The organism is Alkalibacillus aidingensis (assembly GCF_014595945.1).
Classification (GTDB): Bacteria; Bacillota; Bacilli; order Bacillales; family Alkalibacillaceae; genus Alkalibacillus; species Alkalibacillus aidingensis.
Genome location: NZ_JABXWU010000008.1, coordinates 1 through 105,650, shown reverse-complemented (window position 1 = coordinate 105,650; position 105,650 = coordinate 1). Strand labels below are relative to the sequence as shown.

The window sequence follows — 105,650 nt, the reverse complement described above, 5'->3', positions numbered from 1 at the left end:
TGGTCATTTCTAACACCCGGTTAGAAATGACCATTTTTAATTACCATTTACTGGTTTTGTCCCAGCCACTTTCTTCATTTAAATATCTCTTACTTTTGAAGTTGATCTTGTTGGTTTGTGTGCACCAGTCTCAATTTCCTTAATATAGTGACATGCAGCCTGGTGGCCACCATTCATGTAATCCTCTGTACGAAGCTCTGGTGTATCTTCCTTACACTTATCTGTCGCGAATGGACATCTTGTGTGGAAGCGACAACCAGCAGGAGGATCAATTGGTGAAGGAACATCACCTTGTAAGAAGATTCTCTCTGTTTTATTCTCTGGATCCGGTACTGGAATCGCTGATAGTAAAGCTTTTGTATATGGGTGTTGTGGATTTTCAAAGATTGATTTAGTATCACCAATTTCCACAATCTTACCTAAATACATAACGATAATACGATCAGAAATGTGACGAACAACTCCTAAGTCATGGGCAATGAAAAGATAAGTTAAGTTCATTTCTTTCTGGAACTTTTTGAGTAAATTCAACACCTGTGCTTGGATTGATACGTCAAGAGCTGATACCGCTTCGTCACAGACAATTAATTTTGGATTAACTGAAAGTGCACGGGCAATTCCGATACGTTGACGCTGACCACCTGAGAATTCGTGTGGAAAACGGTCAGCTTGGTGTGGTTGTAAGCCAACTGTTTCCATCAATTCAGCAATACGGTCATTACGATCTTTCTTCGGAACGACGCCTTGGATTTCCATCGCTTCGTTTAACGTTTGACGAACGGTCATACGTGGATTTAATGAAGCGTACGGGTCCTGGAAAATAATTTGTAAGTCTTTGCGCATTTTACGCATTTCATTTTTATTTAATGACAATAAGTCTTTTCCATCAAATTCGATGCTACCATCAGTTGGATCATCTAGGCGTAAGATCGCTCGTCCAGTTGTTGATTTACCACAACCAGATTCACCTACGACACTGACTGTCTCACCTTCATAAATCGTGAAAGTGACATCGTCTACGGCCTTAACATGATTTACCGTACGACCGAAGATCCCACCTTTGATAGGGAAATATTGTTTTAAATTATTTATCTTCAGAAGTTCTTTCTGGGTCATACACTTTCACCTCCGGATCGCCGTCCCATTCATCAGTGTAAATCCAACAGCGTATTTGTTCACCTTCTCCAACATCATCAAGGTTTGGAAGTTCACGGTGACATAACTCTGTTGCGAATGGGCAACGTGGCGCAAATCGACAACCATCTGGCATTTCATGTGGTGCAGGAACTGTTCCTTTAATAGGAATCAACTCTTCTTGGTCCACATCACTACGAGGTAGTGAGTTCAATAGCCCTACAGTATATGGGTGTCTTGGGTTTTTAAATAAAGTCTTAACATCTGCATACTCAACAACTTTACCACAGTACATAACAGCTACGTAGTCACACGTCTCTGCTACCACTCCTAGGTCGTGAGTGATCATCACTACAGACATACCAAATTCATCTTGTAATTCCTTAATTAATTCAAGGATTTGTGCTTGAATCGTCACGTCTAAAGCCGTAGTTGGCTCATCGGCAATTAGCAATTCTGGATTACAAGCTAAAGCCATCGCAATCATCACACGCTGACGCATACCACCTGAAAGCTCAAACGGATACTGTGTCACACGTTTTCTTGGAGACGGAATTCCAACAAGCTCAAGTAGCTCAACAGCTTTTTCCGTTCCATCTTTTTTATCTAATCCTCTGTGAATCTTTAATGCTTCACGGATTTGTTGACCAATTGTATATACAGGGTTTAGTGATGTCATTGGCTCCTGGAAAATCATTGAGATTTGGTTACCACGGATTTTACGCATATCAGCTGTACTATAATCCAGTAGGTTTTCCCCTTTAAAGTGGACCTCACCACCTACAATCTTACCAGGCGAATCAATAAGTTGTAAGATTGATAAGGCACTAATACTTTTACCAGAGCCTGACTCACCAACAATCCCTAATGTTTTACCTTTAGGTACGTCAAAGGTAACGCCGTCAACCGCTTTTACTTCATCACCTTCTACAAAGAATGACGTACGTAAATCTTTTACTTCTAAAATTGATTCTTGACTCATCTCACTACACCTCACTTTCATCTATTATTCATTAAGGTCGATACGTTTATTTAAGAATCTGTAAGAAATATCTACTAATAAGTTAACGACAACGAACACGACTGAAATAATCAAAATACATGCCTGAACAACTGGGAAGTCACGGTTCATAATTGAGTCAACCAATAGACGACCCATACCATTAATCGCGAACACTTCCTCCGTTAGTACAGCACCTGCTAATAACGAACCGAACTGTAAACCAACAACCGTAACTACCGGGATTAATGCGTTCTTAAGGGCGTGTTTATAAACAACAATTCGCTCTTTAACACCTTTAGCTCGTGCAGTTCTGATATAGTCCTGAGAGATTACCTCAAGCATACTTGAACGAGTCATACGTGCTATAATCGCTGCCCCCGCTGTACCGAGGGTGATGACCGGTAGTAATACTTGACTTGGTGAGCCCCAACCTGTTGGTGGGAACCAACCTAGGTTAATCGCAAACCATTGCATTAACATCAGACCTAACCAGAAGTTCGGCATGGATAAACCGAATAAGGCAATGATCATAATCGTCACGTCAGAAACTGAATATTGTCTTACGGCAGAAATAATACCTGCTATTAAACCTAAGAAGATACTTAATAATGTAGCATAAATCGCTAACTCCATGGTTACCCAAAATCTATCACCAACTTCATCAATTACCGGTGTATTATAACGCATAGATGTACCTAAGTCACCTTGTACAACACCCGTTATATAATCAAAATACTGAACCGGTAATGGATCATTTAATCCTAGTCGATCTTCTATTCTTTCAACTGTCTCCGGTGGTGCGTTCTCACCAGCCATCAATTGAGCAGGGTTACCTGGTGTTAGGTGCATTAGCAAGAATACTAATATCGTAACACCGAGCAAGACCGGGATCAGTTGAATCAAACGGCGTATAATATATACTGTCATCTATTTTGCACCTCTTTTCTATTTTTTCATCTTTGGATCCAGAGCATCTCTTAATCCATCGCCAAAAATGTTAAATGCTAGTACAACAATAACGATGAACATGCCTGGGAAAAACGCAATATGACCAGCATCATACATATAACCTCTACCATCGTTCAACATCGCGCCCCACTCAGGTGTTGGCGGCTGTGCACCCATTCCCAAGAAGGAAAGACCTGCTGCTGTTAAAACAGCACTTGCAATATATAATGTTGCATTAACTATTACTGGAGAGAGAACGTTAGGCATAATATGCTTGAAAATAATTCTTCCATCTTTAGCGCCCAATGCTCTAATCGCATCAACATACTCTAGCTTTTTAGCTGCTAAAGTTGAACCACGAATAATACGTGCGAAACCAGGGATCGCATAGATCGCAACAGCAATGGTAACGTTTACTAAACTTCCGCCTAAAATACTTACAATTGCTAGTGCTAGTAAAATACCAGGGAAAGCTAGTAAAATATCTATTAATCTCATAATGATATTATCGATACGACCACCGTAATACCCAGAAATAATACCGATTGGAATACCTACTAATGCCCCCATAATAACTGAAGCAAAGCCAATTCCTAAGGTTAAGGACATACCATGGATAATTCTTGTGAATATATCTCGTCCCATATGATCGGTACCGAACCAATATTCCGCTGATGGTCCTTGGAACCTTTCAGTTACGTTCGTACTATTTGGATCATGTGATGTTAAGAATGGACCAATAATAGATACTGCGATTAAAATCAAGATCGTATAAAAGCCGATTAACGCTGCTTTATTCTTTTTAAGGCGTCGGTAGAAATCTTTTATACTTTTAACTTTAGGGTTTTCTACCTTCTGCTTTTTATCGCCTTGTTCTACTTGTTGTTGATTTGTCACAGTTATACCCCCTTTAAAGCATCCTAAATTTTTAGAAAAATTAAGTAACAACTCACGTGGTCTTATTCTACCATACTATCAATTCAGTATATCTGTTTGTTTTTGGTAAAATAATTCTAGCTGAGTCCACTGTCTCAACTATCATAAACGGATATTCGATGATTTACAACAATTTACCCCATATTAAGTCAATTCAGAATTGATAGATAATATAGAAAATAGATAAAACCCTACCATATATTATATATGCTTTTTATTATGTGATAAATACCAACTATATAAATTTTGACAAAATATAACCTTGCTAATAGTTTGAAAATGATTTATATTTATCGTTGAGGGCCTACTAATATATAGGTCTTAAAATTTAAATTAACCAAGGGGGTTACACAAGCATGAAGTCAAACAAAACACTTTGGCTATTAGCAATGATGCTAGTTTTCTCATTAGTACTTGCTGCTTGTGCTGGTGATGGAAGTGGCGATGATGACACTTCTGGTGATGATCCGGACACAGGTTCAGAAGAATCTACTGATGAAAATGATGGCGCTGATACAGAAAGCGATGTAGATGTTGATGGGGATCACGTTGTTCTAGCAGTTTCATCTGATTTAGTTTCATTAGATCCACACGGGGACAACGACGTTCCATCAAGTAACGTTCGTGAAAACATTTACGAAAACCTAGTTAAACAAGACGAGAACATGGAAATTGTTCCAGGTCTTGCACATGACTGGGAGCAAATCGATGAAACAACGTACGCATTCTACTTAGAAGAAGGCGTAGAGTTCCACGATGGTAGTGAGTTTACTGCATCAGCAGTAAAAACAAACCTAGAGCGTGTAATGGACCCAGCAATGGCTTCTCCACGTGAATTCTTATATGAAATGATCGAAGAAGTTTCAGTTGAAGGTGACTATGAAGTACACATTACAACTGAATACCCATTTGCTCCATTACTATCACACTTAGCACACGATGCTGGTGGTATCATTAGTGAAGAAGCAATCACAGCTGACTATGAGCAAGCTTTAGAAGAAGCTGGCGTTGATATGTCAGTAGAAGAGTATTATGAACTTCGCGCTGAAGGCGGAGAAGAATTTGAAGAAGTTTATGAAGAAATCTCAGAGTACGTTGGTACTTACGTAGCAAGCAACCCACATGGTACTGGTTTCTTCAAACTTGAAGAACGTATTTCTGGTGAAGAAACAACTCTAGTACGTAACGAAGACTACTGGGGTGAGAATGCTTTACCAGGAGCGGTAACATTCAAGGTTATTCCTGAGCCAGGTGCTCGTATCGCTGAACTTGAAACAGGTCACTCTCATATTGCTGACCCAGTTCAACCAACTGACGTTTCTCGTGTAGATAATGCTGAGGAGACTTTTGTTAATGTTCAAGAATCTGTAAGCTTATCTTACATTGGATTTAACGTTGAAAAAGAACCATTTGACGACCCACGCGTACGCCAAGCTATCAACTACGCAATCAACCAGGAAGAAATCATCGAAGGTATCTATGAAGGTAATGGTATCCCAGCTGTTGGTCCATTAGCTCCGGATGTATTCGGTTATGACCCAGATGTTCCTGGACTAGATTACGATCCTGACCGTGCTCAAGAACTACTTGAGGAAGCTGGTTATGGTGATGGTTTCGAAACAACTCTATGGACTAACGATAACGAACAACGTGTAGAAACAGCTCTTTACGTACAAGATGCTTTATCTGACTATGGTATTGACGTTGAAGTTGAAGAGCTTGAGTGGGGTGCTTACTTAGATCAAACATCTAATGGTGAGCATGACATGTTCGTATTAGGTTGGTCTACAGTTACAGCTGACGCAGACTACGGCCTATACGCTTTATTCCACTCTAGTGCACACGGTGCAACTGGTAACCGTAGTTTCTTAGCTAACGATGAGTTAGACGAACTACTTGATGCTGGTCGTCGCGAGGCAGATCCAGATGCACGTCAAGAAATCTACTCTGAAGCTCAAGAGTTATTAACTGAATTAGCTCCTATGCTTTACGTTCACCACCAGAACTACCTAACTGGTGTTCGTGAAGAAGTTGAAGGTTTCTGGGTAGACGCATTAGGTATCTACCAGCTTAAAGATGTAACATTAAACTAATATAGTTAGTTTAGAGAGGTTGGCTTTTGCCAACCTCTTTTTTTGTTGCTCTAAAACATTGTTAGGGTAGCGACACTTTAAACCAACATAAAAAAGCTACCTCCGAAGCTTATTTTGGTTTCGGAGGTAGCTTTTTTGTTTTAAGCACAATTACTGAAGTTTTGCTTTCTTCTGAGCACGTTCACGCTCACTCTTATTTAGTATCTTCTTACGTAAGCGAATCGACTCTGGTGTGACTTCACAATATTCATCATCATTTAGATATTCAATTGCTTCTTCTAATGTTAATTTACGTGTTCCTTTTAACGTTGTAGTATTATCCTTCGTTGCTGAACGCACATTAGTTAAAGCCTTTTCTTTGGTGATATTAACTGTTAAATCGTTGTCACGGTTATGTTCACCGACGATCATACCTTCATATACCTCTGTACCAGGCTCTACAAAAATAACGCCACGATCTTCTAAAGCTAATATACTGTATGTCGTTGCTTTACCTTTTTCTTGTGAAACAAGGACACCTTGGCGACGCCCACCTACAGATCCAGGTGCTACAGGCTCATAGGCATCAAACGTGTGGTTAAGGATTCCATACCCACGTGTTTGTGACATGAATTCAGTTGCGTAACCGATTAAACCACGTGATGGAACTTTGAACTCTAAACGAACTTGACCGTTACCTTGATTCGTCATGTCGAGCATTTCACCTTTACGAGTTCCAAGGGATTCCATGACAGCACCTGTATAATCTTCAGGGACATCGATTTGAACACGCTCGTACGGCTCACATTTAACACCATCAATTTCCTTAATAATAACTTGAGGTTTGGAAATTTGTAACTCATAGCCTTCACGACGCATGTTTTCAATCAAAATAGATAGATGCAACTCACCACGCCCTGAAACGACCCATGCATCTGGTGATTCAGTTTCTTCAACACGTAAACTAACATCCGTTTCTAACTGAGTTAACAATCGTTCTTCAATTTTTCGCGCTGTTAGATACTTACCTTCTTTACCAGCAAACGGGCTGTTGTTAACTACAAACTTCATCTGTAGAGTTGGTTCATCAATTCTTAGTAATGGTAAAGGATCGGGGTTGTCGACAGCAGAAACTGTCTCACCAACGTTTAAATCCTCCATACCTGCAACCGCTACTATGTCACCCGCTTCTGCTTCATTCACTTCAACCCTTTTCAGTCCAATAAAGCCGAACAATTTGGTGATACGATGGTTTTTAATCGAGCCGTCCTTCTTAATTAAAGCGACTTGATCACCAACCTTCATTCGTCCACGGTACACACGACCAACACCGATTCGACCAACATAATCATTATAATCTAATAAGGTTACTTGGTACTGAAGAGGACCCTCAACATCCTTAGTTGGTGCTGGAATATGCTCAAGAATGGTTTCAAAAATGGGATCCATCGTTTCATTCTGCTCCTCAGGTTCATGGCCTGACGTTCCTTGCAGGGCAGATGCGTAAGCTACTGGGAACTCAAGCTGATCATCGTCAGCGCCTAGCTCGATGAATAAATCTAAAACTTCATCAACAACCTCTTCTGGTCGTGCATTAGGACGGTCAATTTTATTTAAAACAACCATGGGCTTTAAATTTTGTTCTAACGCTTTCTTTAATACGAATCTTGTCTGTGGCATGCAACCCTCATAAGCATCAACAACTAGAAGGACACCGTCGACCATTTTCATGATACGCTCAACTTCACCACCGAAATCAGCGTGACCAGGGGTATCTAAAATATTGATCCGTGTATCTCCATAATTAATAGCCGTATTTTTGGCTAAAATCGTAATCCCACGTTCTTTCTCTAAATCATCCGTATCCATCGCACGCTCATCAACGTGTTCATTATCACGAAACGTACCTGAGTAATGTAATAGTTGGTCAACCAATGTTGTTTTACCATGGTCAACGTGGGCAATGATGGCAATGTTACGAATATCTTTGTGCTCTTGCATAAAAAAACTCCATTCCTATCTCTATTTTTCTTGCCTTTAATGACCTTAATTAAAGGCGTCTACGTACTCGACTTTAAGGTCGTCAGTCAACAAGCTTTCTTTATTATATATTAGTTAGTCTATACTGTATAGTTTTTACGAATATGTCTTATTTAACTCCACAAAAAATACACCTCCTGAAAAAGAAGTGTATCATTTTGCCATTTCACCTAAAATTGGATATACCTTTTCAACCCCATCTTCTGCAATCATACAAGCAATGCCTATAGGTGTTTCCCAAAAGCTTTCTGGAATGATCGGGTTTTGCATACCCGCGGCTTTAAATAAGGAATGATATATTCGATCAAGATGCTTTCTTGTTACCTGTCTGTCTGTTTCCTTCTCACCACGTGCCAATAAAAATAAGTAGCGCATCGATTGAAAGATGTTATCCCCAGGCATAAAGGTGAATTCCTTAAAAAGTCTAAGCTGCTTTTCTGCTTGTTCAGTCAAAGCTTGATTAATAGCTAAATCATCTAGCCGTTCATACAATTGCCGGTTTAACTGTCGAAAAACTCGTCGTTTTTCCTGTTGCATCACTTCATCTGTATAAACTTCTTTTAAGAAATCAAACGCTTTCTCACTCGTCCACTCCATAGGAAATTCCCTCTCCCTCTATTCTACAGGCCTATCCGAATATTCAACTTCGCCATTTTTAACTCCAATGTATAAGTCCTTGTCTTTAAAGAACCAAACATCTTTATCATCAATCTCAAATGAAATTTCATTAAGATCGGTTTTCACCCCAGGGTCACTAGCTTTACCAATCGTTACCCCGATTGAGAAACCATCTTGAAAGGAGCAAGTGCCTCCGTATTTCGGGAAAAAGCGAACAGAATCTCCACTTTTAAGGTCCATTTCTTCTTTAAACCAGTTAGCTGCCTCTTCTGTTACATGAATATTCATAAGGTATACCCTCCTATGTTGTCCTATTTCTAGTTTATCGAAAGACCAAACTCACCACAACTATGACAACTTCTGTCAAACAAAGTTGCAAATTTATTTAGAGTGTCGTAAAATTTCTAAAACGTATGACATATCAAAATTATTTATCTAATCAACGTACAGCAAGGGGGAGCACGATTGAACGAAGAAAGAATAGGTATACTATATGCTGCTTTTGCGTATATTTTATGGGGATTTTTACCGTTATATTGGAAGATAGTTGAGCATGTCCCACCTTGGGAAATTCTGGCCCATCGGATGCTATGGTCGTTAGTGTTTATGATCTTTTTCATCTTAGTTATTAGAAGGTGGCACTTATTCCTTAAAGAGTGTCGGTTAATTTTTACTGATTGGAAAACGGCCGTTGGAATTTCTTTAGCTGCGATTGTCATCAGTATTAATTGGGTTACATATATATGGGCAGTCAACAGTGATCGAGTTCTCGATGCAAGCTTAGGTTACTATATAAATCCTCTCATTAGTATTTTGTTTGGGTTGATCTTTTTAAAAGAACGATTTTCAAAATTACAATGGGTGGCTATTACGTTTGCACTAACTGGGGTACTTTATATGACCTATCATTTTGGTGAAGTGCCGTGGGCTGCGATTATTCTCGCAATGTCGTTCGCAATTTACGGGCTACTTAAAAAGGTGGTCCAATTAAATGCCATATTTGGCTTAGCTATCGAAACCTTAATCATCACACCTTTAGCTCTTATTTATATTATTCATTTAGAGTGGATTCAAGTCGGTGCGCTGAGTTTATCCTGGACAGGTCTATTATTGGTCGGCACTGGAGTTGTTACTGCTGTTCCTCTGCTACTGTTCGCACAAGGAGCAAAGCGTATACCATTATCCCTTGTCGGTTTTTTACAATATTTTGCGCCAACAATTATGTTACTACTAGGCGTTTTCTTGTTTGAAGAACCATTTACCACAGTCCATGCAATTACTTTCACACTAATTTGGATTGGTCTAATCCTTTATAGTTACGAAAGGGTTAAAGTAAGCCAAAAGGTATAATGTCTACTACTAAGAGACTATTTAATGAAGCAAAATAAACATGATGTAGAATCATTTTTTCTGCTTATCAAAAAATGAGACGATCGACCAAAGTACTAAAAGGAGCTGGGGGAGTGGAATGTCTTTAAAGGTCCACTTCCCCATTAGATAAATAGTACTTGATTTAGGGTGTGGGGTGGTTGGCATTGTCATTATGCTTGTAAAAATGTTCAGTTTAGAAATGCCCTAGCTAAATATTTCTCCTCATTTTCCTATAAAGTTTACTCAAAAAAGAAAGCGCTTACATAAATTGTGGTATAATAGTTTAAAAAGGGAATGAGGAGGCTTAACTATGGCTAAAAGATTTGAAACCGATGTCATTCACCATGGATATGATTCTAAAGAACACTTTGACAGTCTTGCATCACCAATCTATCAAACGTCAACATTCACCTTTGCTAATGCTGAACAAGGTGAAAGGCGATTTGCCGGTGAGGAGTCTGGTTATATTTATTCAAGACTCGGCAATCCAACTGTAAGTCAATTAGAAGAACGTATAGCTACTTTAGAAAATGGTGAGGCGGCATTGGCTTTTTCATCTGGAATGGCTGCTGTATCTGCTACATTAATTGCCCTTACGAGAGCAAATGATCATATTTTATGCTCTCAAGGGCTTTATGGATGTACATTTGGACTTTTAGAGATGTTAAAGGAAAAGTATTATATCGAATCTGATTTTAGCTTGATGGATTCAGAACAGTCTTTGCGTGCAGCCATTCAAGAAAACACGGCTTGTATTTACGTAGAAACACCGATTAATCCTACCATGAAAGTGATCGACTTAGAAATGGTTGCCCGTGTTGCTAAAGAATATGGGATCCCTGTTGTGGTTGACAATACATTCTCATCTCCATATCTTCAGCGTCCGATTGACTTGGGGTGTGATATTGTTATTCATAGCGCGACTAAATATATTGGAGGGCATGGAGATGTAATTGCTGGTTTACTAGTTGGCCGTCAAGAGTTTATCTCTGAAGTAGCGATGACAACCCAAAAAGATATCGGTGGAACGATCTCACCTTTTGATGCTTGGTTATTATTAAGAGGTTTAAAAACTCTGCCGGTTAGAATGGACCGTCATTCATTTAATGCTGAACAAGTTGTTAACCAGCTTAAAGATCACCCGAAAATTAAGCGTGTTTATTATCCGTTTGACCCCTCTAACCCAGATTACGAAATTGCTAAAAAGCAAATGAAGTTAGGAGCCGGTGTGATTGCTTTTGAAATTGATGGGGGTAAACAGGAGGCACAAGCCTTCTTAAACTGTTTATCATTTATTAAAATCGCCGTTAGCCTTGGCGATGCTGAAACACTTATCCAACACCCTGCTACGATGACTCATGCTGTTGTTCCTGAAGAAAGTAGATTGAAAATGGGCATTACCGATTCACTGATTCGAATGTCTTGTGGTTTAGAAGCTTGGGAAGATATATGGAAAGACTTACAGCATAGCTTAGATCAAGTGAAATCTAAAACGCTTAGTTAACAAAGGGGTGAATTAAGCAGAAGGCTGAATTGCAAAGCGCAATTCAGCTTTTTTATTGGAATCGCTCTGTTAAAGACCGTTGTTGTTATGGTGCTTCGCTTTTCACCATACAACAACTAAGAACTATTCCTTAAATTATCAACACTAAACTTTAACAGAGCCATTGGAATAAGTGGGAAATCAGTGGTGTTAACAGTGATGAGCGTAATCCTATTTGACAATTTTCCCTCTTAGGGGCCTGGTTTCGTTAATTAGAGCGACTCTATTTAACGGTTTACCTTCGTTTTGAAGTGGTTTTGTTAATTAAAGTATGTCTATTTAACGGTTGACACTCGTGACGAAGTGGTTTCGTTAATTAAAGTATGTCTATTTAACGTTCTACCCTCGCGATGAGCTGATTTCGTTCATTAGAGCGTATTCACCCTAAAATTCTATTGATATACTGACGCGTTTCTTCAAAAGGTGGAACACCATTATAACGAGCAACATTACCTGGACCTGCGTTGTAGGCAGCTAAAGCTAGTTCGGTATTGCCATTATATTGATTAAGCATGTCTCTTAAGTAACGTGTTCCACCTTCTATATTTTCACGTGGGTCAAACGCATCTTGAACACCTAATGCTTGAGCTGTTCCGGGCATGAGTTGCATTAATCCCTGTGCTCCTGCATGGCTGATCGCATTCGGATTAAAACTAGATTCCACTTCGATAACGGAACGAATTAAATCAGCGTCTATCCCATATTTATTTGCTGCTCCCTCAATTAATTCATCAAAATCACTGTTCGTTTGGTTTGATTTTATTTGATTTTGAATTGACTCATACTCTGGTGTATATGAAACTGGTTGATTTAGAAATAACGATTTCAAATCACTGGAGCTCGAATTAATGGCTTGTTCATTCAACGGCATTTGCTGGCCAAGCTGCAATTGCAACATTTGATTAAATATATTTTCGGATGATTGTCCAATCTTGCGCATTGACATTTGATCTGATCCAGATTTATTTTGTTGAATAGCCTTTTGATAATTCATAAATGTTTCAAATAAACGTGCATCAAGCATGGTAGACACCTCGGGTCGACTCATTAGCTTTGTTAAACATCAGGGATTAATAACTCATAAGTATATTCAACAAAACCTGGTACGTCACTAATTTAACTTTATTATACCATACCATTGATAGATTTCAGAGTTTTAATAGCATTGTCAATATCTACTTCATCTACATCGTAATGAGTTACAAACCTAACTAAATCCAGGCCAAACTGGACGGATTTAACTCCTTTTTCCTCTAAACGTTTGACCATCTCAGCACCATTAAACGAAGAATTGGAAACATCCATAAGCACGATATTAGTATCGACCGGATACGCTAATTCAAAGCCTGCTTCTTTAACTCCTTCAGCTAACTGAGTCGCATGCTGATGGTCTTCATCCAATCGCTTTGACATTTCAGTTAACGCAATCATAGCCGGTGCTGCGATCACCCCTACCTGTCTTAAACCTCCTCCTAATCGTTTGCGCCATTTTCTCGCTTGATTTATAAATTCCTGAGGTCCTGCTATAATCGATCCAATTGGTGCTCCTAAACCTTTGGATAAGCAAATTTGTACCGTGTCTGTGTACCTAGCGTACTCTTTAGCAGAAATGCCTGTTGCCGCGACGGCATTAAACAAACGAGCACCGTCTAAATGAACAGGAATGTGATTTCGATTGGCAATTTGATAAGTTTCACGCATAGTTTCAAGTGGAATTACGGAACCCCCTGCACGGTTATGAGTATTTTCTAAACAAATAAGTCCTGTTTCCGGCAGATGAACATCTTCTGGACGAATGGCTCCTTCTATATCATTAGGATCCATCGCTCCACGATTGCCTTTAATTGTACGTGGTTGTACACCAGCAAATGCAGAGATGGCCGCCCCTTCATAATAGAATAGGTGAGATTCCTCCTCTAAAATAATCTCATTCCCTGGTTGCGTGTGGGTTAAGACCGCTATTTGATTACCTTGCACCCCACTTGTGACAAATAATGCTGCTTCTTTACCTAACATTTCAGCTGCTTTGTTTTCTAATAATTGTACGGTCGGATCCTCTTGATAAACATCATCCCCAACCTCAGCGTGGAAGCTTGCCTCACGCATTTCCTTAGTAGGCTTGGTCACTGTATCACTTCTTAAATCTATCATTTTACCCGTCCCCCTTCTAAATCTATTTGTATTTATTATGAGGAAAAATCATCAAATCGCCAAGTCATTTTTCAAAGAAACATCGATCCAACCACGAACACTATTGATGAAGACTAATTTATCGACATGACTTAACTCACTTTTTGCGAGACTTCTTACTTGAATTTCCCCCGTTTCAATCAACTTCTGACGATATGTCCCAGGTAATAATCCATCATTTATAGGGGGTGTAAACCACTCACCATGCAACTGATATACTAAGTTACCTGTTGTAAATTCAGTCAAGTTATCTTGTTGATTCCAAAGCAAGGTGTCATATACTTCTACGTCAGTACGTTTTAAATGATAATAAAGATCGCGATTAGTTGTTTTATGGTAAAGAAATACATCATTTTTGTTAATGGGCTTATTGGCTAAAGCTACTTTTTGCTTACTTTCCGTTGGGGGGCCTAGCTCAAAAAGTTCAAAAGAAAATTCACCTGAATTAGTTAACTGTAGGCGTACTCTATATCGTCCTACTTGGTTTTGTTTAATAGCTGTCATCGTTTGATGAAAGTATTCTAGGGAAAATGGATAGTCAAAATACTTTGCCGAACGGCTTATACGTTTCTGATGTTCTTCTTCAAGTTTAATGATCCCGTTTTCCAAAAGCATCGTTTCAATCAATTGGAAAGATTTGGGGTTCTGTTGTAACACCTTAGCCTTGTTGATCGTCTCCTCATACTCACCTTCAGCAGAGGAGTCCCAAGTAATACCACCACCTACTCCATAAATCGCTTGATTAGTTTGGCGATTAACCATTACCGTACGGATAGGGACATTAAATACAGCTTTTCCTTCTGGCGTCAACAGACCAATCGCTCCACAATAAACTTCACGAGGACTGTTCTCAAGCTGATAAATTTGCTGCATGGTACTTTGTTTAGGAGCACCGGTGATCGACCCACAAGGAAACAAACTGTCAAAAAGATCCACAAGTCTAATAGCATTCCCCGTCTCCGCTTTAACCGAAGATGTCATTTGATGGACAGTTTGATAAGTTTCAATGGTAAACAAGTTAGGAACATGAACTGAACCGGCTTTTGCTATTCGAGCCACATCGTTACGCAGCAAATCAACAATCATCACATTTTCTGCTCGATCTTTTTCAGATTTAGCTAGTTGGTGTTTCAACCGTTCGTCCTCTTCGAAGGTCAGCCCTCGTTTCATCGTACCTTTCATCGGTCGCGTTTCAATCACACACCCATCCCAAGCAAAAAATAATTCAGGTGAAACCGATAAAATGTCATGTGAGCCGATTTTTAATAAGGCAGCGTAATTAGCTTGTTGAGCCCGACATAGCTGTTCAAACCACGCGTCTATATGGACTGAATCAAGTTCAGCAATTAACCGAAGCGTGTAATTGACTTGATAAGTAATCCCACGCTCGATTAACCCCCGGATGTTAGTGATCGTTTGATTATACTGGAAGCGAGTTGTATCAGCCTGCCAATTCGCTTGAATAAAAACTTCCTCTACCGGCTCACTGGAAGCCTCCACTGGTTGATTGAATACTCCAAACCAAATGAGTGGCAGTTCTTTAGGCTCATGGTAAGATAGGTTAGGTAAAAAAGCTTGCGCAGCTTCATAACTGACATAACCAGCAACATAATAGCCCTTTTTTGCGTACAATTCTGCTTGGTTAATCACTTTTTTGACCTCAGTAATGTCTGTTGCTGTTAAGATTTCAACTGGATCTTTAAAATCCATTCGGTCTTGTTCTAAATATGGGTGGTTAAAGCGAAAGGATAATGAAACCTCACTCATAAGCTGATTCCTCCCTTTCCAAATGGACATAATGATCCACAAAGTTTTGAATCATCTTCTTTCCTTCAGAGGTCAAAATCGCTTCAGGGTGAAACTGTACCCCTTCAATTGGTTTTTGATGATGTCTAATACTCATCACTTCGCCGCGGTCCGTTTCACTTGTAATCTGGAATTCTCTAGGGACCTTAACCTTATCGGCAATTAAAGAGTGATATCGAGTCACGAGTGTTGGTTGATTTAAGCCACGGTAGATCGTACACTGATCATGCTTGATCATTTCTACTTTACCATGCATGGGCTCTTTTGCTTTAATAATAGAGCCTCCAAAGGTTTGTACGATAATCTGAAATCCTAAGCAAACACCCAATACTGGTACCTCCCCTTCTACCTTTTTAAGGAGTTCAATACTATTTGGGGCATCATCTGGATTCCCTGGACCTGGAGACAATATGATCGCTCGTGGGCCCAAGTCCTCAATTCTATCTACCGTTACTTCACAGTGGTTAACCGTTTTAACCTCGACTCCAGTCTGTCTAAAATAATCTACTAAGTTGTAAGTAAATGAATCATTATGGTCAATCATTACAATCATCTATTATCCCTGCCAACTCTATTTATCTTGATCGATACGAATTTGCTGACGATCTGCTGTTGTCGTATAAGTTGAGCGCCCTAAGTAAAGTGGAATGTTCAACTGATCATCATTAGGTAAGCCGTCATTTCCAAACAGCTGATCATCGCGGTAAAATTGTGTGATTTCACCGACAAACCAGTCGTGATCTCCATAAGTATTAACATCAATGGTCTGACATTCATATGCAATATAAGAATCACGTAATATTGGTGCATCAATGGTTATCCCACGGTCGAACTCCATATTTCCTAAATGGAATTTATTAGTAGATTTACCTGTATAAACGCCTGCTTGTTGAATAAACTCAGCCTTCTCAAGTGGTAGAAAGTTAATTGCAAATTGTTGAGACTGCTTTATTAATGAATATGTAAAGCGTTCTTGTCCAACCGCAACGCCATAGATCGGTGGGTCAAATGAAATATAAGAATGCCATCCTGCTGCCATGACATTGTCAACCCCATCGTAGGTGGCTGTCACGATTGCAACCATCCCTGGATAACTATGCATAACGGTTCTTTCTGTCGGTTTTCTCAAAATTATACCTCCATCTATTGATCTTTATTATAGTTTAACAGATCTCACCCAAGACGGCCGTAATTATGATATATTGACTATAGGAGGGATGAAATATGTTTAAACCAACAGTAGACTTTGCAAAGGAACTTGATCAAAAGGATCCTCTAAAAGATTTTAAACAAGAATTTTACATAAAAGATAACCAAATTTATATGGATGGTAATTCACTAGGCTTAATGTCCAAACGAGCGGAAGCCTCTATGTATAAAGTAATCGATTCGTGGAAGCATGATGCGATTGATGGTTGGACCAATGGTGAACATCCTTGGTATTATCTGTCTGAAACTCTAGGTGCTAAAGTCGCTCCTCTAGTTGGTGGGCAATCTGAAGAGGTGGTTGTCACTGGTTCTACGACAACCAATTTACATCAACTTGTTAGTACATTTTATCAACCTGAAGGGAAACGTACGAAAATAGTTGCAGACGAACTTAATTTCCCTTCAGATATCTATGCTCTTAAAAGTCAGATTAAGCTTCATGGTTATGACCCTGAAGAACATTTAATTCGAGTCAAGAGTCGCGATGGAAGGACGATTGATGAGGATGATGTCATCGCAGCTATGACAGATGAGGTAGCGTTAGTTATCCTGCCTACTGTCCTATATCGAAGTGGACAGCTTCTCGACATTGAGAAGCTAACTAGAGCAGCTCATGATCGAGGGATCTTAATCGGTTTTGACGGCTGTCATTCTGTCGGTGTCATTCCTCACAAATTTCATGATGTAGGTGTCGACTTCGCTTATTGGTGTCACTATAAATACGTTAACAGTGGTCCAGGTGGTGTAGCTGGCTTATTTGTCCATCAAAAACACTTTGGGAAAACACCTGGTTTAACAGGTTGGTTCGGCTCGAATAAGGAAAAGCAATTTGATATGGAACACACTTTCACACCTGCCTATGAAGCTGGTGCTTATCAGATTGGAACGCCACACGTCTTAAGCGTTGCGCCATTAATTGGTTCTTTAGAGTTGTTTGAAGAAGCTGATATTAATCAGATTAGAAAAAAATCTCTTCATGCAACCAATTATTTAATGTATTTAGTTGATGAGTACTTATTAGATTATGGCTTTTCGATTGGAAATCCGACCGAGGACAATCGCCGTGGTGGTCACGTTTGTTTAGAACACTTAGAGGCAGCGAGTATTTGTAAAGCGTTAAAAGCACACAACATTACCCCAGATTTTCGAGCACCGAATGTGATCAGACTGGCTCCTGTTGCTTTTTATGTATCTTATCATGATATTTATCAGACTGTGCAAGTTTTAAGGGATATTATGAAAAATGACATCCATAAGAAATATAAGAATGAGCGTGATGTTATTGCCTAAGGAGGATTTAGATGATCATTGATATTTCACGAATGTTAAATCGCGAAACACCGACTTGGCCAGGTGATACGCCGTTTTCCTATGAATTGACTTGGTCAAAGGAAGAGACAGGATCAGTTAATGTTGGACAGTTAACATCCAGCTGCCATACAGCAACACATGTCGATGCACCTTATCACTTTAATAATGGTGGGTTGACGATCGAACAACTACCTCTTGACTTGTATATTGGTGATGCGCTGGTCGTCGATGTCTCAACTAAAGCTCATATCAAACCAGAAGATTTTACTGACATTGATTTAACGAATGTACGTCGCTTATTGCTAAAAACCAATGCTTGGGCTGATCCTACTGTCTTTCCTAAAGATTTACCTTTATTAGAAGCAACGCTTGGGAAGTTCTTTATGGAACATGGCATTGAATTAATCGGTGTCGACCTCCCTTCAGTTGATCCTCTTGAAAGTAAAACACTCGACACCCACCATGCGTTTGAAGCAAGTGGTGTGCATATTCTAGAAGGGCTTGATTTAAGTGAGGTTGAGCCTGGCGATTATCGTCTTATGGCTCTGCCACTGAAAATTGAAGGGGCTGACGGCAGTCCTGTTCGCGCTGTGTTAGAGACGAAGGAATAAGGAAAAATGGGAACGCCTGACAAGAACTATTCCAGCAATTATTTTCTATTGATAAGTTCCGGTGAAATCTCAAATAATCCGACAAACGCCGAATTGATTCGGCGTTTGCCTGGATCATCCAAACATTATAGTTTCGTCCGTATTCCCCACAATTCAGGGAAAAAATAATGATCTAATACCTTTTTCAAATAACCTACACCAGATGAACCACCTGTCCCCTGTTTATGACCGATAATTCTTTCAACTGTTTTCATATGACGGAAGCGCCACTGCTGCATCCAATCCTCTATATCTACTAACTTCTCAGCTAACTGATATAAATCCCAGTACCGATCCGTGTGACGATAAACTTGGATCCAGGCTTCCTCAACACTTTTATTAGCTTCATAAGTTTTCGTCAAATCACGATTTAGCACGTCTTCGTCAATAGCAAACCCTTCGTTCGCTAACGCTTGTATAGCAACATCATAAAGTCCTGGAGCTTCATAGGCTTCCTTCAACTCGGCTTTGAGTTCTGGGTCTTTTTCATAGATTTTTAACACATGATCAGTTTTATACCCCAGTGCAAACTCTACCATCCGGTATTGGTAGGACTGAAAACCAGATGCTTGTCCAAGCTGATCGCGGAAGCCTAAATACTCACTCGGGGTCATTGTCGCTAGTACATCCCATGCCTGAATGATTTGATTTTGAATGTTAGACACTCTTGCTAACATTTTAAATGCTGGCTGATAAGATTCTTCTTGGATGGCTTCAATCGCTGCCCTCAGTTCATGTAGGGTCAACTTCATCCAAAGCTCGCTTACCTGATGAATAATAATAAATAACATCTCATCATGATGGTCAGATAAACGATTTTGACTATTTAAAATCGAGTCTAAGTCTAAATAATCCCCATAAGTCATCTTTTCTTTAAAATTCGTATAGATCCCCTGCTCATCTTTGAATGTCATCCTCACCAAGACTCCTTTTTCTTTTTATCTTATCACATATCACTCTTCACGCCTGTTATGGTAAAATAAGTACACGTATACTTTTGGGGGAATCACAGCGTGAAGAATCAAATTGTTAAATGGAAAGAAAAATTAAATCAAAATGGAATCAACCTAATCAAATTTGGTAAAGAAAAAAAAGAAAATGAACGAATCAAAGCTTTACAGGACCTAAACCTTAACTATACGAGTTCAGAACAAAACTTCGATGATATTACTGAATTAGCACAAAACCTATTTCAAGTAGAAATGGCCCTGATCTCATTTATTGATGAGGACTATCAGTGGTTTAAATCAGGTGTCGGTTTGCCTGATGAACTTAAAGATCAGCAATACACCTCTAGAGACATTTCGTTTTGTGAGCATCTAATCTTTGATAAAAAACCAATCATTGTTAAAGATGCTTATGAGGATGAGCGATTTTCTAACCATCCTTTAGTTACGCAAGGATTAATTAGGTTCTATGCTGGTGTTCCTTTACGATTAAGCAATGGTCACATTATTGGTTCGTTGTGCATTTTAGATTCAAAACCACAAACGATTTCTTCTGAGAAGTTAATCCAACTGGAAAGACTAGCGAATTGGGCTGTCAGTGAAATTGAAATCAAGCAAAAATTAGATAATTTATCTAAACAGCAACAACATATCAATGAGCTTGTCAAAAAGAATACTTATTTAACAGCTGCGATTGATCACTCTTCTTCATCAATTATCATTACAGACGCCAACCAAGACGATAACCCAATCATCTATGTTAATGATGCTTTTCAAAAGCTAACTGGCTATACCAAGGATGAAGTAATCGGGCGTAACTGTGGATTTTTGCAAGGGGCAGATACAAACCCCGACACAATCAGAAAAATCCGAGAAGCCATTCGTGAGAAAAAATCGATTCACACGGAGATCCTCAATTATAAAAAAGATGGACAATCTTTTTGGAATGAATTAACGATTAACCCTGTTGATGATGAACATGGTGAAATTAACTATTTTATTGGTGTTCAACATGATATTTCTAGAAGAAAAGCAGTCGAACAGCACCTAATTCAGGAAGTTTTCGAACAAGACCACTTGTTTAACTCACTTCCAGAGCTAGTCGTCATGCTTGATGTGAACGGGAACATCAAAAAATCAAATAATCGCCTTCATCAATTTACTGAATATCATGAGTTAGAAGCTCTCACCCGTACTTTTGCAGACTTTTTAAATGTTAAAGATTTTAACAAGCTTGTTAAGGAAACCTTTGAACAAGGTCAAACTTCATTTGAGGCTGCGTTAATTACTAAAAACAAAGAATATTTACCATTTCAGTGGAGTCTACTCGCCTTAAAGAGTTCTGATGGAAGCCATTCCGGGATTGTTGCGATCGGCGAGGATATACGAACAAAACTTCAATTGGAAAAGGAAGTTGAATATGCTGGAAAAATGCAAAAAGAGCTTCTTCAGCCAAATGTTAAAACTGAGCAATATGAGATGAAATTTCTTCACCATGCAAGCCAATATGTAAGTGGTGATAGTTATGGGTATGATTATAATGAGGAGAATAATTCATTATTTATCTACCTAGTAGACGTCATGGGACACGGTGTTGCGACGGCCTTACAAACAAGCACCATTAGCCTGTTGTTTAAACAAATCGCACGTGAAAATTTATCAGTCAAAGAAAAAGTCGAGTGGGTCAATCAAGCCTGTATGCCGATTTTCCCTTCTTCTTACTTCGCCACAGCCTTCTGTGCAGATATCAATTTGTCTACTGGAGAAGTTAATTATGTAGCAGCTGGAATCAACTACTTTGCCTACGGAAAAAATGGACAAATTCATGAAAATAAGGTGTTCGGTCCGTTAATTGGAATCTCAACGGATATGTCGTTTGAAGAGCACACGTTACATTTAGACGCTGGGGACTCGTTGTATTTGCTAACAGACGGATTATATGAAGAATTACATCAAACTGATTTACCTAACCAATATGAAAAAATGTATGACCAATTGAAAAACCTATCAGAAAACCAATCAAGAGAAGATGATGCTACAGCCGTATGTTTTAGAATGCTCTAAAAAGGCTCTAACAATCAATTCAATTGAAATTACCTAATTCCAATTGGTAAACTAGGGAATGTGCTGATGAAAATAAAAGGATGTGAAAGTCATGCGTGTAGTAAATAATATTGCAGAATTAATTGGTGACACGCCTTTAGTCAAGTTAAATAAGTTAAACCCAGCAAATGGTGCTGATATTTATTTGAAATTGGAATTCTATAACCCAAGTGGCAGTGTTAAAGATCGCGCTGCTTATAATATGATCATAGAAGCTGAAAAGGCAGGTCATTTAAAAGAAGGTTCAACTATTATTGAACCAACGAGTGGAAATACTGGTATTGGGCTAGCAATGAATGCAGCTGCAAGGGGATATAAAGCCATTTTAGTTATGCCTGATACGATGACCAAAGAGCGAATTAATCTACTTAAAGCCTATGGCGCAAGGGTTGAACTTACGCCTGGAGACAAGAAAATGCCAGGAGCAATTGAGCGTGCGAAAGAGCTTATGGATGAGATCCCTAATAGCTTTATGCCTATGCAGTTTGAGAATGAGGCCAATTCAGATGCACATCGCCAAACAACAGCTAAAGAAATTAAAGAAGCCATGAACCAAATCGGTAAAAAGCTCTCAGCATTTGTTGCGACTGCTGGTACTGGTGGCACAATAACTGGAACAGGTGAAGAACTTCGTAAAGTTTACCCAGATATGTCCGTTCATGTTGTTGAACCTGCTGGCTCCCCTGTTTTATCAGGTGGAAAGCCAGGAAAGCACAAATTAGTTGGCACAAGTCCAGGCTTTATTCCAGATATTTTAAACCAAGATATCTACGATGAGATCTTTAAAATCGAGGATGAGCAGGCATATGATATTGCTCGACGTTTAGCTCGGGAAGAAGGAATTCTCGTAGGAACTTCAGCCGGTGCGTCATGTTATGCTGCCATTGAAGTCGCAAAGCGCAAGCAACCGGGAGAGGTCGTCGTAGCGATTATTCCTGACTCAGGAGAACGTTACTTGTCTGGAGACCTGTTTGATTTTTAATACACCTTTAAAAGTATAGTAATTTTAAAACAGCTTGTCATAATAAATGTACAAGCTGTTTTTTGTTTCTTAGGATCTGTTAAATTTTAGTGTTGATAATTCAAGGAATAGTTCTTAGTTGTTGTATGGTGAAAAGCGAATCACCATAACAACAACGGACTTTAACATAGCTATTTCTTAAATAATTGTGACAACTTTTCAAACAAAGACATTACTTCTCTTACTTTTTCTCAAAAAAGTGATTGACTTGAGAATGATTATCATTCACAATATAGTTAAGAAATTGATAATTATTCTCAATTACTAAAAAACAAAGAACTAAACAGAAGGGACGTAAGATGATGTTTTCGAGAAAATTATTATGGGTAACTCTAGCTTTATTATTTACAGTAGTTGTTTTAGCAGCATGTGGCACAGATGAGGAACCACAGGAAGAGCAACAAGATCCTCAAGAAGAAGACCAAGAAGATCAAGAGCAAGCTGAAGGTACAGAAGATGATGCTGGTGTGGTCAACATATACACTAGTCGTCACTATGATGTAGATGATGACATTTATAATGATTTCACTGAAGAAACAGGTATTGAAGTTAATATTATTAACGGGAGTGCCGATGAGTTAATCGAAAGAATGAATCGTGAAGGAGATGCTTCAGAAGCTGATTTATTCTTCACTGCAGATGCAGGACGTTTACACCGTGCAAAAGAGCAGGATTTATTACAAGCTATCGAAAGCGATATAATTGAAGAGAATGTACCTGAGAATTTACGTGATGTGGATTCTGAATGGGTTGGTTTAACTAAACGTGCACGTATCATTGCCTATCACCAAGATCGTGTCGACCCGGAAGAACTTTCAACTTATGAGGCTTTAACAGAAGCTGAGTGGGAGGATCGTGTTTTAATCCGGTCATCTGAAAATATTTATAACCAATCCTTACTTGCCTCTTTCATTGAATTAAATGGTCGTGAAGAAGCAAAAGATTGGGCGCAAGGTATTGTTGATAACTTAGCACGTACACCTCAAGGTGGCGACCGTGATCAAGCCAAAGCGATTGCTGCTGGTGAAGGTGATGTAGCGATTATGAACACTTATTACTTAGGTGGTATGCTTAATTCCGCAGATGAGGAAGAAGTAAAAGTCGCTGAAGAGCTTGGTGTTTTCTTCCCGAACCAAGAAACTACAGGTACACACGTTAACATAAGTGGTATTGGCCTAGCCAAGAATTCACCAAATCCTGATAATGCGATACAGTTAATTGAGTACTTAACTGATATTGACGTTCAGGAAACTTTCGCAGGTGCTAACTACGAATATCCTGTCAATCCTGATGTTGAACCAGCGGATGTGTTACAAGAATGGGGAGAATTTGAAGAGCAAGATCTAAACTTATCTATCTTAGGAGAAAACAACGGAGAAGCTGTTCGAATCTTCAATGAAGTAGGTTGGCAATAAGTTGTGACTAATTATTAAACCTTTGTGCCGCTCCAAATTTTGGAGCGGCTACAGCCTTTTGTTCATTCCCTATTTTTAGTATGATAGTAGTGGTTGCTTAGATGGTAAAGGAAGTGTCTTTTTGAAATGGTTTCGAACACTTAAGCTAACAATGAACATGTGGACCGTTTTAAGCATTATTTTTGTTTTACTCGTACTGTTACCTAACCTATCCATTATTGTACAGTTCTTCTCAGAGCCGAACGAAAATTGGCTGCATATTCGTGAATACATGTTACAACAATATATACAAAACACGTTGGTACTCGTTTTATTTGTTGGTTTTCTGACACTTGTCATTGGAACTAGTCTAGCGTGGATTATTTCAGCTTATGATTTTCCGTTAAGAGGTTTTTTTCAATGGGGGTTAATCCTCCCACTAGCTATACCTCCATATATAGGTGCATATACTTATCATGGGATATTAAATTACACTGGTGTGATTCAAACGTCTTTACGGAATCAATTTGATATGACTGTCAATCAACAATACTTTAATATCATGAACATGCCTGGTGCAATCTTTATTTTAACAATTTTCCTATTCCCTTATGTATTTACGATCACAAAGGCCTTCTTAGCAAGGCAATCGACTGCTTTAGTTGAGAATGCTCGAATTTTGGGTAGTAGTTCATGGAGGATTTATTTTAAAGTTGTTTTACCAATATCTAGAGCTGCCATTATTGCCGGAGTCAGCTTAGTGGTATTAGAGGTTTTGAATGATTACGGTGTGGTAAGCTATTATGGAATTCAAACATTCACTACAGCGATCTTCCAGACATGGTTTGGGATGGGTGATTTGCAATCTGCTGTTAAATTAGCAGGAACATTAATGATTATCGTATTGTTCCTATTAGTTCTAGAACGGATCTTTAGAGGCCGGCGCCGGTACAGCTTTACAACCACTAAAGTCAAATTACTTCAGCCGGTGAAGTTAGAAGGCAAACAAAAATGGCTAGCATTTAGTTACTGCTCTTTTATTTTTCTAATTGCCTTTTTAATTCCAATTGCTCAATTACTTCATTGGGCTACCTTAACGTATAAACAATTTTTCTCTAATGAATTTTGGGGGCTAATTTGGAACTCCATCACTGTTGCTTTCATTGCGGCTAGTATGATTGTTGTGATAGCTGTTGTTATAAGTAACTTTGCTCGATTAAATCGAGGAATGCTAGCTAAAACCTTTCCCAAAGTAACCATTCTCGGTTATTCGATACCAGGTGCGGTTATTGCTGTAGGAATCGTAACCTTTTTCACTGCGATTGATCGTGAATTATTCGATTTTTATGAGTGGTTAGGTCTACAACCTACTTTAGTGATTAGCACTAGTATATTTATGCTCATCTTTGCCTATGTTATACGCTATTTAGCGGTCGGATATAACTCAATTGAATCTGGATTTGATCGAATCGGAACAAATTTCACCGAAGCATCAAGAATGCTCGGCATGAGTGTAACCAAATCGTTCTTCAAAGTTGATATGAAGCTTATCCGAGGAGCCATTTTCGGTGGTTTCATCTTAGCTTTTATCGATATTATGAAAGAGTTACCGTTAACGTTAATTTTGCGTCCTTTTAATTTTGATACATTAGCAACAAAAGCTTACCAATATGCCTCTGATGAAATGATTCATCAAGCAGCTATTCCGTCGATTATTATTGTTGTGGTTAGTGCGATGGCGATTTATGTGTTTCATCACGTCTTAGAAAAGGAGTAATGCTATATGTTTGTTCATATTAGAGAGTTGGCTTTTAAATACCCGAATGCAAAAGAGAGTACAATTAAAGACTTCAACTTAACGATTGATCAAGGTGAAATTATTTCTATCCTAGGTGAATCGGGTAGTGGTAAAAGCACGATCCTTCGCCTAATAGCTGGTTTGGAAATGCCTACTAACGGCAATATCATGGTTGGAGACCATTGCATGTGTAGTAATTCAAGCTTTATTCAGCCGGAGAAACGGGGGGTGGGCATGGTATTCCAAGACTATGCTTTGTTCCCACATATGACTGTTGAAGATAATATTAAATTCGGTCTTCAAAAATGGCCTCGTAAAGATAAGAAAGAACGAATCGGTGAGGTGCTTGAACTGGTCAATTTAGAGGATTACCGTAAGCGTTATCCCTTTGAATTAAGTGGTGGGCAGCAGCAGCGTGTGGCCTTAGCTAGAGCTCTAGCACCTAAACCGAAGTTATTACTTTTTGATGAACCATTTAGTAACCTTGATGCAGATTTACAAATTCGCATTCGTGAAGAGCTAAGACGTATTATTAAAGCAACAGGTGTAACATCGATTTTCGTGACTCATGACCAAGATGATTCACAAGCACTAGCAGACCGAATTGTGGTATTAAGAAAAGGAGCAGTCGCCCAGATTGGTACTCCTAGTGAAGTGTTAGGTACGGATTGTAGCTTCGATGAGCGATTGCCTGTTAAGCCACGAATATTATCGCGCGTGTAGATTAAGACGCTAACTATACCAACTAGATCAAAATGATTTAGTTGGTTTTTTAATTACGAATCAATCCACTCGACAATTGTTCGATAATTTGTTATATTTAGACTGACGAAATAAACGTAACACGAAATAATTAGAGAAAACTAGAAAGAAGGGTACGTTTTGGATCAGGAGAAACTCGCAAAACGGAATTTGGCGATCATGTGGTTCGCCAATTTTTTTATTGCAGGTAGTATGACGATGGTTATGCCGTTCCTCTCTCTCTACATTGAGACGTTCGGCAACTTCTCAGATGAGTACGTTAAAAATTGGGCGGGTTGGACATTTGCGATTACGTTTGTGACAGCAATCATTTTTTCACCTATTTGGGGACGCATTGGTGACCGTTTTGGTCGCAAGCCAATTCTTGTCATGATGGGCTTCGGATTAGCCCTAAGTGTCTTTTTAATGGGATTTGTCACTTCCGTCATCCAATTATTCATTCTACGCCTACTTATGGGTATTTTTGCTGGATTTATCTCAACTTCTCAAGCGCTTATTTCAACACAGACTCCAAAGAAGGTTTCGGGCCGTGTGCTCGGTACATTGCAAACAGGAACCGTAACCGGAACGTTAACTGGACCACTATTAGGTGGTATATTAGCTGACTGGATAGGCTTCGCACAAGCTTTCCAGTACACAGCGATTACTTTATTTATTGCAGGTCTATGTGTCTTAATCGGTGTTAGAGAAACCCGATTGGCTGGTGAGAAGGAAGAAAAAGAGAGCTATTCACGTAAGGAAGTTCTTCAACATATTATTCGCCATCCGATGTTATTAATGGTGCTAATTATTTCTATGTTTGTACAAATCGCTCACTTCTCTATTCAGCCTATACTTGCACTGTACGTCGCCGAGTTAAATGGGCCGGCAAATATCGCCTTTATCTCAGGTATAGCTTTTTCAGTAACAGGGCTTGGAAATTTGCTGATGACCAGGCGTTGGGGAATGATTGCTGATAAGGTTGGTTACGACAAGGTTCTTATTCTTTTAGTCATCTTGGCAGCGGTGGTCTATTTCCCAGGTGCACTAGTTAATGAGGTTTGGCAACTAGTTATTGTTCGTTTTCTATTAGGAGTGACACTCGGTGGAATTATCCCTGTGCGAATGGCTTATATTCGACAGGCAGCTCCAATCGCAATACAAGGCGAGGTTTTAGGTTACAATACGAGCCTACGATTTTTAGGGAACGTTATCGGTCCTGTGATGGGTGGTCTTATTGCAGGTTACTATGGAATTGCTTCTGTCTTCTATGTAACAAGTGCCCTTCTACTAGCTAGTGGTATTGCCTTATTCTTAACTAAATGGAAAGAAGAACATTCAAATGAAAAATCAGTTGTTCAAAAAGAATCAACTAAACAGGCTTAACTAAGTAAAACATTGGAAAATCATGTTGAACAAAGATACAATACGATTAGAAGATAAAGAGAAGTGAGGTTTTGACCAATGAAAAAGGTACTTGTTATAGCTGGTTCAGATACTAGTGGTGGGGCTGGAATTCAAGCTGATCTAAAAACATACCAGGAAATCGGTGTTTATGGTATGACTGCTCTCACAACGATTGTGGCACAAAATCCTAATAACCAGTGGGCGCATGATGTCTACCCTATTGACCGAGAAACCGTTCAAGCACAAATCACGACCATATTAGATGGCGTTGGTGTAGATATCATGAAAACTGGAATGCTACCAACTACTGAAATTATAGAACTTGCAGCAAATACACTGGATAAATACCAATTGGATGCCGTGGTTGATCCCGTGCTAGCCTGTAAGGGACAAGATGAACCACTCTACCCGGAAAATGCTAAAGCCTTAAGAGAATTACTTGTCCCCAAAGCACTAATCACTACACCTAACCTGTTTGAAGCGGGTCAGTTAGCTCAAATGTCTAACATCACAACGGTCGATGAAATGAAAGAGGCTGCCCAAAAAATATATGATCTAGGGGCAAAACATGTCATTGTTAAAGGTGGATCAGAAGTAGAAGGTGATCAAGCTGTTGACGTCTTTTATGATGGTGATCAATTTGAATTATTCGAACATGATATGATCGATACACCATTCACTCATGGAGCCGGTTGTACGTTTGCTTCGGCTGTTACCGCATCAATCGTCAAAGGACATTCGCCTAGAGAAGCCGTTCAATCTGCTAAACAGTTTATAACAAAAGCGATTGAACAATCATGGCAATTAAACGAGTACGTTGGTCCAGTTAACCAATTTGCAAATCGAAAATAGTCGTATTTCGCGATAGGAGTTATAGTACTTAGGTAGTTATTGACACTTGTTTCTTTCTCCTCCCTTTTTTGAAAGGCTGTCCAATACTGACCTGAACGTAACTTTTTCGCGTTATATATAGTTATTACGCAACATATAGGACTTCCCCAACAACCTGGAGGAAGTCCTATTTTTATGACAAAACCGAGCGACCAAAACTCCATTGATCGAGTGGAGAGTGAGGTAGCAACTCCGGTAAAAAGCGTGCCTAGATAAGTCTCATCCAATAAAAATAAAATCTCATAATCAAACTGAACCGAACCTATGAGAGGTAGACGAGTTCTATTTGACAGCTAACCTGTTTTGAAAGCTCTTTCCGGGAATAGAGCGCACCTCTCTTTGACCGATCAACCTGCTTGAACGGCTCTTCCGGGAATAGAGCGCATCTCTCTTTGACCGATCAACCTGCTTGAACGGCTCTTCCGGGAATAGAGCGTACCTCTCTTTGACCGATCATCCAGCTTGAACGGCTCATCCGGGAATAGAGCGCACCTCTCTTTGACCGATCAACCTGCTTGAGTGGTTCTTCCGGGAATAGAGCGTACCTCTCTTTGACCGATCAACCTGCTTGAACGGCTCTTCCGGGAATAGAGCACACCTCTCTTTGACCGATCACCCAGCTTGAAGGGCTCTTCCGGGAATAGAGCACACCTCTCTTTGACCGATCAACCTGCTTGAACGGCTCTTCCGGGAATAGAGCGCATCTCTCTTTGACCGATCATCCAGCTTGAACGGCTCATCCGGGAATAGAGCGCACCTCTCTTTGACCGATCAACCTGCTTGAACGGCTCTTCCGGGAATAGAGCGCATCTCTCTTTGACCGATCAACCTGCTTGAACGGCTCTTCCGGGAATAGAGCACACCTCTCTTTAACCGATCATCCAGCTTGAACGGCTCATCCGGGAATAGAGCACACCTCTCTTTGACCGATCGACCTGCTTGAGCGGCTCTTCCGGGAATAGAGCACACCTCTCTTTGACCGATCAACCGGCTTGAGGGGCTCTTTCCGGGAATAGAGCGCACCTCTCTTTGACCGATCAACCTGCTTGAACGGCTCTTCCGGGAATAGAGCGTACCTCTCTTTGACCGATCACCCAGCTTGAGCGCTCCTTCCGGGAATAGAGCGCACCTCTCTTTGACCGATCAACCTGCTTGAACGGCTCTCCCGGGAATAGAGCGCACCTCTCTTTGACCGATCAACCTGCTTCTTGAGCCGATCACGAATCACATAACAAAGGCAGTAAACACAAAGCATTTTTATAGACAGGAAAAGTCTCACAACCTTACTAAAATTGGGCGTTTCCTTTTTTGCTTATTTAGTTTGTCCTGTGGTATACTTTTGTTAATTACCAAGTAAACAGGTAGGAAAAATAAAATATAACTCAGAGGTGAACGACATGGGTCGTGAGTTTATGCATATATTTGATGAATGGGCCGAATCTTATGACCAAACGGTTTCTGGTCATAATGAACAGTATCGAGAAGTTTTCAGAGATTATCAGGCTATTTTAGAACGAGTGGTTGAACTGTCCTATGGAGTGACATTGGAATTTGGCGTAGGAACTGGAAATTTAACAGAAAAATTAGTCACTAAAGGAGTCCCTGTCATAGCTGTTGAACCTAACCTTAATATGCGTTTAATGGCTCAGGAGAGATTTCCCAACCTAACCGTTCATGATGGCGACTTTTTAAACTTTCCTAAGGTTAAGAATGTTGAAACTATCGTCAGTTCCTATGCTTTTCACCATTTAACTGATGATGAGAAATTCCAAGCAATGAGAAGATATTACGATCTATTAACCGTTAATGGTCAGATCGTATTTGCTGATACGATGTTTAAAGACGACACAGCATTTCGAGAGAAAATTGAGGAAGCTAAGAATAAAGGGTTCCCTGATTTAGCAGAAGACCTAACGCGAGAATATTACACAACCATCCCCAAAATGAAGCAAATTGGTGAGCAAGCAGGGTATCAAGTAGAATTTGAACAGTTAAATGATTTTGTATGGCTCACCCATGCTAAAAAACAATAAGTACGTTATGATATAACTAGGAAAAATGATTAGAGAGGAGCTTTTTTATGACTGAAAAAATGAATGTTGAAAGTTTTAATTTAGACCATACAAAAGTAGTAGCACCTTACGTGCGTTTAGTTGGTATTACTGAAGGACAAAACGGGGATAAAATCCACAAATATGATATTCGTTTCAAACAGCCTAATCAAAACCATATGAAGATGGATGCTCTTCATTCAATTGAGCATTTAATGGCGGAAAATATCCGTAATCACATGGATAACGTAATTGATATTAGTCCTATGGGTTGCCAAACCGGATTTTATTTAGCCGTGTTAAATCACGAAGACTATGATGAGATTATTGAAACATTAGAAAAAACCTTTAAAGACGTATTAGAAGCTGAAGAAGTACCTGCCTGCAATGAAGTACAATGTGGCTGGGCTGCTAATCATAGCTTAGAGGGTGCTAAAGAACTAGCTCAAGAAATGCTCGATCAAATCGAGACGTGGAAAGATGTTTTCGGAGAGGAATAGTTTCATGAATTATGTCAGCCGTGTCCAAGATTTAATTGGAAATACACCTTTAATGGAATTGACAAATGTTGATATCCCCAATAATTGTCGATTATTTGCCAAACTCGAATTCATGAACCCAGGTGGTAGTGTTAAAGACCGGCTCGGTTTAGAGCTATTAGCTGATGCGTTGAATACTGGACAGTTGAAACCAGGTGGGACAATAATTGAACCAACAGCCGGCAATACCGGAATTGGCTTAGCCTTAGCAGCAATTAACCAGGGGTTTGTAGTGATCTTCGTCGTTCCACAAAAATTTAGTATCGAAAAACAAACCTTAATGCGAGCATTAGGGGCCAAAGTAATCAACACACCGACTGAGCTTGGGATGAAAGGTGCGATTGAAAAAGCACAGGAACTAGTCGAAAAAACTAACAACTCCTTCACTCCAGCTCAGTTTGGCAATCCGGCTAATCCAAACACTTATTATAAAACACTGGGGCCAGAGCTATATCGTGATCTAGACGGAAAAATTGATATATTTGTAGCTGGTGCTGGAACTGGTGGAACGTTTATGGGAACTGCTCGTTATTTAAAAGAGCAGGATGAGTCGATCAAAACCGTCATCGTTGAGCCTGAGGGGTCGATCTTAAACGGGGGCGAACCTGGACCCCATGCAACAGAAGGAATTGGTATGGAATTTTTACCGAATTATATGGACACTGGCTATTTTGATGCCATCCACACCGTTACAGATGAAGATGCCTTTAGACAGATGAAAAGGATAGCTCAACTAGAGGGCTTATTAGTGGCAAGTTCTTCAGGTGCTGCTTTCCACGCATCTATAGAAGAAGCAAAACAGGCACAACCAGGTAGCCATATTGTAACGGTTTTCCCTGATAGTAGTGAGCGTTATTTAAGTCAAAATATTTATGAAGGATGGGAATAACGATGCGTAAAAAAACACAACTGATACATGGTGGTATTTTTGGTGATAAAGAAACAGGTGCGGTATCTACACCGATTTACCAAGTAAGCACATATAAGCAAGAAGCACCTGGTCAGCATAGTGGCTATGAATATTCACGTACGGGAAACCCCACACGTTTCGCTTTAGAAGAATTAATTAAGGACATCGAAGGGGGAACGCGTGGTTTCGCTTTTGGTTCTGGAATGGCCGCTATTACGTCTACTATGATGTTGTTTAATAGTGGTGATCACGTCGTCTTTACTGATGATGTGTATGGTGGGACTTACCGTGTAATGACTAGTGTAATGAACCGACTTGGAATTGACTCAACATTTGTTGATACAAGTGATTTAAGTCAAATTGAACCAGCGATCCAAGACAACACCAAAGCCATTTTTATTGAAACACCGACTAACCCACTGCTAAAAGTGACCGATATTCAAGCCGTTTCAGATTTAGCCAAACAACATAATTTATTAGTCATTGTCGATAATACGTTTACAACACCATATTTCCAAAATCCACTTAAACATGGGGCTGACGTTGTCCTTCATAGTGCGACGAAATACCTTGGTGGACATAGTGACGTGGTGGCTGGTTTAGTCGTGGTTAATGATGAACAGTTAGGCGAAGACTTACACTATGTACAGAATTCATCGGGGGCTATATTAGGGCCTCATGATTCATGGTTACTCATGCGTGGAATTAAAACACTAGGTATTCGTATGGAAGAGCATGAGCAGAACACAAAAGAAGTCATTCAATTTCTGCAAAATCACCCCACGGTTAAAAAAGTCTTTTATCCTGGTTTAGAGGACCACCCAGGACATGAAATTGCTAAAAAACAATCGTCTGGGTTTGGAGCCATGGTTTCCTTCGACGTGGGTAGTGCTGAAAAAGCAGAAGAAGTTCTAAAAAAGGTTCGCTATTTCACACTTGCAGAAAGCCTTGGTGCTGTCGAAAGCCTCATCTCTGTTCCAGCAAAGATGACTCATGCATCGATCCCTCGTGACAGACGTCTTGAGTTAGGTATTTCAGATGGTTTAATTCGTGTATCAGTGGGAATTGAGGATATTGAAGATTTGATTGAAGACTTACAACAAGCTTTAGGTTAAATAAAGAGGTCAGCCGTTTTATAAATAATACACGCGGCTGACCTTTTTTTCTCTATCTTAAATGTCGTTGTATTTGAAATCGAAATTTTCTACCTTACATCAAATGTAAATGACCCTGCAGTGGTTCTGACCCTAACATAATGGTCACCATCACCAACCGTACCTTTAATTACATTGCTTGAGTTTACTTCATATTCCAGTGGAACCAATACACTCCCTTTACCTGCACTCGCTTGGAAGTCTAAATTCATATTTGTTGGTTCTTCTTGAACTAATAATTCAACCTCGCCAGCCGTCGCTTCTAGCGTCACATCTTGCTCAAGACGATCCAATTTAGCGATAATCTTCCCTGCACTGGTGTTGATATTAAGGTCACCTTTTATTTGATCTACCTCTACTCTTCCGGCAGAAGTGGTAACAAAAGTTTTATTAGAATCAATATTTTGCAAATCAACGCGCCCAGCACTTGAGCGTAAATTCACTTCATTAGCACTGACATCACTAATGATTGACCGACCTGCAGATGAATCAACTGTTACTTCCTCAAATGTTTCCTGAGGTAAATGAACATCGATCTCAACACTCTGATTCAAAAATAAAGATAAGCTAGGTTGACGATATTCAAAACCAATCTGCAACTGACGATCTGTATTATTTATATCGACATCCATTCGTTCCATATTATGTGACGTTAACTCCCCACGATACTCAACTAAGATTTGGTCTTCATCAGTTGCTTGAACATTCACCCTAGCTAGATCAACATCAACTAAAATTCGATCCACTTCGTTAGGATCATATGTTTCACTTTCCTCTATCACCGTTGTTTTTCCGGTAAACGCTTCGACAAACGAATAACTACTGACAGAAACAGATACAACAAGACCAACAAAACCGATCAGCATTCCGATTAGCGCTATTTTAACAACACGTTTCATGTTATCGTTCCCCCTTAACGACTTGAATGTTAAAGATGACATACTTCTTCAGACCTATATACATCCACTTACCTACATAAATGAGTCCAACAGTCATAAGTGTTGCTAAACTTAACGTAAATAAAGCTGAAAATAAAATAACAAATACATTTCCGACACCGTATAAAAACAAATGAACAAGTGCAATAATAGGGGCAACTCCTATGGTGATAACAACACCGTACAAGCTGAAATAAGCACCGATCACAGCTGCGACTGGACCAAGAATAAATGTCACATTAATAAATATTAAAGCAATAGCTAATAGCACCATTCTCGCAACGTTTGAACTGGTTTGAGATTGATCGCCCTTTCCATTTTGTTCTTCTGAAAATTCCATTAAAATTTCATGAGCTACTTTATTTGGTGATCCAAGTTCATTAATAATATCTAATTCAGTTTTTCCATCTCGTAAAGCCACTTCAAAATGTTCTTCATAATCATACAGAATTTCATCACGCTCTTGCTCAGGAAGTGAACTCAAACGCGACTTCAACTCGTTTAAATACTCGACTTTATTCATTACCAACACCCTCCTCGATCAGGTTATTAACATAGCCTGAAAAATGATTCCAATCTTCAATTAAGAAATCCATATACACTTTCCCTTTTGGTGTTAACGTATAATATTTTCGTGGTGGTCCCTCTTTGGATTCTGCTAAGTAAGTGGTACAATACTCCTCTTTTGTTAACCTTCTTAACAATGGGTACAAAGATCCTTCTGCTATCTCAATTTTCTTAGAGATATTTTGGGCTAACTCATAACCGTACTGATCTTTTTGATGTATAAGAACAAGTACACAAAGTTCTAAAACCCCTTTTTTAAATTGTGCGTTCATATTTAAACACCTCGGTCGTGGTTTAAATTTTAAATCAACAATACTATTATAACATTCAGTACTGAACATTAAAAGGTAGTGTATAAATATAAATAGTAGCTATGGCTAATTTTAGTTGAATAAATTAAGTCGAAAAAACCAAGCTATAAGTGTAGAACTGACAATAAGGAGGATCAATTATGCAACAACAGAATCAACAACAGCAAAATCCAAACAGCCAATTAAAGCAGTCAGAAAGCCTACCAGCAGATAAAAGTCATGCTGGTCATGAAGTGTTTGATGTACATGAAGTACTTTCCACGTTTATTGGTACAATGGATCACTACAAAATGTATGAACAAAAAATTCAGTGTCAACAATTACAAGGTATTTTATCAAACCAGTATAATTATCTAGCTCAAACTTACAACACATTGGTTGATGCTTTTCAGTCAGGTCAAAAGCCTTCTCAACCAACGACTGTGTATAACATGAGCACGTCTAACGATGTCACTTATGGTATGACACCAAGCCAACCAAAACAACCACAACAAAACCCTTCACAGCTACAAGATGATTCTTACTCAGGTTTTATGCTTGGGCACCTTAAAGCGTGTGCGACAGCTTGTACAACTGCAGCTCTAGAAGCAACGAACCCAGTTGTACGTCGTGTACTCCAAGACAGTGTTCCAAACCTTTGTGAGATGGCGTATGAAGTGTTCTTATACCAAAACAGTAAGAATTATTACCAAGTACCACAATTAGATGACCAGACCATGAACCAATTAGTTAATAGTTACACAACTACAACACCCCCACAGCAGCAACAACACTAAAAAAAAAGTGTGCTAACGCCAAGGCGTTAGCACACTCCTTTTTACCGATTTTTGATTAAATCCTTAAGCTCTTTTATTTCTTTCCGAAGCATGTGGACTTCCTCTTGAAGATCTTCTGGTTCTTCATCTTCATTTTCCATTTTCTCGATTTTTTCAAAGTTATTCACAATGACACCAACAAACAGGTTGAGTACTACAAAAGTGCCTGCTAATACAAAAGCTACAAAATAGATCCAAGACCACCACAACTCAGCCATGACCGGTCTCATAATGTTACTTGCCCATGATTCAAGGGTAATAATTTGGAATAAGGTAAGCATGGTGTGTTGTAATGTTCCAAAGTATTCTGGTGCGACATCACGAAATAAAAAAGTGCCAACTACACTGAAGACATAAAACATCACACCTAATAAGATCATGATCGTCCCCAAAGATGGTAACGTTAAAATTAACGCATTAACCATTTTTCTTAAAGACGGAATGACAGAAATTGTTCGGAATACACGAATGACACGTAAAATACGAAGTACAGTGACAAATGGTGATCCCATAAAGATGAAACTGCTTGCGACTATAAAGAAATCAAAAACGTTCCACCCGTCTTTGAAAAAAAGACGCATGGGTCTTGAAGCTAACAGTTTGATAATAATTTCTATAGTAAAAATGGTTAGTATGATTGTATCTATTCTAATAAACCAGTTTCCGTAATTCTCATAAAGTCCTCGATAACTTTCCATTCCAACAATAACGGCATTTATTAAAATCAAGATAATGATCGTTGGCTGAAATAGTTTATGCTCAACGATCTTAGCACTTAATTGGCGAATTGTTTGCATATTGACTCCCTCACTATAATCTCTCTTTTTCTCTCACTTATAGAATTTTATCATAAAGAATGTTTAGCGTGTTAATAAGGTAATGGAAAAATGCATAGGTCTGTGATAAACTTTATGTGTCAATAAATAGCCAAACTAATATAACCACACATTATTTTAGTTTTCTAGGGTTCCGCGAGTATTTCGACTCGGCCTGGTCCGAGAGAAAACACACAGTCTGTTACTGTGACACGGCGGGACAAAAGCCCGGGAGATGCGATTTCTTTCCATCTCTCGGGCTTTTATTTGAATTCGTTATTAAGGAGGAAGCAAAGATGAACCATTATTGGGCCAAATTACTAGCCGGTGCTTTCTTTGAAGTAATCTGGGTGATTGGACTTAAACATGCCAGTAATGTATCAACCTGGTTAATTACGGTCGTAGCGATCTTTTTAAGCTTTTATCTATTAATTATCTCCACTCAAAAACTACCCGTAGGCACTGCTTATGCTGTTTTCGCAGGTTTAGGGACAGCAGGCACAGTCATAGCAGAGTTTTTATTCTTTGGTGAGCCTTTTGACCTTGTGAAAATGGCTTTCATCAGCCTTTTACTAATTGGCATCGTTGGACTAAAATTAGTGACTGAAGAACAGGGGGATAAGTGATGTATTGGACCGCATTAATCATTGCTGGACTCTTTGAGATGTTAGGTGTTTTATCGATCAATCTGATTAATCGTTATAAAAATTGGCAATCAGTCGGATTGATGATGATTTCTTTCACGATCAGCTTCATCTGTTTATCTTACTCAATGGTTGAACTACCGATGAGCATCGCCTATTCAGTTTGGACTGGAATCGGAGCTGCCGGTGGTGCAATTATGGGCATGATTTTGTTTAAAGAACCGGCAACAATATTAAGAATATTATTTATTTTTTGTATTATTTCGGCTACAATTGGTTTGAAATTAATCTCTCCATGAACATTCTAGAAAGATAGAAGGTGTCAGCATGCCAAGAAAAATCTGGATTTTAATACTTGCAATGGCCATCAACGTCACTGCTGCTTCATTTTTATGGCCTTTAAATATGCTTTATATGCGTGAGTTAGGACAATCACTCACATTTGCTGGAATTATTCTTTTACTTAATCAGGGCGCTGCTATTATTGGAAACTTAGTCGGAGGGACACTGTTTGACCGCCTTGGAGGATATCGAACGATTATATCGGGTGGTGCAATTACGTTAGTTTCGGCTTTGACGTTAACTCAGTTCCATTCGATCATCCCTTATTCAATTCTTTTAATCTGTATCGGGTTCGGATCAGGGGTCGTCATCCCGGCAATGTACGCTCTAGCCGCTTCTGTATGGCCTGAAGGTGGACGTAGGCCATTTAATGCTATTTACGTTGCACAAAATATTGGGGTGGCAGTTGGTACGGCAACAAGTGGGTTAGTTGCTGCCTATTCCTTTTCATATATCTTTATCGCTAACGCCTCATTATTTGTTATCTTTTACTTACTCGTATTCTTTACCTTTAAGTCAATGGATGAAGATGTTGAGACACGTTCATATTCAACCGTTCTAAGCCAAGGTGTAAAAATTGTTGATAAAAGGTCTTTTATCGCCTTAATCATTTTAGGTATTGGCTTTTTCATCGCTTGGGTTGCTTATGTACAATGGCAGTCAACGATCGCCATTTATACACAGGATTTAGGTATTCCAGTAGATCGTTATAGTCTGTTATGGACCATTAATGGTCTCTTAATTATCTGTGGACAACCACTTATTAAGTGGGTAACTAAATACATCACTTCACCTAAAGTGCAGATTATTGTTGGGAATACAATCTTTATCATTTCATTTATCTATATTTTACAAGCGGAAACCTTTTTAGATTTTGTCACAGGAATGGTGATTTTAACTTTGGGTGAAATGTTTGTATGGCCTGCCGTTCCAACGATTGCAGCTAGCTTAGCTCCTAAAGGTCGCCAAGGGTTCTATCAAGGAGTTATTAATAGTGTTGGTACTGGAGGTAGAATGATTGGACCTGCTTTTGGAGGTTTAATTGCTGACCATTTCCCAATGATGGTTCTATTTAGCTTACTGATTATTCTATTATTGATCCCTTACTTGACGATTCCAATCTTGGGTCGTTTACAGAGGAAGATGGATGAAGACCAGGAACTTCATAAAGATGATGATATAGATCATGACAAACAAAATAAAGAAGAGGTTGAACACGACATCAAATAAGATGTCGTGTTTTTTGGTTCTAAAATATACCGTTGGCGTAACGACACAAAATTCAACTCTTTCTTTTATCAAAAATAAAGTGTTTGACTAAGAACTGTTCTTAAACCTCGAACCCTTGTCTTCCAATGGCTGTAGGTACATTTACACTTTCTTAACTATATCTTTACTTTAGCTTTACAGACATTTTGCTAGTTAAGTTTTATGATGAAGTTGTTAAACAAAACTTACTTTTCTAAGGGGGACATCAACAATGTTCAAAAAGGTAACAAAGCTTTTTATTCTATCAACACTAGTTTTTTTGCTACTTGCGTTGGTCGCATGTGGAACAGAAGGTGAAGATGAAGTAAATGGCGATCAATCAAGTGGTGATCAGCCTGAGGAATCTGCACAAGAAAATGGTAGTGACAACTCTGAGAAATCTAGTGAAGAAATGGAGTTAAACGGGAGTGTTGTTATTGACGGTTCAGGAACAGTTTATCCATTAATGGCTCGTTTAGCTGAAGAGTATATGATTAATGAAGAACCAAATGTCTCAGTCGAAGTTGGACGATCTGGAACAAGCGCAGGTTTTGAAAAGTTCTTAACTGAAAACGGCACAGATTTTAATGATGCTTCAAGAGAAATTAAGGATGAAGAGATTGAAACGGCTGAAGAACTTGGAATTGATGTTAAAGAAATGAAAGTTGCTTTAGATGGGCTCACTATTGTCATTCACCCCGAAAACGATTGGGCCACTGAAATGACTGAAGAAGAAATCATCCAAACGTTCCTTGCAGATGGTGGAATCGAGACATGGTCAGACATTAACGACGAATGGCCTAATGAAGAAGTTAACACATATGGGCCTAATGAAAATCATGGAACCTATGAATTTTTCTATGAAGAAATCTTAGATGAGCAAGACCTAGCAGAAGGTACTAATTTACAACAAGAATACGCTACACTAGTCACACTAGTTTCTGAAGATATTAATAGCATTGGATTTTTTGGATTTGGTTATTATGATAACAACCAAGATCAAGTTCAGGCTGTAAACATCGACTTTGGTGATGGACCAGTAGGACCTTCATTAGAAACTATTGACGAAGAGGGTGCTTACCAAAACTTTACTAGACCTGTATTCACTTATTTAAATGTAGATCGCGCTAAAGAGAATCCTCAAGTACTTGATTTTGCAAGTTATGTCGCAAATAGTATTAATACATTTGCCGGTGAAGTAGGCTTTGCCCCAATTCCAGATGAAGAGGCACAACAATTGGCTGATGAACTGGAAGAATTAAGATAAGACATGTAAGTAGAGGTGAGAGCACCACTAGCTCTCATCTCCCTACATTATTGGGAGGTGCACCAAGTAGATGGACCATAATGTTAATCAAGAATCCATTAATGTTCAGGAATTAATTCAACAGAAATCTATGTCACAAAAAGTATCTCACAAAATCGGTAAAATGATTCCTAGTATTCTATTTCTATTTGCTGCGGTTTCTATTCTAACGACAGTTGGTATCATTTATACCTTACTAAGCGAAGCTATTGAATTCTTTAAGATCGTACCTATTTGGGAGTTTTTCTCTTCAACGACATTAAAACCATTAAGTCAAAATCCTGAGTTTGGTATTCTACCCTTAATTAATGGAACCATTATTTCCTCGATAATTGCCATTTTAGTCGCGGGTCCTGTTGGTCTGATGGCAGCCGTTTATTTAAGTGAGTATGCCAGTGATCGAGTAAGGCGATTATTAAAACCTACTTTAGAAGTTTTAGCTGGAATTCCGACCGTTGTTTATGGATTCTTTGCCTTTACTTTTGTAACTCCCATCATTCGATCAGTTTGGCCAGATGTTGAAGCTACTAACATTTTAAGTCCAGGAATTGTTATGGGAATCATGATCATCCCTATGATTGCTTCTCTATCAGAAGATGCCTTAACTTCTGTTCCTAACACCATTCGTGAAGGGGCTTTATCATTAGGAGCAACCAAATTAGAAACGACCTTTAAAGTAGTCATTCCAGCTGCCTTATCTGGAGTCATCGCTTCCTTTGTTTTAGCTATTTCACGCGCTATTGGTGAAACGATGATCGTGACAATCGCAAGTGGAAGCTCCAAAAACTTCACCTTTGATATAACTGAATCTATGCAAACCATGACAGCGTATATCGTAGAGGTGTCGAGTGGTGATGCAGCAGCTGGAACTCCTATATATTACAGTATTTACGCTGTTGCAATAGCATTGTTTGTTATGACATTTGTGATGAATTTACTAGCAAGAGCCATTTCCCGACGTTTTAGGGAGGAATACTAACATGAAATATATTGACTCATCCTTAGTGGAAAAGAGAATGAATAAACGTATTCTCAAAAATAATTTATCTAAAATACTTTTCTTACTCGCAACCCTATTCGGATTAGTTGTTTTAGTCATTTTGATTATGCGCGTTCTAATCGAAGGATTAAAATGGGTGAATTTCGATTTCTTAACGGGGAAGTTATCAACAAATGCTGAACAAGCAGGAATAATGGGGGCGATTCTTGGATCACTTTGGCTCATGCTTGTTGTCATCGTCTGCACAATGATCATCGGAGTCGGAGCAGCAATCTATTTAGAATTGTATGCTAAAAAAGGAAAACTCAACTCGCTTATACAAACCAACATTGCTAATTTAGCAGGCGTACCTTCTATTGTTTATGGAATTTTAGGTATGACACTATTCGTGCGTGCTCTGGACTTGGGGAATATCGTTCTTGCAGGTGGACTGACACTATCACTACTAGTTTTACCTATTGTCATTGTTGCTGCACAGGAAGCTTTAAGATCTGTTCCTAATAGCTTAAGCGAGGCTTCTTACGGAATGGGAGCAACTAAGTGGCAAACAATTAAAAGAATCATTCTACCAGCGGCACTACCTGGTATTTTAACTGGTGCGATACTAGCACTTTCTCGAGCAATCGGTGAAACAGCACCTCTTGTTGTCATTGGAATTCCTGCTTTAATCATACCATTCCCTGGGAGTATCTTTGATAAGTTCACCACTTTGCCTATGCAAATTTATTACTGGACATTAGATTCATCACTCGTTGCTGAATACGCTAACTTAGCGGCAGCCACCATTATCGTTTTATTAATACTATTATTTATGTTAAACGCTACTGCCATCTTTATTCGAAATAAGTATCAGCAACGATTCTAAAAAAAGTGGAGGTGTTCAAAAATGACTCAAACCATCGCTAAAAAGAATGAAAGTGTTAAACATCTTCCAAGGTTAACGACGGTTAGTAATGATCGTCTTTCAAAACAAAAAGTTGTCTACCAAGTGGAGGGCTTTAACCTTTGGTATGATGAGACCCATGCTTTAAAGGATATCGAATTATCGGTTTATGACCGAGAAATCACAGCAATCATTGGTCCATCTGGGTGTGGTAAATCTACTTTTCTAAAATCATTAAATAGAATGGTTGAATTGATCCCATCTGTTAAGACGAGTGGAGATATTAGTTACCAAGGAAACCGTATTTTAGACAAACATTTTAAAGTAGAACAATTACGTACCAAGGTCGGAATGGTGTTCCAAAAACCCAACCCTTTCCCAAAATCAATATATGAAAACATTGCCTATGGCCCTAAAATCCATGGTATTAAAAATAAAAAAATATTAAATCAAATCGTTGAACGTAGTTTGCGTGATGCGTACTTGTGGGATGAAGTAAAAGATCGATTGAATGAAAATGCCTATGGATTATCAGGAGGACAGCAACAACGCTTATGTATTGCACGAGCACTAGCCATTGAACCAGAAGTTATATTAATGGATGAGCCTACATCTGCATTAGACCCTGTCTCAACATCAAAGATTGAAGAACTCATTCAAGAACTAAAATCTAAGTACAGTATTGTGATTGTTACACACAACATGCAACAAGCTGCTAGGATTTCAGACCGAACAGCTTTCTTTTTAAATGGTGAAATCATTGAATTCGATTTAACAGAATCACTATTTTCTAATCCATCAGACCAAAGAACTGAAGATTATATTACTGGTCGCTTTGGATAAGTAAACTAACTCCGCTATCCCCTTTTATATATAGAGTTTTACCCCCTTGGTAACCGGTCTATAACTAGGCCGGTTACTTTGTTTTCAGAAAAAAAGCCCGCCTTGATTTAGGCGGACTCGGCTGTTACTTGATTAGGTTGTTGTTCATTACGGCTCTTCCTGGTTAAGAAATAGAATATTGGTGTATCAATAATGGCTATTGCCAGCTTAACTAGATATTGACTCAAAATCATAACCCAGATGTTCGGTACGGTTCCGATAAACGCAATGGTGATAAAGATTGACGTATCGAAAAACTGTGACGTTGCCGTACTTAAATTGTTTCTCAACCACCTTGAACGACCCTTTGTTAACTTCTTCATCGCAGAAAAGATGAAGACATCGATATATTGCGAAGTCAAATAAGCAGCTGCTGAAGCTAAGACGAAGCGCGCGTTTTGTCCAAGTAATGTTTCATAAGCAGTTTGCGTTTCTTGTGCAAATGGCGCAACTGGTAGCAGTTGGCCAAAGTAAATCATCATACTTGCGAAAATTTGCGCGATAAAACCGAATAAGATCGTTTGTTTAGCTTGTTTCTTGCCGTATTCCTCATGAATGATATCGGTAATTAAAAACGTTACCGCATAAACGACGACAGCAGCTGGAATCGTAAAGTTTTCTCCAAAACCAACAATCTTACCAGCTAACACATTAGCAATGACTAATGAAGTGGCAAAAATAACGTTTAACAGAATGAGCTTTTGATCTCTATTCATCACGGTTACGCACCGCTTTCGTTGTTAGTTCAATCCCGCCTCTGGCCGATTGATAGACCGTCACTTCAACACTATGTGGGTCAATCGCATAGACAAAGTCATCCGCAATTTGAGCAGCTAATGATTCGCAGTAGGCACCCTCATCACGATAAGACCACAGATAGAACTTTAACGATTTAGACTCAATACACTTCTTATTTGGCGTGTAGGTAATTTCAACTTGACCAAAATCAGGTTGCCCTGTTTTTGGACATACGGCTGTGAATTCCAACGCCTTAAAAGTGATGGTTTGAACATTTGGTGCATCAAATGCTTCATTCTTTAAAATCTCACGTCCTTCACGAACGCTTTCTGGCCTTGGCATTGGGCCAGATCTTGGTAAATAATAATTCTCTGACATACAATCATCTCCTTAGTTTTGATAAAGCAGGATTTCGCGAACTGCTACTTATGAAGTTTGCACAAGTTATTATTATATCAGTTTACTAGAAAAAAGTTAATAGTTTTGCAAACATACGATGCTATAAAACTATCCCCCTAAACTCTATGTTTAGAGGGAATAGTTTAAGACAATTTTTCAATGAAACGTTTTAAGACATGAACCGTTTGTACACAGTCATTTAAAGATGACCACTCTAAAGGATTATGGCTAATACCATCTTGGCTTTGTGTAAACAGCATTGCCACAGGTATATGACGTCCAACGATCATTGCATCATGCCCGGCTCCACTTGGTAAATAAAAAGGCTCACTCTTAAGTGTCTCTTCCACAGCTTCACCAGCTAGCTTCTGCATATCTTCAGGTACTTGTACCGGATCTACACTCATATTTTCTTGAATATCAACGGTCGTACCATGCTTCTCACTTACTTTTTCAGCATATGCTATGATACCTTGGACCATTCTCTCTTTCCATTCAGCTTTAATATCTCTAATATCAAGGGTTAAATTAACTTCTCCTGGAATGACATTGACCCCATTAGGAATAACCTCTAACTTTCCGACGGTCGCCACACCCGAGCTACTAACCTTTGGTGGGAAGTCCTTAACATTCGTCACAAACTCACTAGCCGCAACAAGTGCATCTGTCCGATCATTCATTGGTGTATTCCCTGCATGTCCGGCCAACCCTTTGAACGTCACATTAAGCCATGTAGGTCCAGCAATTCCTGTAACGACACCTACAGGTAAATCGCGCTTTTCCAATTGTTTACCTTGCTCAATATGAACCTCAACAAACGCTTTAACATCTGATAAATCACGCTTAGCATCCACAAAACCTTGTGGTGTTAAACCAGCCTGATCTAAAACTTCAGAAAAAGGTGTTCCATTAAAATCAACCCGCTTCTTCTCTTCTTCAATATCCAATTCGCCTACAAAAGATTGACTACCGAGTAAACCTCCATTAAATCTTGCGCCTTCCTCATCGGTAAATATAACCACTTCATACGGTGAATCAGGTTGTTCACCTAGTTCATTCCAAGCAGATGCCACCTCCAATGCAGCAATCACACCTAATGGCCCATCAAAATGTCCACCATGCGGGACACTATCTAAATGAGATCCTGATAAAATAGCTGGCCGATTAGACTTACCTTCAACTCGTCCAAATACATTTCCTGCTCCATCCACTTTAACGGATAAACCCTCTTCCTTCATCCACTTTTGCACAAGCTCTTTAGCCTGCTTTTCCTCTTGTGAAAAGGAGATACGCTTACTTCCCCCATCATCAGTTGCGCCAATTTGGGAAATTTCCGAGAGTCTTCTCGCTACCCTTTCACCATCTATTCCAGAGTGACTATTTGAATCATCGTAATCACTCATTAAACGTTGATAGAAATCATTTATTTCTGTATTTTGTTTATCCATCACCAAAACTCCTTCCACTAACGTCAATCGTTTTAGCTACTACAGATTAATTATACAGGTTTTTAATTATTTATTAAATATCAAGAAAAGTCATTTTAATCTAAATGGATGACTTTCACTTCTGTAACCGTTATTCTAATAATGTCTCTAAGACTTTTAGGTGGAGTGAAGAATGTGATGAAATTAAGTAAGAAAGCTATGGCAGCTAAACGCATGAGCGAGACTTTACACTTATATAGATGCCCGATTTGTTATAAAGGGATGAATGTAATAGAAGATAGGCAGTTAGGATGTGTCAACAATCATCAATTTGACTTGGCTAAACAAGGTTACGTTAACGTCGTGCAACAAGCGAAAAAAACGGTTTATGATCTGGGTTTATTTGAAGCAAGAAATCAGATCTGTCGAAGTGGCTTTTATACACCACTCATGAATCGAATTAGCATGCTTGTAGAGGAGCTTTTTACTACGGGTGATGAACTTACTATTTTAGATGCAGGATGTGGAGAAGGATCACATTTAACAGAATTACTCGATTGCCTTGAACAAGAATCTGTTGGGATTGGCGTTGACCTTGCTAAAGAAGGCATTCAAACAGCTGCTAAACATAATGACCAAGGCATTTGGTTCGTTGGAGATTTAGCTAATACGCCCTTTAACAACCAATCATTTGACCTGATTCTTAATATTCTTTCTCCCTCAAACTATGCAGAGTTTAACAGGATCCTTAAAGACCAAGGTCTTACCATTAAGATTGTGCCAGGTGCTAATTATTTGCAAGAACTGAGGGAACAAATATATCAAGGTACTGAACAAGCAGAATACTCCAACCAAGCAACAATTGATCGATTTGAGGAAGCATTCACATTAATCAGGCGTGAGGATGTCAAATATCAAGTAGAGCTTTCAACCGAGCTATTTAATCACCTGATCAAAATGACACCTTTAACCCAGGATGCTGACTTAACTCGTCTAAAGCCAATTGACTTAATAACAGTGGAGTTGGAGATATTAATTGGAATGAAAAAAGTGATGTAAGCTAAAACGTCGTTTACGGTTAATTTCTGGGGAATACAGTTAAAATTTTGGATTTACAGTTAATTTATCAAAATTACAGTTAATTTCAGAAAAATACAGTTAAAATTTCACAAATACGGTTAATTGTCAAAATGATGTATCAAAAAGACGACTAGCATCATGCAAGTCGTCTAGTCTACTTTACGGAAAGTTACAAGAACAAATAAAAAGAAGCTAATTAGCAAAATCGTACCACCTGCAATAAAGAATATGGTTACAAATGGATCAGGTAAACCAAGAGGTCTCACATAGTACAACCACATACCGATTATTAATCCAAATGCACCAACAACACCTGTCCATACATGTCCGATTGTAAGCAGCGACGGTAATGGATTAAACACTTTATAAAAGATGGCCCAAGCAAACAACGTTAACCAACCAACTAGAAGGATATGAGCATGCACGGTTTGAAACTCATATCCACCTGCACCGGCCATATGTGACCCAATAAACGCGCCAACTGCAGCAAAAATCGCTGATAAACGCAATAGAATCTTACTATGATTTTGCAACGTTTCTCCCCCCATAAAAATACTATTTTTCAAATGTAACATAGAACACACCGAGGAGGTACTAATAATGTCTGAACAATTAGTGAAGGAATTTTGGCAAGAATTTGAGCAAACTCTAAACAAAAGGGAGCGTGAAGATGCTCAATATGAAGTCTGGGCATTCGGAGCAGATGAGAACATGGCTCGTGAACTACTTGATTTGGTGAAATCGGGTGATAAGACTGCAACCTGCTCCCTATTTCGTATGTATGAAGTAGAAGGAGAATCTCTACCACAAGAGGATGATTATAACATCATTACAGATTGGAGTGGCCACCCAGAAATTATTACACGCACAACTAGTGTCGATATCATCCCTTTTAATAAAGTTCCAGAAGACTTTGCTTATAAAGAGGGTGAAGGAGATAAAAGTTATGAATATTGGCATCGTGAACACGTAGCATTTTTCACCAAAGAAATGACCTCCATTAATGAAACGTTTGAAGATGATCAGCCTGTTGTATGTGAAGAGTTTGAGGTCGTTTTTCAAAAAGATTAGGACATAAATAAAGGAGCTTGGGGTACAAGCTCCTTTATAGTGTATAAGACAAAATTGATATAATGGTCATTACTTTATGGGTTAGTAGGTGCGTTTCTAATTGACGGTAATCGCTTCACGAGGCGGTTTATCGTTAATTAGACCGCTTCTAATTGACGGTAATAACTTCACAAAGGGGGTTATCGTTAATTAGACCACTTCTAATTGACGGCAATAGCTTCACAAAGGGGTTTATCGTTAATTAGACCACTTCTAATTGACGGTAATAGCTTCACGAGGCGGTTTATCGTTAATTAGACCACTTCTAATTGACGGCAACAGCTTCACAAAGGGGGTTATCGTTAATTAGACCGCTTCTAATTGACGGTAATAGCTTCACAAAGGGGGTTATCGTTAATTAGACCGCTTCTAATTGACGGCAATAGCTTCACAAAGGGGGTTATCGTTAATTAGACCGCTTCTAATTGACGATAATAACTTCACAAGGCGGTTTATCGTTAATTAGACCCCTTTTCTCGGACATTTCACACCACATAATAGATCATAACGGCATTGATCCCGATCGCAACTCAACCACTGCACACCATCCGTCAAAATATGAATTCAAACCCACCAAAAGGCCAGTGATTAAGTGTTACTAAACACTTCCAAAATCTGAATAACAGCTGGCCCTAATAAAATGATAAAGATCGTCGGGAAAATAAACAAAACCAGTGGGAACATCATTTTAATTGGCGCTTTCATTGCTTGTTCTTCAGCACGTTGCTTTCTTCTTTGGCGTACTTCCTCAGATTGTACGCGTAGAATTTGTACCATTCCTACTCCCAGCTGCTCAGCTTGGATGACGCTACCGATTAATAATTTAATATCATCAGCAATTAAACGTTCTCGCACACCAGACAAGGCTTCGCGACGTGTCTTTCCTAATTTCAGCTCTTCTAAACAACGCTGAAATTCAGTCGAAAGAATTCCCTTTTGCTTTGTCACAACTTTCCCTAATGCAGAGTCAAACCCTAAACCTGCCTCCATACTAACGGCCATTAAGTCGATAAAATCAGGTAATTCCTTAATTGCCTGAGCATTTCGCGTTGCTGTTTTCCACTTTAGATAAGCGTAAGGTAAATACAATGCAAAACCGGCAGATAATATAACTAAAAAGAAACCTCTCCCAAACGAAACGTTACCCAGAAAAGCCAAACCCACTGCCATTAACGGGAACGCAACTACTAAAATAATCTGTAACAGTCGATATTCGAAAGGTGACATACCTAATGGACTACCTGCACGTAACAACTGCAACTCAAGCTTCTCTTGCTTAGTGCTTGACGTATTTTTACGAAAGCTTTTTCTAAATTGTTTGAGCTTAGGCTGAATAATGCGTTGAAATAGTGACGGTGCTTCTTCTCCATCACCTTCATTAGTCGCATCAACTACAGTCGTCTGACTCCCATCAACCCAAGCACGACGACTAGCATATACTTTCTTTCGCTCACGTCGACTTAGGATGATGCCTGCTATAATCAATCCAACAGTTAACACATATAACAAAATCATCAGCTACACCTCTATCGACGTAATACGGCGAATAAACATAAATCCAATCATCGATGAAAAACCCGCCATAATTAATAACATAATGCCAATCGGCTCAACAAACATGACACTCATATACTCAGGATTCACTAAGTATAATAACCCTGCTAAAATAACAGGAAGTAACCCTACCACAGCTCCTGACATGCGTCCTTGAGCCGTTAATGTTCTAATTTGTCCTTGGATCTTAACACGTTCACGAATGGTATGCACGATTTTTTCCAAGACAACAGCCAAGTTACCACCAACTTGGCGTTGAATCACAATTGCTTGAATCATCAAATCTAAATCATCACTGGGAACGCGTTCTTTTAATCTTTGTAAGGACTCTTCAAGCGACGTACCATATTGCATTTCTTTCAAAATCTGATCCAGTTCCTCCTTAACAGGAGAAGGAGATTCATTGCGTACATTTTGCAAAGCTTGAGGTAAACTAAACCCTGCCCTCAATGCACTAACAATTGAAGAGATCATCTCAGCCAAATGATTATTGAACTGAGTAATTCTTTTTTTCTTTTTATATGAAACAACCAGCCTTGGAATAGACCAACCAATAATGGCACCGAAAAATACAAACAAAATATGATTAAAAATTAAATAAATGATACCAGCACCCAACAGCATAGAAATCCATTTAAACATAATAAATTCTTCTGGTTTTAATGGGATTCCGGCTTGGTGCAACTCTTTCTCAAGCTTAGTGCCTTTTTCTTTCTTCTGTAAGCTTTTACGAATGCGCTCTTTCGTCATGCGAAATTCGATTAATAGTTTACGCTGTTTGTCCTCAACCGGTTCGCCATCAGCATCATAGAGATACGCTTCGATTCGTCTTTTCATTTGCTTATTTTTTCGAAACAAACGTTGAAATAAAGCCATGAATATAAACGTCACCGTCAGAAAGAAAAAGACAATTAATAGAGCGTTCATCATACGCCCCACTCCTCTTCTTTAACAAACACATTATTTGGAATGTGGATCCCAGAGCGTTCTAGCTGTTCAAAGAACTTAGGACGAACCCCTGTTGGTACTAATCTACCCTGGATTTTCCCATTCTCATCAATACCCATTTGTTCAAATTCAAAAATATCTTGAAGAACAATGACATCGCCTTCCATACCTTGAACTTCTGTAATCTTCACAATCCGCCGTGTACCGTCTTTTAATCTAGTTTGTTGAATAATGACATCAATTGCCCCTGAAATTTGGTCACGAATCGCCTTGATCGGTAGCTCAACACCCGCCAATAATACCATCGTCTCTAAACGTGCCAACATATCTCTTGGGCTGTTGGAGTGACCTGTAGCTAAAGAACCATCATGACCAGTATTCATCGCTTGAAGCATGTCTAATGCCTCAGCACCACGAACCTCACCAATCACGACACGGTCTGGTCGCATACGTAATGAGTTACGTACAAGGTCCCGAATCGTAATCGCACCTTTTCCTTCAATATTAGGTGGACGAGATTCCAATGACACAACGTGATCTTGCCCTAGTTGCAACTCGGCAGCATCCTCAATCGTTACAATACGTTCATCGTTTGGAATAAAGCTCGATAACACGTTTAAAGTTGTCGTCTTACCAGAACCTGTACCCCCACTAACAAACATATTCAACCTCGCTTTAACACAAGCATCTAAAAATGTAGCCATCTCATTCGTTAACGTCCCGAAATTGACTAAATCATCAATTGTAAATGGATCAGCCGCAAATTTACGAATGGTAATGGTCGGCCCATTTAAAGCTAATGGAGGAATAATCGCGTTAACACGTGAGCCGTCTGGTAATCTAGCATCTACCATCGGACTACTCTCATCAATTCTTCTTCCAATTGGCGCAACAATCTTTTCAATAACATGTAGAACATGTTCATCATCGCGAAACTGAATATCAGTTAAAACTAGCTTCCCATCACGCTCACAATATACTTGATCAGGTCCATTGACCATCACCTCAGATACAGATTCATCCTGAAGAAGTGGGTTAATAGGACCAAACCCAGTTAAGTCATTAATCAGTTCATCAATAACCTTTTTACGATCAACATTGCGAAATGAATCATTTTCTTGAATCGCCTCTTTAGTAATCTCTTCTACCTTAGAAACAATCTCATCAAATTCTTCGTTGCCTTTTGCATCTTTTAAAATTTCTTTATGCACGTAATTTTTAAACGCGATATGTTTTTCATCTAATATCGGTTTAACCTTGTGTGGAACTGACTTCTTTTTCGGTGTTGCTTTTTCTTCTTTTTGTTCAATTTGTGCAACCACTTGACCCGGAGGAGTGGTTTGGACTTCTTGAACAAGTTGACTTTCCTGCTGATCGTTTTGACCGTTTATTTGTTTTTGTTGTAATCTTTCAAGTAAACTCATTCAATCACACCTCCGAATTTTTTATTTGGAAAACACCTTTCCAATTAATGACCCCTTCTTCTTTGTCGTAGCTGGTAATAGATTATTCACCGTTAATTGATGCGCAAGTTTAAATATACTCTTCGCTAAATCAGACTTCGCATGACTCACTGCAACAGGTACACCGAGATTTAGTGATTGAGCAGCGACCTTAAAGTTATTGGGTGTATAATAAACTGAATCAACCTTTAACATCGCGGGTACTTCCTCAGCTTTAATTAAGCTTTCCATATTGTGGCGATTGACAATCAATTGCACCTTATTACCCAATCCTAACTGGTTAACCGTTTCTATAAGCTGTTTAGTACTTTTTAACGAAGCCACCTCTAAAGTGGTAATTGCTAAGACTTGTTCAGATAAATCGAACAGATCGACCATTAAATCGCTCATGCCACGACCTGCATCAATGACAATATAATCATAATGTTCTCTTAACAATTCAATTAACTTCTTCATCACATCGATGGTGATTAGCTCTGAATATTCGGGGCGTTCAGGTGCTAATAACACATCGACTCCTGTACTATGCTTAACTAAATAATTCGTCACATTGTAAGTGTCTAATTGCTCAACTTCCTCAGATAGTTCCTTAATAGTTAATGAGGATTTCAAGTCAAGAGCTAGACCAATATCTCCAAATTGAAAGTCGGCATCAATCACTACAACATCTACATTCTTTTTATTTAGTGCAACGGCTAAATTAACCGTCATTAAAGTTTTACCTACGCCACCTTTAGCACTAGTAACTGTAATCACTTTTCCTTTAGTAGCCGTTGACTTAGCTTCTTCTTGTGACATGACTTTTGCCCCCTAATCCAACAAACAAATCCTCACGATGACTATTCACCCGATGTAATTCGAGAATGAACAGCAAAATGGATCGTACCTTTTTCATTAGCATTCACTAATTCAACCACGTCATTCGGCACTAATTCTAAAGTCATCGAGCTATATTCCATAAACTGTTCTCCAGCTGAATTTTCGACTAGTTTTCGGCCCACAGCTAGTACACGAACCCCTTCAAATAATAGTTCTGAAACTTCCTCGTCCTCTTCCTCATATGTGACAATCACATCCACGTAATCTTCAGGATCAATTAAGTTTGAAACAGAACGTACTGTGTCAACACCAATGGCTACACCACGGTATCCCTCTTGAACTTTACGCGAAACTAACTGACTCTCATCAGCATCTGATCTTAACCGGTGCTCTAGAAGAACTTCACCTTCTGCAATGTCAGTCGTCGCAAAATTGCCTACTACATCATCTACCGAACGAACGGCAGATCCGTGGGCTTGTTCTTGAGGAATGGAAACGGTCTTAACGTCTTCATTCGTCACGATTTGATTCTCGTTAATCGAACGGACAGCTTGAACGACCTCAACCATTTCGACAACTTCTTCCTCTTCAACTGTTTGATTTTGTTGTATCGTATAAAAAAAGATAGCGGTCGTAATGATACCCATTAAGATCGCTACTAAAAATAACATTCTTGATTGCATATCCTCACCTACTCTGAAAGTCTAACTGTAAATGCACCTCGGTCGACTGCTTCTTCTAACTCAAAGCCAGAACCAGCCCTTTCTATAAATACACCTTTTACGGTTTTATCTTTATCATTCATCGGCTCTGTGATATAAAAGTACGCAAAGCCTGTAATTTTCACTTGTTTAAGTTGATTATTATCATGACTATAAGGTTGATAAACAGGGACCAATAAGACCCGTTTACAATCCCTCTCATACATATTGTCACAACTATTAATTAAAATATCCGTCGCTTCCTTTGTTGGACCAGCAATATTACCAGTTTGTGTGTTAACAACATCTCCGACAGATAGCTCCTCTTGAAAACCCTCTAATAGGTTTTCTTTATAAGTCCTAGCTCCTGGCCCCTCTAGCGCCAAAACACCAAAGTTACCAATATCAACTTCACCTTCATCAACCTTTAAAACATACTCTTCACCCGGAACGATCTCAATTGATTCTTCAATTCCAAGGGGTGCGGCACCAATCGCTCGACCCATCGTCCCTAAACGGGCAGTTGCCTGTACATTCACATCAAATGAATCTATTCCAAACAGACTCATAAATGTTGTTGTGAACTGTCTTTCAAGTTCTACGGTTACACGTTCATCTAATAAAATGATTACTCCAGACAAAGCATCTAACTCGTCATGATGAGTTAAAGTATCATCAACAATTCCTCTTACTATTCGTTCATCTTCGGTTGTTAATTCTTGTGCACCCGATAAAGCAGCCGCATTAGCCGCTTTTTGTAAATGCGTACGCTCTACATAATACATTCCACCATCGATCACCAGGCCTAACATGGCTAGCATCCCTGTAAGAGATATTGCAGCTAGAACCACTGTCTGCCCACGTTCACGTTTAAAGAACCGTTTAAAAAACATCCTTATTTCTCCTCTCATTCAATCCGAATCGTCGAATCAGCTGACATCTGAATCGAATCGGAGAAAACATATTTAGCAAAAGGAGTAAATGGTGTAATCGAGTAATCCAATGTTACTGTGACATACTCGCCTGGTTTACGTTCTCCTGAATCAGGTGAAACATTCACTTCTAGAAGTTCACCATCACCTGTTCTAAAATTATCCTTTGCAAATGAAATAATCTCATCATCTGGGTAACCAAACCCACCAAGTCTTACCGTTTCTTGCGCGGTAAAATGCATGCCTGTATACGTATAAAGCATACGGCCTACATCAAACACACCAACTAACATAATCATTAATAACGGAATGATTAACGCAAATTCGACTAATGATTGCCCCTTTTGATCTTTTCGGAAAAGTTTCATTTACATCACCACTCCACTAAAAGCGAATGAGGCAACAGCTCCACCGACAATCGCAACACCATACGGAAAAGTTCTTTGTAGGGAACTTTTATCGATTAAAGGTGCTTTCATTCCATATCTCATGTTTAAAATAGTACTGAAAAAAGACCGCGTTCGCTGAATAAATCCTTTTCTTAATACGATTAACAGTAAACCGATCAGACCTCCAAGAATCGCCATATAAACTGCTGTAGCAAACACAAACATTGGGCCTTGAATCGCACCAATGACAGCAAGTAATTTAACATCACCTGCACCCATTCCACCCATCAGATACGGAATCAAAAGGATGAAGAAACCTAATAAACATCCTAGAATCGCATCTTGTAAGCCTCCTAACCCATATAAAAAGGAATTAAGGAGCAGAGCAAGAACGAGCGCAGGAAAAAGTACTTTATTATAAATTTTGCGCCTTCTAATATCAGTAATTAAGCAAATAGTTAAAACAACGAATAATAACAAATTCATGATCATTTAGCCCTGTCTCCTTTCAAATTTATATTAATTGGGGAGAGGTTGTTCTAAATTTAAGTTGTTCGCTCTTCTGCTGGCTCTCTATCATTAAAGTTGTCAATTACATCGTAAAAGGCATCTATTATTTGTTCTCCAAATAGCGCTAACACTCCTACTACTCCTACCGCAATAACACCTAATACTAACGCGTACTCTGCCATTCCTTGACCTTCTTCTTCTTGAAAAAATCCTTTTAAAATCTTTTTCACTTGTTTCACTCTCCTATTAAATAAAATATTATTGTTTTCCTATTACTTCTATGGTTCAGGGTGTTAAGTTGTACGTTCCTCAGCTGGTTCTCTATCATTAAAGTTATCAATGACATCGTAAAAAGCATCTATAATTTGCTCTCCAAACAGTGCTAACACTCCTACAACTCCTACTGCAATAACACCTAACACTAACGCATACTCTGCCATTCCTTGGCCTTCTTCTTCTTGGAAAAATCCTTTTAAAAAGTTCATCATCTTCTTCACTCTCCTAGTTTTTAATTAATAATTGATTTCCGATCTGAATTCCTGTCTGCTCAACTGTACCTGCTGATACTTCAATGACAGACTGTGCATTCTTTCTGACCTTACCTACTCGGTTAGGGGTTAATCCCTTGTCTAACCCGACAACTTCCAACTTGTCATTTACGTAAATGACATCAATGTTGAATTTCATAAAAAACGTGTGGACCGACTGGCAGGGTTTAATGTGTAGTCCATAACCTGAGTTAAGTCCTCTTTTAAACATTAGCCCTTTGAATCGTTTCCAGAAGGTATCTGCTACGGATAACTCATTAACAATTTCTGAACTGTCACTCAGATTGACGACTTTCAACTTTTCACCTCTTTTCTATTTAAAATAAAAACCCCGCCATTACCGATAGGCGGGGTTTTAACTCAAACATGAAGGGTCTATGAAACAAACGACGAACATATGATATACTTCATCGCTGTTTTCTACTAGACTCTATCATGTTTTCCCTGATCCTTCGGTAACTGGCTGGCATCGTGCGACTAGGCACGGAAGCCCCTATAGCTTTGCGTCACTGGTTTTCACCAGCTTTGCCTTTATCGAGATACAGCAATTATTCGATTGCGTGTTCTCTTGTGTCTAATATTAGTCGAAATATCTACTTTGTTAAATATGCCATTAACACTATCTTTTACTGGTTAAATAAGGGTAAAACTATTAGCCTGAGCATAAATACACAGTTCTTTCGGATGGCATATATGCTCATTTTTTGTCGAAAAATAACAATATATAGTGTTTCCCCTCCTCCACCTAGGTAATTATACCTATGTTTTTATCTTAAAAAATGTTTACAAATTTCTCGAGTTTATTAGGTTTTCTTTTCAAAGATGACAGGTTGCGTTATTTTGTTACAATAAAGTCAGAATGAAAATAGAAAGTGATGACTTTGTATGAAAAGACTTCAATTCCTTTTATATTCTAGCTTTGTAGCTATTTATATCTTAAATCTATTTATAGAAAGTATTGCACTAAACTATTTACAAGGGTTGATTGGTATTTTAGCTTTGATCTTTTCATTTGTTGGAGCTAATCGAACCTACCAAGTGATTGGGACTATACTCACAGTAGTATCTAGTCTATTATTCATAGTCCATGGTTTGTCACTTACTAATCTAGCACTCTACTTTACATCGATGGGACTTTTGCTATCGTTACTTTATATTATTCCTTTTATCAACCACTACATGATTGTTGGTCGTTATGATCAGGCACTTTATAAAATTCTACAATCTAATACTCATCACTTGGGGAAATTTTATGCTAAGTCGTATTTAACAAGCTATACGCTCACGCTCTTCATTTTTGTTTCGACTATTCCACTCGTATATCAATTTATCAGGGAACAAACGTCTCAGTTCAATCAACAAATAACAAACCAATTTGCAACTCGGTCCATACTGAGACCCTTTGCCGCTGCCAATGTGTGGAGTCCAATTGAAGTATATATTGCTTTAGTAGTAGCCATTACAGGTTCTTACTATTTACACTTACTTCCCTTTTTAATTGGATTTTCTTTAATTATGTTAACTATTGATATAAGTTTAGGTTATTTTCGTTATCGATCATACACACTGCTACCTAATCAAGAAGTTACTAAGGTTAATCGCCAGGCAGTTAACAAATTATTAACCTTGATTTGCTTCCTAGTTTTATTTGTTGGAACAGCGACAGGAACTCATATAGCTCTTAATCTGGAATTTTTTGATGCGATTATTATCGTCATTATCCCTTACACATTATTGTGGGCTTATTTAACTGGCAAGTTCCGGACATTTATTCGGTACAATCAAAAAGTCTGGGGTGGACACTTATGGACCATGCAAAATTTCATGGTTCTGTTACTACCGGTCGGTCTCTTTAACGAGGTTATTAGTGACTCGGGGGTACTAAATAACATCATGAAATCCTTGGTGTGGCTAGAACATCAACCTTTATTACTGTTAATTTTTATACAAATAAGCTCGATGTTTTTAGCCTTTGTTGGTTTTCATCCATTACTTACACTCAGTATTCAAGGATTGTTTATCACACCTTTTTTAGATACGATTAACCCCTTAAGTGTCTCAATTGTCATGATCGTATCCGTTGTAACTAATGATATGACTGGAACATTTAACGTACCGATCACGATGCTTAATCAATATCTCAAGCGTAATCCTTACCATCTAACACTGTGGAACATTGGTTATGCATTATTATTTGGAGGAATTGGTGTGTTTATCGGTTATTTATTGCTTTGAGTCTAAAAAAATCCACTAATCGACCGATATCGGCTAGTGGATTTTCTTATATTATTCCTGAGTAGTTTTTTCAATATACTCTTTGGCTTTCTTTAAATGATCACCATCTTCTTTTATGATGATTCTCTTGATTAATGGCTTATAAATTAAATTTCTCATACCAGAGGTCTTAATATTACCCGTGAACTTTATGCGAGTTCCTCCCGTTTCTTCTTCAAAATCATAGTTATAAATTAAATGAAGGTTATTTTGATCACTTTTCACCGTAAAGCGTTGATTAGGCTGATAGTCACTTACCTTCCAGATCGCATCTACTTGACGTCCTTTAATATCCCTTGTTTCTTTAATTTCTGTTCCTTTTTGAACTTCGCTGTTAGTTAGAATCTCGATTTTCACAATATGATCTAACTTCTCCTCAGCATATTCATAACGTGCGATCTTTTGAAAAACTTGTTCTACTGGTGCATTGACGAACACTTCACGTTTAAACCCCATTTTATACTCCCCCATCGACAAATTTCCTTTACGAGTATCATACCATAATTATTGAATTGATTTCTGAAAATACAAAAAAGGACTCCCAACACTAGGAATCCTTTTCCTTTAACTACTGATTCTCACTTTTTCGATATACTCATGGAAATCATCTAGATTCATCGGTTTCTCAAAATAATAACCCTGGAAGAACTGACAACCGAATTGGGCTAGGACTCCACATTGTTCTTCTGTTTCAACACCTTCAGCAACAACCTTTAAATTCAGCTCAGTTGCTAAATTAATAATCGTTTGACATATACGCTGATCGACAGAGACTTTATTTATTTCCTTTATAAATGAACCATCTAATTTAATAACATCAATCGGTAAGTGTCTTAAGTAATTTAACGATGAATAAGTAGTCCCAAAATCATCCACCCAAACTTGAGCATTTAAGCTTCTGATTTCCTCAATAACATTGGCGGCATCTTTAAGGTTAATCATCAGGGACGTTTCAGTAATCTCAAGTGCCAGTAAATGAGGGGGAAAATTGGTCTTATCTAAAATCGTTTTTAAATTAGCTATAAAATTCGACTTAGTAATATGTCTGGCCGAAACATTAATGGTTAATACAAACGAGCAATTTTTATCCTCCATTAATTGCTTCACTTCTCGGCAAGCGTATTCACAAACATATCGATCAATTTCATCAATAAAGCCTTCTTGTTCAGCAAAAGGAATAAATTTGTTCGGAGGAATCATTCCTTCTTCTGGATGTGGCCATCGAATCAAAACTTCAAACCCATAGATCTCCATATCATGTGTGATAATCGGCTGATAATTAGGACGTAATTGCCTTTCCTCCAACCCTCGCCTAATCATAAATTTATATTTTTCTCTTGCTGACATCGACATAGGTAATTGGCTTTTATCAAATGGATCACGGTAAGCATCCCCTAGCTCCACACGACTCTGCTTAACTTTCATGTAGTTACTAATAATTAAACCAATTAGTTCCTTATAAGCATTAACGGTGTCTAGTTCCTTTTCTGTAGGTGTTTTGCTTTTATATGAATACATAGCAAATACAGCAATCACTTGTTCAGCCTCAGGGTCAAAGATCGGCACTGACCAGCATGACTTAAGACCATACGGCTTAATCATGTGACGATATGAGTCCCATTTACGATCTTTATTGATATCTTGTGTAATAACTGTTTCCTTTCGTATAAGAGCAGTGCCACATGTCCCCATCCCGTCATAAAGCTCTATATCCAAAAATGGTTGGATCATCTCCATAGGTAGGCTGTGGGTAACTCCACCAGTAAATACTTTTTCATATTCATTACTCAACATAATCGTACACTGGGTATCTTCAAAGACTTGCTCGAAGTACTTAAGTGCTTTAATGAGAACATCTTTTAGTGGAACACCATCAGACATATACTCAATGATATATTGATAGCCCTCGACAAATTCCTCGGGAGTAAGAACACACTGGCTACGTTGATGTGAACTCATATTGGGCCTCCAATCGATTGCAAAAATAGATAGCTATAATTTAATGAAAGTTACGACAAATCTTACTAATAATTAACAATAAATGATATGGACCTTTTGTTCTATATTATAGGTAATCATGTTTTTTTAACTTTCTCCATAAAGTCGAACGATTAATTCCTAAACGTTTCGCCACTTTGGATTGATTATAATTTTCTTCTTCAAGAACTGATTGAATCACTTGAAATTCGATATCCTCTAGAGTTCCCTCTAATTGAAAAACAGAGCTTACCTCAGATTCACGTTTATATTGTAAATGATCTCGGATATGTTCAGCTTGAATCACGTACTCCTTAACTGACATGGCAACTGTCTGGATAAATGAACGTAATTCTCGCACATTTCCTGTCCAATCATATTCTTCTAAATAGGTTAAGGCATCATCGTGAAGTTTAATCGGTTGTGTACCTAAATTTTGATGAAAATGAGCTATAAATAGAGTCACCAGTCCTTTTAGATCCTCTTTCCGGTCATTTAAAGGTGGGAGAAAGATTTCTAAAATTTGATTAGCAATAGTCGATTCTAGTAAAGGTAAGATGGATTGATTAGCCGATACAATGATGGTTTTGCCATTTGTTAATGATCTTTTCATAAAACAATTCAGCAATGGGAAGCTTTCTTTTGGTAATTGCCCAGCATTCCTCAAATATAGTGTTTTAACATGATGAGGCACTAGGTCTTCTAGCAACTCAAATTGACACCGGCTTGCATCCACGCTAATAAAGGATTGATTAGTATTCTTCTCATAATGAATATAATTGGCTAACAAGCCTCTCCCTGTCCCTGGTTCCCCATTTAGGAAAAATAACTGATGTGTATCAATCCCTAGATCGATCACTCGCATCACTCGGTCCATCGATTCACTATGATGGATGATAGAAGGTTTTTGTTTAACAGACTCGGTCTCTACCCATGGCAGTTTTTTTAAGTAATAATCACTTTTTAAAAATGACAATAACAAATATCGCTCTTCAAATGCGTTTAACCACTCTACCTTAATATCGACTTGTTGGCGTTCTTTTTGATAATGCTGCCACTTTTTTTCTGAGATTGGGATGTTTTCATCTACTATATCTAGTAATTCTTGTTTGCTTAGTGGGCATTCACTCAAAGAATTCCATACTTCAAACAAAACATCCCCCTGCTCTGATACAATCATAAGATCTTGACCTTTAAGCTTTAAGGTTGACGACAGCAATTGGTTAAAGGATTGATTCCACTTATGAAAACGGTGTTGATCTTTAGCTTTTTCAAACGCTTCGATAATGTTTTCTTTACCAGACTGGATCAGCACACCTTCTAACCCATAATAATTAGCCATCTCTACTGTTCCCACACCACCCATGACCACCCGATAGCCTTGATCTTTTAAGTGAGCGATTAAAGAGGAAACTTCTGCTTTCTCAGAAACCGTAAATAAGTCAACTGGGTATCCCAATAGATCTATAATTGTCTGAGCTCCCATGACCATCGTTGGGTAGGCGATTAATGCTTTCTTCTTATCCATTGCATTTACTAATGTTAAAACTCTTAACATATCATAACCGGACATATGTACATCTATAACAGGAATGGTGACGGATTCCTGGATGATCTTGGCTGTACCACCTCGGCTAATGATTACCTCATATCCTTCTTCAACTGCTCGCTTAGCTATTTCAACACCTTCATAGTAATTACCGACTTCGATATTAACAGCTAACTCTTGTTCGTCCTTAACACATTCCTCTATTAATGGAACCATTGAGGAGTATGGGGCAACAAACTTCACTTTGATGCTCATAGCAACGACTCCTAATTCTATTTGTTTCAATACATTTCATTTTATTGCAAAGAACAGCAATTGACAAATTATTCAACGAATTTTTAAAAATGAAACATATAACTTATCATTATAAATCAAAGGCTGAAGGTTGACAATCTGTATTATTTGTTTAAAATGTATTATATAAATTAAACAAATTAATTTAACCTATTTCGCGAAAGGTAGGTAGTTACTTATGACTCATGATCAAGCGCGCTTGCAAGAATCACAAGATGTTATAGTTAGTGCCATTGCCCAGTCCATGGTGATCTATGGTGTATCACCTTCTGTTGGTAGAATTTATGGTGTTTTATATTTTTCAGATGAACCCATGACACTGGATGAAATTAAAGACCAGGTCGCGATGAGTAAAGCGAGTGTCAGTAACGGGATTCGCGAACTAATTGAAACCGAAATGGTCACCAAAGTATGGAAGAAAGGTGAAAGGAAAGACCACTTTATTGCTGAGAAGGATTTCCTTAGAAACTTTATCAACTTCTTCGTAAAAATGTTACGACTAGAGCGTAATTTGATTATGAAAGCAGTAGATCAAACCGAACCAACCATACAAGAGATAGCGAATGAAACCAATGACGAGAAAGCTGAAAAAGTAGCTAAACGTGACCTTGAACTGATTCAAGAAGCGAAGGATTATCTGGATTGGATTATGCGCTTAGCTAATTCTATGGAATCTGGAGACATTTTTGAACACATTCCAAAGACAAAGACATAAAGGGGAAATTTGATGAAACAATATGATTCAGCATTAGTATTGATTGACCTACAAAAAGAATCTAACTTCGGCCTATCTAATATGGACCAAGTTATTACAAATACAGAGAAACTAATAAAAGCATTTAGAGCGTCTAATATTCCTATTATTTATACAAGACAGATCAACCGTGAAGATTGCATTGGCCTACCAAAAGGTGAGCCATTAAAAGAGGACGGTACACCATTTTATTACAACTCAGGTACCGACCAGATTGAAATTTTCGATGAAATTGCACCACAAAAAGATGATGTCGTAGTCGATAAACAACGCTGGAGTGCTTTCTTTAAAACAAATTTAGACTTAATCCTTCGAAGCTTAGGGGTTAAAAATCTATATATTGGTGGCGTGGTCACTGACGGTTGCTTAATGACGTCTGTTTTTGATGCGTACTTCCATGACTACGATGTGAATTTAATCCGTGACATCTGTGATGCTAGTAATGAGGGAGCCCATCAGTCCGCAATCTTAACGATGACCAACTGGGTTTATAACCTTAGCATTTATGAAACGGATGAACTTGTGAAAAAGCTTCAAGGTGAGCCACATAGTTACTTTGAAGCCGATGGGGTAGACTCTATGCAGTTTACGGCTGATACGATGAGAGAACAATTTCAAAAAATAGATAACAAAAATAGAAAGGGAGTTTAATTCATGAAGAAAGTATTTATTACATTAAGCATGATCGCTATGATTGTTTTAGCAGCATGTGGAGGTAATGAAGACGGTGAAAATACAGAAGAAGAAGCCGTTGAAGAAAAAGGGGAAATTGTATTTGGACAAACATCTTGGACAAGTACAGAAGCACCAACGCAGATTGCAAAGCAAATCTTAGAAGAAGTTGGTTACGAAGTCGAAATTACGTTACTTGACCAGCCAGTTATTTGGGAAGGCATGAAAAATGAAGAGATTCATTTCTTCATGGATGCTTGGTTACCATACACAGAAGCCGCACTTTGGGAAGACTATGAAGATTCACTACAACAAGTAGCAACAAGCTATGAAGAAGTTCCTTTAGGTTGGGTTGTACCTGAGTATGTAGATGCCGAAACAATTGGCGATCTAGAAGGTCGAGCAGATGAATTTGATGGAGAGATCGTCACAATCGGTGAAGGCGCTGGAATTGTAGAACTGACTTACGATGTGATGGAAGACGACAACTATAACCTAGATGGTTTTGAAGTTGTACCAACAAGTGAAGCAGCGATGTTAGGTGTTATTGATTCAAAAATTTCAGATGAAGAGCCTTTCATTATTACTGGTTGGAGACCACACTCTATGTTCTCTCAACATGACTTGAAATTCTTAGAAGATACTGAAGGCCACTTCATGTATGATAACGTCTATGTTCTATCATACCAAGGTATTGAAGGTGATAGCGAGTATCAAGAAGCTTATGACATCCTTTCTGAGTGGAGCATCGATGTTGATGATCTAGAAGAAATGATGTATGACTATGAGCATAATGATGTTGACTTCGAAGACTCCGCTGCACAGTGGATCGAAGACAACCGTGACACAGTTGATGAGTGGTTAAATTAATAATTCAAACCAAAAAGGCTCTAGTCATATCTTTAATTTTTATACTAATCACTCGGCACATTTGCTGTCGAAGCTTTAAACTTGTAACAATCACACCTTTTATTTTAAGTATGAAAGATTAAAGATTATAGAGTCATAATAAAGAGGTAAAACTCTCTTAATTGAGGGTTTTACCTTTTATAATTTGGGTGAATTTTCAGCTCGTACTGTTTCCATGTTGTAATGGACGGACAACCCACAGGACATGACATTTTTTCACCACCCAGGCGTTTCTGCGAACACCGAACGGTTAAAACAAAAAAGACAAGCTATTCTGTGATAGACCTACTTCCTCATATCGTCACTGAATATGTTAAAACGTTCCCAAACTGATTCTAATTCCTCAAGATGCTGTTCAATATCGTTACGTTTACGTCGACCGACCGCAGTGATCAGTGCATTAATCAAACTTAAAGGGGCAACAAATGAATCAATCAGAGATGACATATCACTCCTTGCACATAACACTATGTCTGAATAGGGAATTAAAGGTGAAAGGCGATTATCAGTTATCGCTACAACCTTGGTACCTCGGTCATGGGCAAACGATAAAGCTTCAACAGTATTCTTTGTATATCTCGCAAAGCTTAGACCAATCACCACATCATCTTCATCTATTCGGAATAACTTCTCAGAGACACCATGAGGATTACGAATCAACTCCGCGTTTTCTAGCATGACATCAAAATAAAACTCTAAAAAAGACCCTAAAGAAACCGCACTTCGATTAGCCACGATAAAGATTCGTTTTGCATTAACGATAAGGTCAATCGCTTGATTGAAGTCAGATAAATTCAGTTGGTGAGTCATTTCTCTGATTCTCTCAATGTCCTCTTCAAACATATCGTACGTTGACTGATCTTCTTCATCATATATATCATCAGAAATCTTAAGCTGTTCAACCGTAGTCAACTGTTTTTTCATTGCTTCTTGAAGAGCTTTTTGAAAATCGGGATAGCCTTTATAACCTAAAAAGGTGGCGAAGCGATAAACTGTCGCTTCACCCACTCCTACTTTCTTTGCTAAGCTGCCCACAGTTAAAAAAGGGACTGAGTTCATATGATTTAAGACATACCTTGCAATTTCTCGTTGCGATTTACTCATCTCTGGCAACTTATCAGTAATGGTCTGATATAAATCTGTCATCTGCTCAGCCCCTTTAAATATTTACCTAATTCGATTAATCGCCTGCTCGTGAGCATCAATTGTTTTCTGAATGTCTTCATCACTATGAGCAACACTCATTGAGTAGCGATTCATTGGTTTTGTATAAATTCCTAACTCTAATAATTCGTAGTCGATTTGTTTTCTTAACTCTGTATCGGCTTGCGTTAAATCACGGTAGTTTTTAATCGGTTGATCAGTAAAGACTAGATTAAATATACTACCCATGCCCACTGTCTGCATCGGGATCGAATATTGATCATAAAGGTTTTCAAGGTTATGACGCAACTTTTCTGTTTTATTTAAAAGATCTTTCATGACACCTGATTGTTCTAAAACATTGATAGTTGCAAGCCCTGCTGCTAAAACGGTTGGGTGACCGTTATACGTACCACTATGGAAAAGTGCTCGGTCAGTAGCTTGCTCTTGTGTGGTTGCTGTTAGAATATCTCGACCTCGATCCGGTGACATCATTTCCATAATATTCATTTTACCACCAACAGCACCAACAGGGAAACCACCACCTAAAACTTTCCCTAAAGCTGTTAAATCAGGTTCGATACCATAAATCGATTGCGCACCACCAACAGTTAGTCTAAAGCCCGTTTTTACCTCATCAAAAATTAAGACAATGCCTAACTCTTCTGTAACCTGGCGTAACCCCTTCATAAATTCTTCATTTGCAGGGATAAATCCTCCCTGAACAGGTTCCAAAATCACACAGGAAATCTCATTTTGCTTAGCACGTAATATACGTTCTGTTGCTTCTAAATCATTAAATGGTAACACAACCGTGTGCTCAAGATGATAATCTGAGATGCCACTTGACTCAGGAACAGCGCTAGGGTTCGACTGTTCTCCTGCGCCATCGAGATCTGGATTGACACTGACAAGCATCTGGTCATAACCACCATGGTAGTGACCTTCAAACTTAGCCACTTTTTGCTTACCCGTATAAGCTTCAGCCAAGCGAATAGTTAGAAGTGTCGCCTCTAATCCGGAATTAGTAAACCGTACTTGGTCAATTCCTGGAAACAGATCGACTAATTTCTTAGCCATTTCATACTCCAAATGATGTGGTGCACCGAAAACAAACGTACCACAATCCTCCATTTGCTTTTGAACCGCTTCTTTAACTTTTGGATGTCCATGTCCTAGAATTAATGCACCATAACATAACAGATAATCAATATACTTGTTCCCATCTACATCGACAAGCTGGGTTCCAGACCCCTCCTTCATCACGATTGGATGAGGTGAGAAATATTTAATATTAGCCGTCACCCCACCTGGAATCACCGATTTAGCCTGCTCATAAGCCTTCGCTGATTCACTTGTTCTTTCTTGGAAATTCATCTCTCGCACAACATGCGTACTCATTCTCCACACCCTTTTGTGAAATATTCATTTCATACATTATCTATATGATGATTTTATTTCATAATGCACGATTATGCAAGGGAAAAACATAAATTGTTTGTTTGCCTAAAAATTTCGCATGCTGATGAAAAAAATATTTCATTAAATAACTGACTTCCTGCTTTTGGAGAAGTGTGAAACGTCTATTTGACCGGAGACTTGGCTTAAAATAAAATGACTACTAATTGGTATACCAATTAGTAGTCATTTTAGGTTGCATATTTAATGTTTGCGATAGGTAACTGAAACACCCACTATCAAAAGCCAGTTTCTTAGACTTTTCGGACAGCTCATTAAAATTTATTTTTCAAAACAATAGTGAAGTTTATGATAGGTTTTCCTCATCTCAACTACCTTGTCTTTGACATATGAAGCAGACTGATAACCTTTTAATATACTTGTGATGAGTTCAGCAATGTCTTCCATATCACTCTCTTTCATGCCTAATCTGGTTGCCTCAGTCGTACCAATCCTTATTCCACTTGGTTCATCCCAATCTTCTGGTCGATCTTTAGGGATCAGGTTTTTGTTGACGATGATGTTGGCTTCAGCTAGCTTATTTGCGACTGGATATCCTCCACCAAATTCACTTACGTCAGCTATAACTTGATGTGTTTCAGTATAGCCCTTGTGATCGCCTAAAACTGGAATTCCACGGTCATGAAGTGCCTGGGCTAATGCTTTTGCATTTGCGACAATTTGCTTCATGTATTCTTCACCAAAAGTGATAAATTCTGCTGCCGATACTGCTAATGCCGCTACACGGTTAACTTGATGTGTTGCTGCTAGAGTTGGGAAGATAGTTTCGGTAATTGATTCAGTTAACTCAGGGTCATCCCAAAGAATGATACCACTTTGAGGCCCACTAAAGGTTTTACCAGCTGAACCGGTTATAACATCTGCTCCTTCTTTTAGAGGATCCTGAAATAAACCGGCACCGATTAAACCAAGCTGATGGGCACCATCAAAGAATACCTTTCCTCCCCACTCACTAACAATATTTGAAATCTCGCGTACTGGAAGTGGAAATAAGGTCATCGAAGCTCCCAAGGATACCAACTTAGGTCTAACATCTCTAGCAACCTTTTCAAACGCGTCTAAATCAACAGTTAATTCTTTAGCATCCATTGGTACATCGTATATGTTTACTCCACGAACGCCTGCAGGTCCATCCTGACGGTTACTAGAGTGTCCTCCATAAGGTTGAGTCAAACTCATGATGTTATCACCTGGTTCTGTTAAAGTTGCATAGACCGCCATATTTCCGATCATACTCGCCACGAGCCGATGGTCGGCATAGTTCACTCCAAATGCCTTTTTTAACAGCTCCATACACAAGGCCTCAATCTCATCAATATATTGAGTTCCGGCAAACCAGCGTTCTAATTTTCCAATATGACCTTCAGCGGCTCTTGTTCCTACTTCCGAAGATAACAATTCACGTACTATTGGACTTGTTGGAGCCTCTGGTGCTAACAAGTTTAAACATTCATCACCACGCCATATTTCATTTCTCCTAACCGAATTCAGAACCTCATCAACCACTAATCGGTCAGACGGGCTTCGTTCAATTATATCTTTTGCCCAATCTAACACCTTCGTATCATGTACTTCCTGCTTACGGTCAGTCACATTCATTTTAAAATCCTCCCCATCAATTATTGAGCTAGTAACTCAAATAAACTCAACCAGTTTTTTTCGACGAGGTCACTTACTAGGTGTGAATTCCCTTTTTGGCAGGCCTTGATAATGTCTTGGTGATCGCTGACAGAGTTTATTCCTTCTACAGAATTAAACTTCGCAAATTCCAAGCGCCTGATTTTCGGTTCTACAGGCTCTAAGGCTTTGACAATCTCTTGGTTGTTAGATTTCTTTAAAAATACTTCATGAAAACGGTCGTCACATTCAACCGCTCCAATGACATCTCTTTTTTCCAGCTTTCTTTGTAGCTGCAAATTAATCAGTTCTAATGTTTCAATGTCATCTTCGTTGAGATTAACGTTCGCTAACTTGGTTGCCAAGGCATGTAGTGATGCGACAACCACAGTTGCTTGTTTCACCTCCTCTAAATCAATTTCTGCAATACGCGTAAAGGACCCTGGACTCGCTTCGACTAGACCCTCATCTTCTAAACGTCTTAGCGCTTCACGCACTGGAGTTCGACTCACATTAAACTCCTCTGCTAAGTCTTGATCACGAACCCTCTTTCCAGGAGATAGCTCTAAGCGTATAATTGCAGTTTTAAGTTGTTGATAGACTTGCTCCCTTAACGACTGACGTTGGATCGTTTTTATTGATGTATTAGGTTTCATAAATCCAATATATCGCATTTCAATTTAATATTCAATTCAAAATATTAGACATTTTCTGATATATTTCGTGATTTTGAAGGTAGAAAACCATTTAAGGATTTCGTTACCTACCGCAAAGTTCTATTTGGCATAGTATACTGCGCTGAGTTTTCCAGCACTATTTTTTGTTGCAAAAAAATAACCCAGTTCCATAAGAACTGAGTTTAAACAAATGATTATATTTAGCACCTTCTTGAACTATAACACTTCGATAAGCGTAAGTAGAAAAATTCATAAACTACGCTTTTGTCAATTTACACTGCCCATATTTTTGAAATATTGCATTGCACCAATCATTGTAATTAATCCTACAAATAGAGGCGTAAAGTATGCAAATAAATACAGCACAAACATGTTCAACTGTGTATTACTATCAATATAATTTCCAGTTAAGATACTTAATACAGAAATCACAAAAACCAAAAACGGTAAAAGGTAGAGATTCATCCGTTTAATTTTTATAAAGACAGTTGAAAATCCAATGACTAGTAATAAAACAGAACCAAGAAGAGTCATGTTCCACATAAAAATCCATAATTGTTCTGAAAACCATCCAGAAATTAAACTAAGCCAGATACCCAACGCACTTAGAGTAATAAATAAATTTACATAAGCCAATTTCTTGTTATTTAAATACAAAAATATAATTGGACCTATTAGTAAGCACAATATTGAAAAACCGACCATAAGGAACGCCTCCACTATTTCACTTATCACCATTGAATAAAGTTATTATTCCTTACTTAAACAATAATTGGCAAAGTTTTGCTGAGCTATTGTCCTTATTTTGACAAATAAAGTTGCTATTCCTTCTTAAACTCTGCCCTTAAGTTTTTAAGTAAACATTTCACAGTCAGTTTAAAACACGGGCCAGCTCTTTTGCGTTGCTAACTTTTGCATCCGTTCACCTGGGTTAACAACGATCGGGTGGTCGACTAAATCTAATAACGGGGCATCTGATTCACTATCTGCATATGCATATAACGTTTCAGTCGCTTGTTCTTTATAATGTTGCTTAAGCCATTTATGCAGTTGGTTTACCTTCTCTTCTCCATTGACTATGCGCCCCATCTTCCCAGGGCAAATACCATCCTCATCAAAAACTAATTGTGTACCGATCGTTTCAACATTCTCTAATTCGATTTCTTTCACAAATGCTTTAAGAAAAGGCATTAACGCCCCAGACAAAACCACTACATCATCACCATAAGATTGATGTTGCTTAATTTTCTCAACTAAGGGACGGTTCACTCTTCCTAAGTCTTCTCGCGCCAGCTCGCCAAAGAAAGAAGCTAACTCCTCTTGTGATTTCCCTTTAAATGACCGAACAAAACTATGGAAAAATTGATGCTTGAAGGCCTCTTTCCCCTTGAATACACCGACAAACATACTCCTTAATAATCCACTACCAACAACAATCCACTCTTTAATGCCATATTCCTTCCTTGCCACTTGAAACATGACCTTAAACGAGTTCCCTTGATATAATGTCCCGTCAAAATCCACCGTTACTACTGCCACATTAAACACCTCTTTAACCATTTACTATTAATCCTATTCTAGCATAGCAACAATTAAGTACCACACCAAAAACACTATACCTTTCCACAAAATATAATCTCTAACATCAGTTGTCTATTCATAAAATTTAATGGACAATAAGTATAGGAGGTGTCATTTTGCAATTTCTAACTGCTAATCAAGTTAATTCGTCACTATCTATGAAAGAGGTTATTGACTCGATCGAAGCTTTTCACTTAAAAGAAGATGATGGTGGTGTCATATCACCGGAACGAACACAAATTAAGGACGGTAACAATACCGGTTTACTCATGCCTTCGTTTCATGGCGATTATTATTCCGTCAAATTAGTAGGTTCAGCACCAAATAATAAAAGGTTACCTACCATCCAGGGGATTATGTCCTTATATGATCGGCAAACGATGAACCCCCTATTAGCTTGTGATGCGATTCCTATCACCAATCTAAGAACAGGTGCATTAGGTGGACTAGCTATGAAATATCTTATCTCTAAAGCTACTTCAACATTGGGGATTATCGGAACTGGGGCCCAGGGATGGAGTCATCTAGAAGCAGCCATTGCCGTAAGACCTATTAAAAGTGTTATTGTCTATAATCGGACAGAATCAAGAGGAAAAGATTTTATTGAAAAAGCACAAAAATACTATCCGGATATAACGTTCAGCCAGCAACCGATCGTCGAATTAATTAAGAACTCCGAGGTGGTCGTAACAGCAACCACATCCAAAACCCCCATTCTTCCGAAGTTAGACCATTCTTACTGGAAAGGTAAACTGTTAGTTGCAGTCGGCTCCTTTCGTCCAGACATGCAAGAGATATCAGATGATGTCCTACAGAAGGCCGCAAATACCTATGTTGATACCGATAAGGCGTGGGGTGAGTCTGGAGACATGATACAAGCCAAACAACACGGACATGCACCAAACTCATCGCTTACTCTAAAACACATCATTAACCATCCACCAGAGATAAAAAATGAGTTAACCATCTTCAAGTCTGTTGGTGATTCTGTATTTGACTTAATTACCACCAAAACCTTATATGAAAAAATAAAACAGACATAGATAAAAGCTGTCCAGTTAGTAATTTAACTAACTAGGACAGCTTTGTTTATTCATAGTTCTCTTCAATTTCATAAACTTCTTCGTCATCAAAGACAACCGCTAACTCGACCTCTTTCACTTCACCTTCATGAATCTCAAAATGATCATAAATACGGTCTAGAGCTTCATCCTTAGGCATATCCATTGAGAAGTCTACTTCCTCAAACAGGGCTTCAATTTGCTCTAAGGCTTGATCACCATCACGTTCACTCTCTTGTTCATCTGCATTTTCGGTATCAACTTCAACTTCAGCATCCTTTTCGCCATTTTCCACCCCGTACTCAAAACTCCATTCACTACCATCCTGAAAATCAATCTCTAACTCAAACTCACGGATACCAAAGTCGTGATCCTCTTCATTACGGGCTTGAATCTCATCACCCTCTTCTTGAAGCTCATCATCTTGATCTTCTATCCCTTCACTCGTTCCTTCTTCCTCATCACGGTCTAGGTCTTGACTTTCATCTTCACCTAGCTCCATATCTTCTTCACTTTGTCCCTCAGTTTCTGGGTCTGTCATCCCTAAATCCTCATCCGGCTCATTATCTGTCCCACAAGCACCAAGGATTAAGAATAAACTCGCAAATAAGACCAAAAAAGGTTTCACCTAAACCACTCCTTGCCTATTTTTCATACTCATTAGTGTTCCCAACCCTGTAAAATTATTCTTTTTAGAGGGGAAAGTTACCGAAATAGGAGAAAAGGAGGATGGAAGTATAAATTGAATAAGCTTCTGAATTTGTTTACAATAATAGTAATTTGAGGAGGTATAATATGCCAATTCACAACAAACTCATTCGCGATAAAATCCCTGAAATTATTGAAGCCACGGGAAAGAGTTTCTCAACTAAAAAACTATCAGAAGAAGACTATATTAAAGAACTAAGGACTAAACTTAGTGAAGAAGTTAATGAATATCTAAATGCTAAGAATGATAATGAAGCACTTGAGGAGCTCGCAGATATAGTTGAAGTAATCCATTCACTAGCAAAAATTCACGGCAATAGCTTCGAGAAAGTCGAACAGTTAAGAGTCGAAAAAGCACATAAACGCGGTGTATTTGATAAGAGGATTTTTTTAAAAGAGGTTGAGGATTAATAATGGAAAACATTTCCCTACACACCAAAAATATTTATAAACACATTAAATCAGGCATTCAAAACTCATCAACGATTTATTTACTAAGCTCTTTTATTATGAAGTCTGGTGTTGAGTTAATTATCGATGATTTGAAGCTGTCTTTAGAGAATGGAGCAGATGTAAAAATCGTAACAGGTGACTACTTATATGTTACTCAGCCGCAAGCACTAGAACTGCTTTTAGATTTATATAAATATAATAATTTTGAAATACGATTATGGCAAAGCTCAGGGCAATCATTCCATCCTAAAACTTATATTTTCAAACACGAAGACGAAGGTAATTTAGTAATAGGTTCCTCAAACCTTTCACGTTCTGCACTTACCTCAGGTGTCGAGTGGAACTTACAAATGAAAAGACATACCTCAACAGACGTATTTCACGACGCATTAGATACTTTTATCGATTTGTTTCACAGTCAGGAAACGATACAAATAAACCCAGAGACGATAAAAGACTATAAAAACCACTATGATCGTTTTCATGCTGACCACCCCGACCTTAATTTAAAATGGTCAGAACGTGAGGAGGTAGAATTAACTTTACCAAATGATAGCGAGGAGCAAGAAGTCATCCTTGAAAGTAGCCAACATTATCAAGAAAAAACACCTGAACCACGTCCAGCACAACGTATAGCTTTAGATGCCCTTAATGAAACGGTTAATGAAGGTTATGACAAAGCTGTAGTTGCACTAGCTACTGGATTAGGAAAGACATACTTAGCCGCTTTCTTTGCTCAAAAATATGAGAAAATTCTCTTTATCGCTCATCGTGAAGAAATATTAAACCAAGCCCGGAAATCTTTTGAACACTCACTAGATAAAGAAGGTGGTATCTTTAACGGATCACAAAAAGATATGGACCATGACTTAATTTTTGCCTCTATTCAAACATTATCTATTCAAGAACGATTGAATAGTTTTAGCCCTAATGATTTTGACCTTATAATTGTTGATGAATTTCATCATGCTGCAGCTAATACTTATAAGAAAGTGATTGATTATTTTAATCCCTCTTTCTTATTGGGACTAACTGCAACACCAGAACGAACTGACGGCCAAGACGTCTTAGCGTTATGTGATGGTAATTTGGCCTGTGAAATAAGTTTTATAGATGCCATTCGATGGGTGGCTCTCCCCCTTTCAATACTACGGGGTTTTAGATGACATTGATTATAGCCAAATACGTTGGTTAGGCACAAAATACGATCGTGAACAGTTAACAGCAGAACAATTGCAGGAAGATCGTGCACAACATATATTCACCGAATGGAAAGAAAAGAGACAAACAAGAACTATTGGATTCTGTTCCTCTATTAAACAAGCAGAGTTTTTAGCTAATTACTTTAACAATCAAGGGGTTAAAGCAATATCTCTTACAGGTCAATCAACTAAACAAGTTCGCTCCCAAGCAATAAATCAATTGGAGCGTTTAGAGATAGAAGTAATATTTACTGTTGATTTATTTAATGAAGGTATAGACATCCCTTCTGTAGACACATTGTTATTCGCTCGTCCGACTGAATCTTTAGTCATTTTTACACAACAAATTGGCCGTGGCCTTAGAACCTTTTCAGGAAAAGACCACTGTGTCATTATTGATCTCATAGGAAATTACAGGTATGCAGAAACCAAGCTAAAAGTATTTAACCAAGACCGTGAAAATAGAGACAAAAATATCGTCCAAACAAATCCTGTCGTACCTTGCGGATGTTCATTCGAATTAGACACAGAAGTTATTAACTTAATAGAAGAGTTACGCAAGAAGACAAGTCCCATTAAGCAAAAAGTATATTTTGATTACCTGGAAACGAAACGTAAGTTAGGTAGACGTCCTACTTATAAAGAAGCTCATCTACACGGAACAATGGAATCAAAATTATTCAAAACAAAATTCGGAGGATACTTTGCGTTTTTAAAAGATTACGGAGAGCTTAGTGAACATGAAGAAGAAGTTTTTTATAAATACCATCAGTGGTTCGAAAAGCTTGAAAAAGAAACCATGAGTAAATCATATAAAATGGTTATTCTTCAGTATATGCTAGATAAAGGACCAGACAATTGGTTAAACCCTATAATACCTTCTGAAGTTGCTCTTTACTTTCACAACTTTTATATGGAAAAAGAGTATCGTAAGAATATTGACTTCTCAGATAGGTCTAGTAAAAAGCTTTGGGATTATGATGAGGACAAGGTTGCAAAACTTATAGCACAAATGCCAATGACCAAATGGACAACAGGAAAAGATAATTTAGCAAGCTTTAATGATAACACCTTCAGATTTAATATTGATATGAAGGATAATGATAAACAGATATTATATGATATGACCCAACAAATATGCGAATATAAAATGCACACTTACTTCGAACGAAGATTAAGACGTATTAATATGAATTAGGTAATTCTCATGATCGAACAATTATACTACCGTCGTTTTTATTATGCTTACTTTTTCACATTAGTCGTTTTGGTCGGTGTGGTTAGCTACATATTTCTCACAACTAAAAATGGTCAATGATCTAAATAAGTCTCACTTAACCTTTTGGTTAGGTGAGTATTTTTTTACCCACCTATTTTTGTAAACTGTATTTGAATCAAAATTAGGAGGAGATATTTATGAAGAGATTTACTTTATTATTTATGTTGTTGGTACTCGCACTATTCCTTGCTGCTTGTGGTGAATCAAGTGTTGAGACAGTAGATGGAGAAGAGTCAGAAGAGACAACAGAGAGTTCTAATGAAGAAGATATAGAGAAAGAAGATCAAGATGAAAGTTCTAAAGAGGATACCGAAGTTGCTGAAGAAAGCTCTGAGGAAGAAGAACAGAACGTTTCTATTGGTGATTCTATCCAATTTGATGATTTGAAAATAACATTAATTGGTGCTCGTCAAATTGAAAGTGACAATGAGTTCATTACTGAAGACAACGATCTGTTCCTAGCAGTTGAGTTAGAAATGGAAAACACGGGTGATGAGGAAGAATCATTATCAACGATGTTAAGCATGTCATTATTCACAGATGATGGTTACTCACAGGATCAAACATTCATGGTCGATGGGCGTGGTAGTCTAGATGGATCATTAGGTGCTGGACGTTCCATGAAAGGGGAAATTGTCTTCGACGTTGAAACCGCAGAATTTTATGAGTTTATCTTTGAAAATCCATTCACTTCGGGTCAGGCGATCTGGGAAATTCCAAGTGAGGCTATTCAATAAAAAGTAGCTGCTAATAAGTAGGTTTGTTTTAGGAAACACCACCATAAATAAGTGCACAGAATTGCAAAGCAATTGGTGCACTTTTTTTACGTCATATCAAATCATCACTAACTTGTGTTCAATTAAAGGAATTACATGGAAACTGTCGAATAAGATATACAAGAAGTTAATAATTAGGAGGAAAGAATGATGGATCATACACGCTATTACGTCATTCCAGGTGGGCTTATTCTTGGACTAGGTATTGGCTTGATGGTTGGAAACCCCGGGGCTGGAATGCTTATTGGCTTAGGGCTAGGGTTTCTAATAAGTCCGTTATTTGTACTATTCGAAAAGAAAAATAATCGTAAAAAGCAATTAGAAAATCGATTAGAGCGACTGGAGAAGAAAATCGAAAATGATGATCATTCATCTAGTGCATAAGGTATAAAAGTTATATAGTAACCACCTAGTTTCATCCCTCCTTCACTCATTATTCCACTAATTTCTTCTAAAGCTACGATTGCTCTCTTGTTGGGTTGAAGATCCTTTTATAAGATGCATAAATTCTTCACAAAACAATTGTACAATGACCTTAACCAATCAAAATAGAGGTGAATTTTATGCACTTTATGAATGGATTTTGGCCCCCTCTATTAATGGTGATTTTTTGGGGTGCCTTATTAATTCTAGGTTTTTTGTTAATCTCTAATTATCTTGATGAAAGTAAACGAAATGACCCCTATAAAATTCTAAAAGAAAGACTTGCTAAAGGGGAAATTACTGAAGAAGAGTATGAACGGATAAAATCCACTCTAAAAGATTAAAACTTAATTTTCCTATTTGGTATATATTACAATTGGTGCTATGCTAAAAGAAAAACTCATAGCCAAACTTGAAGAAGGTTTAATATATGTATAATCAACTCTCTTTTAAAATAGGAATCTTATTTTTTGTATTTATCTTAATGATTGAATCGATCTTGTTTTTCACCTTATATACGAGTCTAGCTAACCAGCGTGTAGAGGAAGTCTTAGACGATCTACTCGCACGTGGGAACACTCACCGAGCAGCCCTAGAGGATCATTTTGAACGTAGAACGTTAGACCATGTCGAGTTAATGGAGTCTTCTTCAGATCTAACTGTCGTCATTACCGATGAAACAGGTGATGTACTTGTTCATTCAAACACAATCGAAGAAGACATGCAGGCGATTATTGATTCGACTGACTACCGTCACATCTCCATCGGTGGTGAAGTAATTGAAGATGGTTGGACCGAGGTGGATCACGTAGCCACTAACAGCCCGATTATTTCCAATAACGAGCATGTTGGTCATGTTTTTATGTTTACGCACACCAATAATATTAAAAAGATCGTCAATCAATTAGGTAATCACTTTTTAATAGCAAGTGTCATTACAGTCATGATTACAGTTGTTACAATCTTTATTCTTTCAAAGCTTATTACCAAGCCGATCATTCGGATTAAGGAAGCGACAGAACAGCTTAGTCACGGAAACCACCACGTGGAACTTTCAACTGCCAGGCAAGACGAGTTAGGTGAGCTCGCCGATTCGATCACCAAATTGTCTAAAGATCTTGAGCGGTTAAAAAACGAACGCCACGAATTTCTAGCAAGTATCTCACATGAGCTTAGAACTCCATTAACCTATATTAAAGGTTATGCAGATATTGTGAGCCGGCCAAACCTTTCGGAAGAAGAAAGGGAAAAATATATTCAAATCATCCAAGAGGAAACCAAACAATTAAGTGCACTCATTAAAAATCTATTTGACCTCGCAAAGGTTGATCAGAATGAATTTGTTATAAAACCTAAACAAATCAATTTAAAAGAGTTAATCGAGTCTTTGGTCAAAAGAGTTAAGCCAGCTTATTCTGAGAAGGACATAACATTAATCGTTAACTGTCCTAAAGAGATTATTGTCTCCGTAGACCCTGTTCGTTTCCAACAAGTTCTATTGAATGTATTAGACAACGCCCGCAAGCACTCACATGAAGGTAGTGAAGTCATTATTAGTGCCAAGCAATACAGGGAACACATACAAATCATCATTGAAGATGAAGGTGAAGGCATCCCTAAAGAGGAGTTACCTTTTCTGTTTGACCGTTTATATCGGGTGGAGAAATCCCGTTCTCGTCAAAAAGGTGGCACCGGCTTAGGACTTACTATTGCCAGGGAAATTATTGAGTCCCATGGTGGCAGCATCAATATTGAAAGCGAACTCGGTAAAGGAACCGATGTGATTATTACGTTGAGGAGTGACCACTCAAATGTATAAACTACTTTTAGTCGATGATGAAAAACGGATGTTGGAATTACTAGAGTTATATTTAAAACCTCATTATATGTGTCGTAAAGCCATAGGTGGAGCTGAAGCCTTAAAACAGATTGAGAAAGAAACATTTGATTTAGTACTGCTTGACATTATGATGCCAGAAATGGACGGTTGGGAAGTTTGCGAAGAAATCAGAAACAAATCAGATGTTCCTTTAATTATGCTGACTGCTCGAGATCAGAAAGAGGACATTATCAAAGGGTTAAATCTTGGAGCTGATGATTATGTGACAAAGCCCTTCGATGAGGAAGAGTTACTAGCTAGAATTGAGGCATTACTCCGAAGGCAGCCTCCTAAACACGTTGTTGAGGTTAACAGTTTAATTTGGGATGAAGATCGCCATGAACTTTCATTTGAAGGACAGACCATCAAATTAACACCAAAGGAATTTTCAATGATCGGTTATTTAATGAAGCACCCGAACCAAGTATTTGAAAGAGAGCAGTTCATCGAATTAATCTGGGGATTTGACTCAGACACAGGTGGAAGAACGATTGATTCTCATGTGAGAAATATTCGCGATAAAATTAGACAGACAGGATTTCCAATTGATAATTACTTAAAAACTGTTTGGGGTGTTGGCTACAAGTGGGTTAACTCCTCTCTGGACTAACCTGTGACCGGGATTAGATTCACAATTCGTTAACCTAATCTCGATAAAATCTTGACATTTTTATTTTAAATTATTTTTATAAAGATGCTTAGTCTTTATAAGTTCTATGTCACAGTTCTATTCTATGAATACCCTGCTATATATCAACTTATATTACGAGCAATCTCCCCCTATATAGATTATTCGTAATATAAGTAAGGTAACTACCACTGTTTATATCGGTGGTAGTTTTTTTATAGTCCTAAACAAAAAAAGCAGTCGGACTTAATTCCAACTGCTTGAATAGTAGTTTTATAACTATTGCACAACTAAAGTAGTTGTCATCTCGTCATGGCCTTCTCCACAAGGAAGACTACAATAGATCTCATATTCTCCTGCCTCACTTGCCACAAATGTTGCTTCGTCTCCACCGTCGACTTCAACATCTAATCCGTCAATGGCTACGTTATGCATGCCCTCATCATTCGTTAAGGTGATCGTCACCTCGTCACCTTCATCTACAACATATTCATCCTGGTCAAAGTCCCAGTTATTTGCAACTAAATCAACTTGACTTGTAGAAGTAGGCTCATCAGAATTTGAGTCTGCAGGTTCTGAACTATCGTCTCCACCACACGCCGCAAGTGCTAAAACAACCCCTATAAAAATGGAAGCAAGTAGATATTTCTTAAACATAAAAATCTCCCCTTTTTCTCCTAATATGGCAAATGCCCTTACACTTAGTATGATAGTTAGGAAGTATGCAGTTTTTATGAAGAAGAAAAAACAAAAATATGAACGCAAAAAAAAATGATTTCGAAAATTGATCGAAATCATTTTTTTATCGGAAAAATTATGCTTGGATTTGGCCAATTTAATTATACTTAACATAAATGATTATCTTTCACAATAGCTTCACCTCTTATATTGGGCTATCTAAAACTATTATGACGTCAAGTTAGCTAAGTGTTCTTGGCTATTTGAGAATTTAATCCGTTTTCTTTTTGAAGTATAATCCCATAAATGAATTCCTGTATCTCCTGTCATTAAAGTAACATCTGTTTCTACCGGCAGGTTAAGAAAACTCCTATAGAGCATACTAATTAACCCACCATGTGAAACGACACAGATTCTTTCTCCTGTTTTAGCAGTATCAGAATAAATCAATCTTGACCAAAACCTCTCTGCTCGAGCCCTAAACTGGATCATCGACTCACACCCGTAATGCTCATCATGTGGTTTTCTTCCCCCTTCTGGCATCGGGTATTTCTCCAACGCTTCACTTCGCAATAAACCTGCTAACCATCCATTATTCCATTCCATTAAGTCCTCATCTTTTTCAAGCATAACACCTGTTGATTTTGAAATTATATCAGCAGTTTGAAGTGCACGGTTTAATGGGCTAGTTATAATTTTGGATGGTTTATAGTGTTGATTAATCCAAGTAGCTGCGTTCCTTGCCTGATCAAGACCTAATTCAGTTAATGGAAAGTCTGCTCTTCCTTCATGTCGATCTTCGAGATCTGCTGTTGACTGACCATGTCTTACAACGAGTATTTCCATGAGCCCACCCTCTTTAGTTATGTTAATTATCAGATATGATGGTTAACCTTTCCGATGAGTCGCCTATGCCTTTCCAAACGACTCTGGCATGACAGCAGCAACCACTAACCCTTTAGCTACCATCTCATCTTCAGCAAAGACCTCTGTATGTACCCTGAATTTCTTCGGGTGAACTTCTTCTACCTTTCCAATTGCTCTTAACTCAACGCCTTGTGGGGTTGGTTTCAAGTAATTCACTTCTAGTGAGGCCGTTATAAAACGCGGTGGTTCGACACCATCTTCCGGATAATGGCCATTCTTCCTGTGTAATGCCAATGAAGCTGATCCAGTTCCGTGACAATCAATTAAAGAAGCTAACAGGCCACCGTAAACGAATCCTGGTATGGCAGTATGTTCAGGCTTTGGTTGATAAATTGTCAGTGTTTCCTCACCATTCCACCCTGTTCGAAAATGATGGCCGTCATCATTATTTCTTCCACATCCATAACAATGCGCAAGATCATTGGGATAATAATCTTGAATGGCGTGACTTATTTCAGTCATGTTCATCCCCCCTTGGTTATTAATTTCGGCACATAGTTTTATAACTCCTTTTGACAAATTCACTTTTAAGTTCAAAAAACGGGGAAGACCCAGTTAAGGGATTGTGAATAACCCTCCAATAAAAGTCATCAGTAAAATAATCGTCGTATAAAGCATTAACCTTCTTACAGCTTGTGGATAACCGTTTTCTAAAAGCTTCTTCTGTTCTTCCTTAGGCCTATTTCCGTAACCACTTATAAACTTGTAGTGATCATATTTATACATCAAAAACGTAAGACCACCAACAATTAATAACGTGAAAGTCATCACAATGATATAAATGATCATACCTGTAGACATACTCGCATCCTCCATCAGTTAGGTCTATAATCATAGACACTTATCAATTTCTTCTATATATAAAAATCATACCCCAATAGATAGAGTCAATCCAATAGTTGTTTGCACATACTATAGCAGGAGGTGTTTCCATGAAGTTAGCCTTATTACAAATGGATATTGCCTACGGAGATGCTAAGAAAAACCAGGATGAAATTTCTAAATACTTCTCAAATCTAAGCCATCATGTTAATACTGTTGTCCTACCTGAAATGTGGAACGTCGGCTATGATTTAAGACGCCTAGATGAAATTGGTGATTTTGAGGGACGTGTAACTCAGGAATTTTTAAGTAATTTAGCTAATAAATACACTGTCAATATTGTCGGTGGTTCCATTGCCAAAATAGATGAACGTGGCTACTCCAATACGATGTATGTAATTGACCATTCAGGAAACTTAATAACAGAATACGGTAAAGCTCACTTATTCCTACTAATGGATGAAAAGAAGTATTTAGTTGAAGGGAATTCTCGAGGGGGTTTCGAGTTAGATAGCGTTCCTAGTGCTGGCGTAATCTGCTACGACATCCGTTTCCCCGAGTGGATTCGAACCCATGTATTAGAAGGAGCACAAGTGATTTACGTAGTTGCACAATGGCCAAAGCCTAGGATTGATCATTGGCGAACATTACTAATTGCAAGAGCTATTGAAAACCAATGCTTTGTTGTTGCTTGTAATCGTGTTGGTAAAGATCCGAATAATGAGTTCGGGGGCCACTCCATGGTGATTAATCCTTGGGGCGAAGTTTTATGTGAGGCCAGTAGCGATGAAAAAATCTTAACAGCCACGATTGACCTTACCCAAGTTGAACAGGCACGAAAACACATTCCCATTTTTGAAGATCGTCGTGAAGATTTATATAAATAAGGAAAGGCCGGACAGTAAAATTGCTGTCCGGCTTAATTATGGCTTCATCTATTTGAAAATAGTATGAAAGTGAATTTATCTGTTTAATCATTAACGGTGTACTAGATCCATTTCAGCTTCCGCTTGAACTGGCTCTAGGCGTAGATCAGACTTTTTCTTTTTAAAGCGTGACACTAAGCTTTCTAAAAAGTAAATTGTCGCCAAAAAGAAAAATACAACAGTTGATACAAGAATAAGTGATGTTGTCATAACCATCTACCCCTTTCCAGTTAAATTTTAGTGTTTTTCATAATTTCCTACTATATATTATCATATATACCCTTAAATGCAACTCATTAAATACATTCTTTTCAAAACTTTTAAATACTCTCAAATACTTTACATTTCTCCAAATTTACCTACACTTACACAAACGCACTCCCTACGCTATTGTCAGCGCTTTCACTAGGAAATTAATCCATTTCCCCTAACAATCCGGTCACAAATATTTCACTAAAAGGACATCTCCATTTTTCATTTTATTAACCTCATTACTTAATGTGATGATTTGTATTTTAGAAAAGGGCTTACTTTAAGCAAAGTTTTATGAATCGTTACAGGATTGTTGCCCCTACATATTTCTAGGAAATCTCATAAGGTAAATATGAGTGGTAGGTTATAGATAAATTTAGGTCGATTTTGTTCAACCTAAAGAGATTAGTAACTTTCCTACCAATGATATTTCTCAAGAACACGCAGTGGAGGTGAACGCCATGAATGATGGCATGAACGAAAACAATCAAAACAACCAAAATACTCAAAACAATAACCAGTCCCAAGGTCAATCCAACTTGATTCCTAATGAACTACAAGGTGTCTCCAATAAAGTCATAGACTTATTAGTAGATACCACTTTAAAGAAACACAACGTTAATCTTGAAAGCAATCAGTTAGATGAAGATACTAAACAGCAACTAAGAGAGCTAGTTGAAGAGCTGCAAAAATCTGTTGAATCACTACAGAACAATCAAAATAACAATGATTAATTCTACTAAGCCTATATGTCAATAAAATGATTGAATAGCCTTTCCTTACTAACAGCTTCTCTCATATTTAATTAGTGTAAGGATTGATAAGGAGGGAAATAGAATGACAAGAAGGATCACACAATTTTCAAACCAAAAGGCGCCAGTTGTCTATAACACAACTAACAATAATCAACCTTCTGTTAGTAGACCAAATAGATGGAACGCATTAGATCCATCATCCTGCCACCCATTAGATTCTAATGATACCCAAGAAGCAGCTCAATCTATTAGAACTACTCAACAATCATTTGAATCTATTGTGGTAAAAGATTCATGTGACATCGAAGTAACAACAACAAACACACAAGCTGCTGTAAACGTGCAAATCGGATTACAAGCAGCGATCGCGCTAATTATTAGCATTTCAGTAGCAGATAGTGAGCGTGCCGAAGAGCTAACTCAAGACCTATATGAAAAGATCAAATCTACTCAAATCAATAGACAACAAACGTATATCGAGAACTCTCGAGATGTAAATGTAACGACAACCGACACGGAGATTGCCGTCAATGCCCAGATCCTGTTGCAAGTATTACTTGCGCTTGTAGCCCGTTTGAATATCCTTTAATCAAAAAAACCAACTATTTATGATCTCTTCATAAATAGTTGGTTTTAATTATTATGATAAGAAGACAGCTCCATATGTCAATGCACCAACAATGACATATGCAGGATGAACCTTCCATTTTTCAAGTGCTAAAAAACTAGCAACAATTAAAATAATCGTCTGAATGATGCCAGCTCCTTCATAGGAAGTTGCAAAAAATTGATAAGCTAGCACGCCTAGTAAAATCGCAATAGCTGGACGAATCAGCGCTGTCATACGCTTGATTTTTGGTGAGTCTTTATATTTCATTAGTAGTTTTAATAATAAAATCATAGCAATCAATGAAGGAACCACAGTTGCCGAAATAGCAACAATCGCTCCAAATATTCCACCTACTTCATAACCAATATACCCAGCCATTTTCGTGGCAATTGGGCCTGGGAGTGCATTACCTAATGCAAGTACTTCACCAAACTCGGGAGTGGTCATCCACTCATAACGTTGAACCACCTCATACTCAATCAAAGGAATTGTCGCAGGTCCACCACCATAACCGACGATCCCTGGTATGAAAAAGGCCAAAAATAAATTCCAATACTCGATCATGATGATTCACCCTCCTTTTTCTTGTCTTTAGAAGGAGCTTTTCGAACTAGCGCATAAATGATTAGTACACCGATTAAAATGGCTGGATGCACACCTAATGCTTCAAATACGATTAAACTAATGACACCAAGGGTGATCGCTATTCCCCAACCAAGGTCACGTTTCGAATTTTTAAGAAAGTTAAATGCTAAGACAAACAACATGACTCCTACAACCGGAGCGATAGCAGTCGTCATACCTTGAACAATAGACGAATCTCGAAAGCTTGCTAAGAAGCTAATAAGTAATATCATAATTAAAACGGTTGGTAGTACAGAAGCAGCAAGAGCTGAAGCAAGCCCGGCCATACCACCTACACGATAGCCGATATATCCTGCCATTTTTGTCATAATAGGTCCCGGTAATGTATTACCCATTGCTAGTATATCTGAGAACTCATCATCATCCATCCACTCATAAACTTCAACCACTTCTTTATGTACAAGTGGGATCGTAGATGGGCCACCACCATAGCCTAACATTCCAGACCGGAAAAAGCTGATAAATATATCTTTTTGTAATGACAGATTCATTTTAATCACCCTTTCTGTCGCTTCATTATGTCAGTTTTTCATCAAAATTCGATTTAAGAGAGTGAGAATATGACAACCTGTTAAGTTTCTTTTATAATATGGATAAACAATAATTCTCATAAGTGTGGTGTCATAATGAAGTTAACTGATACAGATTTTAAAATTCTCAATACATTAAGTGATCATGGTCGCATGTCTTACGTCGACCTAGCTAAAGAACTTGGTCTATCACGAGTAGCTGTTCGCGATCGTATCAATCAGATGCAGGATGCTGGTATCATTGAGAAATTCAGTGTCGTGATCAACTCTGAGAAAGTCGGCAAAGGGGTATCAGCATTTTTCAATGTTGACTGTGAACCTAATTCCTTAATTTATGTAGCTGAAAAACTAGCTGAACACCCGAGTGTTGCCAGTTGCTACCAAATGACAGGTCCAAGCACATTACATACCCATGTCTTAGTGGAAGACTTTCATGCTTTAGAAAAATTTATTAATGAAGAACTTTACGCCTTAGAAGGGATCACACGTGTCGAAAGCCACATTCTCCTTCGTCGCTTCAAGAGCCGAACCGGCCTGAAGCTATAATGCTTTCATAGTAAAAGGCTTACTTACTATTTGGTAAGTAAGCCTTTTTGTCTGTTAAGTATTTATGTTGATTGGCTATCTATTCAAATTTACCAAGCAGCTACTTCTCCATCTGTTCGTGGTTCAGTACCTCCACACAGGACACCTGTTTCGGGGTCACGCCAAATAATCTGACCACGGCCAAATTCATTTGGATACAATGTACGCTGAATTTGATGACCCTTACGCTGAAGCGCCTGAGCAATATGGTCAGGGAAAGATGGTTCGACTTTTACGACTTTATCTTCCACCCACTGCCATCTCGGTGCATCAAGTGCAGCTTGTGGATTCAAGTGAAAGTCCACTGTATTCATCACTACCTGTGCATGACCTTGTGGCTGCATGAATCCACCCATGACACCAAATGGACCAACTGGCTGATCACCTTTAGATAAGAACCCAGGTATAATTGTGTGATACGTTTGCTTACCAGGCTTTAATACATTAGCATGGTTTTCATCAAAAGAGAATGTATGACCACGGTTCTGCATAGCAATTCCTGTACCCGGAACAACGACACCTGACCCGAAGCCCATGTAGTTACTCTGAATAAAAGAAATCATATTTCCGTCACCATCAGCAGCTGATAGATAGACTGTTCCACCACGTGGTGGTTCACCTGGTTCAGGCTTTAATGCCTCATCACCAATTAATGCCCGACGCTTTTCTGCGTACTCATCAGATAGCAAATCGTCCACTGACACATCCATCTGATCTTGTTGAGTGATATACTCTAAGCCATCAGTAAAAGCCAGTTTCATTGCTTCGATTTGTTTGTGATAGGTATCGACGTTTTCACGATCGTTAAACTCATAGCCTTTTAGCATATTTAACGCTATCAAAGCAATTAGTCCTTGACCATTCGGTGGAATTTCCCACACATCATAGCCTCGATAATTCACCTTAATAGGGTCCACCCACTCCGGTTTATATTCGGCTAAATCTTCCTTAGTTAAATAACCATCGTGTTTTTTGAAAAAGCTATCAATTTCATCTGCAAGTTGCCCACGATAAAATGATTCGGCCTTAGTTTCAGCAATTTCACGTAAAGTTCTGGCATGATCTTTAGAAGACCACATCTCTCCAACCTCAGGCGCTCGACCTTTAGGTGTAAAAGTTTTGAACCAGTTATCAAATATTTCATCTTTAAAAGTTTCTTTAAATTTCTTATAAGCTGATTTCCAATGAAAACCTAAAGTCGGCGACACTGGATATCCTTCCTCAGCATATTCAATCGCAGGTGCTAATACTTCTGTGAGTGGCAACTTGCCGAATCGCTCTGATAATTCTGCCCAAGCAGCAGGAGTACCTGGAACCGTCACTGGTACTTTACCAAACGTCGGCATCTCCTCATACCCTTGTTCTTTTAGTTTTTCAACAGAAATATTTTTTGGAGCATAACCACTTGCGTTGAGTCCATGAATCTTTCCATCAACCCACACAAGTGCGAAAGCATCAGAACCAATACCATTAGAGGTTGGCTCAACCACCGTCAACGCAGCCGCTGTAGCAATAGCAGCATCAATGGCATTACCACCTTTTTTTAAAATATCTAATCCTGCTTGTGCCGCTAAAGGCTGAGATGTTGCTACCATCCCTTTACGACCATAGACCACATTACGGCGCGAAGCATACGGATAATCTAACGCATCATATTTAACCATTTCTCCCATTCTCCCTTCCCTCTATAAACATTTATTAACTTCATAAATAAAGAGTAACACATTCAGGAGCCATATTCGATATTTAGTCTTACAAAAAATTATAGATATAGCTGAAAAATAATCATTTTGTAAAAACCTATTCAAAGAACTTGAAATTATGCAAAACAAAAAGGGCCTTCATCTTGGTGAAGGCTCCTCTTTGCTATCGTTCATCTTTTCATGAACATTCACTTTTATTAAAAAAAGGGGGGTTAGCACTTCAATAATCCAACTAAGCTTTTACATGACAAGCGACAAAATGATTCTCGGAAATCTCTTTCCACTCCGGTTTTTCCTCTTTACACAAATTCGTTGCTAGAGGGCACCTTGTGTGGAATGGACAACCAGTTGGTGGTTCAGTTGGGCTAGGTAAATCACCTTCCAACTGAATATTATTACGCTCTCGTCCTGGTATAGGCCTTGGAATTGCTGATAACAAGGCTTCTGTATAAGGGTGAATCGGGTTATCAAACAATTCATCAGCTGGTGCCCACTCAACCATATGTCCCAAATACATGACTAAAACCTTATTACAAAAGTGACGCACAACACCTAAATCATGAGAGATAAATAAATAAGTTAAATCGTACTCTTCTTGTAAATCTTTTAATAACTGTATAACCTGTGCTTGAACAGAAACGTCCAAAGCGGATACAGCTTCATCACATACAATCATTTCAGGGTTTAACGCGATCGCACGTGCAATCCCTATACGTTGCCTTTGCCCACCACTAAACTGGTGTGGGTATTTATAATAATGCGTCTCACTTAGACCAACCTGATTCAATAAATCAATTGCTTTTTCTTTGCGTTCTTTTTTCGTTAAATTAGTATGAATAACAAAGGGTTCCTCTAGTGTATCTCCGACCCGTTGACGTGGGTCTAAAGATGCAAAGGGATCCTGGAAAATCATCTGCATATCATTTTTAAACTGTTTTAGTTTCTTTTCATTTAAATGAGTTATATTTTCTCCCTTGAACCAAACCTCACCACTTGTTGGCTCTTCTAACCTTAAGATGGTACGGCCTAGTGTTGACTTTCCACAGCCAGACTCACCAACGATCCCTACTGAATCACCTTCATCAACGTCAATAGAAATATCATTCACAGCATATACATGATTTTTCACACGCTTAAGTAAGCCGCCACGCACAGGATAATGCTTGTTGAGTTGGTCTAGTTTAAGAATGGTTTGCTTTTGGCTCATGTGTCAATTCCTCCTGTAACCAGCATCTTACTGAATGTCTTTCACTGACTTTGAATGTTTCTGGTGAATGCGTGCGACATTTATCGGTTGCAAATTCACATCTTGAATAAAAACGACAACCATCAATCTGTTCTTTTAAACTTGGTAGTGAACCCGGTATAGGCTCTAAGTTATGTTCTTTATCATCAACGTTTGGAACTGATTTCAACAAGCCTTTTGTATATGGGTGCTGAGGTTGGTTGAAGATGGTCTCAACATCACCTTCTTCAATTTTTTCTCCAGCATACATGACCATAACCCGATCTGCTACCTCAGCAACAACTCCCATATCATGGGTAATCATCACTACACCCATTTGGTAGTGCTCTTTTAGTTCATCAATTAAATCAAGTATTTGGGATTGAATCGTCACATCAAGAGCCGTAGTTGGTTCATCTGCAATTAATAGTTTCGGATTACAAGCTAGTGCAATGGCAATCATGACTCGTTGACGCATACCACCACTTAATTCATGTGGGTATTGACTCATACGTTTTTCTGGTGATGGAATACCAACCTGTTTCAACAGTTCTATTCCTTTAAGGTGAGCTTCCTTTTTTGATAAATTCTCATGAATCTTCAGTGGCTCTCTGATCTGAAATCCTATAGGAAACACGGGGTTCAATGCAGTCATTGGCTCCTGGAAAATCATCGAAATTTCATTACCACGGATTTTCCTCATGTCATCATCAGATAAGCCTATTAACTCTTGCCCTTCTAGCTTAATAGAACCATCGACAATTTGACCATTGTTAGGTAATAGCTGCATTAATGATAATGAAGTAATAGATTTCCCACAGCCAGACTCACCAACGATACACAATGTCTCCCCTTGATCGACTTCAAAAGAAACTCCCCGAACAGCGGTGAGTTCGCCTTCCGCTGTTCGAAAAGAAGTAACTAGATTGTTGACGTCTAATAATCGCTCTGTCATTAAAATCCCTACTCTCTAGTAACTTGGTATAATTCCCAACTACCTGTTGCATCTAACTCTAAATTATCCACGGACTCATGAACAGCTGCAGCAATTACACCGTGGTGCATAGGTACCCAAATGGCATCCTCTACAGCCAATTCATTCGCTTGTGCTATTAACTCTTGACGTTCATCTTGATCAGTCGTTTGACGAGAAGCATCCACTAATTCATCAAACTCATCATTAGCATATCTCGCTCTATTTGATGAACCAATGTTGTCAGAATGAAGAACTGGGTATAGTAACTCACTACCGTCACCAGTGACGTTTGACCAACCGAAGAAACTAACGTCAAATTCATCTTCGGCTGAAACGTCTAAGTAAGTACCCCAATCCATCATTTCCATTTCAACATCTATTCCTACTTCTGAGAATTGCGCTTGCACAACCTCACCCATGTTAATATACATATCACGGTTTGGAACTAGCATCTCGATTGTTTCTTCATCAAAGTTATTTTCTTCAATAATTTCACGTGCTTTTTCTGGATCATATTCATAACCGATATTTTCAGAACCTTCTTCATAGCCAAACACTTGCTCACCGACAATGCTATCTGAGCGAGTTCCTAGGCCATCTAACGTATCAACATAAGCATCACGGTCAATCGCGTGTGCTAACGCTTTTCTGAACTCAGGGTTACTCATTGGCTCACGCTCGTAGTTTACACCAAATGCATAAACAGGAGTTCCATCATTAGTCTGAAGATTAATAGACTCGTTACCCTCAATTCTTGAAGAATGCTCAGATGTAATACCATCAATAAAGTGAACTTCACCTGTTTCCATCATCGAAATAGCCGTTGAAACAGATGGTACGACTCTAAAAGTAACTTGCTCAAGAGTTGGTTCGCCTCTCCAATAATCAGCGTTTTTCTCTAGTACAATCTCATCGCCCTTTTCCCATTCAACAAACTGGTAAGGCCCCGTTCCTACAGGTTCCTCATTAATATCACCATTTTGATCTGCTTCTGGACTAACAATAGAAGCATTTGAGTGAGACAATGCAGCTAACATCGCACCATAAGGTTCACTTGTATTAAGAACAACTGTGTATTCATCTTCAACGTCGATCGTATCAATTGGAGCTAATAATGACGCTCTTGGTGCTCCACGATCCGGATCTAAAAATGTCTCAAAAGTATACTTAACAGCTTCTGCATTAAAAGGTGTTCCATCTTGGAATTCAATATCTTCTTTTAGATGAATAACCCATGTATTATCATCCGGTGTTTCATATGACTCGGCTAAACGTGGTTCAATTTCACCCGTTTCTGTATTACGTTGGAATAATGTCTCATAGATTTGTTCAATAACATGTGAAGACACACTATCATTCGTATCAATTGGTGATAGTCCTGGAGCATCGGATGTCGTCGCATAGACTAAATCTTGCTCTCCACTTTCTCCACTTTCACTACTTTCATTCCCTTGTTCCGGATTAGCTTCATTTTCTCCACCACATGCAGCTAATAGAATCATAGGTATAGCTAAAATTAACAAAAATAGTTTCCTCATCACTAGTTCCTCCTAAAATTAATTATTTAAATCCATGTTAGGATCTAATGCATCTCTCAATCCATCACCAACTACATTGAAAGCAAAAACAACTAACATAATCGCAATTCCTGGAACAATAGTCATATGTGGGGCTGTCCACATATAATCCTGTCCAGCAGCAATCATCGCTCCCCATTCCGGAGTAGGTGGTTGCGCTCCTAATCCTAAATAGCTCAGTGCTGATGTTGATAAGATAGCTGTCGCCATACGCATAGTTGAAAATACAATAATCGGAGCTGTTATATTCGGTAATATATGCTTGAACATAATCCTCCGATCATTAGATCCAAGTGATCGTTGTGCAAGAATGTATTCTTCCTTTTTAGCTGACAAAACACTTCCTCTTACAATCCTTGCGCAGTTTGGAATGGACCAGATACTAATAGCAATCACTACATTCACCAAGCTTGTACCTAGAATAGCAATGATTAACATTGCAAGTAAGATTCCAGGGAAAGCAAATAACAAGTCCATTAAACGCATAATAATTCCGTCAAGCCTACGGTAATACCCAGACAACAGACCTAGTACAACCCCTCCAACTAAACCAAGGGCTACTGAACCAAGACCAACTAGGATTGAAATTCTTGCACCATATACAATTCGACTCCACATATCCCGTCCATGGTTATCCGTTCCTAACCAGTGCCCTTCAGAGCCAATCGGCAATTCACGCGCTCCAAGGTTTTGTGTGTCAGGTGCGTATGTGGTAATAATAGGTGCAAATAAAGCAAGTAAAACTTGTATCGCAATAATTACCAAGCCAACAACAGCTAGTTTATTTTTAAGAATCCTTTTCATTATGTCTAAAAAGAAACTGTCTTTTTCTACTTTGCCTACCTTTTGACCAGTTACAGTTTGAGATGACATGATACTTCCCTCCTCTCTTAATCGTAGCTAATTCTTGGGTCGATGAAGGCATAAATAATATCCACAACTAAATTAACAATGACAAATAGACTAGCAACTAATAATACGGACCCTTGTACCATTGGAAAGTCTCTATCAGCAATCGCATCAATCATCAATCGTCCAACACCATTAATGGCAAATACTTGCTCCACAATGATCGTGCCACCTAATAAGAAACCAAAATTCATACCAATTACCGTAATAACAGGTATCATAGCGTTTCTCATACAGTGAACAAAAACAACAACTTTTTCCTTAACACCTTTTGCACGAGCAGTTCGAACATAATCGGAACGAATTACCTCGAGCATTGAGGACCTGGTCATTCGGGCAATTAATGCGGCCGAACCTGTACCCAAAGTGATGGCGGGCAAGGCTAACTCCTTCATACCTTGAACTGTCCAAAACGGAGCACTTAATCCTCCTGCAGGCAACCAATTTAAGTTAACCGCAAAAATTAAGATTAAGATGGTACCTAACCAAAAGTTAGGGATTGAAATACCAGCTAAAGCTCCAGTCGTTGTAAAAACGTCCATCCAGGAGTTCTGCTTTAAAGCAGAGATAATCCCTGCAAACACTCCAATAACAATCGCAACAATGATGCTGGCAACTGCTAAATTCAACGTGTTTGGAAACCTTGTAGCTATTGCTTCGTTAACAGATTGATTAGACTGATAAGAATAACCTAGATCTCCTTGAAATAGACCAACCAAATAATCCTTATACTGGACTAAGACTGGGCGATCGAGACCAAGGTTGGCTCTAATACTCGATATATCAGACTCAGTCGCTGTTGGACCTCCTATAATTTTTGCTGGATCACCAGGGGCAAAATGCATACTCATAAAAACAATAAACGATATTCCTATAAGCAAGAAAAACATTTGAACAATCCTGGAGACAATTAAATTAATCAATATTTTTACCCCCTTCTGAATAAACATAATTGTCAGAATAAAATGGTTTACGGATTATTATATACAAAAATTTATAAAAATCAATATTGATTTGACAAAAATATAAAAATAATTATGTATTCGAACCTTTTGTAACTAACTTCCTAAATTTACCTAACAAAATGTAAACGGTTCCCTTTTTGCAATTTTTGGTTATTTATGCAGAAAAAATATTGTAACAATCAAATTGACTAGACAGTTTAATGTGTGGTCCCAATAAAAAAACGAAGCCGGGACAACAGTGTTTTGACAAAACTTAGTTAGATCCCAGCTTCGTATAGAATTCTCTTTGTTTAAAATAATTAATAACGGGTTTAACTTATTTGGCCCCAAATTCAATCATCGCTTCACTCATGAATTTAGCTAAACCTTCACCAAACTGATCAATATTTCTTGTAAATCGCTCATCTTGTACATACATCATTCCTAGCCCTTGAAACATCTCAGGTGTATAGGTTGCAAAGTGGTTATTCAAAAAGTCATACCACTCTTTAATCGCTGCTTGTGCAGCATCTGATGTTGGATCTTCATGACGTAAACTTGCAAGCTTCCTGTAAATAGCGTTCATCAGTTCTTGGTCGTTATCAGTCATCTTCATGACTTGTGCCTTAGCCTCTTCAACTCTAGCATTCCCCCAACGCTCACGAGCCTCCTCTTCATAGGGATTCTGACTAAAATCAAATCCCTTAAACTTCTCTTCATTAGACATGTGATTCCCTCCTTTAAATGACTCTATTGTTTGTTCAAGTGTCCCAATCATTTCATCCATTCGATGTCGTTTCTCTATCAACAATTTTCTATGCAGTTGAAGCGCTTCGAGCTGATCATATTCAGGATTGTGGATAACCTCTTTAATCTTTTTAAGTGAGAATCCCAACTCTTTGAAAAATAGGATCTGCTGCAACAAAGATAGATCCTCATCTGTATAATGACGATAACCCGAATCTGGGTCCTTAAAAGGACTTAACAAACCTATTTCATCATAATGATGAAGTGTGCGCACACTGACACCAACCAATTTTGCTACTTCGTTAACCTTCATATGTTCAGCTCCTTTCACTAATAACTATAAGTCCTAACGTAACGTTAAAGTCAACAATTAAATCTAAATAGAAAGTTATCAACGTTTTTAGTGGATAACTAACTAAAATTTGTGGATATTTCCGGGGAAAAGTACATCATTTATGTGTACAAAAACGAATTATCAACGTTTAAGTTGTGGATTAATTGATAAATTTGTGGATAAACTCCTTGACTTTACCGATTTATCCACAAATTATTGTGAATAAACAAAAGTTATGCACATTATAAAATCTATAGACTACGTTCTTATGCCAAAAAAAGAGTATGGAGTGACGATTTCTCCATACTCTTAATCATTTAACCTGTTTATATCACGCCCGGAAGATCCTTTTAATATGGATCACTAGCAATTCTTTATGATATAAATTCCTTCAACGAATCCGACATACTTTTAACATCATCATACCCTTTTTGATAAAGGTCCGTTAACTTGACCTTATTACGCTCAGCTCGCCCTACCTTAACCATCTCGGACGGGCTAATCACAAAAACATTCCCTTTCTTCTCTTGGTCATAAATATATTCTAGCGTTTCGTTATAAACATGATGACGTCTTTCTAAAGCATCTAAAATCCCTGGATAATCCGAGTACTTTCTACGGATATACCAACTAAATGATTGTGGTTTTTTATAATAACCTCTTTGTTTCGTTAAGACGACAATGTTCTTTTTATTGCCATCAGTTTCAGCTTGCTTAAGAGGAATTGGGTCGGCAATCCCACCATCTAATAAATAACGGCCATCAAATTCGATGATCGGAGCAACTAATGGTATAGAACTTGATGCACGAAGTAAAGTCACAACATCCTTCGGGTAATCCGATTTCTTATAAAAGGCTGGCTCCCCAGTCATACAATCTGTTACACCAACAACAAACTCTTCTTTCGCGTTCTCATACGCCTCAAAATCAAAAGGCGCTAGTTCATTCGGAAGTGTATCAAATAGGAAATCCATCCCAAACAACTGACGCTTCTTAATCAAATTGCGAAATGATAAATAATCAGGATGATCCACAAAATCAATATTCACCGAACGATTTCGGTCAATTTGCCGAGCTATATACGAAGAACCATTACACGCACCAGCCGATACACCAATCGTATAAGGGAGATAAATACCCTGTTCCATTAAATAACGCAGCACACCAGCCGTATATACGCCGCGGCTACCTCCACCTTCTAAAACTAAACCTGTATGTTTCATAGAATCTCCTTATTCATTATGTGAGTTTGAAGTAGATTAATAGTTTTTCTACACAATATTATATTTGTATATTATCATGACTAGGGTTTGAGCAAAAGTTTGATGATTAGTAATTGATAGTAGTTTTATAGTCATAACTGATAGCGATTGACTACATTGCTAATTCTGATATGATAATAGTAGTTTAAATATTTTATGAACTATAGGTGGGGTTTAAGTGTTCGAAATTGATAAGGAAACGGTTCATTATTATATGCATAAAAAAGGGATCACCTCCCAAAATGAACTCGCTAAGCATTTAAATATCTCAAAAACTCAACTTTCAACTTTACTGTCTGGGAAGTTTAATCCCGTTAAATCAAACACATGTAAATTAATCGAATACCTCGATGCTCCAGTCAATGAAGTTATTAAACAGAAAGATCCGAAACATAACTAAGATGGTGATTTTATGAATAAAAAGCTTAAAGTAGTCTCGTTATTTTCCGGAATTGGTGGATTTGAATTCGGACTTAGGAATAGCAAAATTGAAACGGAATTAGTTTTTAGTTCAGAGATTGATAAGTTTGCTCAGTATTCCTATGAAACTCTTTTTGGATTTAAACCAGAAGGTGATATTACTGAAATACATGAATTCCTAATTCCGGATCATGATCTACTTACCGCAGGATTCCCATGTCAGGCATTTAGCGTTGCTGGGAAACGTCTTGGGTTTGAAGATACAAGAGGGACCCTGTTTTTTGATATTGCTAGAATTTTAGATTGGAAAAAACCAAAATATGTTTTACTAGAAAATGTTAAAAACTTAATTTCCCATGATCAAACCAATACGATTAAAACGATCTTACAAGTGCTAAGTGACATAGGCTATTCCATTGACTTCGATATTATTAATTCAAAGGATTATGGTGTTCCTCAAAATAGAGAAAGAACTTATATTATAGGAGTTTTAGACGGACCTTTAGAACCGTGGGAACAAACTAGTTCATCTAATCAAGTTAATAAAATAAAACAACACTTTAACGAGACAAACTCGATCAACACGTTCAACTTTAATTTCAATCCGAATGTTCACAAGGATTCTAAAATCTCTAATATCCAATCTATACTAGAAAGTAACGTTCCAGAAAGCTTCTTCCTTGATGACATGATCGTTGAAAAATTAAACAAAATTGGTCAAGTGACTGATATATCAGAAGAAAGCGACAAGATTGTTAAACTTTTTGATATACCTAAATCACTGCACAATGATAATGAGAGGCAGCGAAGAGTTTATAGTCCTCATGGTATTGCACCAACAGTTCTTGCAAGAACCGATGCTGCTAAGATCCTGGTAAATGATTCAAATAACTATCGCATCAGGAAAATTACCCCATTTGAAAGCTTTAGATTACAGGGGTTTTCAACTTCTACCTATCAAAAATTACTTGAAGCCAATCTTAGCAACACTCAATTGTATAAACAGGCAGGTAACGCCGTAACAGTTAACGTCGTTGAATCAATAGCCAACTCCATTTATGAACGCTTTCTAGAAAAGGTGAAAAATTATGTTTAAATTTATAGATTTATTTGCTGGAATAGGTGGATTTAGGATCGCCTTTGAGGAAGCAGGGGGACAATGTGTCTTTTCCTCTGAAATAGATTCACATGCTAAAGAAGTTTACGAAAAGAACTTTAAGGATGAGCCTTATGGAGATATTACTAAAATTCCTAGTTCCAATATACCTGATCATGATGTTTTATGTGCTGGATTTCCTTGTCAGCCATTTTCAATTGGAGGTTATCGAAAAGGATTCGAAGATACTAGAGGAACACTTTTCTTTGAAATAGCAAGGATCATAAGAGACAAGCAACCTTCAGCTATTATTTTGGAAAATGTTTCAGGTATTACAAGTCACGATCATGGAAAAACAATAGATACTATTATGAATACTTTGGATGAATTAGGTTATCACGCTGAGTTTAAGATTATGAACGCAAAAGACTATGGAGTTCCACAAAATCGGAACAGGTGGTACTGTGTGGGATTCAAGAAGGGGCTAGGTGTCCTATTCAATCAAAGTCCTAAAAAGCCAGATAACTCATCGCAGCTAATTTTTGAATTTCCTAATACAAAAGAACTTGAGTTTACTCTCAATGAAATCATTTCTGATAAAGAAATCAAAGAATATGAAGTTTCACAGAAGGCACAGGAGAACATTGAGAAGTTCCTAGAAGAGTTTAAAGGAAGCGATAAATATAATGATGATTATCCAATAATCGCTAATAACATAAGACCTTCTCGTTGCCACTTATCCTCAACTGGCATTTCCCCCTGTTTAACAGCAAAAATGGGAACAGGAGGAAATAATATACCGGTTGTGGTCAAGCATAAACGTAAGTTAACTGAAAAGGAATGCCTAAAACTAATGGGTTTCCCCGAATGGTTCGATATTAAACCAAATAATCAACAAAGTTATAAACAAATAGGAAATAGCGTTGTTGTTCCAGTCATCTCTTCACTAGCAACCCGGATAGCAGAGGTTTTACAGAAAACCAAATTATTGGTTTAAATCATCTTCTGAAATAACTTTCACTTCATGATTTGGAGTAAGAAGAGATAAGATTTCATCCTTACTAAGCCTTGAGGAACTTAGTTTCTTTAAGGCTTTTTCCTCCACAATAGTGATTCTGTCAAATTGTGCTTTATATGAATCCAAACGAATTTTAGTTGATTCGGGTAGGCTACCTTTTAGGGCTATAATCGTAAAATTATCTACTCTCGGATCTTTAGAATACATATTATATCCAAATAACTTTGGTAGTTCGTTATTGATTGAATTTTGGTCCTTTGCGTCTACCAGAATACAATCCTCAGGGCCGAAGTTTTCATCATTGATTAACATATCAGGATTATGAGTTGTACCACCGGGGAGCATAATTTTCAATTGGTCGATATCTATATCACTAAATACTGGGTTGTCACTATAGTTTTGTATATGAAAGCCTAACTCTTTAAAATAACCAAGCGCCTCATCATGCCACTTTCTACCACTTTGTTGATTTTTCTGAAATAAGCTTTTATCTGACTCTTGGATAAATGGCATAATCTCATCTTTGTGTAGATCAAAAATATCTGCCAGTTGTTCATACCAAACCGATTGTAATATGAGTGTTAGCTCAATGACTTCGTCTTTATCTATATTAGAAGTATTGCTTAATAAGTAATTTATTACATCCTCAGTGTTTCTTAACGAGTCTTTATATAACGGTTCATCGTAAAATAAGTTTATATGAATATCCTTAATATCTTCACGACCGGTTATCTCGCTAATTATATAATTAATTTCCTGGAGGTCAAAGTCCACCTTTTCTTCATCAAGAAGGTTGTTTTGTACGAGTCGCCAGATCATTAACTTAGCAAAGATATAATTAGGATCACGACCAGAATCAGCTATATATTCTTCGAGATCTTCATACCATATGGCTGGTCTTTGATTAAGAAATTGTAATAGTTCATCACCAAAGTCTGAAAGAAAGTATTCGTCCCCTCTTTTAGTCACAACACCTAGAGATCCTAAAACATTTAAGAAGGTTGAAACGACTGCACGATTTAATTCTGCTTCATCTTGAAAAAAGGTATCTTTCAATACTTCACTCGAATAATTATTAATATACTCTTTAACTTTTCTTTCGTATTCTTCATCGTTTCGTGCAAGGAATGAGAGACCAATTTGATATTTAGATGCACCAACACCATAATTTGAATGGACATAATTTATTATGTGTAATAAGTTGTGTAAAAATCGAATTTTAAAATGTTGGTATAAACTCTTTTTAGTGGGCTGCTGGTAGCCGTTATTTATTTTGATATTAATAAAACCAAGCACAAAATAAACAAACATATCTTTCTCAGATTCACTTGTAGCTAGCTGATTACCTAAATAAGTAATTTCATGCTTAACATCATTGAGGTTGTCTTTTTTCAGAAAGGACATATTCCTAAGCACATTAATGTACTCATTCATTCTCCTTAGACCAGATCCACTCCAATATTTCTCTACACCTCTAAGTTTCGCACGGTCTGGATTAAACACAACTCCATTGTGACTTCTCTGTATTCTCATAAGTGTATCTGCATCAATTAATTTTTGTTCATTTTTGAAGATGTCTTGAAGTACTTCGTAAATTTTATCAATATTGGTGAAAGAACGCGTCCATGAGGTTGGGAAGTCGGGCAACCATGCTTGATGACAAACCATACAATCAGTTATTGCTTTTAAATCATAAACTAATTTTACATTCTGATGATTATAATTATCAGATTCTGCATATTTTGTTTCACAAATCGGACAAATTTTGAAGTAATTTTTGCAAATGGAATGTTGAACCTTGTGGGTTAGATTTGATCTCTTAAATTCACCTGAAGAATCGTTACAATATGGACAAAGCAATTCAATACACCTCTCAATAAATGGTGGAATAAAAAATGTTCGATAATGGTCTTAATTAGTTTTTCTATAATGCTTAACTCCTATTATAGCAAAACTGAATTGGAAATTACTAGTTCATTCAACCGTGCCATGACCATCTAACTCTAAGTGTAAAAATATTAAACATCGCATTATTATAAAGTTATCGTAATTTTGAAGGGACGTGACTTCATGCCAACTTGTCAGCTTTGCTCAACTAGGTGGACTTGGAAGCAGACATGTAGAAGATTGTTTACCCTCGATACAAGACTGACTTGCCCTCACTGTGGTGAAACACAGTTTTTATCCAAGAAGACCAATAAAATTGGTGCCGTGATTAATCTCATCACCCCATTTATAATTATTTTCTCTAGTTTAATCTTCAGCTTATCTGTATGGGGAATCATTTTAGTCGTTTTTTCTGTCATCGTATCTGCAATCTCTATTTATCCTTTATTCACGGAGCTGAGTAATGAAGAAGAGCCACTCATTAAATTCCAGAGACCCTCAAAATAATAGTGACTCTTTTAGTTTCAAGTATGTCTATACAACTGTTTAATAAAAGCTTTGAACCATATCCATTACCAACCAAACATTTATAACCACTAAACCTATCACGACTAGCCTCTCAGTCTCAGATCCTGTTCTAAACGATATAAAGAATCGGAAATAACGTTTGCTAAGAGGATAAAGTAGTGGAACACCTCGTTTCGTTATGTAATCTCCAAAAATATGTGAAGCAACACCAATCATTAAACCAATTGTAAGTATTGACGGATATTAATCCAAAGGTTAGTATTAGAGGGAATTTAATACAATTGCATTATTTTGAATTTTTTTAAATTATAAGGGGGTTGAATTTTTATCAATAAAAAAACATTAAGTATAGGACTAATGATGTTTATCCTAATCCTTGGAGGTGTGTGGTGGTTGACCCCTTCTATCACTGAAGGGGAAAGAGGAGAATCACTTGAAAACAATGAAGGAAACAATTCTGACGATTCAAAAGAGGAACAAGAAAGTGAAGTTAGTTCTTATCTTTCAGACGAACAACAAGAATTCTATGAAGAACTCAAATATTATAATACAAGCGATACCATTACATTAAAAGATGAAAACGGTGAAGAAGTAGAAGTTGAACTAGAAACTTATGATAGCGAGTATATTTCCCATGGCCTTCGTTTTCCAAAAGATGCTCGACAAACCAATAATAAGGATAAGCGACTCACAACAGGTAAAGAGGAATTCGAAGAATATGAATTACCCGAACCTTTTTCTGAAATCAAGGTGCGATTGATAGACAACGAACCGTTTAATGATAGCTATGAAATGCGATATGTAGGTCATACGAGAGGTGATAACCCTACCTCTCTTCCGATTAAGGACCCAATATTAGAAGAGAAATGGGATTATTACCTAGAAGAAAATGGGTCTGAGAGGGAGTATCGCTACCGCAAAGATTTTGACCGTTTTAGTGAGGTTATTGAATTAGCCTTTGTCGTTGACTTTGAAGAAGAACATGAGTATACCAAAGAAAATATCGATGAATTAGCCAAGTCTTTTAATACCGATGCCTATTATGAAGCTAATGGATTAAAAAATAAACCGTATCACGTATATTTCGAGGGAACCGAAGATGATTATGATATTCCTCTAGTGGAATACACGCATGACGATATTGCAGGCATTTATCTACCGGACATGTTTGAATACGTAGGCGAAGGTTTGGCGGAAGAAGAACAAATTGAGGAACGCTTTATGTATCAAATCGAAGATAAAGAAACTTATGAGTATGAACGGTATCTATATGAAGGCAAAGAAGCATTAGAAGGGGTTCGTTTAGAAATGTCTGTAAATGAATTTTCTTTTAATTATTTGCCATCTTTCACTCCTAGTTTTTCGTTTTTTGAAATAGTAGATATCGACACTAACGAAAAAAAGAACCATGTACAGAACTTAGAAACAGAAGACGAAGGTGAAAAAAATCGTATGCTTCACTTCGTTTATGATGATGTATTTTCCGCATGGGATGGCCAAGTAAGGGAGGACCGTTATACTGCTTTTCAAAGGGCAATCAAAGACGAAGAACAACCAGAAAGTGGCTATATGTTTCTTTATGAACTGTCGGAGCATAAGTATTTAGAAGTCTATTTTTCCTTTGATTATGATAGAATTGATTATGATAAAATGATGCTCCTTATGGAGTCGATGAAATGGTTTGATGAAAATAAACTAAGGGAATTACACCTTTCAGAAGAGGTGCAAAAGAATGGCGAAGAAGAAGAAGAGGTCGTAGCAGAAGAAGAAACGGATGATTCAAACGAAGAAGATGAAAAACTAGAACCATATGAACTGGATGTAGAAGAATATCAAGCAAAAGATAGATTGACAGCGAAAGAGGTCATTCAATTTTATTTTTATGCTATTGAACAAGAAGATGAAGAACTCCTCCTGAGCGTCCTTGGTGAAAATAAGACAAACTTTTTTGAAAATGAGGAAGAACTAGAAGGTGGAGATGTCAGTCAAGGATTCAATAACATGTATGAAGGAGCTCATAACGGGCATGGCATTCATGATGTGAAGATTCATCATCGTCATGAGGAACCATATCACAATGAACCTGAAGTGGTTGTGACCACACGAGAAGGTTATGAAATTTATCACCGAGTCAAATTAGAAAATGAGGATGATTGGAAAGTGGACATAATCTTTTATGATATTGATGACATTTGGCAAGAATAATATATAAAAAAAGAGACGTTATTCGTCTCTTTTTTTGCTTTTTTGAGGTAGGGTTTGTTTTAACTTTCTCTCCAAGTAAATAACGACATCTTGGATGTTGTCTAAAAAGTTATAGCTACAACACCACAAGTTATGCCCATCATTAATTCTTAAAATAAAAACGTTCAGAGTAGCACCCCGAACGAAATTTAATTTTTTCTATACAGTTTTCTATTAATCTACTGAGCCATGTTCACGAAAATGGTAATCGCGCAAATTAAAATGGCAATAATAATAGTGCCACCAATTAATCTATTCATTAAATCCCCCCATTAAATAAATATGTTTACCACCACTGAGTTATTCACATGAAGGACTACTCATCACTTAACCCCCCCAATTAAATGAACCCTAAACTTTTGTTTTCCTTTACAAACAAAAGTTTGTGTATTAAACTTTTGTTGTGATGGTTTGTAAGCGTTTTATTTCTAAAGAAAAAGGGGGGGAGTACTTTGAATAAAGAACAACAGATTTTACACCAGATTCGGTTGAACCCTTTTATCTCCCAGCAGGAGTTGTCTGAAAAGGTGGGCATCTCCAGGCCAGCAGTGGCTAACTACATCAAAAAACTAATAAACGCTGGTGAAATAAAAGGTCGTGCTTATGTATTAAATGACCAACCAATTGTTACTTGTATTGGTGGAGCTAATATTGACCGTAAAGCGTATGCCCTTCAAGAAGCGAGAATGAATACGTCTAACCCCGTACGATCTGAAGAGTCATTAGGTGGGGTTGCTAGAAATGTTGCAGAAAATTTAGCCCGTTTACATTTAGAACCTAAGCTTGCAACATTTGTTGGTCAGGATAAGGACGGTGAGTGGTTAAAAGAATCATCCAAAAAAATTGGAATAGACATCAGTCAAGTAATGACCTTACCTACTCAACGAACAGGTACCTATACAGCTTTTCTTGATCATTCTGGTGAGTTAGTGGTCTCCATGGCGGATATGGAAATCTATAATGAAGTGACTCCGGAGATGATTAATTCTATGTGGAAGGAGATCGCCACATCCCGTGCCATTTTTGTTGATACGAACATCCCATCAGACAGCTTACAAACAATTATCAATAAGTGTCAGCAACAAGGGATTTCTTTATTTTTGGACCCCGTGTCTTCAATTAAAGCAGAAAAGTTACCTAACGATTTAACAGGAGTTCATACGATTCTGCCGAACAGGGACGAAGCTGAAGTTCTCTCTGGGGTTAAGGTCTCAAGTCCAGAAGATTATCCAAAGGCCTGTGAAAATATCTTAGCTAAAGGGGTCAGCCAGGTTGTCTTATCCCTCGGTGATCAGGGCGTTTATTATTACTCAGAAAATGAGCAGGCCCTAATCCCAGCGCAGACTATTGATGTAGTTGATGTGACGGGGGCTGGAGATGCTTTTGCATCAGGGTTGCTTTATGGCCATTTGAATGGGCAAACACTAGGTGAATCTTGCAAATTGGGAATGGCTAGCTCCGTGTTAACGTTGCAATCCAATCAGTCGTGTGCAGAGGAATTGAACCCTGAAAAAATAACTGAAATAGCAAAGGAGTTTTGATGATGAAACAATATTTAGCCTATACAGATGAAGTATCGAAAGCATTATCTGAAAACCGACCTGTCGTTGCTCTTGAATCAACGATCATTTCTCATGGATTGCCTTATCCAGAAAATGTAGAGATGGCTAAAAAGGTAGAAAAGATTATCCGTGATCATGGGGCTGTACCTGCAACAATCGGGATAATGGATGGAAAAGTTAAAATTGGTCTAACAGAGGATGAATTAGAGCAATTTGCTACTTCAGAAAATGTCCATAAAGTGAGCCGACGCGATTTTGCCCATGTCATTGCTCAGAAGGAAATGGGGGCAACTACGGTTGCAGGCACGATGATAGCTGCAGAGTTAGCTGGCATTAAAGTCTTTGCTACTGGAGGTATTGGTGGTGTTCATAGAGAAGGCGAAGTCACTTGGGATGTTTCAGCTGACCTTCAAGAGTTAGCCCAAACAAATGTAGCTGTAGTTTGTGCAGGTGCGAAATCCATTTTAGATATTGGTCGAACACTTGAGTACCTAGAAACTCATGGTGTACCTGTGATTGGTTATCAAACAGATACATTCCCATCCTTCTACTCACGTGAGAGTCAGTTCGGTGTAGATTATCAGATTGATCAACCTGAAGATGTAGTCAAAATGCTTCAAACAAAATGGGAGCTTGGACTTAATGGTGGGGCAGTCGTAGCGAACCCTGTACCAGAGGAATCAGCTTTAGACTTTAATGAAATGGAAACCATTATTCAAGAAGCCTTACAACAAGCTAAAGAACAAAACATCACCGGAAAAGACGTCACACCATTTATCCTAAGCAAAGTCAAAACCCTAACAGAAGGAAAAAGCCTAGAAACAAACTTAGCGTTGGTATACCATAACGCTGAAGTCGCTGCAAAGATTGCCTTTTAGGGTGCCTGTCACTTCCCGAAATTTGTCGAAAAAGCAGCCTCCTTTATATGAACTATACCCCAGTTAGTGGACTTAAAATAAAAAGTCCCCTATCTGGGGTTTATTATGTTAATTGTTGT

At 38.1% G+C, this 105,650-nt stretch carries 107 protein-coding genes, 1 pseudogene and 2 riboswitches; of the genes and pseudogenes, 49 read left to right on the top strand and 59 right to left on the bottom strand.

Annotated elements, in window-relative coordinates:
* Nucleotides 1-78: 78 nt before the first annotated feature.
* The 4 genes from HWQ49_RS11545 to HWQ49_RS11530 are packed head-to-tail and all read right to left on the bottom strand — an operon-like array spanning nt 79 to nt 3,988.
* Nucleotides 79-1,116, bottom strand: coding sequence for an ABC transporter ATP-binding protein (locus HWQ49_RS11545; RefSeq protein ID WP_188207775.1), 1,038 nt, complete (start codon nt 1,114-1,116; stop codon nt 79-81).
* Nucleotides 1,085-2,116, bottom strand: a complete 1,032-nt coding sequence (locus HWQ49_RS11540; protein ID WP_188207774.1) for an ABC transporter ATP-binding protein — start codon at nt 2,114-2,116, stop codon at nt 1,085-1,087. The genes HWQ49_RS11545 and HWQ49_RS11540 overlap by 32 nt, the downstream gene beginning before the upstream one ends.
* Before the next feature lie 24 nt (nt 2,117-2,140).
* Nucleotides 2,141-3,064: an ABC transporter permease gene (locus HWQ49_RS11535; protein ID WP_188207773.1), complete on the bottom strand. Its 924-nt coding sequence runs from the start codon at nt 3,062-3,064 to the stop codon at nt 2,141-2,143.
* 18 nt (nt 3,065-3,082) lie between these two features.
* Nucleotides 3,083-3,988 (bottom strand): ABC transporter permease, encoded by a 906-nt coding sequence (locus tag HWQ49_RS11530; protein WP_394810779.1) that lies wholly within the window; start codon nt 3,986-3,988, stop codon nt 3,083-3,085.
* A 389-nt stretch (nt 3,989-4,377) separates the two neighbouring features.
* On the opposite strand from HWQ49_RS11530, the gene HWQ49_RS11525 reads away from it, so the two are divergent.
* Nucleotides 4,378-6,114, top strand: a complete 1,737-nt coding sequence (locus tag HWQ49_RS11525) for a glutathione ABC transporter substrate-binding protein (RefSeq protein WP_188207771.1) — start codon at nt 4,378-4,380, stop codon at nt 6,112-6,114.
* A gap of 150 nt (nt 6,115-6,264) precedes the next feature.
* Here the strand turns inward: HWQ49_RS11525 and typA are convergent, their stop codons facing one another.
* The 3 genes from typA to HWQ49_RS11510 all read right to left on the bottom strand — a co-directional run bounded on the left by typA (nt 6,265) and on the right by HWQ49_RS11510 (nt 9,039).
* The gene (gene typA, locus HWQ49_RS11520; protein ID WP_188207770.1) at nt 6,265-8,094 is read right to left on the bottom strand and encodes a translational GTPase TypA; all 1,830 of its coding nucleotides are present in this window, start codon (nt 8,092-8,094) and stop codon (nt 6,265-6,267) included.
* A gap of 192 nt (nt 8,095-8,286) precedes the next feature.
* Complete coding sequence (locus tag HWQ49_RS11515; RefSeq protein ID WP_188207769.1) at nt 8,287-8,730, bottom strand: hypothetical protein; 444 nt, start codon at nt 8,728-8,730, stop codon at nt 8,287-8,289.
* An 18-nt stretch (nt 8,731-8,748) separates the two neighbouring features.
* The gene (locus HWQ49_RS11510) at nt 8,749-9,039 is read right to left on the bottom strand and encodes a HesB/YadR/YfhF family protein (RefSeq protein ID WP_188207768.1); all 291 of its coding nucleotides are present in this window, start codon (nt 9,037-9,039) and stop codon (nt 8,749-8,751) included.
* Between the two features lie 177 nt (nt 9,040-9,216).
* On the opposite strand from HWQ49_RS11510, the gene rarD reads away from it, so the two are divergent.
* Entirely contained in the window at nt 9,217-10,101 is an 885-nt protein-coding gene (gene rarD, locus HWQ49_RS11505) for an EamA family transporter RarD (protein WP_188207767.1), read from the top strand.
* A 331-nt stretch (nt 10,102-10,432) separates the two neighbouring features.
* Entirely contained in the window at nt 10,433-11,626 is a 1,194-nt protein-coding gene (megL, locus tag HWQ49_RS11500; protein WP_188207766.1) for a methionine gamma-lyase, read from the top strand.
* A 418-nt stretch (nt 11,627-12,044) separates the two neighbouring features.
* On the opposite strand, the gene HWQ49_RS11495 is transcribed toward megL, so the two are convergent.
* From HWQ49_RS11495 to HWQ49_RS11475, 5 genes are all read right to left on the bottom strand, one after another.
* Entirely contained in the window at nt 12,045-12,689 is a 645-nt protein-coding gene (locus HWQ49_RS11495; protein ID WP_223155149.1) for a lytic transglycosylase domain-containing protein, read from the bottom strand.
* A 101-nt stretch (nt 12,690-12,790) separates the two neighbouring features.
* On the bottom strand, nt 12,791-13,816 hold the full coding sequence (locus HWQ49_RS11490) for a threonine aldolase family protein (protein ID WP_188207765.1): 1,026 nt from the start codon (nt 13,814-13,816) through the stop codon (nt 12,791-12,793).
* A 51-nt stretch (nt 13,817-13,867) separates the two neighbouring features.
* The gene (gene pabB, locus HWQ49_RS11485) at nt 13,868-15,622 is read right to left on the bottom strand and encodes an aminodeoxychorismate synthase component I (RefSeq protein WP_188207764.1); all 1,755 of its coding nucleotides are present in this window, start codon (nt 15,620-15,622) and stop codon (nt 13,868-13,870) included.
* Entirely contained in the window at nt 15,615-16,214 is a 600-nt protein-coding gene (locus HWQ49_RS11480) for an anthranilate synthase component II (RefSeq protein WP_188207763.1), read from the bottom strand. Before HWQ49_RS11480 ends, pabB begins: the two co-directional genes overlap by 8 nt.
* Before the next feature lie 18 nt (nt 16,215-16,232).
* Nucleotides 16,233-16,790, bottom strand: a complete 558-nt coding sequence (locus HWQ49_RS11475; RefSeq protein WP_223155148.1) for a flavin reductase family protein — start codon at nt 16,788-16,790, stop codon at nt 16,233-16,235.
* A 95-nt stretch (nt 16,791-16,885) separates the two neighbouring features.
* Here HWQ49_RS11475 and kynU point away from each other — a divergent pair, with 95 nt between their 5' ends.
* Together kynU and kynB are read left to right on the top strand one after the other, a co-directional pair.
* Entirely contained in the window at nt 16,886-18,160 is a 1,275-nt protein-coding gene (kynU, locus tag HWQ49_RS11470) for a kynureninase (protein WP_188207762.1), read from the top strand.
* Nucleotides 18,161-18,171: 11 nt separating this feature from the next.
* Nucleotides 18,172-18,792, top strand: coding sequence for an arylformamidase (gene kynB, locus HWQ49_RS11465; RefSeq protein WP_188207761.1), 621 nt, complete (start codon nt 18,172-18,174; stop codon nt 18,790-18,792).
* 125 nt (nt 18,793-18,917) lie between these two features.
* Here the strand turns inward: kynB and kynA are convergent, their stop codons facing one another.
* A complete protein-coding gene (kynA, locus tag HWQ49_RS11460) occupies nt 18,918-19,745 on the bottom strand; it encodes a tryptophan 2,3-dioxygenase (RefSeq protein WP_188207760.1) in 828 nt (275 codons plus the stop codon).
* 99 nt (nt 19,746-19,844) lie between these two features.
* Here kynA and HWQ49_RS14855 point away from each other — a divergent pair, with 99 nt between their 5' ends.
* The 11 genes from HWQ49_RS14855 (at nt 19,845) to HWQ49_RS11405 (ending at nt 33,748) form a co-directional block, all read left to right on the top strand.
* A complete protein-coding gene (locus tag HWQ49_RS14855) occupies nt 19,845-21,842 on the top strand; it encodes a PAS domain-containing protein (RefSeq protein ID WP_188207759.1) in 1,998 nt (665 codons plus the stop codon).
* A 91-nt stretch (nt 21,843-21,933) separates the two neighbouring features.
* Nucleotides 21,934-22,863, top strand: a complete 930-nt coding sequence (cysK, locus tag HWQ49_RS11450) for a cysteine synthase A (protein WP_188207758.1) — start codon at nt 21,934-21,936, stop codon at nt 22,861-22,863.
* 338 nt (nt 22,864-23,201) lie between these two features.
* Nucleotides 23,202-24,317 carry a Fe(3+) ABC transporter substrate-binding protein gene (locus HWQ49_RS11445; RefSeq protein ID WP_394810776.1) on the top strand — a complete coding sequence of 372 codons (1,116 nt, stop codon included), beginning with the start codon at nt 23,202-23,204 and terminating at the stop codon, nt 24,315-24,317.
* A 151-nt stretch (nt 24,318-24,468) separates the two neighbouring features.
* The gene (locus HWQ49_RS11440; protein ID WP_188207780.1) at nt 24,469-26,073 is read left to right on the top strand and encodes an ABC transporter permease; all 1,605 of its coding nucleotides are present in this window, start codon (nt 24,469-24,471) and stop codon (nt 26,071-26,073) included.
* A 6-nt stretch (nt 26,074-26,079) separates the two neighbouring features.
* Nucleotides 26,080-26,817, top strand: coding sequence for an ABC transporter ATP-binding protein (locus HWQ49_RS11435; RefSeq protein WP_188207757.1), 738 nt, complete (start codon nt 26,080-26,082; stop codon nt 26,815-26,817).
* Between the two features lie 159 nt (nt 26,818-26,976).
* Nucleotides 26,977-28,221, top strand: a complete 1,245-nt coding sequence (locus tag HWQ49_RS11430; RefSeq protein WP_223155147.1) for an MFS transporter — start codon at nt 26,977-26,979, stop codon at nt 28,219-28,221.
* 78 nt (nt 28,222-28,299) lie between these two features.
* Complete coding sequence (pdxK, locus tag HWQ49_RS11425) at nt 28,300-29,094, top strand: pyridoxine/pyridoxal/pyridoxamine kinase (RefSeq protein ID WP_188207756.1); 795 nt, start codon at nt 28,300-28,302, stop codon at nt 29,092-29,094.
* A 1,436-nt stretch (nt 29,095-30,530) separates the two neighbouring features.
* Nucleotides 30,531-31,166 (top strand): class I SAM-dependent methyltransferase, encoded by a 636-nt coding sequence (locus tag HWQ49_RS11420; protein WP_188207755.1) that lies wholly within the window; start codon nt 30,531-30,533, stop codon nt 31,164-31,166.
* Nucleotides 31,167-31,213: 47 nt separating this feature from the next.
* Nucleotides 31,214-31,684 (top strand): S-ribosylhomocysteine lyase, encoded by a 471-nt coding sequence (locus tag HWQ49_RS11415; RefSeq protein ID WP_188207754.1) that lies wholly within the window; start codon nt 31,214-31,216, stop codon nt 31,682-31,684.
* A gap of 4 nt (nt 31,685-31,688) precedes the next feature.
* Nucleotides 31,689-32,612 carry a PLP-dependent cysteine synthase family protein gene (locus HWQ49_RS11410; protein WP_188207753.1) on the top strand — a complete coding sequence of 308 codons (924 nt, stop codon included), beginning with the start codon at nt 31,689-31,691 and terminating at the stop codon, nt 32,610-32,612.
* Between the two features lie 2 nt (nt 32,613-32,614).
* Nucleotides 32,615-33,748: a bifunctional cystathionine gamma-lyase/homocysteine desulfhydrase gene (locus HWQ49_RS11405; protein ID WP_188207752.1), complete on the top strand. Its 1,134-nt coding sequence runs from the start codon at nt 32,615-32,617 to the stop codon at nt 33,746-33,748.
* Between the two features lie 89 nt (nt 33,749-33,837).
* On the opposite strand, the gene HWQ49_RS11400 is transcribed toward HWQ49_RS11405, so the two are convergent.
* Genes HWQ49_RS11400 through HWQ49_RS11390 form a run of 3 tightly spaced genes read right to left on the bottom strand, consistent with a single transcriptional unit; the run spans nt 33,838 to nt 35,564 of the window.
* On the bottom strand, nt 33,838-34,686 hold the full coding sequence (locus tag HWQ49_RS11400; protein WP_188207751.1) for a DUF4097 family beta strand repeat-containing protein: 849 nt from the start codon (nt 34,684-34,686) through the stop codon (nt 33,838-33,840).
* A 1-nt stretch (nt 34,687) separates the two neighbouring features.
* A complete protein-coding gene (locus HWQ49_RS11395; protein WP_188207750.1) occupies nt 34,688-35,248 on the bottom strand; it encodes a DUF1700 domain-containing protein in 561 nt (186 codons plus the stop codon).
* Entirely contained in the window at nt 35,241-35,564 is a 324-nt protein-coding gene (locus tag HWQ49_RS11390) for a PadR family transcriptional regulator (RefSeq protein WP_188207749.1), read from the bottom strand. The genes HWQ49_RS11395 and HWQ49_RS11390 overlap by 8 nt, the downstream gene beginning before the upstream one ends.
* Nucleotides 35,565-35,743: 179 nt before the next feature.
* Between HWQ49_RS11390 and HWQ49_RS11385 the strand changes: the two genes are divergently transcribed.
* Complete coding sequence (locus HWQ49_RS11385; protein ID WP_188207748.1) at nt 35,744-36,379, top strand: spore coat protein; 636 nt, start codon at nt 35,744-35,746, stop codon at nt 36,377-36,379.
* A 41-nt stretch (nt 36,380-36,420) separates the two neighbouring features.
* Here HWQ49_RS11385 and HWQ49_RS11380 read toward each other — a convergent pair whose 3' ends face one another.
* Complete coding sequence (locus tag HWQ49_RS11380) at nt 36,421-37,215, bottom strand: ion transporter (RefSeq protein WP_188207747.1); 795 nt, start codon at nt 37,213-37,215, stop codon at nt 36,421-36,423.
* 153 nt (nt 37,216-37,368) lie between these two features.
* Nucleotides 37,369-37,470: riboswitch (guanidine-I (ykkC/yxkD leader) on the top strand.
* 59 nt (nt 37,471-37,529) lie between these two features.
* Between HWQ49_RS11380 and HWQ49_RS11375 the strand changes: the two genes are divergently transcribed.
* The 7 genes from HWQ49_RS11375 (at nt 37,530) to pstB (ending at nt 43,499) form a co-directional block, all read left to right on the top strand.
* On the top strand, nt 37,530-37,859 hold the full coding sequence (locus tag HWQ49_RS11375; protein WP_188207746.1) for a DMT family transporter: 330 nt from the start codon (nt 37,530-37,532) through the stop codon (nt 37,857-37,859).
* A complete protein-coding gene (locus HWQ49_RS11370; RefSeq protein WP_188207745.1) occupies nt 37,859-38,176 on the top strand; it encodes a DMT family transporter in 318 nt (105 codons plus the stop codon). Before HWQ49_RS11375 ends, HWQ49_RS11370 begins: the two co-directional genes overlap by 1 nt.
* A 28-nt stretch (nt 38,177-38,204) precedes the next feature.
* Nucleotides 38,205-39,449 (top strand): MDR family MFS transporter, encoded by a 1,245-nt coding sequence (locus tag HWQ49_RS11365; protein WP_188207744.1) that lies wholly within the window; start codon nt 38,205-38,207, stop codon nt 39,447-39,449.
* A gap of 250 nt (nt 39,450-39,699) precedes the next feature.
* A complete protein-coding gene (locus HWQ49_RS11360) occupies nt 39,700-40,734 on the top strand; it encodes a PstS family phosphate ABC transporter substrate-binding protein (RefSeq protein WP_188207743.1) in 1,035 nt (344 codons plus the stop codon).
* 130 nt (nt 40,735-40,864) lie between these two features.
* A complete protein-coding gene (gene pstC / locus HWQ49_RS11355; protein ID WP_394810778.1) occupies nt 40,865-41,752 on the top strand; it encodes a phosphate ABC transporter permease subunit PstC in 888 nt (295 codons plus the stop codon).
* Nucleotide 41,753: 1 nt separating this feature from the next.
* A complete protein-coding gene (gene pstA / locus HWQ49_RS11350) occupies nt 41,754-42,638 on the top strand; it encodes a phosphate ABC transporter permease PstA (protein ID WP_188207741.1) in 885 nt (294 codons plus the stop codon).
* Nucleotides 42,639-42,659: 21 nt separating this feature from the next.
* Nucleotides 42,660-43,499 carry a phosphate ABC transporter ATP-binding protein PstB gene (gene pstB, locus HWQ49_RS11345; RefSeq protein ID WP_188207740.1) on the top strand — a complete coding sequence of 280 codons (840 nt, stop codon included), beginning with the start codon at nt 42,660-42,662 and terminating at the stop codon, nt 43,497-43,499.
* Nucleotides 43,500-43,606: 107 nt separating this feature from the next.
* Here the strand turns inward: pstB and HWQ49_RS11340 are convergent, their stop codons facing one another.
* The 3 genes from HWQ49_RS11340 to HWQ49_RS11330 form a co-directional block, all read right to left on the bottom strand.
* Nucleotides 43,607-44,254, bottom strand: a complete 648-nt coding sequence (locus HWQ49_RS11340; RefSeq protein WP_188207739.1) for a queuosine precursor transporter — start codon at nt 44,252-44,254, stop codon at nt 43,607-43,609.
* Nucleotides 44,247-44,654, bottom strand: a complete 408-nt coding sequence (queF, locus tag HWQ49_RS11335) for a preQ(1) synthase (RefSeq protein ID WP_188207738.1) — start codon at nt 44,652-44,654, stop codon at nt 44,247-44,249. Before queF ends, HWQ49_RS11340 begins: the two co-directional genes overlap by 8 nt.
* 164 nt (nt 44,655-44,818) lie before the next feature.
* Nucleotides 44,819-46,123 carry a M20 family metallo-hydrolase gene (locus tag HWQ49_RS11330; protein ID WP_188207737.1) on the bottom strand — a complete coding sequence of 435 codons (1,305 nt, stop codon included), beginning with the start codon at nt 46,121-46,123 and terminating at the stop codon, nt 44,819-44,821.
* A 177-nt stretch (nt 46,124-46,300) separates the two neighbouring features.
* On the opposite strand from HWQ49_RS11330, the gene HWQ49_RS11325 reads away from it, so the two are divergent.
* The gene (locus HWQ49_RS11325) at nt 46,301-47,161 is read left to right on the top strand and encodes a putative RNA methyltransferase (protein ID WP_223155152.1); all 861 of its coding nucleotides are present in this window, start codon (nt 46,301-46,303) and stop codon (nt 47,159-47,161) included.
* A 170-nt stretch (nt 47,162-47,331) separates the two neighbouring features.
* Here the strand turns inward: HWQ49_RS11325 and HWQ49_RS11320 are convergent, their stop codons facing one another.
* On the bottom strand, nt 47,332-47,715 hold the full coding sequence (locus HWQ49_RS11320; protein ID WP_223155146.1) for a hypothetical protein: 384 nt from the start codon (nt 47,713-47,715) through the stop codon (nt 47,332-47,334).
* A 67-nt stretch (nt 47,716-47,782) separates the two neighbouring features.
* On the opposite strand from HWQ49_RS11320, the gene HWQ49_RS11315 reads away from it, so the two are divergent.
* Entirely contained in the window at nt 47,783-48,253 is a 471-nt protein-coding gene (locus HWQ49_RS11315; RefSeq protein WP_188207735.1) for an ASCH domain-containing protein, read from the top strand.
* A 627-nt stretch (nt 48,254-48,880) separates the two neighbouring features.
* Here HWQ49_RS11315 and HWQ49_RS11310 read toward each other — a convergent pair.
* The 11 genes from HWQ49_RS11310 to HWQ49_RS11260 all read right to left on the bottom strand — a co-directional run bounded on the left by HWQ49_RS11310 (nt 48,881) and on the right by HWQ49_RS11260 (nt 56,454).
* Nucleotides 48,881-49,807, bottom strand: a complete 927-nt coding sequence (locus HWQ49_RS11310) for a type II secretion system F family protein (RefSeq protein WP_188207734.1) — start codon at nt 49,805-49,807, stop codon at nt 48,881-48,883.
* Nucleotides 49,808-49,810: 3 nt separating this feature from the next.
* Nucleotides 49,811-50,776 carry a type II secretion system F family protein gene (locus tag HWQ49_RS11305; RefSeq protein WP_223155145.1) on the bottom strand — a complete coding sequence of 322 codons (966 nt, stop codon included), beginning with the start codon at nt 50,774-50,776 and terminating at the stop codon, nt 49,811-49,813.
* Complete coding sequence (locus HWQ49_RS11300) at nt 50,773-52,218, bottom strand: CpaF family protein (RefSeq protein WP_188207733.1); 1,446 nt, start codon at nt 52,216-52,218, stop codon at nt 50,773-50,775. Before HWQ49_RS11300 ends, HWQ49_RS11305 begins: the two co-directional genes overlap by 4 nt.
* A 21-nt stretch (nt 52,219-52,239) precedes the next feature.
* The gene (locus HWQ49_RS11295; RefSeq protein WP_188207732.1) at nt 52,240-53,055 is read right to left on the bottom strand and encodes an AAA family ATPase; all 816 of its coding nucleotides are present in this window, start codon (nt 53,053-53,055) and stop codon (nt 52,240-52,242) included.
* Nucleotides 53,056-53,096: 41 nt separating this feature from the next.
* Complete coding sequence (cpaB, locus tag HWQ49_RS11290) at nt 53,097-53,759, bottom strand: Flp pilus assembly protein CpaB (protein ID WP_188207731.1); 663 nt, start codon at nt 53,757-53,759, stop codon at nt 53,097-53,099.
* Between the two features lie 8 nt (nt 53,760-53,767).
* Entirely contained in the window at nt 53,768-54,670 is a 903-nt protein-coding gene (locus tag HWQ49_RS11285) for a TadE/TadG family type IV pilus assembly protein (protein ID WP_188207730.1), read from the bottom strand.
* A gap of 14 nt (nt 54,671-54,684) precedes the next feature.
* Nucleotides 54,685-55,077: a TadE/TadG family type IV pilus assembly protein gene (locus HWQ49_RS11280; protein ID WP_188207729.1), complete on the bottom strand. Its 393-nt coding sequence runs from the start codon at nt 55,075-55,077 to the stop codon at nt 54,685-54,687.
* Nucleotides 55,078-55,590, bottom strand: a complete 513-nt coding sequence (locus HWQ49_RS11275) for an A24 family peptidase (RefSeq protein WP_188207728.1) — start codon at nt 55,588-55,590, stop codon at nt 55,078-55,080.
* A gap of 53 nt (nt 55,591-55,643) precedes the next feature.
* Nucleotides 55,644-55,838, bottom strand: coding sequence for a Flp family type IVb pilin (locus HWQ49_RS11270; protein WP_317450930.1), 195 nt, complete (start codon nt 55,836-55,838; stop codon nt 55,644-55,646).
* Between the two features lie 63 nt (nt 55,839-55,901).
* Nucleotides 55,902-56,096, bottom strand: a complete 195-nt coding sequence (locus tag HWQ49_RS11265; protein ID WP_188207727.1) for a Flp family type IVb pilin — start codon at nt 56,094-56,096, stop codon at nt 55,902-55,904.
* Nucleotides 56,097-56,109: 13 nt separating this feature from the next.
* The gene (locus tag HWQ49_RS11260) at nt 56,110-56,454 is read right to left on the bottom strand and encodes a DUF192 domain-containing protein (RefSeq protein WP_188207726.1); all 345 of its coding nucleotides are present in this window, start codon (nt 56,452-56,454) and stop codon (nt 56,110-56,112) included.
* Nucleotides 56,455-56,607: 153 nt separating this feature from the next.
* Nucleotides 56,608-56,696: riboswitch (cyclic di-GMP riboswitch) on the bottom strand.
* Nucleotides 56,697-57,041: 345 nt separating this feature from the next.
* On the opposite strand from HWQ49_RS11260, the gene HWQ49_RS11255 reads away from it, so the two are divergent.
* Nucleotides 57,042-58,391, top strand: a complete 1,350-nt coding sequence (locus HWQ49_RS11255) for a hypothetical protein (protein WP_188207725.1) — start codon at nt 57,042-57,044, stop codon at nt 58,389-58,391.
* Nucleotides 58,392-58,442: 51 nt separating this feature from the next.
* On the opposite strand, the gene HWQ49_RS11250 is transcribed toward HWQ49_RS11255, so the two are convergent.
* From HWQ49_RS11250 to HWQ49_RS11240, 3 genes are all read right to left on the bottom strand, one after another.
* Entirely contained in the window at nt 58,443-58,886 is a 444-nt protein-coding gene (locus tag HWQ49_RS11250; RefSeq protein WP_188207724.1) for an SRPBCC family protein, read from the bottom strand.
* A 108-nt stretch (nt 58,887-58,994) separates the two neighbouring features.
* Nucleotides 58,995-60,389, bottom strand: coding sequence for a sensor domain-containing phosphodiesterase (locus HWQ49_RS11245; RefSeq protein WP_188207723.1), 1,395 nt, complete (start codon nt 60,387-60,389; stop codon nt 58,995-58,997).
* Between the two features lie 106 nt (nt 60,390-60,495).
* The gene (locus HWQ49_RS11240) at nt 60,496-62,211 is read right to left on the bottom strand and encodes a sigma-54-dependent transcriptional regulator (protein ID WP_188207722.1); all 1,716 of its coding nucleotides are present in this window, start codon (nt 62,209-62,211) and stop codon (nt 60,496-60,498) included.
* A 217-nt stretch (nt 62,212-62,428) separates the two neighbouring features.
* Between HWQ49_RS11240 and HWQ49_RS11235 the strand changes: the two genes are divergently transcribed.
* From HWQ49_RS11235 to HWQ49_RS11225, 3 genes are read left to right on the top strand one after another with little or no spacing between them, the layout of a single operon-like run.
* Entirely contained in the window at nt 62,429-62,965 is a 537-nt protein-coding gene (locus tag HWQ49_RS11235; protein WP_188207721.1) for a GbsR/MarR family transcriptional regulator, read from the top strand.
* A 12-nt stretch (nt 62,966-62,977) separates the two neighbouring features.
* Entirely contained in the window at nt 62,978-63,655 is a 678-nt protein-coding gene (locus HWQ49_RS11230) for a cysteine hydrolase family protein (RefSeq protein ID WP_188207720.1), read from the top strand.
* Nucleotides 63,656-63,658: 3 nt separating this feature from the next.
* On the top strand, nt 63,659-64,546 hold the full coding sequence (locus tag HWQ49_RS11225; RefSeq protein WP_188207719.1) for a glycine betaine ABC transporter substrate-binding protein: 888 nt from the start codon (nt 63,659-63,661) through the stop codon (nt 64,544-64,546).
* A gap of 324 nt (nt 64,547-64,870) precedes the next feature.
* Here HWQ49_RS11225 and HWQ49_RS11220 read toward each other — a convergent pair whose 3' ends face one another.
* From HWQ49_RS11220 to HWQ49_RS11195, 6 genes are all read right to left on the bottom strand, one after another.
* The gene (locus tag HWQ49_RS11220) at nt 64,871-65,731 is read right to left on the bottom strand and encodes a MurR/RpiR family transcriptional regulator (RefSeq protein WP_188207718.1); all 861 of its coding nucleotides are present in this window, start codon (nt 65,729-65,731) and stop codon (nt 64,871-64,873) included.
* Between the two features lie 21 nt (nt 65,732-65,752).
* Complete coding sequence (locus HWQ49_RS11215; RefSeq protein ID WP_188207717.1) at nt 65,753-67,129, bottom strand: aspartate aminotransferase family protein; 1,377 nt, start codon at nt 67,127-67,129, stop codon at nt 65,753-65,755.
* Between the two features lie 339 nt (nt 67,130-67,468).
* Nucleotides 67,469-68,806 carry a serine hydroxymethyltransferase gene (locus HWQ49_RS11210; RefSeq protein WP_188207716.1) on the bottom strand — a complete coding sequence of 446 codons (1,338 nt, stop codon included), beginning with the start codon at nt 68,804-68,806 and terminating at the stop codon, nt 67,469-67,471.
* A gap of 20 nt (nt 68,807-68,826) precedes the next feature.
* Nucleotides 68,827-69,480 carry a GntR family transcriptional regulator gene (locus HWQ49_RS11205; protein ID WP_223155144.1) on the bottom strand — a complete coding sequence of 218 codons (654 nt, stop codon included), beginning with the start codon at nt 69,478-69,480 and terminating at the stop codon, nt 68,827-68,829.
* Nucleotides 69,481-69,768: 288 nt separating this feature from the next.
* Nucleotides 69,769-70,206, bottom strand: a complete 438-nt coding sequence (locus HWQ49_RS11200) for a hypothetical protein (protein WP_188207714.1) — start codon at nt 70,204-70,206, stop codon at nt 69,769-69,771.
* Between the two features lie 171 nt (nt 70,207-70,377).
* On the bottom strand, nt 70,378-71,040 hold the full coding sequence (locus HWQ49_RS11195; RefSeq protein ID WP_188207713.1) for an HAD family hydrolase: 663 nt from the start codon (nt 71,038-71,040) through the stop codon (nt 70,378-70,380).
* Between the two features lie 158 nt (nt 71,041-71,198).
* On the opposite strand from HWQ49_RS11195, the gene HWQ49_RS11190 reads away from it, so the two are divergent.
* Nucleotides 71,199-72,125 carry an ornithine cyclodeaminase family protein gene (locus HWQ49_RS11190; protein ID WP_188207712.1) on the top strand — a complete coding sequence of 309 codons (927 nt, stop codon included), beginning with the start codon at nt 71,199-71,201 and terminating at the stop codon, nt 72,123-72,125.
* Nucleotides 72,126-72,171: 46 nt separating this feature from the next.
* On the opposite strand, the gene HWQ49_RS11185 is transcribed toward HWQ49_RS11190, so the two are convergent.
* Nucleotides 72,172-72,771, bottom strand: a complete 600-nt coding sequence (locus tag HWQ49_RS11185) for a YusW family protein (protein WP_188207711.1) — start codon at nt 72,769-72,771, stop codon at nt 72,172-72,174.
* Between the two features lie 167 nt (nt 72,772-72,938).
* Between HWQ49_RS11185 and HWQ49_RS11180 the strand changes: the two genes are divergently transcribed.
* The 7 genes and pseudogenes from HWQ49_RS11180 to HWQ49_RS11150 all read left to right on the top strand — a co-directional run bounded on the left by HWQ49_RS11180 (nt 72,939) and on the right by HWQ49_RS11150 (nt 79,473).
* The gene (locus HWQ49_RS11180) at nt 72,939-73,262 is read left to right on the top strand and encodes a nucleoside triphosphate pyrophosphohydrolase (RefSeq protein WP_188207710.1); all 324 of its coding nucleotides are present in this window, start codon (nt 72,939-72,941) and stop codon (nt 73,260-73,262) included.
* A gap of 2 nt (nt 73,263-73,264) precedes the next feature.
* Nucleotides 73,265-75,704, top strand: a pseudogene (locus HWQ49_RS11175) (DEAD/DEAH box helicase family protein).
* Nucleotides 75,705-75,922: 218 nt separating this feature from the next.
* Nucleotides 75,923-76,522: a DUF4352 domain-containing protein gene (locus HWQ49_RS11170; RefSeq protein WP_188207709.1), complete on the top strand. Its 600-nt coding sequence runs from the start codon at nt 75,923-75,925 to the stop codon at nt 76,520-76,522.
* A gap of 189 nt (nt 76,523-76,711) precedes the next feature.
* The gene (locus HWQ49_RS11165; protein ID WP_188207784.1) at nt 76,712-76,945 is read left to right on the top strand and encodes a LapA family protein; all 234 of its coding nucleotides are present in this window, start codon (nt 76,712-76,714) and stop codon (nt 76,943-76,945) included.
* A 179-nt stretch (nt 76,946-77,124) separates the two neighbouring features.
* Nucleotides 77,125-77,328: an SHOCT domain-containing protein gene (locus HWQ49_RS11160; RefSeq protein ID WP_188207708.1), complete on the top strand. Its 204-nt coding sequence runs from the start codon at nt 77,125-77,127 to the stop codon at nt 77,326-77,328.
* 86 nt (nt 77,329-77,414) lie between these two features.
* Complete coding sequence (locus HWQ49_RS11155) at nt 77,415-78,803, top strand: sensor histidine kinase (RefSeq protein ID WP_188207707.1); 1,389 nt, start codon at nt 77,415-77,417, stop codon at nt 78,801-78,803.
* A complete protein-coding gene (locus HWQ49_RS11150) occupies nt 78,796-79,473 on the top strand; it encodes a response regulator transcription factor (RefSeq protein ID WP_188207706.1) in 678 nt (225 codons plus the stop codon). The genes HWQ49_RS11155 and HWQ49_RS11150 overlap by 8 nt, the downstream gene beginning before the upstream one ends.
* Nucleotides 79,474-79,770: 297 nt before the next feature.
* On the opposite strand, the gene HWQ49_RS11145 is transcribed toward HWQ49_RS11150, so the two are convergent.
* The 4 genes from HWQ49_RS11145 to HWQ49_RS11130 all read right to left on the bottom strand — a co-directional run bounded on the left by HWQ49_RS11145 (nt 79,771) and on the right by HWQ49_RS11130 (nt 81,897).
* On the bottom strand, nt 79,771-80,148 hold the full coding sequence (locus tag HWQ49_RS11145; RefSeq protein ID WP_188207705.1) for a cupredoxin domain-containing protein: 378 nt from the start codon (nt 80,146-80,148) through the stop codon (nt 79,771-79,773).
* Between the two features lie 249 nt (nt 80,149-80,397).
* Entirely contained in the window at nt 80,398-81,015 is a 618-nt protein-coding gene (locus HWQ49_RS11140) for a histidine phosphatase family protein (RefSeq protein ID WP_188207704.1), read from the bottom strand.
* Between the two features lie 63 nt (nt 81,016-81,078).
* Entirely contained in the window at nt 81,079-81,558 is a 480-nt protein-coding gene (locus HWQ49_RS11135) for a PaaI family thioesterase (RefSeq protein ID WP_188207703.1), read from the bottom strand.
* 93 nt (nt 81,559-81,651) lie between these two features.
* Nucleotides 81,652-81,897 carry a DUF3784 domain-containing protein gene (locus HWQ49_RS11130; protein WP_188207702.1) on the bottom strand — a complete coding sequence of 82 codons (246 nt, stop codon included), beginning with the start codon at nt 81,895-81,897 and terminating at the stop codon, nt 81,652-81,654.
* 131 nt (nt 81,898-82,028) lie between these two features.
* Between HWQ49_RS11130 and HWQ49_RS11125 the strand changes: the two genes are divergently transcribed.
* Nucleotides 82,029-82,805 carry a carbon-nitrogen family hydrolase gene (locus HWQ49_RS11125; protein ID WP_188207701.1) on the top strand — a complete coding sequence of 259 codons (777 nt, stop codon included), beginning with the start codon at nt 82,029-82,031 and terminating at the stop codon, nt 82,803-82,805.
* 90 nt (nt 82,806-82,895) lie between these two features.
* Here HWQ49_RS11125 and HWQ49_RS11120 read toward each other — a convergent pair whose 3' ends face one another.
* Complete coding sequence (locus HWQ49_RS11120) at nt 82,896-83,054, bottom strand: hypothetical protein (RefSeq protein ID WP_188207700.1); 159 nt, start codon at nt 83,052-83,054, stop codon at nt 82,896-82,898.
* A 503-nt stretch (nt 83,055-83,557) separates the two neighbouring features.
* On the opposite strand from HWQ49_RS11120, the gene HWQ49_RS11115 reads away from it, so the two are divergent.
* Complete coding sequence (locus tag HWQ49_RS11115) at nt 83,558-83,830, top strand: hypothetical protein (protein ID WP_188207699.1); 273 nt, start codon at nt 83,558-83,560, stop codon at nt 83,828-83,830.
* Nucleotides 83,831-83,933: 103 nt separating this feature from the next.
* The gene (locus tag HWQ49_RS11110) at nt 83,934-84,440 is read left to right on the top strand and encodes a spore coat protein (RefSeq protein WP_188207698.1); all 507 of its coding nucleotides are present in this window, start codon (nt 83,934-83,936) and stop codon (nt 84,438-84,440) included.
* Between the two features lie 51 nt (nt 84,441-84,491).
* Here the strand turns inward: HWQ49_RS11110 and HWQ49_RS11105 are convergent, their stop codons facing one another.
* Nucleotides 84,492-85,025 (bottom strand): chromate transporter, encoded by a 534-nt coding sequence (locus HWQ49_RS11105; RefSeq protein WP_188207697.1) that lies wholly within the window; start codon nt 85,023-85,025, stop codon nt 84,492-84,494.
* Entirely contained in the window at nt 85,022-85,597 is a 576-nt protein-coding gene (locus tag HWQ49_RS11100; protein WP_188207696.1) for a chromate transporter, read from the bottom strand. The genes HWQ49_RS11105 and HWQ49_RS11100 overlap by 4 nt, the downstream gene beginning before the upstream one ends.
* A gap of 135 nt (nt 85,598-85,732) precedes the next feature.
* Here HWQ49_RS11100 and HWQ49_RS11095 point away from each other — a divergent pair, with 135 nt between their 5' ends.
* On the top strand, nt 85,733-86,182 hold the full coding sequence (locus tag HWQ49_RS11095; RefSeq protein WP_188207695.1) for an Lrp/AsnC family transcriptional regulator: 450 nt from the start codon (nt 85,733-85,735) through the stop codon (nt 86,180-86,182).
* An 89-nt stretch (nt 86,183-86,271) separates the two neighbouring features.
* Here the strand turns inward: HWQ49_RS11095 and HWQ49_RS11090 are convergent, their stop codons facing one another.
* The 8 genes from HWQ49_RS11090 to HWQ49_RS11055 all read right to left on the bottom strand — a co-directional run bounded on the left by HWQ49_RS11090 (nt 86,272) and on the right by HWQ49_RS11055 (nt 95,859).
* Complete coding sequence (locus tag HWQ49_RS11090) at nt 86,272-87,885, bottom strand: gamma-glutamyltransferase family protein (protein ID WP_188207694.1); 1,614 nt, start codon at nt 87,883-87,885, stop codon at nt 86,272-86,274.
* Nucleotides 87,886-88,156: 271 nt separating this feature from the next.
* Nucleotides 88,157-89,131, bottom strand: coding sequence for an ABC transporter ATP-binding protein (locus HWQ49_RS11085; protein ID WP_188207693.1), 975 nt, complete (start codon nt 89,129-89,131; stop codon nt 88,157-88,159).
* The gene (locus tag HWQ49_RS11080) at nt 89,106-90,104 is read right to left on the bottom strand and encodes an ABC transporter ATP-binding protein (protein WP_188207692.1); all 999 of its coding nucleotides are present in this window, start codon (nt 90,102-90,104) and stop codon (nt 89,106-89,108) included. Before HWQ49_RS11080 ends, HWQ49_RS11085 begins: the two co-directional genes overlap by 26 nt.
* Nucleotides 90,105-90,112: 8 nt before the next feature.
* A complete protein-coding gene (locus HWQ49_RS11075) occupies nt 90,113-91,663 on the bottom strand; it encodes an ABC transporter substrate-binding protein (RefSeq protein WP_188207691.1) in 1,551 nt (516 codons plus the stop codon).
* 18 nt (nt 91,664-91,681) lie between these two features.
* Nucleotides 91,682-92,575: an ABC transporter permease gene (locus HWQ49_RS11070; RefSeq protein ID WP_188207690.1), complete on the bottom strand. Its 894-nt coding sequence runs from the start codon at nt 92,573-92,575 to the stop codon at nt 91,682-91,684.
* Between the two features lie 17 nt (nt 92,576-92,592).
* The gene (locus HWQ49_RS11065) at nt 92,593-93,534 is read right to left on the bottom strand and encodes an ABC transporter permease (protein ID WP_188207689.1); all 942 of its coding nucleotides are present in this window, start codon (nt 93,532-93,534) and stop codon (nt 92,593-92,595) included.
* A 358-nt stretch (nt 93,535-93,892) separates the two neighbouring features.
* Nucleotides 93,893-94,615 (bottom strand): MerR family transcriptional regulator, encoded by a 723-nt coding sequence (locus HWQ49_RS11060; protein ID WP_188207688.1) that lies wholly within the window; start codon nt 94,613-94,615, stop codon nt 93,893-93,895.
* Nucleotides 94,616-95,010: 395 nt separating this feature from the next.
* Nucleotides 95,011-95,859, bottom strand: a complete 849-nt coding sequence (locus HWQ49_RS11055; RefSeq protein ID WP_188207687.1) for a patatin-like phospholipase family protein — start codon at nt 95,857-95,859, stop codon at nt 95,011-95,013.
* A gap of 217 nt (nt 95,860-96,076) precedes the next feature.
* On the opposite strand from HWQ49_RS11055, the gene HWQ49_RS11050 reads away from it, so the two are divergent.
* Genes HWQ49_RS11050 through HWQ49_RS11040 form a run of 3 tightly spaced genes read left to right on the top strand, consistent with a single transcriptional unit; the run spans nt 96,077 to nt 98,411 of the window.
* Nucleotides 96,077-96,298: a helix-turn-helix domain-containing protein gene (locus HWQ49_RS11050; RefSeq protein ID WP_188207686.1), complete on the top strand. Its 222-nt coding sequence runs from the start codon at nt 96,077-96,079 to the stop codon at nt 96,296-96,298.
* Between the two features lie 12 nt (nt 96,299-96,310).
* On the top strand, nt 96,311-97,414 hold the full coding sequence (locus tag HWQ49_RS11045; RefSeq protein WP_188207685.1) for a DNA cytosine methyltransferase: 1,104 nt from the start codon (nt 96,311-96,313) through the stop codon (nt 97,412-97,414).
* A complete protein-coding gene (locus tag HWQ49_RS11040; RefSeq protein ID WP_188207684.1) occupies nt 97,407-98,411 on the top strand; it encodes a DNA cytosine methyltransferase in 1,005 nt (334 codons plus the stop codon). Before HWQ49_RS11045 ends, HWQ49_RS11040 begins: the two co-directional genes overlap by 8 nt.
* On the opposite strand, the gene HWQ49_RS11035 is transcribed toward HWQ49_RS11040, so the two are convergent.
* Nucleotides 98,400-100,292, bottom strand: a complete 1,893-nt coding sequence (locus tag HWQ49_RS11035; protein ID WP_188207683.1) for a hypothetical protein — start codon at nt 100,290-100,292, stop codon at nt 98,400-98,402. The genes HWQ49_RS11040 and HWQ49_RS11035 overlap by 12 nt on opposite strands.
* 210 nt (nt 100,293-100,502) lie before the next feature.
* Between HWQ49_RS11035 and HWQ49_RS14900 the strand changes: the two genes are divergently transcribed.
* Complete coding sequence (locus tag HWQ49_RS14900; protein WP_188207682.1) at nt 100,503-100,826, top strand: TIGR04104 family putative zinc finger protein; 324 nt, start codon at nt 100,503-100,505, stop codon at nt 100,824-100,826.
* 39 nt (nt 100,827-100,865) lie between these two features.
* Here the strand turns inward: HWQ49_RS14900 and HWQ49_RS14895 are convergent, their stop codons facing one another.
* A complete protein-coding gene (locus tag HWQ49_RS14895) occupies nt 100,866-101,072 on the bottom strand; it encodes a metal-dependent hydrolase (RefSeq protein ID WP_394810777.1) in 207 nt (68 codons plus the stop codon).
* A gap of 168 nt (nt 101,073-101,240) precedes the next feature.
* Between HWQ49_RS14895 and HWQ49_RS11020 the strand changes: the two genes are divergently transcribed.
* The 3 genes from HWQ49_RS11020 to HWQ49_RS11010 all read left to right on the top strand — a co-directional run bounded on the left by HWQ49_RS11020 (nt 101,241) and on the right by HWQ49_RS11010 (nt 105,531).
* The gene (locus tag HWQ49_RS11020) at nt 101,241-103,052 is read left to right on the top strand and encodes a hypothetical protein (protein ID WP_188207680.1); all 1,812 of its coding nucleotides are present in this window, start codon (nt 101,241-101,243) and stop codon (nt 103,050-103,052) included.
* A gap of 491 nt (nt 103,053-103,543) precedes the next feature.
* Complete coding sequence (locus tag HWQ49_RS11015) at nt 103,544-104,632, top strand: carbohydrate kinase (protein WP_188207679.1); 1,089 nt, start codon at nt 103,544-103,546, stop codon at nt 104,630-104,632.
* 2 nt (nt 104,633-104,634) lie between these two features.
* On the top strand, nt 104,635-105,531 hold the full coding sequence (locus tag HWQ49_RS11010; RefSeq protein ID WP_188207678.1) for a pseudouridine-5'-phosphate glycosidase: 897 nt from the start codon (nt 104,635-104,637) through the stop codon (nt 105,529-105,531).
* Nucleotides 105,532-105,650: the final 119 nt, after the last annotated feature.

What these genes read in the sequence shown, in the direction of transcription:
- HWQ49_RS11080 (WP_188207692.1), bottom strand. Translation starts at nt 90,104, where the DNA reads ATGACAGAGCGATTATTAGACGTCAACAATCTAGTTACTTCTTTTCGA.
- HWQ49_RS11205 (WP_223155144.1), bottom strand. Translation starts at nt 69,480, where the DNA reads ATGAAACCTAATACATCAATAAAAACGATCCAACGTCAGTCGTTAAGG.
- HWQ49_RS11045 (WP_188207685.1), top strand. Translation starts at nt 96,311, where the DNA reads ATGAATAAAAAGCTTAAAGTAGTCTCGTTATTTTCCGGAATTGGTGGA.
- HWQ49_RS11255 (WP_188207725.1), top strand. Translation starts at nt 57,042, where the DNA reads ATGAAAAGACTTCAATTCCTTTTATATTCTAGCTTTGTAGCTATTTAT.
- typA (WP_188207770.1), bottom strand. Translation starts at nt 8,094, where the DNA reads ATGCAAGAGCACAAAGATATTCGTAACATTGCCATCATTGCCCACGTT.
- HWQ49_RS11330 (WP_188207737.1), bottom strand. Translation starts at nt 46,123, where the DNA reads ATGGATAAACAAAATACAGAAATAAATGATTTCTATCAACGTTTAATG.
- HWQ49_RS11130 (WP_188207702.1), bottom strand. Translation starts at nt 81,897, where the DNA reads ATGTCTACAGGTATGATCATTTATATCATTGTGATGACTTTCACGTTA.
- HWQ49_RS11265 (WP_188207727.1), bottom strand. Translation starts at nt 56,096, where the DNA reads ATGATGAACTTTTTAAAAGGATTTTTCCAAGAAGAAGAAGGCCAAGGA.
- HWQ49_RS11070 (WP_188207690.1), bottom strand. Translation starts at nt 92,575, where the DNA reads ATGTCATCTCAAACTGTAACTGGTCAAAAGGTAGGCAAAGTAGAAAAA.
- HWQ49_RS11210 (WP_188207716.1), bottom strand. Translation starts at nt 68,806, where the DNA reads ATGAATGTGACTGACCGTAAGCAGGAAGTACATGATACGAAGGTGTTA.
- HWQ49_RS11410 (WP_188207753.1), top strand. Translation starts at nt 31,689, where the DNA reads ATGAATTATGTCAGCCGTGTCCAAGATTTAATTGGAAATACACCTTTA.
- cysK (WP_188207758.1), top strand. Translation starts at nt 21,934, where the DNA reads ATGCGTGTAGTAAATAATATTGCAGAATTAATTGGTGACACGCCTTTA.
- HWQ49_RS11165 (WP_188207784.1), top strand. Translation starts at nt 76,712, where the DNA reads ATGGATCATACACGCTATTACGTCATTCCAGGTGGGCTTATTCTTGGA.
- HWQ49_RS11360 (WP_188207743.1), top strand. Translation starts at nt 39,700, where the DNA reads ATGTTCAAAAAGGTAACAAAGCTTTTTATTCTATCAACACTAGTTTTT.
- HWQ49_RS11115 (WP_188207699.1), top strand. Translation starts at nt 83,558, where the DNA reads ATGAATGATGGCATGAACGAAAACAATCAAAACAACCAAAATACTCAA.
- HWQ49_RS11135 (WP_188207703.1), bottom strand. Translation starts at nt 81,558, where the DNA reads ATGACTGAAATAAGTCACGCCATTCAAGATTATTATCCCAATGATCTT.
- HWQ49_RS11060 (WP_188207688.1), bottom strand. Translation starts at nt 94,615, where the DNA reads ATGAAGGTTAACGAAGTAGCAAAATTGGTTGGTGTCAGTGTGCGCACA.
- HWQ49_RS11010 (WP_188207678.1), top strand. Translation starts at nt 104,635, where the DNA reads ATGAAACAATATTTAGCCTATACAGATGAAGTATCGAAAGCATTATCT.
- HWQ49_RS11150 (WP_188207706.1), top strand. Translation starts at nt 78,796, where the DNA reads ATGTATAAACTACTTTTAGTCGATGATGAAAAACGGATGTTGGAATTA.
- HWQ49_RS11380 (WP_188207747.1), bottom strand. Translation starts at nt 37,215, where the DNA reads ATGCAAACAATTCGCCAATTAAGTGCTAAGATCGTTGAGCATAAACTA.
- HWQ49_RS11225 (WP_188207719.1), top strand. Translation starts at nt 63,659, where the DNA reads ATGAAGAAAGTATTTATTACATTAAGCATGATCGCTATGATTGTTTTA.
- HWQ49_RS11480 (WP_188207763.1), bottom strand. Translation starts at nt 16,214, where the DNA reads ATGATTGTAATGATTGACCATAATGATTCATTTACTTACAACTTAGTA.
- HWQ49_RS11510 (WP_188207768.1), bottom strand. Translation starts at nt 9,039, where the DNA reads ATGAATATTCATGTAACAGAAGAGGCAGCTAACTGGTTTAAAGAAGAA.
- HWQ49_RS11120 (WP_188207700.1), bottom strand. Translation starts at nt 83,054, where the DNA reads ATGACAACATCACTTATTCTTGTATCAACTGTTGTATTTTTCTTTTTG.
- HWQ49_RS11145 (WP_188207705.1), bottom strand. Translation starts at nt 80,148, where the DNA reads ATGTTTAAGAAATATCTACTTGCTTCCATTTTTATAGGGGTTGTTTTA.
- HWQ49_RS11495 (WP_223155149.1), bottom strand. Translation starts at nt 12,689, where the DNA reads ATGCTTGATGCACGTTTATTTGAAACATTTATGAATTATCAAAAGGCT.
- HWQ49_RS11415 (WP_188207754.1), top strand. Translation starts at nt 31,214, where the DNA reads ATGACTGAAAAAATGAATGTTGAAAGTTTTAATTTAGACCATACAAAA.
- HWQ49_RS11445 (WP_394810776.1), top strand. Translation starts at nt 23,202, where the DNA reads ATGATGTTTTCGAGAAAATTATTATGGGTAACTCTAGCTTTATTATTT.
- cpaB (WP_188207731.1), bottom strand. Translation starts at nt 53,759, where the DNA reads ATGCAATCAAGAATGTTATTTTTAGTAGCGATCTTAATGGGTATCATT.
- HWQ49_RS11220 (WP_188207718.1), bottom strand. Translation starts at nt 65,731, where the DNA reads ATGACAGATTTATATCAGACCATTACTGATAAGTTGCCAGAGATGAGT.
- HWQ49_RS11125 (WP_188207701.1), top strand. Translation starts at nt 82,029, where the DNA reads ATGAAGTTAGCCTTATTACAAATGGATATTGCCTACGGAGATGCTAAG.
- HWQ49_RS11240 (WP_188207722.1), bottom strand. Translation starts at nt 62,211, where the DNA reads ATGAGCATCAAAGTGAAGTTTGTTGCCCCATACTCCTCAATGGTTCCA.
- HWQ49_RS11490 (WP_188207765.1), bottom strand. Translation starts at nt 13,816, where the DNA reads ATGATAGATTTAAGAAGTGATACAGTGACCAAGCCTACTAAGGAAATG.
- HWQ49_RS11280 (WP_188207729.1), bottom strand. Translation starts at nt 55,077, where the DNA reads ATGAAACTTTTCCGAAAAGATCAAAAGGGGCAATCATTAGTCGAATTT.
- HWQ49_RS11540 (WP_188207774.1), bottom strand. Translation starts at nt 2,116, where the DNA reads ATGAGTCAAGAATCAATTTTAGAAGTAAAAGATTTACGTACGTCATTC.
- HWQ49_RS11295 (WP_188207732.1), bottom strand. Translation starts at nt 53,055, where the DNA reads ATGTCACAAGAAGAAGCTAAGTCAACGGCTACTAAAGGAAAAGTGATT.
- kynA (WP_188207760.1), bottom strand. Translation starts at nt 19,745, where the DNA reads ATGACATTCAAAGATGAGCAGGGGATCTATACGAATTTTAAAGAAAAG.
- HWQ49_RS11315 (WP_188207735.1), top strand. Translation starts at nt 47,783, where the DNA reads ATGTCTGAACAATTAGTGAAGGAATTTTGGCAAGAATTTGAGCAAACT.
- HWQ49_RS11140 (WP_188207704.1), bottom strand. Translation starts at nt 81,015, where the DNA reads ATGGAAATACTCGTTGTAAGACATGGTCAGTCAACAGCAGATCTCGAA.
- HWQ49_RS11440 (WP_188207780.1), top strand. Translation starts at nt 24,469, where the DNA reads ATGAACATGTGGACCGTTTTAAGCATTATTTTTGTTTTACTCGTACTG.
- HWQ49_RS11100 (WP_188207696.1), bottom strand. Translation starts at nt 85,597, where the DNA reads ATGAATCTGTCATTACAAAAAGATATATTTATCAGCTTTTTCCGGTCT.
- megL (WP_188207766.1), top strand. Translation starts at nt 10,433, where the DNA reads ATGGCTAAAAGATTTGAAACCGATGTCATTCACCATGGATATGATTCT.
- HWQ49_RS14900 (WP_188207682.1), top strand. Translation starts at nt 100,503, where the DNA reads ATGCCAACTTGTCAGCTTTGCTCAACTAGGTGGACTTGGAAGCAGACA.
- HWQ49_RS11075 (WP_188207691.1), bottom strand. Translation starts at nt 91,663, where the DNA reads ATGAGGAAACTATTTTTGTTAATTTTAGCTATACCTATGATTCTATTA.
- HWQ49_RS11170 (WP_188207709.1), top strand. Translation starts at nt 75,923, where the DNA reads ATGAAGAGATTTACTTTATTATTTATGTTGTTGGTACTCGCACTATTC.
- HWQ49_RS11180 (WP_188207710.1), top strand. Translation starts at nt 72,939, where the DNA reads ATGCCAATTCACAACAAACTCATTCGCGATAAAATCCCTGAAATTATT.
- HWQ49_RS11285 (WP_188207730.1), bottom strand. Translation starts at nt 54,670, where the DNA reads ATGTTTTTTAAACGGTTCTTTAAACGTGAACGTGGGCAGACAGTGGTT.
- kynB (WP_188207761.1), top strand. Translation starts at nt 18,172, where the DNA reads ATGATCATTGATATTTCACGAATGTTAAATCGCGAAACACCGACTTGG.
- HWQ49_RS11160 (WP_188207708.1), top strand. Translation starts at nt 77,125, where the DNA reads ATGCACTTTATGAATGGATTTTGGCCCCCTCTATTAATGGTGATTTTT.
- HWQ49_RS11525 (WP_188207771.1), top strand. Translation starts at nt 4,378, where the DNA reads ATGAAGTCAAACAAAACACTTTGGCTATTAGCAATGATGCTAGTTTTC.
- HWQ49_RS11405 (WP_188207752.1), top strand. Translation starts at nt 32,615, where the DNA reads ATGCGTAAAAAAACACAACTGATACATGGTGGTATTTTTGGTGATAAA.
- HWQ49_RS11155 (WP_188207707.1), top strand. Translation starts at nt 77,415, where the DNA reads ATGTATAATCAACTCTCTTTTAAAATAGGAATCTTATTTTTTGTATTT.
- pabB (WP_188207764.1), bottom strand. Translation starts at nt 15,622, where the DNA reads ATGAGTGAGGTTTCATTATCCTTTCGCTTTAACCACCCATATTTAGAA.
- HWQ49_RS11375 (WP_188207746.1), top strand. Translation starts at nt 37,530, where the DNA reads ATGAACCATTATTGGGCCAAATTACTAGCCGGTGCTTTCTTTGAAGTA.
- HWQ49_RS11110 (WP_188207698.1), top strand. Translation starts at nt 83,934, where the DNA reads ATGACAAGAAGGATCACACAATTTTCAAACCAAAAGGCGCCAGTTGTC.
- HWQ49_RS11435 (WP_188207757.1), top strand. Translation starts at nt 26,080, where the DNA reads ATGTTTGTTCATATTAGAGAGTTGGCTTTTAAATACCCGAATGCAAAA.
- HWQ49_RS11235 (WP_188207721.1), top strand. Translation starts at nt 62,429, where the DNA reads ATGACTCATGATCAAGCGCGCTTGCAAGAATCACAAGATGTTATAGTT.
- HWQ49_RS11340 (WP_188207739.1), bottom strand. Translation starts at nt 44,254, where the DNA reads ATGAATAGAGATCAAAAGCTCATTCTGTTAAACGTTATTTTTGCCACT.
- HWQ49_RS11085 (WP_188207693.1), bottom strand. Translation starts at nt 89,131, where the DNA reads ATGAGCCAAAAGCAAACCATTCTTAAACTAGACCAACTCAACAAGCAT.
- HWQ49_RS11305 (WP_223155145.1), bottom strand. Translation starts at nt 50,776, where the DNA reads ATGATGAACGCTCTATTAATTGTCTTTTTCTTTCTGACGGTGACGTTT.
- HWQ49_RS11390 (WP_188207749.1), bottom strand. Translation starts at nt 35,564, where the DNA reads ATGAACGCACAATTTAAAAAAGGGGTTTTAGAACTTTGTGTACTTGTT.
- HWQ49_RS11245 (WP_188207723.1), bottom strand. Translation starts at nt 60,389, where the DNA reads ATGAGTTCACATCAACGTAGCCAGTGTGTTCTTACTCCCGAGGAATTT.
- HWQ49_RS11275 (WP_188207728.1), bottom strand. Translation starts at nt 55,590, where the DNA reads ATGATCATGAATTTGTTATTATTCGTTGTTTTAACTATTTGCTTAATT.
- HWQ49_RS11250 (WP_188207724.1), bottom strand. Translation starts at nt 58,886, where the DNA reads ATGGGGTTTAAACGTGAAGTGTTCGTCAATGCACCAGTAGAACAAGTT.
- HWQ49_RS11545 (WP_188207775.1), bottom strand. Translation starts at nt 1,116, where the DNA reads ATGACCCAGAAAGAACTTCTGAAGATAAATAATTTAAAACAATATTTC.
- HWQ49_RS11370 (WP_188207745.1), top strand. Translation starts at nt 37,859, where the DNA reads ATGTATTGGACCGCATTAATCATTGCTGGACTCTTTGAGATGTTAGGT.
- HWQ49_RS11300 (WP_188207733.1), bottom strand. Translation starts at nt 52,218, where the DNA reads ATGAGTTTACTTGAAAGATTACAACAAAAACAAATAAACGGTCAAAAC.
- HWQ49_RS11200 (WP_188207714.1), bottom strand. Translation starts at nt 70,206, where the DNA reads ATGGTCGGTTTTTCAATATTGTGCTTACTAATAGGTCCAATTATATTT.
- HWQ49_RS11400 (WP_188207751.1), bottom strand. Translation starts at nt 34,686, where the DNA reads ATGAAACGTGTTGTTAAAATAGCGCTAATCGGAATGCTGATCGGTTTT.
- HWQ49_RS11105 (WP_188207697.1), bottom strand. Translation starts at nt 85,025, where the DNA reads ATGATCGAGTATTGGAATTTATTTTTGGCCTTTTTCATACCAGGGATC.
- HWQ49_RS11515 (WP_188207769.1), bottom strand. Translation starts at nt 8,730, where the DNA reads ATGGAGTGGACGAGTGAGAAAGCGTTTGATTTCTTAAAAGAAGTTTAT.
- pstC (WP_394810778.1), top strand. Translation starts at nt 40,865, where the DNA reads ATGTCACAAAAAGTATCTCACAAAATCGGTAAAATGATTCCTAGTATT.
- HWQ49_RS11535 (WP_188207773.1), bottom strand. Translation starts at nt 3,064, where the DNA reads ATGACAGTATATATTATACGCCGTTTGATTCAACTGATCCCGGTCTTG.
- pstA (WP_188207741.1), top strand. Translation starts at nt 41,754, where the DNA reads ATGAAATATATTGACTCATCCTTAGTGGAAAAGAGAATGAATAAACGT.
- kynU (WP_188207762.1), top strand. Translation starts at nt 16,886, where the DNA reads ATGTTTAAACCAACAGTAGACTTTGCAAAGGAACTTGATCAAAAGGAT.
- HWQ49_RS11325 (WP_223155152.1), top strand. Translation starts at nt 46,301, where the DNA reads ATGAAATTAAGTAAGAAAGCTATGGCAGCTAAACGCATGAGCGAGACT.
- pstB (WP_188207740.1), top strand. Translation starts at nt 42,660, where the DNA reads ATGACTCAAACCATCGCTAAAAAGAATGAAAGTGTTAAACATCTTCCA.
- HWQ49_RS11420 (WP_188207755.1), top strand. Translation starts at nt 30,531, where the DNA reads ATGGGTCGTGAGTTTATGCATATATTTGATGAATGGGCCGAATCTTAT.
- HWQ49_RS11040 (WP_188207684.1), top strand. Translation starts at nt 97,407, where the DNA reads ATGTTTAAATTTATAGATTTATTTGCTGGAATAGGTGGATTTAGGATC.
- HWQ49_RS11385 (WP_188207748.1), top strand. Translation starts at nt 35,744, where the DNA reads ATGCAACAACAGAATCAACAACAGCAAAATCCAAACAGCCAATTAAAG.
- HWQ49_RS11310 (WP_188207734.1), bottom strand. Translation starts at nt 49,807, where the DNA reads ATGATTTTGTTATATGTGTTAACTGTTGGATTGATTATAGCAGGCATC.
- HWQ49_RS11215 (WP_188207717.1), bottom strand. Translation starts at nt 67,129, where the DNA reads ATGAGTACGCATGTTGTGCGAGAGATGAATTTCCAAGAAAGAACAAGT.
- HWQ49_RS11055 (WP_188207687.1), bottom strand. Translation starts at nt 95,859, where the DNA reads ATGAAACATACAGGTTTAGTTTTAGAAGGTGGAGGTAGCCGCGGCGTA.
- HWQ49_RS11230 (WP_188207720.1), top strand. Translation starts at nt 62,978, where the DNA reads ATGAAACAATATGATTCAGCATTAGTATTGATTGACCTACAAAAAGAA.
- HWQ49_RS11095 (WP_188207695.1), top strand. Translation starts at nt 85,733, where the DNA reads ATGAAGTTAACTGATACAGATTTTAAAATTCTCAATACATTAAGTGAT.
- HWQ49_RS11395 (WP_188207750.1), bottom strand. Translation starts at nt 35,248, where the DNA reads ATGAATAAAGTCGAGTATTTAAACGAGTTGAAGTCGCGTTTGAGTTCA.
- queF (WP_188207738.1), bottom strand. Translation starts at nt 44,654, where the DNA reads ATGTCAGAGAATTATTATTTACCAAGATCTGGCCCAATGCCAAGGCCA.
- HWQ49_RS11365 (WP_188207744.1), top strand. Translation starts at nt 38,205, where the DNA reads ATGCCAAGAAAAATCTGGATTTTAATACTTGCAATGGCCATCAACGTC.
- HWQ49_RS11090 (WP_188207694.1), bottom strand. Translation starts at nt 87,885, where the DNA reads ATGGTTAAATATGATGCGTTAGATTATCCGTATGCTTCGCGCCGTAAT.
- pdxK (WP_188207756.1), top strand. Translation starts at nt 28,300, where the DNA reads ATGAAAAAGGTACTTGTTATAGCTGGTTCAGATACTAGTGGTGGGGCT.